At 64.5% G+C, this 114,496-nt stretch carries 100 protein-coding genes and 5 pseudogenes (1 of these 105 cut by a window edge); 55 read left to right on the top strand and 50 right to left on the bottom strand.

Features of this window, described 5'->3' with window-relative positions:
* Both JQ635_RS09210 and JQ635_RS09205 read right to left on the bottom strand, forming a co-directional pair.
* A protein-coding gene (locus JQ635_RS09210) for a GMC family oxidoreductase (protein ID WP_211409549.1) crosses the window boundary here: on the bottom strand, positions 1-410 show its 5' portion. It extends 1,216 nt beyond the left edge of the window; the window shows 410 of its 1,626 coding nt (coding positions 1-410); the start codon lies at positions 408-410; its stop codon lies off the left edge, out of view.
* A gap of 53 nt (positions 411-463) precedes the next feature.
* Positions 464-1,054 carry a TetR/AcrR family transcriptional regulator gene (locus JQ635_RS09205; RefSeq protein ID WP_211409548.1) on the bottom strand — a complete coding sequence of 197 codons (591 nt, stop codon included), beginning with the start codon at positions 1,052-1,054 and terminating at the stop codon, positions 464-466.
* 348 nt (positions 1,055-1,402) lie between these two features.
* Here JQ635_RS09205 and JQ635_RS09200 point away from each other — a divergent pair, with 348 nt between their 5' ends.
* From JQ635_RS09200 to JQ635_RS09185, 4 genes are all read left to right on the top strand, one after another.
* Positions 1,403-1,768: a nuclear transport factor 2 family protein gene (locus JQ635_RS09200; RefSeq protein ID WP_211409547.1), complete on the top strand. Its 366-nt coding sequence runs from the start codon at positions 1,403-1,405 to the stop codon at positions 1,766-1,768.
* A gap of 246 nt (positions 1,769-2,014) precedes the next feature.
* Positions 2,015-3,976, top strand: a complete 1,962-nt coding sequence (locus tag JQ635_RS09195) for a putative bifunctional diguanylate cyclase/phosphodiesterase (protein WP_211409546.1) — start codon at positions 2,015-2,017, stop codon at positions 3,974-3,976.
* Between the two features lie 400 nt (positions 3,977-4,376).
* The gene (locus JQ635_RS09190; RefSeq protein ID WP_211409545.1) at positions 4,377-4,673 is read left to right on the top strand and encodes a hypothetical protein; all 297 of its coding nucleotides are present in this window, start codon (positions 4,377-4,379) and stop codon (positions 4,671-4,673) included.
* Positions 4,674-4,714: 41 nt separating this feature from the next.
* The gene (locus JQ635_RS09185; RefSeq protein ID WP_211409544.1) at positions 4,715-5,392 is read left to right on the top strand and encodes an ATP-dependent Clp protease proteolytic subunit; all 678 of its coding nucleotides are present in this window, start codon (positions 4,715-4,717) and stop codon (positions 5,390-5,392) included.
* A 20-nt stretch (positions 5,393-5,412) separates the two neighbouring features.
* Here the strand turns inward: JQ635_RS09185 and JQ635_RS09180 are convergent, their stop codons facing one another.
* The 4 genes from JQ635_RS09180 to pgm all read right to left on the bottom strand — a co-directional run bounded on the left by JQ635_RS09180 (position 5,413) and on the right by pgm (position 10,196).
* A complete protein-coding gene (locus tag JQ635_RS09180) occupies positions 5,413-6,393 on the bottom strand; it encodes a PDR/VanB family oxidoreductase (RefSeq protein ID WP_211409543.1) in 981 nt (326 codons plus the stop codon).
* A gap of 11 nt (positions 6,394-6,404) precedes the next feature.
* On the bottom strand, positions 6,405-7,157 hold the full coding sequence (locus JQ635_RS09175) for a GntR family transcriptional regulator (RefSeq protein ID WP_211409542.1): 753 nt from the start codon (positions 7,155-7,157) through the stop codon (positions 6,405-6,407).
* 6 nt (positions 7,158-7,163) lie between these two features.
* Positions 7,164-8,213 carry an aromatic ring-hydroxylating dioxygenase subunit alpha gene (locus tag JQ635_RS09170; RefSeq protein ID WP_211409541.1) on the bottom strand — a complete coding sequence of 350 codons (1,050 nt, stop codon included), beginning with the start codon at positions 8,211-8,213 and terminating at the stop codon, positions 7,164-7,166.
* A 336-nt stretch (positions 8,214-8,549) separates the two neighbouring features.
* Positions 8,550-10,196 (bottom strand): phosphoglucomutase (alpha-D-glucose-1,6-bisphosphate-dependent), encoded by a 1,647-nt coding sequence (gene pgm / locus JQ635_RS09165; RefSeq protein ID WP_211409540.1) that lies wholly within the window; start codon positions 10,194-10,196, stop codon positions 8,550-8,552.
* A gap of 445 nt (positions 10,197-10,641) precedes the next feature.
* Here pgm and JQ635_RS09160 point away from each other — a divergent pair, with 445 nt between their 5' ends.
* Entirely contained in the window at positions 10,642-11,028 is a 387-nt protein-coding gene (locus JQ635_RS09160; protein WP_211409539.1) for a c-type cytochrome, read from the top strand.
* 88 nt (positions 11,029-11,116) lie between these two features.
* The gene (locus JQ635_RS09155) at positions 11,117-12,256 is read left to right on the top strand and encodes an alpha/beta hydrolase family protein (protein ID WP_211409538.1); all 1,140 of its coding nucleotides are present in this window, start codon (positions 11,117-11,119) and stop codon (positions 12,254-12,256) included.
* Here JQ635_RS09155 and JQ635_RS09150 read toward each other — a convergent pair.
* On the bottom strand, positions 12,253-13,068 hold the full coding sequence (locus JQ635_RS09150; protein WP_211409537.1) for a response regulator transcription factor: 816 nt from the start codon (positions 13,066-13,068) through the stop codon (positions 12,253-12,255). The genes JQ635_RS09155 and JQ635_RS09150 overlap by 4 nt on opposite strands.
* 267 nt (positions 13,069-13,335) lie before the next feature.
* Here JQ635_RS09150 and JQ635_RS09145 point away from each other — a divergent pair, with 267 nt between their 5' ends.
* Both JQ635_RS09145 and JQ635_RS09140 read left to right on the top strand, forming a co-directional pair.
* Complete coding sequence (locus tag JQ635_RS09145; RefSeq protein ID WP_211409536.1) at positions 13,336-14,493, top strand: acyltransferase family protein; 1,158 nt, start codon at positions 13,336-13,338, stop codon at positions 14,491-14,493.
* A 94-nt stretch (positions 14,494-14,587) separates the two neighbouring features.
* Positions 14,588-15,436: an MBL fold metallo-hydrolase gene (locus JQ635_RS09140; RefSeq protein WP_211409535.1), complete on the top strand. Its 849-nt coding sequence runs from the start codon at positions 14,588-14,590 to the stop codon at positions 15,434-15,436.
* A 13-nt stretch (positions 15,437-15,449) separates the two neighbouring features.
* Here JQ635_RS09140 and JQ635_RS09135 read toward each other — a convergent pair whose 3' ends face one another.
* Together JQ635_RS09135 and JQ635_RS09130 are read right to left on the bottom strand one after the other, a co-directional pair.
* Positions 15,450-16,340 (bottom strand): aldose 1-epimerase family protein, encoded by an 891-nt coding sequence (locus tag JQ635_RS09135; protein WP_211409534.1) that lies wholly within the window; start codon positions 16,338-16,340, stop codon positions 15,450-15,452.
* Positions 16,341-16,567: 227 nt separating this feature from the next.
* Entirely contained in the window at positions 16,568-17,869 is a 1,302-nt protein-coding gene (locus tag JQ635_RS09130) for a UDP-glucose dehydrogenase family protein (protein ID WP_211409533.1), read from the bottom strand.
* Positions 17,870-18,062: 193 nt separating this feature from the next.
* Here JQ635_RS09130 and JQ635_RS09125 point away from each other — a divergent pair, with 193 nt between their 5' ends.
* On the top strand, positions 18,063-19,130 hold the full coding sequence (locus tag JQ635_RS09125; RefSeq protein ID WP_211409532.1) for an acyltransferase family protein: 1,068 nt from the start codon (positions 18,063-18,065) through the stop codon (positions 19,128-19,130).
* 217 nt (positions 19,131-19,347) lie between these two features.
* Positions 19,348-22,428, top strand: a complete 3,081-nt coding sequence (polA, locus tag JQ635_RS09120) for a DNA polymerase I (RefSeq protein ID WP_211409531.1) — start codon at positions 19,348-19,350, stop codon at positions 22,426-22,428.
* 308 nt (positions 22,429-22,736) lie between these two features.
* Here the strand turns inward: polA and JQ635_RS09115 are convergent, their stop codons facing one another.
* Positions 22,737-23,774: an IS110 family transposase gene (locus JQ635_RS09115; protein ID WP_211409530.1), complete on the bottom strand. Its 1,038-nt coding sequence runs from the start codon at positions 23,772-23,774 to the stop codon at positions 22,737-22,739.
* 270 nt (positions 23,775-24,044) lie between these two features.
* On the opposite strand from JQ635_RS09115, the gene JQ635_RS09110 reads away from it, so the two are divergent.
* Positions 24,045-24,680, top strand: a complete 636-nt coding sequence (locus tag JQ635_RS09110) for a LysE family translocator (RefSeq protein WP_211409529.1) — start codon at positions 24,045-24,047, stop codon at positions 24,678-24,680.
* A gap of 153 nt (positions 24,681-24,833) precedes the next feature.
* Here JQ635_RS09110 and JQ635_RS09105 read toward each other — a convergent pair whose 3' ends face one another.
* Complete coding sequence (locus JQ635_RS09105; RefSeq protein WP_211409528.1) at positions 24,834-25,460, bottom strand: glutathione S-transferase family protein; 627 nt, start codon at positions 25,458-25,460, stop codon at positions 24,834-24,836.
* Positions 25,461-25,663: 203 nt separating this feature from the next.
* Between JQ635_RS09105 and pyrE the strand changes: the two genes are divergently transcribed.
* Both pyrE and JQ635_RS09095 read left to right on the top strand, forming a co-directional pair.
* Positions 25,664-26,227 carry an orotate phosphoribosyltransferase gene (gene pyrE / locus JQ635_RS09100; RefSeq protein ID WP_018647906.1) on the top strand — a complete coding sequence of 188 codons (564 nt, stop codon included), beginning with the start codon at positions 25,664-25,666 and terminating at the stop codon, positions 26,225-26,227.
* 247 nt (positions 26,228-26,474) lie between these two features.
* On the top strand, positions 26,475-27,257 hold the full coding sequence (locus JQ635_RS09095) for a DUF2865 domain-containing protein (protein WP_211409527.1): 783 nt from the start codon (positions 26,475-26,477) through the stop codon (positions 27,255-27,257).
* 118 nt (positions 27,258-27,375) lie between these two features.
* Here JQ635_RS09095 and JQ635_RS09090 read toward each other — a convergent pair whose 3' ends face one another.
* Positions 27,376-27,807, bottom strand: a complete 432-nt coding sequence (locus JQ635_RS09090; protein ID WP_211409526.1) for a hypothetical protein — start codon at positions 27,805-27,807, stop codon at positions 27,376-27,378.
* A gap of 164 nt (positions 27,808-27,971) precedes the next feature.
* Here JQ635_RS09090 and JQ635_RS09085 point away from each other — a divergent pair, with 164 nt between their 5' ends.
* Positions 27,972-28,151 (top strand): RNA polymerase sigma factor region1.1 domain-containing protein, encoded by a 180-nt coding sequence (locus tag JQ635_RS09085; RefSeq protein WP_183246166.1) that lies wholly within the window; start codon positions 27,972-27,974, stop codon positions 28,149-28,151.
* Positions 28,152-28,200: 49 nt separating this feature from the next.
* Here the strand turns inward: JQ635_RS09085 and JQ635_RS09080 are convergent, their stop codons facing one another.
* Positions 28,201-28,434 (bottom strand): hypothetical protein, encoded by a 234-nt coding sequence (locus JQ635_RS09080; RefSeq protein ID WP_211409525.1) that lies wholly within the window; start codon positions 28,432-28,434, stop codon positions 28,201-28,203.
* Positions 28,435-28,637: 203 nt separating this feature from the next.
* Between JQ635_RS09080 and JQ635_RS09075 the strand changes: the two genes are divergently transcribed.
* Complete coding sequence (locus JQ635_RS09075; protein ID WP_211409524.1) at positions 28,638-31,154, top strand: glycogen/starch/alpha-glucan phosphorylase; 2,517 nt, start codon at positions 28,638-28,640, stop codon at positions 31,152-31,154.
* A gap of 228 nt (positions 31,155-31,382) precedes the next feature.
* Positions 31,383-32,198 (top strand): acyl-CoA thioesterase, encoded by an 816-nt coding sequence (locus JQ635_RS09070; protein ID WP_211409523.1) that lies wholly within the window; start codon positions 31,383-31,385, stop codon positions 32,196-32,198.
* Positions 32,199-32,414: 216 nt separating this feature from the next.
* On the opposite strand, the gene JQ635_RS09065 is transcribed toward JQ635_RS09070, so the two are convergent.
* The 3 genes from JQ635_RS09065 to JQ635_RS09055 form a co-directional block, all read right to left on the bottom strand.
* Positions 32,415-34,031 carry a phosphoenolpyruvate carboxykinase gene (locus JQ635_RS09065; RefSeq protein WP_211409522.1) on the bottom strand — a complete coding sequence of 539 codons (1,617 nt, stop codon included), beginning with the start codon at positions 34,029-34,031 and terminating at the stop codon, positions 32,415-32,417.
* Positions 34,032-34,316: 285 nt separating this feature from the next.
* The gene (locus JQ635_RS09060) at positions 34,317-36,908 is read right to left on the bottom strand and encodes a CHAT domain-containing tetratricopeptide repeat protein (RefSeq protein ID WP_211409521.1); all 2,592 of its coding nucleotides are present in this window, start codon (positions 36,906-36,908) and stop codon (positions 34,317-34,319) included.
* A gap of 80 nt (positions 36,909-36,988) precedes the next feature.
* Positions 36,989-37,723 carry a HugZ family protein gene (locus JQ635_RS09055; RefSeq protein WP_211409520.1) on the bottom strand — a complete coding sequence of 245 codons (735 nt, stop codon included), beginning with the start codon at positions 37,721-37,723 and terminating at the stop codon, positions 36,989-36,991.
* A 242-nt stretch (positions 37,724-37,965) separates the two neighbouring features.
* On the opposite strand from JQ635_RS09055, the gene JQ635_RS09050 reads away from it, so the two are divergent.
* The 5 genes from JQ635_RS09050 to JQ635_RS09030 all read left to right on the top strand — a co-directional run bounded on the left by JQ635_RS09050 (position 37,966) and on the right by JQ635_RS09030 (position 41,955).
* Positions 37,966-38,667, top strand: a complete 702-nt coding sequence (locus JQ635_RS09050; protein ID WP_008542552.1) for a response regulator transcription factor — start codon at positions 37,966-37,968, stop codon at positions 38,665-38,667.
* 118 nt (positions 38,668-38,785) lie between these two features.
* Positions 38,786-40,585, top strand: a complete 1,800-nt coding sequence (locus tag JQ635_RS09045; RefSeq protein ID WP_211409519.1) for a sensor histidine kinase — start codon at positions 38,786-38,788, stop codon at positions 40,583-40,585.
* Positions 40,586-40,602: 17 nt separating this feature from the next.
* Complete coding sequence (locus JQ635_RS09040; RefSeq protein WP_349631848.1) at positions 40,603-41,031, top strand: HPr kinase/phosphorylase; 429 nt, start codon at positions 40,603-40,605, stop codon at positions 41,029-41,031.
* Between the two features lie 208 nt (positions 41,032-41,239).
* Positions 41,240-41,641: a PTS sugar transporter subunit IIA gene (locus JQ635_RS09035; protein ID WP_007597752.1), complete on the top strand. Its 402-nt coding sequence runs from the start codon at positions 41,240-41,242 to the stop codon at positions 41,639-41,641.
* Positions 41,638-41,955, top strand: coding sequence for an HPr family phosphocarrier protein (locus tag JQ635_RS09030; protein ID WP_211409517.1), 318 nt, complete (start codon positions 41,638-41,640; stop codon positions 41,953-41,955). Before JQ635_RS09035 ends, JQ635_RS09030 begins: the two co-directional genes overlap by 4 nt.
* A gap of 120 nt (positions 41,956-42,075) precedes the next feature.
* Here JQ635_RS09030 and JQ635_RS09025 read toward each other — a convergent pair whose 3' ends face one another.
* A complete protein-coding gene (locus tag JQ635_RS09025) occupies positions 42,076-43,701 on the bottom strand; it encodes a glycosyltransferase family 39 protein (RefSeq protein WP_211409516.1) in 1,626 nt (541 codons plus the stop codon).
* Positions 43,702-43,815: 114 nt separating this feature from the next.
* Between JQ635_RS09025 and lepA the strand changes: the two genes are divergently transcribed.
* The 7 genes from lepA (at position 43,816) to JQ635_RS08990 (ending at position 49,567) form a co-directional block, all read left to right on the top strand.
* A complete protein-coding gene (gene lepA, locus JQ635_RS09020) occupies positions 43,816-45,627 on the top strand; it encodes a translation elongation factor 4 (RefSeq protein WP_211409515.1) in 1,812 nt (603 codons plus the stop codon).
* A gap of 366 nt (positions 45,628-45,993) precedes the next feature.
* Complete coding sequence (locus JQ635_RS09015; protein ID WP_211409514.1) at positions 45,994-46,443, top strand: GNAT family N-acetyltransferase; 450 nt, start codon at positions 45,994-45,996, stop codon at positions 46,441-46,443.
* 18 nt (positions 46,444-46,461) lie between these two features.
* Complete coding sequence (locus tag JQ635_RS09010) at positions 46,462-46,938, top strand: nuclear transport factor 2 family protein (RefSeq protein ID WP_349631847.1); 477 nt, start codon at positions 46,462-46,464, stop codon at positions 46,936-46,938.
* A gap of 107 nt (positions 46,939-47,045) precedes the next feature.
* On the top strand, positions 47,046-47,744 hold the full coding sequence (locus JQ635_RS09005) for a helix-turn-helix transcriptional regulator (protein ID WP_211409513.1): 699 nt from the start codon (positions 47,046-47,048) through the stop codon (positions 47,742-47,744).
* Positions 47,745-47,931: 187 nt separating this feature from the next.
* Positions 47,932-48,726: an alpha/beta fold hydrolase gene (locus tag JQ635_RS09000; RefSeq protein WP_211409512.1), complete on the top strand. Its 795-nt coding sequence runs from the start codon at positions 47,932-47,934 to the stop codon at positions 48,724-48,726.
* A gap of 356 nt (positions 48,727-49,082) precedes the next feature.
* Positions 49,083-49,265: a hypothetical protein gene (locus tag JQ635_RS08995; protein ID WP_211409511.1), complete on the top strand. Its 183-nt coding sequence runs from the start codon at positions 49,083-49,085 to the stop codon at positions 49,263-49,265.
* A 74-nt stretch (positions 49,266-49,339) separates the two neighbouring features.
* Complete coding sequence (locus tag JQ635_RS08990) at positions 49,340-49,567, top strand: hypothetical protein (RefSeq protein ID WP_211409510.1); 228 nt, start codon at positions 49,340-49,342, stop codon at positions 49,565-49,567.
* Positions 49,568-49,747: 180 nt separating this feature from the next.
* On the opposite strand, the gene JQ635_RS08985 is transcribed toward JQ635_RS08990, so the two are convergent.
* The 13 genes and pseudogenes from JQ635_RS08985 to JQ635_RS08925 all read right to left on the bottom strand — a co-directional run bounded on the left by JQ635_RS08985 (position 49,748) and on the right by JQ635_RS08925 (position 64,131).
* Positions 49,748-50,065 (bottom strand): hypothetical protein, encoded by a 318-nt coding sequence (locus tag JQ635_RS08985; RefSeq protein ID WP_211409509.1) that lies wholly within the window; start codon positions 50,063-50,065, stop codon positions 49,748-49,750.
* A gap of 194 nt (positions 50,066-50,259) precedes the next feature.
* The gene (locus JQ635_RS08980) at positions 50,260-50,949 is read right to left on the bottom strand and encodes an aspartate/glutamate racemase family protein (RefSeq protein ID WP_211409508.1); all 690 of its coding nucleotides are present in this window, start codon (positions 50,947-50,949) and stop codon (positions 50,260-50,262) included.
* A gap of 82 nt (positions 50,950-51,031) precedes the next feature.
* Entirely contained in the window at positions 51,032-51,448 is a 417-nt protein-coding gene (locus tag JQ635_RS08975; protein ID WP_211409507.1) for an SRPBCC family protein, read from the bottom strand.
* A 297-nt stretch (positions 51,449-51,745) separates the two neighbouring features.
* Positions 51,746-52,708 (bottom strand): tetratricopeptide repeat protein, encoded by a 963-nt coding sequence (locus JQ635_RS08970; protein WP_211409506.1) that lies wholly within the window; start codon positions 52,706-52,708, stop codon positions 51,746-51,748.
* A gap of 160 nt (positions 52,709-52,868) precedes the next feature.
* Positions 52,869-54,221 carry a ferredoxin reductase family protein gene (locus JQ635_RS08965; RefSeq protein WP_211409505.1) on the bottom strand — a complete coding sequence of 451 codons (1,353 nt, stop codon included), beginning with the start codon at positions 54,219-54,221 and terminating at the stop codon, positions 52,869-52,871.
* A gap of 309 nt (positions 54,222-54,530) precedes the next feature.
* The gene (locus JQ635_RS08960) at positions 54,531-55,784 is read right to left on the bottom strand and encodes a serine hydrolase domain-containing protein (protein ID WP_211409504.1); all 1,254 of its coding nucleotides are present in this window, start codon (positions 55,782-55,784) and stop codon (positions 54,531-54,533) included.
* A 237-nt stretch (positions 55,785-56,021) separates the two neighbouring features.
* Entirely contained in the window at positions 56,022-57,989 is a 1,968-nt protein-coding gene (locus tag JQ635_RS08955) for a class I SAM-dependent methyltransferase (protein ID WP_246583400.1), read from the bottom strand.
* Positions 57,990-58,084: 95 nt separating this feature from the next.
* On the bottom strand, positions 58,085-59,323 hold the full coding sequence (locus tag JQ635_RS08950; protein WP_211409503.1) for an efflux RND transporter periplasmic adaptor subunit: 1,239 nt from the start codon (positions 59,321-59,323) through the stop codon (positions 58,085-58,087).
* A gap of 2 nt (positions 59,324-59,325) precedes the next feature.
* Entirely contained in the window at positions 59,326-61,689 is a 2,364-nt protein-coding gene (locus tag JQ635_RS08945; protein WP_211409502.1) for an ABC transporter permease, read from the bottom strand.
* 4 nt (positions 61,690-61,693) lie between these two features.
* The gene (locus JQ635_RS08940; protein WP_211409501.1) at positions 61,694-62,401 is read right to left on the bottom strand and encodes an ABC transporter ATP-binding protein; all 708 of its coding nucleotides are present in this window, start codon (positions 62,399-62,401) and stop codon (positions 61,694-61,696) included.
* 50 nt (positions 62,402-62,451) lie between these two features.
* A pseudogene (locus JQ635_RS08935) lies at positions 62,452-63,128 on the bottom strand (methyltransferase family protein).
* The gene (locus JQ635_RS08930; RefSeq protein WP_211409500.1) at positions 63,128-63,382 is read right to left on the bottom strand and encodes a DUF2933 domain-containing protein; all 255 of its coding nucleotides are present in this window, start codon (positions 63,380-63,382) and stop codon (positions 63,128-63,130) included. Before JQ635_RS08930 ends, JQ635_RS08935 begins: the two are co-directional and overlap by 1 nt.
* 80 nt (positions 63,383-63,462) lie before the next feature.
* Positions 63,463-64,131 (bottom strand): Spy/CpxP family protein refolding chaperone, encoded by a 669-nt coding sequence (locus tag JQ635_RS08925; protein ID WP_211409499.1) that lies wholly within the window; start codon positions 64,129-64,131, stop codon positions 63,463-63,465.
* Positions 64,132-64,315: 184 nt separating this feature from the next.
* On the opposite strand from JQ635_RS08925, the gene JQ635_RS08920 reads away from it, so the two are divergent.
* Both JQ635_RS08920 and JQ635_RS08915 read left to right on the top strand, forming a co-directional pair.
* Positions 64,316-64,558: a hypothetical protein gene (locus JQ635_RS08920; protein ID WP_211409498.1), complete on the top strand. Its 243-nt coding sequence runs from the start codon at positions 64,316-64,318 to the stop codon at positions 64,556-64,558.
* Between the two features lie 238 nt (positions 64,559-64,796).
* A complete protein-coding gene (locus JQ635_RS08915) occupies positions 64,797-65,948 on the top strand; it encodes an acyl-CoA dehydrogenase family protein (RefSeq protein ID WP_211409497.1) in 1,152 nt (383 codons plus the stop codon).
* 259 nt (positions 65,949-66,207) lie between these two features.
* Here the strand turns inward: JQ635_RS08915 and JQ635_RS08910 are convergent, their stop codons facing one another.
* Together JQ635_RS08910 and JQ635_RS08905 are read right to left on the bottom strand one after the other, a co-directional pair.
* Positions 66,208-68,376, bottom strand: a complete 2,169-nt coding sequence (locus JQ635_RS08910; RefSeq protein ID WP_211409496.1) for a putative bifunctional diguanylate cyclase/phosphodiesterase — start codon at positions 68,374-68,376, stop codon at positions 66,208-66,210.
* Positions 68,377-68,775: 399 nt separating this feature from the next.
* Positions 68,776-69,165: pseudogene (locus JQ635_RS08905) on the bottom strand (L,D-transpeptidase).
* Positions 69,166-69,338: 173 nt separating this feature from the next.
* Between JQ635_RS08905 and mepA the strand changes: the two are divergent.
* The 5 genes from mepA (at position 69,339) to modC (ending at position 73,566) form a co-directional block, all read left to right on the top strand.
* Positions 69,339-70,283 (top strand): penicillin-insensitive murein endopeptidase, encoded by a 945-nt coding sequence (gene mepA, locus JQ635_RS08900; RefSeq protein ID WP_211409495.1) that lies wholly within the window; start codon positions 69,339-69,341, stop codon positions 70,281-70,283.
* Between the two features lie 399 nt (positions 70,284-70,682).
* The gene (locus tag JQ635_RS08895) at positions 70,683-71,186 is read left to right on the top strand and encodes a hypothetical protein (RefSeq protein ID WP_211409494.1); all 504 of its coding nucleotides are present in this window, start codon (positions 70,683-70,685) and stop codon (positions 71,184-71,186) included.
* 193 nt (positions 71,187-71,379) lie between these two features.
* Positions 71,380-72,165, top strand: a complete 786-nt coding sequence (gene modA / locus JQ635_RS08890) for a molybdate ABC transporter substrate-binding protein (protein ID WP_211409493.1) — start codon at positions 71,380-71,382, stop codon at positions 72,163-72,165.
* A 40-nt stretch (positions 72,166-72,205) separates the two neighbouring features.
* Complete coding sequence (gene modB / locus JQ635_RS08885; protein ID WP_211409492.1) at positions 72,206-72,901, top strand: molybdate ABC transporter permease subunit; 696 nt, start codon at positions 72,206-72,208, stop codon at positions 72,899-72,901.
* A gap of 2 nt (positions 72,902-72,903) precedes the next feature.
* Complete coding sequence (gene modC / locus JQ635_RS08880; RefSeq protein ID WP_211409491.1) at positions 72,904-73,566, top strand: molybdenum ABC transporter ATP-binding protein; 663 nt, start codon at positions 72,904-72,906, stop codon at positions 73,564-73,566.
* A 211-nt stretch (positions 73,567-73,777) separates the two neighbouring features.
* On the opposite strand, the gene JQ635_RS08875 is transcribed toward modC, so the two are convergent.
* The gene (locus tag JQ635_RS08875) at positions 73,778-74,038 is read right to left on the bottom strand and encodes a PepSY domain-containing protein (RefSeq protein WP_211409490.1); all 261 of its coding nucleotides are present in this window, start codon (positions 74,036-74,038) and stop codon (positions 73,778-73,780) included.
* Here JQ635_RS08875 and JQ635_RS08870 point away from each other — a divergent pair.
* Complete coding sequence (locus JQ635_RS08870) at positions 74,037-74,258, top strand: hypothetical protein (protein ID WP_211409489.1); 222 nt, start codon at positions 74,037-74,039, stop codon at positions 74,256-74,258. The two genes, JQ635_RS08875 and JQ635_RS08870, sit on opposite strands and share 2 nt — an antisense overlap.
* Before the next feature lie 27 nt (positions 74,259-74,285).
* Here JQ635_RS08870 and JQ635_RS08865 read toward each other — a convergent pair whose 3' ends face one another.
* Entirely contained in the window at positions 74,286-76,079 is a 1,794-nt protein-coding gene (locus JQ635_RS08865) for a potassium/proton antiporter (protein ID WP_211409488.1), read from the bottom strand.
* 207 nt (positions 76,080-76,286) lie between these two features.
* Here JQ635_RS08865 and JQ635_RS08860 point away from each other — a divergent pair, with 207 nt between their 5' ends.
* Both JQ635_RS08860 and map read left to right on the top strand, forming a co-directional pair.
* A complete protein-coding gene (locus JQ635_RS08860) occupies positions 76,287-77,603 on the top strand; it encodes a mechanosensitive ion channel family protein (RefSeq protein ID WP_211409487.1) in 1,317 nt (438 codons plus the stop codon).
* Positions 77,604-77,788: 185 nt separating this feature from the next.
* Positions 77,789-78,607 carry a type I methionyl aminopeptidase gene (gene map, locus JQ635_RS08855; protein WP_080140654.1) on the top strand — a complete coding sequence of 273 codons (819 nt, stop codon included), beginning with the start codon at positions 77,789-77,791 and terminating at the stop codon, positions 78,605-78,607.
* A 12-nt stretch (positions 78,608-78,619) separates the two neighbouring features.
* Here map and JQ635_RS08850 read toward each other — a convergent pair whose 3' ends face one another.
* Positions 78,620-79,216 (bottom strand): bifunctional transcriptional activator/DNA repair enzyme AdaA, encoded by a 597-nt coding sequence (locus tag JQ635_RS08850; RefSeq protein ID WP_211409486.1) that lies wholly within the window; start codon positions 79,214-79,216, stop codon positions 78,620-78,622.
* A 132-nt stretch (positions 79,217-79,348) separates the two neighbouring features.
* On the opposite strand from JQ635_RS08850, the gene JQ635_RS08845 reads away from it, so the two are divergent.
* The 7 genes and pseudogenes from JQ635_RS08845 to JQ635_RS08815 all read left to right on the top strand — a co-directional run.
* A complete protein-coding gene (locus JQ635_RS08845) occupies positions 79,349-80,269 on the top strand; it encodes a DMT family transporter (protein ID WP_211409485.1) in 921 nt (306 codons plus the stop codon).
* Between the two features lie 61 nt (positions 80,270-80,330).
* Positions 80,331-81,044, top strand: coding sequence for a RadC family protein (radC, locus tag JQ635_RS08840; protein WP_211409484.1), 714 nt, complete (start codon positions 80,331-80,333; stop codon positions 81,042-81,044).
* Between the two features lie 74 nt (positions 81,045-81,118).
* Positions 81,119-82,480, top strand: a complete 1,362-nt coding sequence (locus JQ635_RS08835) for a prenyltransferase (protein WP_211409483.1) — start codon at positions 81,119-81,121, stop codon at positions 82,478-82,480.
* Positions 82,481-82,663: 183 nt separating this feature from the next.
* Positions 82,664-82,909: pseudogene (locus JQ635_RS08830) on the top strand (JAB domain-containing protein); the annotation flags it as partial.
* A 302-nt stretch (positions 82,910-83,211) separates the two neighbouring features.
* Positions 83,212-84,387: an ABC transporter substrate-binding protein gene (locus JQ635_RS08825; protein ID WP_211409481.1), complete on the top strand. Its 1,176-nt coding sequence runs from the start codon at positions 83,212-83,214 to the stop codon at positions 84,385-84,387.
* Between the two features lie 69 nt (positions 84,388-84,456).
* Positions 84,457-87,534, top strand: coding sequence for an adenylate/guanylate cyclase domain-containing protein (locus tag JQ635_RS08820; RefSeq protein ID WP_246583398.1), 3,078 nt, complete (start codon positions 84,457-84,459; stop codon positions 87,532-87,534).
* Between the two features lie 201 nt (positions 87,535-87,735).
* Positions 87,736-87,900 (top strand): annotated as a pseudogene (locus JQ635_RS08815) (JAB domain-containing protein); the annotation flags it as partial.
* Positions 87,901-88,023: 123 nt separating this feature from the next.
* On the opposite strand, the gene JQ635_RS08810 reads toward JQ635_RS08815, so the two are convergent.
* Together JQ635_RS08810 and JQ635_RS08805 are read right to left on the bottom strand one after the other, a co-directional pair.
* Complete coding sequence (locus JQ635_RS08810) at positions 88,024-89,079, bottom strand: alpha/beta fold hydrolase (RefSeq protein WP_211409480.1); 1,056 nt, start codon at positions 89,077-89,079, stop codon at positions 88,024-88,026.
* A gap of 28 nt (positions 89,080-89,107) precedes the next feature.
* Complete coding sequence (locus JQ635_RS08805) at positions 89,108-90,760, bottom strand: flavin-containing monooxygenase (protein WP_211409851.1); 1,653 nt, start codon at positions 90,758-90,760, stop codon at positions 89,108-89,110.
* Between the two features lie 301 nt (positions 90,761-91,061).
* On the opposite strand from JQ635_RS08805, the gene JQ635_RS08800 reads away from it, so the two are divergent.
* From JQ635_RS08800 to JQ635_RS08790, 3 genes and pseudogenes are all read left to right on the top strand, one after another.
* Positions 91,062-91,952: an AraC family transcriptional regulator gene (locus JQ635_RS08800; RefSeq protein ID WP_211409479.1), complete on the top strand. Its 891-nt coding sequence runs from the start codon at positions 91,062-91,064 to the stop codon at positions 91,950-91,952.
* A 53-nt stretch (positions 91,953-92,005) separates the two neighbouring features.
* Positions 92,006-92,116 (top strand): annotated as a pseudogene (locus tag JQ635_RS08795) (JAB domain-containing protein); the annotation flags it as partial.
* A 30-nt stretch (positions 92,117-92,146) separates the two neighbouring features.
* On the top strand, positions 92,147-92,932 hold the full coding sequence (locus JQ635_RS08790) for a DUF4239 domain-containing protein (protein WP_211409850.1): 786 nt from the start codon (positions 92,147-92,149) through the stop codon (positions 92,930-92,932).
* Between the two features lie 18 nt (positions 92,933-92,950).
* Here JQ635_RS08790 and JQ635_RS08785 read toward each other — a convergent pair whose 3' ends face one another.
* The 3 genes from JQ635_RS08785 to JQ635_RS08775 form a co-directional block, all read right to left on the bottom strand.
* Positions 92,951-93,271, bottom strand: coding sequence for a YMGG-like glycine zipper-containing protein (locus tag JQ635_RS08785; protein ID WP_211409478.1), 321 nt, complete (start codon positions 93,269-93,271; stop codon positions 92,951-92,953).
* Between the two features lie 139 nt (positions 93,272-93,410).
* A complete protein-coding gene (locus JQ635_RS08780) occupies positions 93,411-93,719 on the bottom strand; it encodes a hypothetical protein (protein ID WP_246583397.1) in 309 nt (102 codons plus the stop codon).
* 113 nt (positions 93,720-93,832) lie between these two features.
* Entirely contained in the window at positions 93,833-94,210 is a 378-nt protein-coding gene (locus JQ635_RS08775) for a hypothetical protein (protein ID WP_211409477.1), read from the bottom strand.
* Positions 94,211-94,466: 256 nt separating this feature from the next.
* Here JQ635_RS08775 and JQ635_RS08770 point away from each other — a divergent pair, with 256 nt between their 5' ends.
* Positions 94,467-95,861, top strand: a complete 1,395-nt coding sequence (locus tag JQ635_RS08770; protein ID WP_211409476.1) for a peptidoglycan-binding protein — start codon at positions 94,467-94,469, stop codon at positions 95,859-95,861.
* A 219-nt stretch (positions 95,862-96,080) separates the two neighbouring features.
* Here JQ635_RS08770 and JQ635_RS08765 read toward each other — a convergent pair whose 3' ends face one another.
* The 5 genes from JQ635_RS08765 to JQ635_RS08745 are packed head-to-tail and all read right to left on the bottom strand — an operon-like array spanning position 96,081 to position 100,425.
* A complete protein-coding gene (locus JQ635_RS08765; RefSeq protein ID WP_211409475.1) occupies positions 96,081-96,773 on the bottom strand; it encodes an AprI/Inh family metalloprotease inhibitor in 693 nt (230 codons plus the stop codon).
* Positions 96,773-97,762, bottom strand: coding sequence for a 2-hydroxyacid dehydrogenase (locus JQ635_RS08760; RefSeq protein WP_211409474.1), 990 nt, complete (start codon positions 97,760-97,762; stop codon positions 96,773-96,775). The genes JQ635_RS08765 and JQ635_RS08760 overlap by 1 nt, the downstream gene beginning before the upstream one ends.
* On the bottom strand, positions 97,762-98,580 hold the full coding sequence (locus tag JQ635_RS08755) for an ABC transporter permease (protein ID WP_211409473.1): 819 nt from the start codon (positions 98,578-98,580) through the stop codon (positions 97,762-97,764). The genes JQ635_RS08760 and JQ635_RS08755 overlap by 1 nt, the downstream gene beginning before the upstream one ends.
* Positions 98,577-99,392, bottom strand: coding sequence for an ABC transporter ATP-binding protein (locus tag JQ635_RS08750; RefSeq protein WP_211409472.1), 816 nt, complete (start codon positions 99,390-99,392; stop codon positions 98,577-98,579). Before JQ635_RS08750 ends, JQ635_RS08755 begins: the two co-directional genes overlap by 4 nt.
* A 10-nt stretch (positions 99,393-99,402) precedes the next feature.
* Positions 99,403-100,425 (bottom strand): ABC transporter substrate-binding protein, encoded by a 1,023-nt coding sequence (locus JQ635_RS08745; protein WP_211409471.1) that lies wholly within the window; start codon positions 100,423-100,425, stop codon positions 99,403-99,405.
* A 152-nt stretch (positions 100,426-100,577) separates the two neighbouring features.
* Here JQ635_RS08745 and JQ635_RS08740 point away from each other — a divergent pair, with 152 nt between their 5' ends.
* The 4 genes from JQ635_RS08740 (at position 100,578) to JQ635_RS08725 (ending at position 105,294) form a co-directional block, all read left to right on the top strand.
* Positions 100,578-101,384, top strand: a complete 807-nt coding sequence (locus JQ635_RS08740) for a creatininase family protein (protein WP_211409470.1) — start codon at positions 100,578-100,580, stop codon at positions 101,382-101,384.
* Positions 101,385-101,524: 140 nt separating this feature from the next.
* The gene (locus tag JQ635_RS08735) at positions 101,525-101,788 is read left to right on the top strand and encodes a hypothetical protein (RefSeq protein WP_211409469.1); all 264 of its coding nucleotides are present in this window, start codon (positions 101,525-101,527) and stop codon (positions 101,786-101,788) included.
* Positions 101,789-101,989: 201 nt separating this feature from the next.
* Positions 101,990-102,934: a DUF1194 domain-containing protein gene (locus JQ635_RS08730; protein ID WP_211409468.1), complete on the top strand. Its 945-nt coding sequence runs from the start codon at positions 101,990-101,992 to the stop codon at positions 102,932-102,934.
* Positions 102,935-103,362: 428 nt separating this feature from the next.
* Positions 103,363-105,294 (top strand): carbohydrate porin, encoded by a 1,932-nt coding sequence (locus tag JQ635_RS08725; RefSeq protein ID WP_246583424.1) that lies wholly within the window; start codon positions 103,363-103,365, stop codon positions 105,292-105,294.
* 8 nt (positions 105,295-105,302) lie between these two features.
* On the opposite strand, the gene JQ635_RS08720 is transcribed toward JQ635_RS08725, so the two are convergent.
* Positions 105,303-106,034: a sulfite exporter TauE/SafE family protein gene (locus JQ635_RS08720; protein WP_211409467.1), complete on the bottom strand. Its 732-nt coding sequence runs from the start codon at positions 106,032-106,034 to the stop codon at positions 105,303-105,305.
* A gap of 115 nt (positions 106,035-106,149) precedes the next feature.
* Complete coding sequence (locus tag JQ635_RS08715) at positions 106,150-108,225, bottom strand: methyl-accepting chemotaxis protein (RefSeq protein WP_211409466.1); 2,076 nt, start codon at positions 108,223-108,225, stop codon at positions 106,150-106,152.
* A gap of 243 nt (positions 108,226-108,468) precedes the next feature.
* Between JQ635_RS08715 and JQ635_RS08710 the strand changes: the two genes are divergently transcribed.
* Complete coding sequence (locus JQ635_RS08710; RefSeq protein ID WP_211409465.1) at positions 108,469-109,764, top strand: hemolysin family protein; 1,296 nt, start codon at positions 108,469-108,471, stop codon at positions 109,762-109,764.
* Between the two features lie 277 nt (positions 109,765-110,041).
* Here the strand turns inward: JQ635_RS08710 and JQ635_RS08705 are convergent, their stop codons facing one another.
* The 3 genes from JQ635_RS08705 to JQ635_RS08695 all read right to left on the bottom strand — a co-directional run bounded on the left by JQ635_RS08705 (position 110,042) and on the right by JQ635_RS08695 (position 113,204).
* Positions 110,042-110,281 carry a PilZ domain-containing protein gene (locus JQ635_RS08705; RefSeq protein WP_018644094.1) on the bottom strand — a complete coding sequence of 80 codons (240 nt, stop codon included), beginning with the start codon at positions 110,279-110,281 and terminating at the stop codon, positions 110,042-110,044.
* Between the two features lie 104 nt (positions 110,282-110,385).
* The gene (locus tag JQ635_RS08700; RefSeq protein ID WP_211409847.1) at positions 110,386-112,011 is read right to left on the bottom strand and encodes an FMN-binding glutamate synthase family protein; all 1,626 of its coding nucleotides are present in this window, start codon (positions 112,009-112,011) and stop codon (positions 110,386-110,388) included.
* A 419-nt stretch (positions 112,012-112,430) separates the two neighbouring features.
* The gene (locus tag JQ635_RS08695; RefSeq protein WP_211409464.1) at positions 112,431-113,204 is read right to left on the bottom strand and encodes a ferredoxin--NADP reductase; all 774 of its coding nucleotides are present in this window, start codon (positions 113,202-113,204) and stop codon (positions 112,431-112,433) included.
* Between the two features lie 387 nt (positions 113,205-113,591).
* Between JQ635_RS08695 and JQ635_RS08690 the strand changes: the two genes are divergently transcribed.
* The gene (locus JQ635_RS08690) at positions 113,592-114,395 is read left to right on the top strand and encodes an ATP-grasp domain-containing protein (protein ID WP_211409463.1); all 804 of its coding nucleotides are present in this window, start codon (positions 113,592-113,594) and stop codon (positions 114,393-114,395) included.
* The last annotated feature ends 101 nt before the right edge of the window (positions 114,396-114,496 follow it).

Here is a 114,496-nt window from a genome sequence, read left to right as displayed (position 1 = left end):
TCGGCCTTCTTGAAGTAAGGCAGCACGTCGTCATAACCCCAGCCGGTGTTGCCGAGCTGGCGCCAGCGGTCGTAGTCCTCGTGCTGGCCGCGGACATAGAGCAGGCCGTTGATCGAGCTCGACCCGCCCAGCGTCTTGCCGCGCGGCTGGAACACCTGGCGTCCCCTAAGCTCCGGCTCCGGCTCGGTCTGGTACATCCAGTTGACGGACTTCTCCTTGAACAGCTTGCCGTAGCCGAGCGGGACGTGGATCCAGATATTGGAATCCTTCGGCCCGGCCTCGAGCAGGAGCACGCTGTGCTTGCCGTTCGCCGACAGGCGGTTGGCGAGCACGCAGCCGGCGGAGCCGGCGCCGACGATGATGTAGTCGAATTCGGGATCTGACGGTGCGAGGGAGGAATTTGCGTTCATGCGCTACTGTTCTTCTTGTTGGCGTGGGCGTTTCCAGTTCGTCACTAGCACAATCATGCGCGCACGCGCAGCGCCTCGACAAGCGACTTGAACGCACGGGCATATTCCGCGCCTGCCCTTGCGATGTCGGCGCGACCGGCGCAGGCGACTGCAGCCTCGGTCACCGCGCCGAGCAGCAGCCGCGCCAGCGGCTCGACCGGCTGACGCGCGATCAGGCCGGCCTCCATCGCTGCGGAAAGCGCACGCGGCATCTTGCCGCCAAAATGCTGCGCGTCGATCTCGCGCCAGCGCTCCCAGCCGAGCACGGCGGGACCGTCGCGCAGGATGATCTGACCGGTCGGTCCCTTCGCGGTCGCCGCGAAATAGTGCTGGGTACCGGCGACCATCGCGGCGAGCACGTCCTTCTCGGTCCGCGCGGTGCGGTCGATCTCGGCAACGAGGTCGCGCGAGACCTGGTCGAACACGGCTTCGAACACCGCCTCCTTGGTCTTGAAGTGATGGTAGACCGCGCCCTTGGCGACGGAGGCGCCTTCCGCGATCTCGTCCATGGTGGTGGCGGCAAAGCCCTGCGTCCCGAACAGGCGGCGTGCCGCCGTCAGGATCGCCTCCGATGTCGCCGCCCGCCGCTCCGCCTGTTTCGCCATGAGTCCCGTCTATCGCGTGATGAGAAGTCGAAGCGACTTCGGCCACGAGCGGCGCTCCATCCGTTCCCTCCCCCCTTGCGGGGGAGGGTCAGGGAGGGGGTACCACACGGGGGTTCTATCGATCGCGCATTCGCTCGGTGAATCATCAACAACTAACGCTCTTTGCTGAGCTACCCCTCTCCCTAGCCCTCCCCCGCAAGGGGGGAGGGAACGTACCTCCGTTGAGGCGCCAGCCGAGCCCCATCTCATCAATCTCGTCTAATCGAATTCGGTCTGGGCAGCCAGTTGACTTTTCGACCACCGGTCGGTATTTACCGACCATCAGTCGGTTTTCATTGTGAGGTCGCCATGCCCAGCCGTGACATCGTCGAAGCCTTTGCGAAGCGGCTGGAGGATGGCGACTTCGTCGGCGCGATCGAGCAATTCTACGCGCCCGACGCCGCGACCTACGAGAACAACGCCGCGCCGACGATCGGGCGCGACAGACTGGCGGCAAAGGAGCGCGGCGTGCTGGCCGCCTTCAGGGAGGTCAAGGCCGTCCGCATCGGCCCCAGCATGATCGAGGGCGACCATGTCGCCACCCGCTGGACCTTCAGCTTCACCAATGCCGAGGGCGTCATCCGAACGCTGGATGAGATCGCGTGGCAGACCTGGCGGGGCGATGAGCTGATCGAAGAACGGTTCTATTACGACCCGAAGCAACTGGGGCGGTGATCGCCCCTTCCTGACACCGGTGTCATCCCCCGGCATGACAGCGGAACCGGTGCGAACATGTTCATACCGTTACAACCGTAACGCGGGGCACCGCATTTGTATCGATTTGTTATCGATACGAATCTTTCGGCACCTAGAAGTGATCGCAACAGCAGCCGCCAGCGTGGATAATTCATAGTTCGTCAAAGGTTTGTCGCGAATTCTCCGGATCGAGCCGGACAAACGGCCCTGCTGCTAGGCTCTGGAATGCGGACTCAACTGACCACCTATTTCGCGCGGCTGTTCGCCGGCGATCTGTCGGCGTTCGGCGGTCCCGCAACGGACGAGGCCGTGGCGGGTTACATCCGCGCCGAACAGATGTCGCTGGTGCTCGGCTATTCGGTCGGCATCATGCTCGCCAATGCGTGCAACGCCATCGTGCTGGCCATCGCGCTGTGGGCGTCGCCGGACAGGACGTTCGCCGTGATCTGGGCGGTCACGGTCGCCGCCGCCGCGATCGCATTCGGCCTGCAATCCCACGCCGCCCGGCGCATCACCAAGCCACACTTCGTCTCGCAGCGCGCCATGCATCGGCTGGTGCGCAATGCCTTTCTCCTCGGGGCTGCCTGGGGCATCGTCCCGGTCGCCTTCTTCGCCAATGCGTCGACCGGCGGCCAGCTCGTTATCACCTGCCTGTGCTCGGGAATGCTGGCCGGCGGCGCGCTCGCCTTCGCCACGATCCCGATCGCGGCCATCGCCTTCACTGCCCCGATCTTCGTCGGCATCGCGATCTGCCTCGGCAGGAACGGCGACCTCGCCTTCCTGCTGATCGCCTTCCTCGTCGTGGTCTATGGCAGCGTGCTGCTGCGCGGCGTGTTCATCAATTCGTTCTCGTTCGCGCGGCGCGTGATGCGGCAGATCGAGGCGGAGCGCACGGTGCGACAGGACCCGCTGACGCACCTTCCCAACCGCTTCGCCTTCAACGAGACGCTCGATGCCGCGCTGAAGCGCCTTGCGCTATCGGGCGAGGAGTTCGCGGTGCTGCTGCTCGATCTCGACCGCTTCAAGGAGGTCAACGACAAGTTCGGCCATCCCGCCGGCGACGAATTCCTGGTGCAGGTCGCAGGCCGGCTGCAGCGCTGCACCCGTGCGGCCGAGCACGTCGCGCGCATCGGCGGCGACGAGTTCGCGCTGGTGATGGCCAATCTGGCGCGCCCCGAGGATGCGCTCGAGATCGCCGAGCGCTTCGTTGTGGCCTTCGACGAGCCGTTTCGGATCGAGGGCCGCCAGATCGTCGGCGCGACCAGCGTCGGCATCGTGCTGGCCCCGCGCGACGGCAACACGGCGCTCGACATCATGAAGAACGCCGACGCTGCGCTCTATCGCGCCAAGAAGGCGGGACCGGGCACCGTCTGCTTCTTCGAGCAAGCCGACGACAGGCTGTCCCGCGACCGCAAGGCGCTGCAAGCGGACCTGGAAGGCGCCATCGCGCGGGACGAGCTGTTCCTCGTCTTCCAGCCGTTCCTCGATCTCGACGAGAACCGCATCACCGGCTTCGAGGCGCTGCTGCGCTGGCAGCATCCTTCGCGCGGGCTGGTGCCACCGAGCGAGTTCATCGGAATCGCCGAGGAGACCGGGCTGATCCACGAGATCGGCGAATGGGTGATCCGGCGCGCCTGCGCGACGCTTTCGGACTGGCCCGAGGACATCAGGGTCGCCGTGAATTTTTCCGCGGCACAGTTTCACAACACGGCCATCCTCCAGACCATCGTGCAGGCGCTCGCCGATGCGAAGGTCTCTCCCAACCGGTTCGAGATCGAGATCACGGAATCGATGCTGCTGTCGAAATACGGCTCGGCCGCCTCGATCCTGAACGCGCTGCTGCAACTCGGCGTCACCGTGGCGCTCGACGATTTCGGCACCGGCTTCTCATCGCTGACCTACCTGCGCAAGCTGCCGTTCAGCCGCATCAAGATCGACCAGTCCTTCATCCGCGACATGCTGGTGCAGCCGGACTGCGCCGCGATCGTGAAGTCGGTGATCTCACTGGCGCGCGACCTCAACATCGCCGTGGTCGCCGAGGGCGTCGAGACCGCCGACCAGCTCGAATATCTGCGCGAGATCGCTTGCGACGAGGTGCAGGGTTATCTGATCAGCCGGCCGGTGTCGGCCGATAGCGTGCTGGCGCTGCTGAATACGAAGAAGTATCGGGCGATCTACGCGGCGTAGCGGCTTCCCCATTAGCATGAGCATCCCGGATCAGCGCGGCCCCAGCGCTTAACGAGATATGAATCGCGATAATTTGCCCCTACTCGTTAGCTTACCTTTATGGGCCTCGCCCTTAGGTAGCAGACGACCTGGATGTTGGGTGTCAGGAGTCATCGCAATGTCATTCGGCAAGCGTCAACCTGGAGCCGGTGCCGCCGCACAAGCTCTCACTTCCGACTCCGCTGGCACGAGAAGCCAGGCTATCGCCGACGCCGCGGCGACGCGTAGTCCAATTCGCTGGTTCCTCGTCTGCCTTGCCTGTATCGCGGCGCTTTAGGCACTGCTCGTCAGCTACGGTCCGGACATCATCCGCGACCACCGCCTCGCCGGGACCTGGCAGCCGGCATATGATCTGCAAGCCATGGAGGGGAAGTGCAAGCGGACGAACTTCGTCGTTACGCTCTGCACGGCCAAGATCAAGTCGGTCGCCAGGCCCGATCAGGCACCGATCGATCATAGCTTCTTCATGCTGTTCTCCGGAGGTGGCGGCGAGGCACTCGTGCCGGTGCGCTCGACGACCGATCGCACGGCAGTGTCGATCGCCTACACGGCGGAAACGAAACTCTGGAACCGCACGCTATCCTTCATTTTCTCGGCGGGCTTCCTGGCCCTGGCCAGTCTCGCAACGCTGCTGATCTTCTGGAAATCAGTCAATTGATCGCGCTGATGCGCTGCCTTTCAAGATCGGGGCAATAGACAGTGGCACTGTTCAAGGTACTTGGCGCCATCGGCGGCATCCTGCTGTTCTGGGGCTGGTTCCAATTGCCGTCCGGCTCCGGGGATACGGCGTCGCGACAGACCCTGTCGATCAGCGAGGAGCCGGACCGTATCGTACTCGGCTGGAGCGGACCTGTGCAGGAGCCGATGAGCGAGCGTGTTGCCGCCGCCTTCGATCGCTACAAGGCCGATCCACGCCGGCTCGTCCTCGTCCTCAACTCGCCGGGCGGCTCGGTCGAACACGGCCGCAAGGTCGTCGCCGCGATCCGTGGGCGCGATCATGCGATCGACACGCTCGTCCAGAGAGCCGGCGTCTGCGCATCGATGTGCGTTCCGATCTTTCTCTCGGGCACGAGGCGCATCGCCGATCCCGAGGCCTACTTCATGTTTCACCAGGTCAGCTTGAGCGGCAGCGCGAAGGACAACACGAGGCGGCCGGAACTCAGCGACGCCGAGCTGTCGCGAGCCGTCAAGACGATCGAGGCGCACGTCACCGACGAGTTCTTCCGCAGCGATATCGGCATCCGCGGCGTCAACACTGTGTGGCTTGCCAGGATGCGCGAGAAGATCTCGGGCCGCGATGTCTGGATGAGCGGCCAGCAGCTCGTGGATGAGGGCTCCGGTATCGTCGACAGACTCATTCGCACGCCTGCGCGCTAGCGAGCCCTCCCCGGCTTGCCTCAGACCGCATCCGCCCGCAGCAGCGTGTCCACCGTGATTGTGCCCCGCGCGCGGGAGACACAGGCGCAGATCTTCTGGTTGCTCTCTTTCTGATGGTCGCTGAAGAAGACGTCGCGATGGTCGATCTCGCCGTCGACCTCGACCACGTCGATGGCGCAGAGGCCGCATTCGCCGCGCTTGCAGTCGTACATCACCTCGTGGCCGCTGGCGTTGAGCACGTCCAGCATCGAGCGCTCGCGCGGGATCTCGAGCTCGATGTTCGAGTCCTTCAATCGCACGCGAAACGTTTCGGTCGGCAGCGTGCCGCTGGAGCCGAAGGTCTCGTAACGGAGATCGGCCAGCGGATGGCCGGCACCGATCCAGGCGTGGCGCGCGGCATCCAGCATTCGCATCGGGCCGCAGAACAGCGCGAGGGTACCTTGCGGCAATGAAGCAAACAGCGCGTCGAGATCGAGGCGTTTGCCTTCATCGCTGGCATGGACCACCAGACGCTCACCGAGCATCGCGGCGAGATCGTCGAGATAGGCGGCCTCACGGCGCGAGCGCACGGCATAATGCAGCCTGACATCCGCCCCGCGCCGCGCCAGCGCCTGCGCGGCGCCGAGGATCGGGGTGATGCCGATGCCGCCGGCGATCAGGCAATAGTTTTCGCGCGCCCAGTCCACCGCAAGCAGCGAGGCGGGTTGGGTGATGTCGAGCCGTGCGCCCGGCTGCAAGGACCACATATAGCGCGAGCCGCCGCGGGAATCCTCGGCGCGGCGCACGGCGATCCTGAGGCCGTGCGAAGAGGCCTCGCCGACCAGCGAATAGGACCGTGTCTCCGGCTGACCGTCGATGGTCACGCTGACATTGATGTGGCTGCCGACCGGATAGGCCGCGCCGTCGAACTGATCGGGGCGGATCAGGAATTCGCGGATGCCGGGGGCGAGATCGCGCGTCGAGACGAGCGTTGCCGGGGTCCAGGTTTCGATGAAGCGCATGGTGACTGCCCTCAATCGGTTGCGGTCTTGATCAGCGCGAGCGCCGGCAGCAGGTCGAGATGGGTCCGGTTGCGCAGCGCAAGCCTCAAGTTGCGAACCGCAAGCCGCGCATGTTCGCGCATGATGGCTTCGGCGCGCGCGCCTTCGCGGTTCTCGATGGCGTCGATGACGACGCGGTGGTGCTCCTGGCCGATGATCAGGATCTGCTGCGCCTCGGGCAGCGCCGACTGCGCCATCACGAAGCCGCTTGGGGAAGCGAACGGCAGCGCCGAGGCGCGGTCGATCTGCCGGATCAACGGCGGGCTGCGCGACAGTTCCGTGAGCACCGCGTGGAAGCGCGCGTTCAGCGTGACATAGGACGAGAACGCATCGACCGAGATCGGCACCTGACGCAGCAATTCGTCGATCGCAGCGAGGCATTCCTTAAGCGGTTCGAGCTCGCGCGCGGAGACGCCGCGCTCGGCAGCGAAGCGCGCAGCCAGGCCCTCCAGCGTGCCGCGCAGCTCGATGGAATCGGAGATGTCGCGCTCGGAGAACGCTTTCACCATGAAGCCGCCAGAGGGGATCGCTTCCAGCAGGCCCTCCTCCTCCAGCCGCACCAGCGCCATGCGCACCGGGGTGCGCGAGGCGCCGGTGGTCTCCACCGCCTGCAACTCGGAGATGCGCTCGCCGGGGCGCAAGGAGCCCGACAGGATCTGGTCGCGCAGCGCCAGCTGCGCCTTCACGGTCTGTGAGATGGAGCGGTCGACTTCACGTTCGGCCATGACCCGCTACTCCGCGGCCTGAAGGCGCGGCGGCGGATTTTCCTTCGCCACCATCTTGTCGATCAGCTTGCGCGACCACATCGCGCCGGCGTCGATGTTGAGATTGTAGAACACGCGATCGGGATTCTCGTCCATGGCGCGCTGCTGCGCCTCGAGGATCAGTTCGTCCTCGCGGAAGATGCCGGAGACGCCCTCGCGGATCTCGGTGGTGATGCGCTGCTCGCCGATCTGGTAGTTGCGGACGAAGGCCCAGAAGTAATGGCAGGTCTTCTCGGTCTCCGGCGTGATGGTGTTGAGCACGAAACCGTTGACGCCGTGCGAGCGGTTGCCTTCGGGCGCGCCGGTGCCGGTCGGCGCCACGCCGACGTCGATGGCGATCGTGCACGGCGCCTCGAAGCGGATGATCTGCCAGCGGTCGACGAGGCCGGCCTTGCCGAGCTGCTTGCCCCAGAACGGCGGCGGCTCGATGCCGCGCATCCAGCGCGTCACCGTCACCGTCTTCTCGCCATGGGTGACGTCGAACGGCGCTTCCGCCACCGCATCGTTGCCGATGGAGGAGCCGTGCACAAAGGTCTCGTGGGTGAGGTCCATGAGATTGTCGAGCACGAGGCGATAGTCGCAATTGACGTGGATGGTCTTGCCGTCGCCGGCCCAGGCCGGATCGTCGTTCCAGTGCATGTCGGGCACGAGCGCGGGATCGGCGAGCGCAGGATCGCCCATCCAGAGCCAGATGTAGCGATGGCGCTCGACGACGGGATAGGCGCGCACGCAGGCCGACGGGTTGATGGTCTCCTGCGAGGGCATGAAGGTGCAGCGGCCTTGCGCGTTGTACTTCAGGCCGTGATAGCCGCAGACGACGGTGTCGCCTTCGAGCCGGCCCTTGGACAGCGGCACCAGGCGGTGCCAGCAGGCGTCCTCCAGCGCGGCCACCGAGCCATCGGCCTTCCGGTACATCACGATGTGCTTGCCGCAGATCGTCCGCGGCAGCAGCGCCGGCTTCACCTCGGCGTCCCACGCGGCGGCGTACCAGGCGTTCATGGGGAAGGGTTTTGTCATCGGTCTCGCTCCCACGGATTATGTATGCGTTATGTATACAATAGCGGAGGGAGGTAACTATTCAAGATCAAAATTGGCGTATTCTAATACCTGTGCTTCATAATCTGTATACATAGTAAGATGTAATCCGAGTAAGCTCCACAAACTCGGTCACCTCTCCCGCTTGCGGGGGAGGTCGGCGCGTAGCGCCGGGTGGGGGCTTTCTCCGCGGAGGACACCCTCCGTAAACCTCGGACAATCCCGACGTGGAGACACCCCCCTCCCCAGCCCTCCCCCGCAAGCGGGAGAGGGAGCGCACCTCCCGTAAGGATAGTGTGTGCCTGGCTTTGGAGAGCCCTACGCCCCAAACACCTTCGCCAAGCCGGCCTGAGCCTCTTCCTGAATTCGCTTCAGGTGCTCGGTGCTGCGGAAGCTTTCCGCGTAGATCTTGTAGACGTCCTCGGTCCCCGACGGCCGCGCGGCGAACCAGCCGAAATCGGTCTCGACCTTGATGCCGCCGAAAGGCTGGCCGTTACCGGGCGCCTTGCTCAGCGTCGAGCGGACGGGATCACCGGCGAGATCTTTCAGGCCGAGTTGCTCGGGCGTGACGGACTTCAAAATGTTCTTCTGCGGCCCGGTCGCCGCGACGTCGATGCGCGCGTAATGCGGCACGCCGAACTCGGCGGTGAGATCATTGAACAGCTGGCTGGGATCGCGGCCGGTCTTGGCCATGATCTCGGCGGCGAGCAGGCCGAGGATGATGCCGTCCTTGTCGGTGGTCCACACCGTGCCGTCGCGCCTGAGGAACGAGGCGCCCGCACTCTCCTCCCCGCCGAAACCAAAACCGCCGCTGACGAGGCCGTCGACGAACCATTTGAAGCCGACCGGCGTCTCCACCAGCTTGCGGCCGAGCTTCTTGGCGACGCGGTCGATGATCGAGCTGGACACCACGGTCTTGCCGATCGCAGCGTCCCTGCCCCAGTTCGGGCGGTGCGCGAACAAATAGGAGATAGCGGTCGCCAGATAATGGTTCGGATTCATCAGGCCGCCGGTGCGCGTGACGATGCCGTGGCGGTCGGCGTCGGTGTCGTTGGCAAAGGCGACGTCGAAACGATCGCGCATCCCGATCAGGCTCGCCATCGCGTAAGGCGAGGAGCAGTCCATGCGGATCTTGCCGTCCCAGTCGACTGTCATGAAACGGAAGGTCGGGTCGATCGACTCGTTCACGACGGTGGCCTTGAGGCCGTAGCGCTCGATGATCGGATGCCAGTAATGCACGGCGGCGCCGCCGAGCGGATCGATGCCGATCTTGATGGCGGCGGATTTGACGAGGTCGAGATCGACGACATTGCCGAGATCGGCGACGTAGGGCGTGATGAAGTCGTAGGCGTGGACGTTCGCGGACTTCTTCGCCTTGGCGTAGTCGATGCGCTTCACGCCCTTGAGACCGTCGGCGAGGTAGGCGTTGGCACGCTTCTCGACGACGCCGGTCACGTCGGTATCGGCGGGGCCGCCATGCGGCGGATTGTATTTGTAGCCGCCGTCTTCGGGCGGATTATGCGAGGGCGTGATGACGACGCCGTCGGCAAGGCCGCTGCTGCGGCCCTTGTTGTAAGTGAGGATCGCGTGCGAGATGACAGGCGTCGGCGTGTAGCCGCCGTCCTTGTCGATCATGATGTCGACGCCGTTGGCGGCGAACACCTCGACGGCGCTGACCAGCGCCGGCTCGGCCAGCGCATGGGTGTCGATGCCGATGAAGAGCGGGCCGGTCAGCCCCTTTTCCTTGCGGTAGTCGCAGATCGCCTGCGTGGTCGCAAGGATGTGGCCCTCATTAAAAGTGTTCTTGAACGAGGTGCCGCGATGGCCGGAGGTGCCGAACGCCACCCGCTGCGCGGGGTCCGCAACATCGGGCTTGCCCGCAAAATAGGCCGTCACCAGCCGTGGAACGTTGGTGAGCGCGCTCGGCGCAACCGGCTTACCCGCCGCGGGATCGACTTCTGCCACTGCAACTCTCCGTGCCTTCAAACGACAGCCTAGAGCTTTTTCGGTTCCGATAGAATCGGAACGGAAGCTCCAGATTTTTGTTTTGACGCGTTTCCTTCACGCGAACCGGCATCCACTTCGCTGGAAAACGCCCAAGAACACCATACCATCGGCCGGCGCATCGCCAAGCCGATTGCCGGACCGGCGCAAGTGGCCGGCCCGACGGTCACACTCCGGCCAAAGATCAGCCGACAACGCGCATCCGGCTCAGGATGATCCATGGCCATGACGCATGGCGCTCCTCGTACTTTGGTCCCGGGTTTCGGTTGATTCAGGACAAAGACGCCGCCGCGTGGCGTGGGGCACGCTGCTTGCCGTTTGATCAACGAAAGCCGGGATTTGCAGGATCAGCCCGCCGATCCCTTGGCTGATTCCTCGCTGATTGCCTTGGGGGAGTAAACTCAAGATGACTGGACGTTTGATCTTCACGCTCGTGCTGGCCCTGGCGACGTCGTCGTTCGCCGCACCGTCCGCCTCCGCCGCCGAGGGCGATGCCGCCGCGGGCAAGACCGTCTTCCAGCGAACCTGCGAGAACTGCCACGCGGTGGTGATCGGGGTGAACAAGGTCGGCCCAAGCCTCTGGAATGTCGTCGACCGCAAGCCCGCCGTCGTTCCGGACTTCGCCTATTCTGATGCCATGAAGGCCAACAAGGAGGCATGGACGCCAACGGCGCTGGATGCCTACCTCGCCGACCCCCGCGGCGACGTCCACGGCGTCAAGATGTTCTTCAAGGGGCTGCCGAACCCCACGGATCGGGCCAATGTCATCGCCTATCTTCAGACGCTGAAATGAGCGGTCGCTAGAGCAATGAGATCAGGATGAGTTCGCCGGGTCATGCGGTTCTGTTATGATCCGCGCGGCCACGGAGAATCATCCACCCATGGACTTGGCGCGCTGGCATCTGCCCGTGCTCATCCTGCTCGCCATCGCGGGGCTTGTTGTGCGCGCCAACGCCGCCGAGTTCTACACCGAGGATCTGCGCATCCCGATGGCGGAGGCGGGAGCGCAGGGGCTGGAGGCATTCCTGGTTCGCCCCGCGGGGACGAAGCGCTATCCGCTGGCGCTGCTCAGCCACGGCTCGCCGCGCAAGTTCGAAGATCGCGCGACGATGTCGGCGCACAAATATTACGGCATCGCCCTGGAATATGCCCGGCGCGGCTTTGCCGCGCTGATCGTGATGCGGCGCGGCTACGGCACCTCGCCCGGCGGCCGCGTCGACAGCGTCGGCGGCTGCGCCAATGCCGCCTATTTGCCAGCAGCGTCGATTGCGGTTGCCGATTTGCGCGCGGCGATCGACGCGATGGCACGGCGGGCCGACGTCACGACATCGGGCATGATCGCGGCCGGCCATTCCGCCGGCGGGCTCGCCACCGTCGCACTGACGGCGCAGGCACCAAGCGGCCTCGTCGCCGCCATCAGCTTCGCCGGCGGCCGCGGCTCGCGCGACGACGACGACGTCTGCAACGAGGATGGGCTGGTGCAGGCTTTTGCCAGCTTCGGCAAGACTTCGCGCGTGCCGATGCTGTGGGTCTATGCCAGCAACGATTCGTATTTCGGTCCCGAGCTCGCGCGCCGGCTCTATGACGGGTTTCGCGGCAACGGCGGCACCGCAAAATTCGTCGCAGCGCCGGCTTACGGCGACGATGGACACTACCTCTATTCCGTGGTCGGCCGCCCGCAATGGACGCCGTATCTGGACGCGTTCCTGCGCGAGCGTGGGCTGAACCACGACATCCTGAGCCCGCCCGATCCGCTGCCGCCGCCGAGCCAGCTCAACGAGGCCGCGCGCGCCGAGTTCGCGCGCTATCTCGCCAGCACGATGCCGCACAAGGCTTTTGCAGTGTCGCCCAACGGCGGCTACGGCTGGCGTTCGGGGCGCACGACCGCCGACGACGCCCAGCGCGATTCACTCGCAGCCTGCATGAAATGGTCGACGGCCTGCACGCTCTATGCGGTCGACGACCGGCTGGCCGGGCCTGCGCAGAGATCAGCCACGGACCAGAGCGCGCGATCGCGCTAGAGCCGTTCGCTGAGCGCGAGCTTGTAGCCGACGCCGGTGACGGTCGCGATCACGGGCGTGCCGCTGCCGACGAGCTTGCGGCGCAGCCGCGCCACCAGCGCATCGACGGTGCGGATGTCGACCTCGGCCTGGCGGTTGCTGACGACCTCGATCAGATAGTCGCGGCTGAGCGGCCGGCCATCGGCGCCGACCAGCGCGGCGAGCAGGTCGAATTCGGCGCGGGTCAGCGCCACCGGCTTGCCGTCGGCGCCGAGCAGCTCGCGCCGCGTCAGGTCGATGATCCAGTCGCCGAAGGCGATCGAATTGTGGTTGCGCGCCGCCTTGCGGTCGATCGAGCGCCGCCGCAGCACGCTGCGTGCGCGCGCGAGCAGGTCGCGCAGGTTGATCGGCTTGGTGACGTAATGGTCGCCGGCGATCTCGAGGCCAAGAATGCGATCCACATCGGTGTCGCGGCGGGTCACGAAGATGATGCCCGCATTGCTGGTTGCCTGGATCTCCTTGGCGAGCTCGAAGCCGTCGCCGTCAGGCAGCTGCACGTCGAGGAAGACGAGATCGGTGCGCGCGCGCAGCGCCTGGCGGCACTCCGCGCAGGAGCCGGCGCCGACCACGTCGAAATTGTTGTCGTTGAAATAACCGACCAGCATCGTCCGCGTCACCGGATCGTCCTCGACCACGATCAGCCGCTCGCGGCCTGCGGGACGTATCTCCTGACGTGCGGAATCAGCCACGATGTTGGATGTCCTGTGTGCGTGCGACCCGGCCTGAAAAGTCGCGCCGTCGCGCAACACATTGTCATGTGAACGAACATTCACAGCTGGTTCGAGCCCCCGAAATTGCCTGGCCAATACTAGGCGTATTGTGCTGCCCAAACAATATTGGTCACGATCTCGCCGTATTAAGTATGAATTACCCCACACTTCTCATCCGGCGCACCATCAACCCGGCATGGTCCGTGCGAGTGCCGCGGCGCCGGCTCCAGACTCGAACGCCGGTTAACGTAAAGAATGCCTTCGGCTTCGGGAAAGCCGGCCGCGCCTCTATGGTCCCGCCTGCAGATGGAAACCGAAGGAGCAGGCGTGATGCAGGGGCAGCCCCGGCCGATTGCCGGTCGAACCGAGAAAGCCGCAACGCCCTTCGGTCGTTCGCACAGTCTCGACTTCCTGCGCGGTCTTGCCATCGTCGGCGTGATGGCGATCCACGTTTCACAGTCTTTTCCATCGAACATCCGTGTCGTCGACTTCGCCTTCATGTGCGGCTGGACCGGCGTCAACGTGTTCTACTTCGTCAGTGCCATGACGATGTGCCTGATGTGGACGCAGCGCACCGAAACCAATCCGACGCGCAATTTCTACATCCGGCGTGCCTTACGCATCGCGCCGCTGTTCTGGCTCGCGATCCCGCTCTATCTCGCCGTCAACGGCACCGGCCCGAGCGCCAACGCGCCTGATGGCATCGGGCCGCTCCAGGTGATCCTGACGGCGACGTTCCTGCACGGCTTCTGGCCCGACAGCGTCAACAGCGTCGTGCCGGGCGACTGGTCGATCGCCGCGGAGATGACGTTCTATCTGCTCTTCCCGTTCCTGATCACCGCGTTCGGTGCGCGCCGCCACCTCTATCTCGTGCTGGCGATTGCGCTGCATCTCGTCAATGTCTGCCTGTTCAAGCCGTTCGCCTTTGCGCTGTTCTCCGCCCATTACGGGCCGGGCAATGAAGCTTTCGTGTGGAACGCGCTGCATATCAGCTTTCTGAACCAGCTTCCGGTCTTCCTCGTCGGCTGCGCGCTGTTCTTCGCGCTGCGCGACGGCTTTGCGAAATCTGACGCAGCGATCCTCGTCGTCTTCATCGCGCTGTCCTTCATCGCCGATCGCGCCACCGGCTCGCACGAGTTCAACTATCTGATGATCAACCTCGTGCTCGGCACGGGTGTTGCCGGCTGCATTCGCCTGGCGATCCGCTGGTCGCCGATCGAGGCGCTCGGCCGCAATTCCTATTCGATGTACCTGTCGCACTTCGCAGTGATCTACGGCCTGCGCCAGATCTGGCCGCTCGCGGATGGGCTGGCCTCGCTGCTCGTCGCCTACGCCGTCACCGCCGCGCTCAGCTATCTTGTCGCGCGCGCGACCTGGCATCTGGTCGAGCAGCGCGCGCAGGATCTCGCGCACCGCCTGACCTCTGCGGGCTCCGGCAGCTCAGCCATGCGGCTTGGCATCGCCGCATCTGCGACGGGCACGCGCTGAACGTTCCTGCGTCCGTCTTCGGCGGCCCGATGCGGCTTGCCTCGCTGCCTGCTTCGACTCTACTGTGAGGGATCTTCACGCTGGAGTAGGCACCATGGAGGTCATACTGCTCGGCACCGGCGGTCCACGCCCGGACCCGCGCCGCATGGCCACGACCACGCTGATCAGGCTCGGCGACGAGAACATCCTGTTCGACGCAGGCCGCGGCGTCATGGTGCAGCTCCACAAGGCCGGTGTGCCGCTCGGCGCCATCAATACGGTCTTTCTCACCCATCACCACTTCGATCACATCGGCGATCTCTACGACGTGATGCTGAATTCATGGATGCATGGTCGCAAGGACGATCTGCGCATCTATGGACCGCCGGATACCGAACGGCTCGTCAACACGCTGGTCACGCAGGTCTACGACAAGGACATCGCCTGGCGCGATCAGGGCGAGCCGACCTTCCGCGGCTGGAAGCCGGTGGTCGCAACGGACATCATTCCCGGTCCCGTTCTCGACACCGGCCGCTGGAAGATCAGCGCCGAGCTCGTCTCGCATGGCGACGGCCTCGACATGTCGCCGGCGTTCCTGGCGCGCTGGATGTGTCTCGGCTACCGCTTCGAGGCAGAGGGGAAGGTCATTGCGATCTCCGGCGACACGGTCCCCTGCCCCGGTCTCGAGCGATTGGCCGAGGGCGCCGACCTGCTCGTCCAGGTCTGCTTTCTCGCAACGCCCGAGATCAACAATGAGCACCTCCGCCGGCTGGCGAAATACACGATCGCCTGCGGCGATACCGTCGGCAAGGTCGCGGCCAAGGCCGGCGTCAAGAAGCTCGCGCTGACCCATCACCGGCCGCGCACGGACGATGCCATGCTGAATGCGCTGCTCGCGGACGTCCGACAGGATTATTCGGGTCCGGTCGTGATCGGCGAGGACCTGACGCGGATCGAAGTCTAAAGGACGGTGGATCTCAGGACGATGAGACCTCGATGCGGAACGACAATCGCTCTTCCGCACCGGGCGCGATATGCATCAGGCCGGGCTTGTCGCTGAACTCGCCGTCGAAACCGGCGGGACTGGCATGGCCGCGCCAGGGCTCGATGCAGAGGAACGGCGCGCCTGACGGTTTCGACCAGACACCGAGCTCGCGAAAGCCGCACCATGACATTGTGAGCCGGGGCCCGGTCGATGCGCCGTCGCCTGCGGCAAAGCGAACCGAGTTGCTCTCGATCCGGTCGAAGATGACGGCGTCGTCGACAAACAGGGATTCGGACAGGGGCAGCACCGTGCCCTTGACGGGCGTTGCCTCCGCTGTCGCACGCAGCAAACCGCCGTCGAGACGACGGACCGGAGACGACTCCGCGTTCGCGAAGGTCAACGCATAGCTTTCCTTGGACACACCGGGCTGAAGCGGCCAGTTGAAGGCGGGATGGCCGCCGAGCGAAGCCGGCAATGTCTCGCTGCCGATGTTCGCAACCGTGAGCGAGAGGTCGAGACCGGTCTCATCGATCGTATAAGTTGCCGTCAGGCGGAATGCGAACGGATAGAGCGCCCGCGTCGTCTCGTTGTCTTCGAGCACCAGCACGCAGCGGCTTCCGCCGCGCTCCGCCCACCGGAAGCGGCTGTCGCGCGCAAAGCCGTGCTGCGTCATCCGGTACGTCTTGCCCTTGTGCCGCAATTCGTCATTGGCGAGACGACCGACGATCGGAAACAACAGCGGCGCGTGGCGCGGCCAAGCCGGCTCGGCCTGCCAGACGAATTCGACCCCGGCGTCGCTCCTCAGCGAGCACATTTCGGCGCCTTGCGCCTTGACGGTCGCGGTCAGCCCGCCGCTGCGGATCGTGTGCGTGTCGTCGGTCATGACAATCTCCATGGCGGCAGCGAGGCTGACGGGCCAAAGCGCAAGTCGCCCGGTGCGACCGGATCATATCGCATTGGAGTTTGGCCCGTCTCCATCCTTCGAGACGCCCGCCTCTAGCGGGCCCTCAGGATGAGGTCAGGTTTTGCGGCGAGATATCCACCCCCCATGGTGAGGAGCCCGCCAAAGCGGGCGTCTCGAACCATGCAGACCGACGGCTAAGCCTGCGGCTAGCGCCCGATGCTCTCGTAGGTGAAGCCGGCGGCGGCCATCTCTTCGGGGCGGTAGATGTTGCGGAGATCGACGACGACAGGCTGCGCCATGGTCGCCTTCAGCCGGTCGAGATCGAGCGCGCGGAACTGCACCCACTCGGTCACGATGACGAGGGCATCGGCGCCTTGCGCGCAGGAATAGGCATCCTCGCAATAGGTGATGTTCGGCAGCTCACCCTTGGCCTGCTCCATGCCGACGGGATCGAACGCCTTGACCTTCGCGCCCATGTCGATCAGGCCGGTGACCAGCGGGATCGACGGCGCATCGCGCATGTCGTCGGTGTCGGGCTTGAAGGTGAGGCCGAGCACGGCGATGGTCTTGCCGCGCAAGCTCCCGCCGAGCGCCTGGCTCACCTTCCGCGCCATCGCGCGCTTGCGGTTCTCGTTCACCGCCAGCACGGATTCGACGATGCGCAAGGAGACATCATAGTCCTGCGCGATCTTGATCAGCGCCTTGGTGTCCTTCGGAAAGCACGAGCCGCCGAAGCCGGGGCCGGCATGCAGGAATTTGGTGCCGATGCGGTTGTCGAGGCCGATGCCGCGCGCGACCTCCTGCACGTTGGCGCCGACCTTTTCGGAGAGATCGGCGATCTCGTTGATGAAGGTGATCTTGGTCGCGAGGAACGCGTTCGCGGCGTATTTGATCATCTCCGCGGTGCGGCGCGCGGTGAACATCAGCGGCGCCTGGTTCAGCGACAGCGGGCGATAGATGTCGCCCATCACCTTGCGGCCGCGCTCGTCGGAGGTGCCGACGACGACGCGGTCGGGGAATTTGAAGTCGCGGATCGCCGCGCCTTCGCGCAGGAATTCGGGATTGGAGGCGACGACGACGTCGGCCTTCGGGTTGGCCTCGCGAATGATGCGCTCGACCTCGTCACCGGTGCCGACAGGCACGGTCGACTTGGTCACGACGACGGTGAAGCCGGACAGCGACTGCGCGATCTCTTTCGCGGCAGCGTAGACGTAGGACAGATCGGCGTGACCGTCGCCACGGCGCGAGGGCGTGCCGACCGCGATGAACACGGCGTCGGCATCGGCGACCGGCTTCGACAGGTCCGTGGTGAAGTCGAGCCGCTTGGCCTTGACGTTGGTTGCGACCAGCTCGTCGAGGCCGGGCTCGTAGATCGGGATCTCGCCGCGGTGCAGGGCCGCGATCTTCTTCTCGTCCTTGTCGACGCAGGTGACGTCGTGACCGAAATCCGCAAAGCAGGCTCCGGAGACCAGTCCCACATAGCCCGTTCCGATCATCGCGATGCGCATGAATAACCCTGTTTTGGCTTGGTTAACGAAACCCCAATGCGGGGCGGTTTAGCATTTTCCCGGTCGAAGGGAACCGTCGGCGAACAAAAACCGGCACGCGAATTGAACCGGTAAAGAAGTCTGAAACCGTGGGGCTTCAAACTGCCCCACGCCCAGACAGGGCCCGGCGGAACACGGCTCGAAAAGGGACACCATGGCACCATCAGACACAATCGCGGCACACGGGCTTTCCAAGGCCCCGGCTGCCGCGCGTGTCGACTGGGTCGACTATGCCAAGGGCATCTGCATCGTCATGGTCGTGATGATGCATTCGGTGCTGGGGGTCGAGCTCGCCGCCGGCGAGGCCGGTTTCATGCATGTTGCCGTGGCCTTCGCAAAGCCGTTCCGGATGCCGGATTTCTTCCTGATCTCGGGCCTGTTCCTGCCGCTCGTGATCGACCGCGACTGGCGAACCTATCTCGACCGCAAGGTGATGCATTTCGCCTATTTCTATGTCGTCTGGGTGACAATCCAGTTCGGCTTCAAGGCGCCCGCGTTTGCCGCGGAGACGAGCTGGCGCGACGTCGGTCTCCTCTATCTCGAATCCTTCATCGAACCGTTCGGCACGCTCTGGTTCATTTATCTGCTGCCGGTGTTCTTCGTCGTCACAAAACTGACACGCAAGCTCCCGCCGCTCGCGATCTGGCTGATCGCCGCAGCGCTGGAGACGGCACGCATCTCGACCGGCTGGACCGCGATCGACGAATTCTGCGCGCGCTTCGTCTATTTCTATTCGGGCTATGTGTTCGCGCCTTATGTATTCGCACTGTCGGATCGCGCGCGCACTCATCCCGCGCTGGCGGTCGCAGCGCTCGCGGCGTGGGCGCTGGTCAACGCCGGCCTCGTCGCGCTCGGCATCAGCGAATGGAAGATCGTCTCGCTCGTGCTCGGCTTCGCCGGCGCCGGCGCGATCATCACGACCGGCACGCTGCTCGCGCGCGCGCGTTGGCTGAACTTCTTCCGCTTCTGCGGCGAGCATTCGATCGTGATCTATCTCGCCTTCTTCCTGCCGATGGCGGCGACGCGGACCCTGCTGCTGCGCACCGGCATCATCCCTGATATCGGTACGGTGTCGCTGATCGTCACCATCGCCGGCGTGCTCGGCGCGCTCGCGATCTGGCAGCTAGCGCTGCGGCTCGGTGCGCACTTCCTGTTCGAGCGGCCCGATGCGCTCTGGATCGCGCCGAAGAAGGCGGGCGTGCGGTTGCAGGCGGCGGAGTAGCTGCGCTCTCGGTGTCGTCGCCCGGCTTGACCGGGCGACCCAGTACGCCGAGACGCCAGTGATTCAGCCGAGAAGCCGCGGCGTACTGGATTCCCCGCCTTCGCGGGGAATGACAGCGGGGGGATACGGGAAACGACAGTGGGGATAGCGGCATCCGCAAGCCAAAAATCCCCCTCCCAAGGCTGTCAAACCCCGCAAAAATTCATACATTGCGGCCATGCCCAAGACATCGCCGAAGCCATCCCCGAAGACCTCCGCCAAAGCTGACACCAAGGCCGCGCCAAAGGCCGCCGACGTCAAGCCCGCTGCTGCGACAGCTGCTGCCAAATCGGTCGCGGCCAAGGCGGCCGGCAAGGGCGATCACATCTTCCTGGTCGACGGTTCCGGCTACATCTTCCGCGCCTATCACGCGCTGCCGCCGCTGAACCGCAAGTCCGACGGCTTGCAGGTCAATGCCGTGCTCGGCTTCTGCAACATGCTGTGGAAGCTGCTCCGCGACATGCCCGCCGACAACCGGCCGACGCATCTCGCCATCGTGTTCGACAAGTCGGAAGTGACGTTCCGTAACAAGATCTATCCCGAGTACAAGGCGCACCGGCCGCCGGCGCCCGACGATCTCATTCCGCAATTCGCGCTGATCCGCGAGGCCGTGCGCGCCTTCGACCTGCCCTGCCTGGAGCAGGGCGGCTTCGAGGCCGACGACCTCATCGCGACGTATGCGCGGCAGGCGTCCGATCGCGGTGCCCACACGACCATCGTGTCCTCCGACAAGGATTTGATGCAGCTCGTGAACGACAAGATCGTCATGTACGACACCATGAAGGATCGTCGCATCGGCATCCCCGAGGTGATCGAGAAGTTCGGCGTGCCGCCGGAGAAGGTGGTCGAGGTGCAGGCGCTGGCCGGCGACTCCACCGACAACGTGCCGGGCGTTCCCGGAATCGGCATCAAGACCGCGGCGCAGCTCATCGTCGAATATGGCGACCTCGAGCAACTCCTGTTCCGCGCCACCGAGATCAAGCAGCCGAAGCGGCGCGAGGCGCTGATCGAGAATGCCGAGAAGGCCCGGATCTCGCGCAAGCTGGTGCTGCTCGACGACAAGGTCGATCTGGAGGTGCCTCTCGACGACCTCGCGGTCCACGAGCCCGATGCGCGCAAGCTGATCGCGTTCCTGAAGGCGATGGAATTCACCACGCTGACGCGTCGCGTCGCCGACTATTCGCAGATCGATCCTGCCAATGTCGATGCCGATGCGAGCAATAGCAGCGCCGCCAAAGCCGGCGGCGGCGCGGCGAGAGCAACATCGTCCGAGACGTCAGGCGATCTTTTCGCCGCTCCGGCGGCGGCCGCGACCGGCGGCGACAAAGGCGACAAGTCGGCGAGCCTCAAGGGCGCGCCGATCTCGCTCGCCGCGGCGCGTGAGGAAGCGCTCCGCAAGCTTCCGGTCGATCGCAGTAAGTACCAGGCGATCACGTCGCTGAAGGAGCTCAACGCCTTCATCGCGCGCATCCACGATTCCGGCCATGTCGCGCTCGACATCAAGGCCAACTCCATCGATCCGATGCAGGCCGATCTCTGCGGCATCGCGCTGGCGCTGGCGCCGAACGAAGCCTGCTATGTGCCGCTGGCGCACAAGCAGTCCGGCGGCGACGGCGGCCTGTTCGACGCCGGCCTTGCGCCCGACCAGGTCAAGCATAGCGATGCGATCGAAGCGTTGCGGCCGGTGCTGGAATCGCCGGGCATTCTCAAGATCGGCTTCGACGTCAAATTCGCCGCCGTGATGCTGGCGCAGCACGGCATCACCTTGCGCAACACCGACGATGCGAAATTGATTTCCTACGTGCTCGATGCCGGTCGCGGTTCGCAAGAGATCGACTCGCTGTCCGAGCGCTGGTTCGGCCATGCCATGCTGAAGGAGAGCGAGCTGCTCGGCAGCGGCAAGGGCAAGATCACCTTCGACCAGGTCCCTATCGACAAGGCCGCACCGCTGTCCGCGGAAGGCGCCGACATGGCCCTGCGCGTCTGGCGCGTGCTGAAGCCGCGCCTCGTTGCCGAGCACATGACCACGGTCTACGAAACGCTGGAGCGGCCGCTGGTGTCGGTGCTCGCGCGGATGGAGCGGCGCGGCATCTCGATCGACCGCCAGGTGCTGTCGCGGCTATCAGGCGACTTCGCCCAGACCGCCGCGCGGGTCGAGGCCGAGATCCAGGAGATCGCGGGCGAACCGGTCAATGTCGGCAGCCCGAAACAGATCGGCGACATCCTGTTCGGCAAGATGGGACTATCCGGCGGCACCAAGACAAAAACCGGCGCCTGGTCGACCACCGCGCAGGTGCTCGATGATCTCGCCGAGCAGGGCCACGACTTCCCGAAGAAGATTTTGGAGTGGCGCCAGGTCTCCAAGCTGAAATCGACCTATACCGACGCGCTGCCGACCTATGTCAACCCGCAGACGCATCGCGTGCACACGACCTACGCGCTGGCCGCGACCACGACGGGACGGCTGTCGTCGAACGAGCCGAACCTGCAGAACATTCCAGTGCGGACCGAGGACGGCCGAAAAATCCGCCGCGCCTTCATCGCGACGCCAGGGCACAAGCTAGTCTCCGCCGACTATTCGCAGATCGAGCTGCGGCTGCTCGCCGAGATCGCCGACATTCCCGTGCTGAAGCAGGCGTTTCGCGACGGGCTCGACATTCACGCCATGACGGCCTCCGAGATGTTCGGCGTGCCGATCAAGGGCATGCCGAGCGAGATCCGCCGCCGTGCGAAAGCGATCAATTTCGGCATCATCTACGGCATCTCGGCGTTCGGCCTCGCCAACCAGCTTGGCATCGCGCGCGAGGAGGCGTCCGCCTACATCAAGAAATATTTCGAGCGCTTCCCCGGCATCCGCGCCTATATGGACGAGACGCGCGATTTCTGCCGGAGCCACGGCTACGTCACCACGTTGTTCGGCCGCAAGTGCCACTACCCCGACATCAAGGCCTCGAACGCCTCGGTGCGCGCCTTCAACGAGCGGGCCGCAATCAACGCGCGGCTGCAAGGCACCGCCGCCGACATCATCCGCCGCGCCATGACGCGGGTGGAGGACGCGCTCGCCGAGAAGAAACTCTCGGCGCAGATGCTGCTCCAGGTGCATGACGAACTGATCTTCGAGGTGCCGGACGCCGAGGTCGAAGCGACGCTGCCGGTCGTGCAGCACGTCATGCAGGACGCGCCGTTCCCGGCCGTGCTGCTCTCGGTGCCACTGCATGTCGACGCGCGCGCGGCGAACAATTGGGACGAGGCGCATTAGGAGCCTCTGGTGTCGTCCCGGACAAGCGCAGCGCTGATCCGGGACCCATATGTGGACGGCCCCCGTGGCACAAGAGCTTTGTGAGGTCTGATCGGATCGCTTGCATCCATATGTGCGGCCTGTAGGTGCAGCTCTGTAGCCGCTGGCCAAGATGGTTTCCGCAACACGAGTTCCAATCACCGCTGCGACCTTTTACGGCCAATGGGTCCCACGGATTTGCTCGCGTCTCGGGTCGACCGATCACACCATCTCCTCTGCTCCTGCAGCTCCGGTTCGGGCGGCGGACGCCGGCCGGCCGAATCTCTCAACTACGCGGCAACAGCCATTTGGGCATCGATCCGCGCGCTATCGTAGCTTTCCCCCGTGGTCATCAGTTTCCAGGCGATGCGAGCCATCTTGTTGGCCAGTGCCACTGCGGCAAGCTTCGGCGTCTTGCGCTTGAGAAGCTCGATCAGCCAGCGAGGCCCGCGATCTTTGGTTTTGGCCACCTTCACCACCGAGGTTGCCCCGACCACGAGCAGCTGACGCAATCTCTCATCACCTGCCCGGGTGATCTTGCCGAGCCGGGTCTTTCCCGCAGTGGAATGGTCCCTCGGCGTCAGGCCGAGCCAAGCTGCGAACAGCCGCCCCGAGCGGAAGGCGTGTGGGTCGGGCGCCTTCATCACCAGCGCCGCCGCCGTGACCGGACCGATCCCCGGGATCTGCGCCAGACGCCGGCTCACGGCATTGGCACGATGCCAGGCCACAAGCTTGGCATCGACCGCCTTCAGCTCGACCTGCACCTGTTCATATTGGCGAGCCAGCATCGTAAACAGCTCGCGGGCCAGCGGCGGCACACGCTCGTCATGCCCGATGGCCGTCAGGAACGCGGCGAGCTTGTCCAGCCCCTTGGCCGCGATCAAACCGAACTCTGCCGCATGCCCGCGGATCGTGTTGGAGAGCTGCGTGCGGCGCACGACCAGTTGCTCGCGGACGCCCAGCAGCATCAGTGCGGCCTGCTGCTCCGCCGTTTTCACCGGCACATACCGCATCCGCGGCCGGCTCGCCGCCTCGCATAGCCCTTCCGCATCGCGCCCGTCGTTCTTGTTGCGCGGCACGTAGGGCTTCACCAGCTGCGGCGCAATCAGCTTGACCGTGTGTCCCGACCTGCCGAGCTCCCGTGCCAAGTGGTGAGCGGCCCCGCAAGCTTCGATCACCACCACCGTCGGCGGCTGCTTGGCAAAAAACTCCAGCATCGCCTTCCGGCTGAGCCGTTTGCGCAGCACCACCCGCTCTGACGCATCAACCCCATGCAATTGGAAAATATACTTCGACGTATCCATCCCAATGCGGATAATCTGGCTCACGGACGGCTCCTGTGAATGAGTGTGTGACAACCCCATTCTGGCACACTGATGCCGTAGGGGGCCGTCCACCCCATCACCACAGGGAGAAATTTGGCGAAGATTGCCAACTACGATCTCGCGCCACAACTTCTCCCTGGGGGTATGGGTCCCGGCCTTCGCCGGGACGACGCTAGAGAGATGCGGGAATCGAATTGTCCTCCGAGCAATTGCGCGATGGCCTCGCCGGACCACGCATATTAGAACCTCTGCATCTCCCGCACCGGTTCGCCCATGCCCCACACGTCCGCCCTGCTCGGCTTCGCCCTCGTCTGCCTCGGCCTCGTGCTCACGCCCGGGCCGAACATGATCTATCTGATCTCGCGCTCGATCACGCAGGGGCCTGCGGCCGGCATCGTCTCGCTCGGCGGCGTCGCGCTGGGCTTCGTGTTCTACATGCTGTGCGCAGCGTTCGGCATCACGGCGCTGCTGCTCGCCATTCCCTTCGCCTATGACGCGCTGCGCTTTGCCGGCGCCGGTTATCTCTTGTGGCTCGCCTGGCAGGCGGTGAAGCCGGGCGGACGCTCGCCGTTCCTGGTGAAGAAGCTCGCCATCGACAGCCCGCGCAAATTGTTCGCGATGGGCTTCGTCACCAACCTGCTCAACCCGAAGATCGCGATGCTGTATCTGGCGCTGCTGCCGCAATTCATCGATCCCGCCGCCGGCAGCGTGCTGACGCAGTCGGTAGTGCTGGGCGCGATCCAGATCGCGATCAGCGTCAGCGTCAACGCGATGATCGCGCTCGCGGCAGGATCGATCGCGCTGTTCCTGGCGAGCCGGCCGAGCTGGATGCTGGTGCAGCGCTGGCTGATGGGCACCGTGCTGGCCGGGCTCGCGGTGCGGATGGCCGTGGAAGCGAAGAAGGTGTGAGGCTTGTTTCACCTCTCCCCGCCTGCGGGGAGAGGTCGGATCGCTCTTGCGATCCGGGTGAGGGGGTACAGGTCCCACTGCGATCTCGCGTGCGGAGAGAGGCCCCTCACCCCAACCCTCTCCCCGTAAGAACGGGGCGAGGGAGAAGAGAGCTTAATCCAGCTTGGCCTCCATCCCGCGCTTCACTCCCGGCCGGGCCATCAGGGCCTCATACCAGCGCTTGACGTTGGGGAAGTCGGCCAGATCAACCTTGTGGCGAGGGTGGCGCCAGGCCCAGCCCAAAATGGCAAAATCGGCAACCGAGAGGTCGCCGGCGACGAAGTCGCGCCCCTCGAGCCGGCGGTCGAGCACGGCGTAGAGCCGGCGGGTCTCGGCCATGTAGCGCTTCAGGCCATAGGCGCGGTCCTGCTCGTTCTCGAGCGCGATGAAATGGTGCACCTGGCCGGGCATCGGGCCGAAGCCGCCCATCTGCCACATCAGCCATTCATAGACCGGGATGCGCTGGCTGAGCGATTTCGGCAGGAATTTGCCGGTCTTTTCACCGAGATAGAGCAGGATCGCCCCGGATTCGAAGATGCTGACCGGCTTGCCGTCCGGGCCCTCGGGGTCGACGATCGCGGGAATCTTGTTGTTGGGCGAGAGCTTGAGGAACCCCGGCGCCATCTGCTCGCCCTTGCCGATGTTCACCGGGATCACCTTGTAGGGCAGCCCCATCTCCTCCAGCGCGACCGAGATTTTCCGGCCGTTCGGCGTATTCCAGGTGTGGAGCTCGATGGTCATGTGGCTGTTCCTTCCCGCATTGCTGGCATCCCACTAGCCCAGGACATCGCGGTCTTTCAACCAGCGGTCGGGCATGGTGGCTGTCCGATCGCCGCGGGCGATGCCCTGTTGACGGTGGTCTTGCGGGCCCTGCCCCCACTGGAATGTCGCGGCCGTCGCGGATAAATTCCGCCTCCTCCAAAAACGCTGTTCGAGGGACCGCCGTGTCGAAATCCGCTTCCCGCGCCCGCCTGTTCGAGATCATCCGCCGGCGCTCATTCGGCCGTGGCGAGGTGACGCTCGCGTCGGGCCGCAAGAGCGATTTCTACTTCAACCTCAAGCCGACCATGCTCGATCCCGAGGGCGCGACGCTGCTGGCCGAGCTGACCTATGAGGCGCTGAAGGACGATCAGCTCGATTTCATCGGCGGGCTTGAGATGGGCGCGGTGCCGCTCGCTGGCGCGCTGGCGCAGATCTCCTGGATCAAGGGCCATCCGATCGCCGCCTTCTTCGTCCGCAAGAAGCCGAAGGAGCACGGCGCCAAGCTCGCGATCGAAGGCCTGCCCAAGGGCGAGACTCTCGCCGGCAAGCGCGTCGTGATCGTCGAGGACGTCACCACCACGGGCGGCTCGGCGATGAAGGCCGTGGAATCCGTGCGCGAGACCGGCGCCGAAGTGGTGCTGGTGCTGACCATGGTCGACCGCGAGGAAGGCGCCACCGACACCTTCGGCGCGGCCGGCCTGCCGTTCCGCTCGCTGTACAAGGCGTCGGAGTTCTTGAAGGCTTGAGGCGGCGAAACATCCTTCGCCGTCATGCCTCAGTGTGCCCCGGAAGCAACCATCCGCCCAAAGCTGCGCCCGGCCTTAAAGAGGCCACCACCTCGTCTTGAAACCGCCTCCGCGCAACTGCTCATTTACCATCCCGCTTTATGGTGAATCATGTGCTGAGATCTGATGGTCCCAGCCGGTTCAGTAGCGTCGGGTGGAGTAAGCATTGCGTACAGTCATGTCCCATGCGCGCCGGCGGCGTCGCGCGATGCTTGTGGCCGCCATGCTTGCAGCTCCGCTGCTCGCGGCTCCCGCCCCGGTTTCGGCGGAGGGCCTGTTCGACTTTTTCTTCGGCGGGATGCAACAGCAGCGGCCGCAGCGCGAGGTACCGCAGCAGGCGAACTCCTACACCGATCCCTTCACCGGCCAGCAGAATGCCGCAACCCCGCAATATGTGCCGCCGACACGCTCGGCCGCAGCCGGCGGCTCGGGACCTGCCTTCTGCGTGCGCAGCTGTGACGGCAAATATTTTCCGCTGATGCGCGGCCTCGTCTCGCCCGCGCAGATGTGTCAGGCATTCTGTCCCGCCAGCGCAACCAAGGTCTATTTCGGCTCCTCCATCGACGGTGCCTATTCCCAGACCGGCGAGCGCTACGCCGACAGCGAGAATGCGTTCGCCTATCGCAAGGCGCTGCGTTCGGATTGCACCTGCAATGGCCGCGAGCCGGTCGGCCTTGCCCCGGTCGATCTCGCGCTCGATTCTTCGCTGAAGGCGGGCGACGTGATTGCGACCAGCGACGGCCTTGTCGCCTATACCGGCATCCGCGTCGGCAACGACCAGACGGCCGACTTCACTCCGGTCGCCTCCTATCCCGGCCTCACCGCGCAGGTTCGCGCCCGTCTCGGCGAGATGAAGGTGGCCCCGGTGCGCGCGGAGACGGTCTCGGCGGATGCGCCGGCCCCGGCCGAGATCGTGCGCGAGGCGTTGCCTGATGTGACGGTACCGAAGACGCAGGTGCAGAAGCCGGCGAAGCGGGCGGGATTGGATTAGCCCCAACTCTCTCCAAGCCGTCATTGCGAGGAGCCCTTGCGACGAAGCAATCCAGAATCCCTCCGCGGAAAGATTCTGGATTGCTTCGCTACGCTCGCAATGACGGAGGTTGCGGCGCCTATCGCCCGATGATCACCCCGATCACGTTCGGCGCCGCCAGATATTTCTCCTCGATCGCGGCACGCGCGGCGGCGCGGTTCTCCGACGTCAGAAGGCCGCGCTTCTCGGCCAAAATCATCCAGCAGAAACCCCACCAGTCCGTGAGCATACCCACCTCGTCTACGAGGTCGTAGCCCTGCTCGGCCGCGAAGATGCGCGCATGCGCTTCGTCCAGCGTGTCGAGAAACAGATGATCCTCGGTCGAGAACAGATCGTCGCTGATGTCGTCGATGGTGTAGCCCCAGATCGACTGGCACACCGCGTTGAACTCGCGGTCGAACTGGTCGTCATCGATCCGCTGCCGCCGTGCCGTCTGATGCAGCCGCGACAGCGAGCGCGCGAAATCGGCGATCCGGGTGAGGGCAAACTGGTCGAAGGCAATGGTGGACATCTAGTCCTCGCGAAGTTTGGCAGACGCTAGATATTGTGTCGGCAACGCGCCGAATCACAATGATATATCAAAGACTTGCTAAAGTGTTCTTAATTTGTTCCTGACCACTGACCGTAACGATTGCACTTCTTCGCATTGGGTAGAGACTTTTTTGGAGACTCCACGTGAACCGGCAAGATGCGATCCGAATGGCACTCGAACTAGGTCGCCCAACAGGCGTCATCACATTCGATCAGCTCAACGATTTGTTGCCATCAGCGACCATCACCCCTGAAGACATCGAAGCCGTCATGCAGGCGTTGAGCGACGCCGGAATAAATCTCGTCGAAAGTGACCCACCATAAGTTTCACCCGAACAACGATGCGCAAGCAGCTACGCTTCGCGTTAACAGCTCAATTCGCGGCCGACACCAACTTGTCCCCGCACGCATTCGCGTAGAACTTGCCGCCGCATTGGCGCTTGATGGCGGCGCAGCGGGTGGCGGGTGAGGCATTTTGCGGGACAGCAAAGCTGCAGCTGAGGCCGTCGGCGCTGCGGCCGATCTTGCCGGCGGCGAAGGCCGCGCTGGAGGCGGTGATGCAGACGACGAGGAAGGTGGCGGCGGCAATTTCGATCAACAGTCGCATGGCGTCTCCTCCACACTGATGGCCGAATTGGACGTCATTCTAGCAGGAAATCCGCGTCTTTCCGTGCTCGTCCGGGTTCCCAAACGGCCCATTCCTTGCATAAATTTACGCCAGCGCAGTGCACGGCCGCGCCAGCGATGGTTCCGGTGCAGGGGCAGGACGCGTAGGTTCAGTGGTGTTGTCTCGACCAGGAAGTGACCGCCTTGCAAGATCAATCGTTCCAGCCAAATTTTCCCGCTCCCGGCCAGCCCATCGACGAGCTCGCGCTGGCTGAGATCAAGGGCGCGATCCTGGCGAAACTGCGCCTTGCCATCGGCAAGGACGCAGGCATGGCGACGAAGCACGACTGGTACCAGGCCGCAGCGCTCGCGCTGCGCGACCGCATCGTGCATCGCTGGCTCAGCGCCGAGAAGCGCAGTTACGACGCCGGGCGCAAGCGCGTCTATTATCTCTCGCTCGAATTCTTGATCGGCCGCCTGTTCACCGATGCGCTGAACAACATGGGCCTCTTGAAGATCTTCGAGGTCGCGCTCGGCGATCTCGGCGTCTCGCTGCCCGAGCTGCGCAAATGCGAGCCGGATGCGGCACTCGGCAATGGCGGCCTCGGACGTCTCGCCGCCTGCTTCATGGAGAGCATGGCGACGCTGTCGATCCCTGCGATCGGTTATGGCATCCGCTATGATTACGGCCTGTTCCGCCAGATCATTAATCAGGGCTGGCAGCAGGAATATCCCGACGAATGGCTGAGCTTCGGCAACCCCTGGGAATTGCAGCGGCCCGAGGTGATCTACGACATCAATTTCGGCGGCGGCGTCGAGCATGTCGACGACAAGGGCCGCGACCGCGCCATCTGGCACGCGAGCGAGACCGTGCAGGCGATCGCCTATGACACGCCGATCGTCGGCTGGCGCGGCCAGCACGTCAATGCGCTGCGGCTGTGGTCGGCGCGTTCGCCCGATCCGCTGAAGCTCGATGCCTTCAACAGGGGCGACTATGTCAGCGCCAGCGCCGAGCAGTCGCGCGCGGAAGCGATCTGCAAATTCCTCTATCCCAACGACGAGAGCCCGGCGGGACGCGAGCTGCGCCTGCGCCAGGAATATTTCTTCGTCTCCGCCTCGCTGCAGGATCTCGTCAAGCGTCACCTCACCTCCGACGGCCAGCTCCGCAGCCTCGCGATGAAGGTCGCTGTGCAGCTCAACGACACGCATCCATCGCTTGCCGTCACCGAGCTGATGCGGATCCTCGTCGACCTGCACAATTTCCGCTGGGACGAGGCCTGGAAGATCACGGTCGCAACGCTCTCCTACACCAACCATACGCTGCTGCCGGAGGCGCTGGAGACCTGGCCGGTCGAGCTGTTCGAGCGGCTGCTGCCGCGGCATCTCGAGATCATCTACCGCATCAACGTGCAGCATCTGGCGCTCGCCGAAGCGCGTGCGCCCGGCGACATCGACTTCCGCGCCTCGGTCTCACTGATCGACGAGAAGAGCGGCCGCCGCGTCCGAATGGGCCAGCTCGCCTTCGTCGGCTCGCATCGCATCAACGGCGTCTCGGCGATGCATTCGGACCTGATGCGCGAGACCGTGTTCCACGACCTCAACCATCTCTATCCCGGCCGCATCACCAACAAGACCAACGGCATCACCTTCCGCCGCTGGCTGATGCTGGCTAACCCGAAACTGACCGACCTGTTGCGCGAGACCTGCGGCGAAGCCGTGCTCGACGATCCGACCCAGCTCCCGCTAATCGAGACCCGCGCCAGCGATGTCGAATTCCAGAAGAAATTCCGCAGCGTCAAGCACGCCAACAAGGCGGCGCTGGCGCGGCTGATCGGCGAGCGGCTCGGCATCAAGGTCGATCCGAGCGCGCTGTTCGACGTGCAGATCAAGCGCATCCACGAATACAAGCGCCAGCTCCTCAACGTCATCGAGACGGTCGCGCTGTACCAGTCGATCAAGGACGATCCCAACGGCAATTGGGTGCCGCGGGTGAAGATCTTCGCCGGCAAGGCGGCGGCAAGCTATCGCTATGCGAAACTGATCATCAAGCTGATCAACGACGTCGCGGAAGTCGTGAACAACGATCCCTCGATCGGCGGCAAGCTGAAAGTCGCCTTCCTGCCCGACTACAATGTCAGCCTCGCCGAAGTCATCATTCCCGCGGCAGATCTCTCCGAGCAGATCTCGACCGCCGGCATGGAGGCCTCCGGCACCGGCAACATGAAGCTGGCGCTGAACGGCGCCATCACCATCGGCACGCTCGACGGCGCCAATATCGAGATCCGCGACCATGTCGGCGCGGAGAACATCGCGATCTTCGGCATGGAAGCCGGCGACGTGATGATCCGTCGCAAGCAGGGGCTGGATGCCTCCGACGTGATCCGCAGGTCGCCAAAACTCCAGCGCGCCATCAATGCGATCGGCACCGGCGAGTTCTCGCCCGGCGATCCCGGCCGCTTCGAATCCATCGCGCACGCGCTGCGCTATCTCGACCATTACATGGTCAGCGCCGATTTCGATTCCTACTACGAAACGCAGCGCGCGGTCGACGCGCGCTGGCAGGTGGCGCCGGCCTGGACGCGCGCGTCCATCCTCAACGTCGCGCGCATGGCGTGGTTCTCCTCCGACCGCACCATCCGCGAATATGCCGAGGAGATCTGGAACGTGCCGGTCAACCCGACCACGCCGCTGCTGCCGAATTTGCGCGACGTCGCGGGCTGATTTTCCGTGGCGTGAAATCGGCGTTACCTGCGAGGTTATTGCATCTCGGCAAGTGGATGATGATATGATCGTCATCATCCCCAGGAACGGCGCCTGTGAGGCAGACGCCGTCACCTCAGACACCGTCATTGCGAGCGCAGCGAAGCAATCCAGACTGTCTCCGTGGAAAGACTCTGGATTACTTCGCTGCGCTCGCAATGACGGTCGGGGAGGCATCGAGGACCGACAATGCACGCCAAGCTCCCGCATCCCTTCGACGACGCCACGCGCATCAGTGCCGGTGACTCCAGCTGGCAGGGGCACACCAGCGACGATTACTGGGCCTTTGTCGGCCCGTTCGGCGGCGCCACCGCCGCGACCATTTTGCGCGCGCTGATCGACCATCCCGAACGCGCCGGCGATCCGCTGGCCGTCACAGTCAACTACTGCGCGCCGATCGCCAAGGGCCCGTTCGATCTCGACGTACGGCTGGTAAAGGCCAACCGGTCCAGCCAGCATTGGAGCGTCGAACTGTCGCAAGGCGGCGGCGAGGTCGCAACGCTCGCCACCGCGGTGTTCGCCGAACGCCGGCCGTCCTGGGAGCACAGGGTGGCGAAGGCCCCGGATGCCAAGCCGTTCGAACAGACGCTGCCGTTCCCGAAGATTTCGGCGTCGTGGGCCAACCAGTATGAATTCCGCTTCGTCGAGGGCGAGATGCGCATCGGCCCGCCGCAGGCCGAGCTTGCCAGCACCTATTCGAAGATCTGGATCAGCGACCGCACGCCGCGCCAGCTCGACATGCTGTCGCTGATGTCGATGTCGGACGCCTTCTTCGGCCGCATCTTCCACGCGCGGCGTGAGTTGGTGCCGTTCGGCACGGTGTCGCTGACGACCTATTTCCACACTGACAGCGAAGAGCTCGCAGCCGAGGACATCACCCGCGTGCTGGCGACGGCCGACTCGAAGATCATGCACAAGAGCTACGCCGACCAGAACGCCGAGCTGTGGTCGCCGAACGGACGGCTGCTCGCGACGACGACGCAGATTGCGTATTTCAAGGCGTGAATTCTTACCCTCTCCCCTTGCGGGAGAGGGTCGTTTCGCGAAGCGAAACGGGGTGAGGGGTATGCCTCCGCGGGCGAACCTCTACAATAGAATGCGGGGAGAGAACCCCTCATCCGGCGCTTCGCGCCACCTTCTCCCACAAGGGGAGAAGGAAAGAACCCACAAACAAAAAGGGCGGCCTCGCGGCCGCCCCTTTGCATTTCAAGCGATACGACCTTACTCCGCCGCCAGCTTCACCTCCGGCGCAGCCGCACGCACCTCGGCGTCGACCTGGGCTTCGAACTTGGCAAAGTTCTTCTGGAACATGCCGACCAGCGCGCGGGCGGTCTTGTCGAACTCGTCCTTGTCCTTCCAGGTGTTAACCGGGTTGAGGATCTCGGCCGGCACGCCCGGCAGTGCGGTCGGGACCGCGAAGCCGAAATACTTGTCGGTGCGGAATTCGACGTTGCGAAGCGAGCCGTCGAGCGCCGCGGTGAGCAGCGCGCGGGTCACCTTGATCGGCATGCGGGAACCTGTGCCGTACTTGCCGCCGGTCCAGCCGGTGTTGACCAGCCAGCAATCGACATTGTGCTGGGCGATGAGGTCACGCAGCATGTTGCCGTAGACGCTGGGGTCGAGCGGCAGGAAGGGCGAGCCGAAGCAGGTCGAGAATTCCGGCTGCGGCTCGTTGCCGAGACCGCGCTCGGTGCCTGCGACCTTTGCGGTGTAGCCGGACAGGAAGTGATACATCGCCTGCGCCGGCGACAGCTTTGCGATCGGCGGCAGCACGCCGAAGGCGTCGGCGGCCAGCATCACCACGTTCTTCGGCTGCGGCGCCCGGCCGGTGCGCGAAGCGTTCGGGATGAAGTCGAGCGGATAGGCCGAGCGCGTGTTCTCGGTCTTGGAGCCGTCGTCGAAGTCGACGACACGGGTGTCCTCCTCGAGCACGCAGTTCTCGAGCACCGCGCCGAAGCGGGTCGAGGCCGCATAGATCTGCGGCTCGGCTTCCTGCGACAGCTTGATGCACTTGGCATAGCAGCCGCCTTCAAAATTGAAGACGCCGTTCGGACCCCAGCCGTGCTCGTCGTCGCCGATCAGCGTGCGGTTCGGATCGGCCGACAGCGTGGTCTTGCCGGTGCCTGACAGCCCGAAGAAGATCGCGGTGTCGCCGCCTGCGCCGACATTGGCCGAGCAGTGCATCGGCATCACGCCGCGCTCGGGCAGGTAATAGTTCAGCGTGGTGAAGACCGACTTCTTCATCTCGCCGGCATAGTAGGAGCCGCCGATCAGCACGATCTTGCGGGCGAAGTCGATCGCGACGACATTCTCCGAGCGCACGCCATGGCGCTTCGGATCGGCGCGGAAGCTCGGCATGTCGATGATGGTGAGCTCGGGCGTGAAGCTCGACAGCTCGACCGCCTCGGGGCGGATCAAGAGCGTGCGGATGAACAGCGAATGCCAGGCGAGCTCGGTGAAGACGCGCGTCTTGATCCGGTAGGCCGGATCGGCGCCGCCGTAGAGATCCTGCGCGAACAGCGTCTTGCCTTCGGCGTGCTTGAGGAAGTCCTGGTAGAGCGCCTCGAACTGCTCAGCAGTGATGGACTGGTTGCCGGCCCACCACATGTTCTTGTCGGTGCTGGCGTCGCGCACCGTGAACTTGTCCTTGGGGCTGCGGCCGGTGAACTCGCCGGTGTCGGCGCAGAGCGCTCCGTCAGCAGACAGCACCGCCTCGCCCGCGGAGAGCGAGTATTGATAGAGTTGCGGCGCACCCAGGTTCCAGTGAACCTGCTTGAGATTCTTTAAGCCGAATTTGTCGGCGCCGAAGGCACCGTTGCGCACGCCCGTCTCTTGCACGAAAAAATCCTCCTAGAACCCGCGACACTCAGCGCGACCAAGCTTTGGCACCATCGCGGTCACCGTGAATAGCAGGCCATCCGGCCTCGGCTGGACGACCTAATACTGATGAACGCTTGCGTTGCCAAGCTGATCCCGCAGGATTTGGTTTATTCAAGGACCGCGCCAAACGTCGCGCATGTCAGCTCTGAGCAGGCGCATCGAAAAAACACGAATGATCGCGCAACCAAATGCGTGTTTTGGCGTTGTCTGGGGTTATTGCGACGCACAATCCCTTGCGACAGTTTATCGTATCTCGCCTTCGCCGATGAGCGCGAACGGCCCCCACAGCGCGGGATAAGCATTGCGCGGTGAAGAAGCGTCATCAACGTACGTCAACATGGCGCGGCGCAAAGCTTCGGCACGACCGATCTTTGGTTCGTTTTTGAGCAGCGCGAAAGTCGACGTGGTCAAGCGGGTGGCAGCTTCCGAATCCACTGCCCAATGCGAGACCAGCAGCGCACGGGCGCCGGCGTAGAAGAACGAGCGTGCCAGCCCAGACAACGCCTCCGCGCCCGGCTTGTCGCCGGCAATTGTGTTGCAGGCCGACAGCACAACCCAATCCGCATTGAGCTTGAGCTGGGCGACTTCGCTCGCGGTCAACAGGCCGTCGTCGATCTCTGAAGGCTGGTCGGGAATGGAGAGCGCAAGCGATGGCTCGCCCAATCCCTTGACGTCGCCTGCAACGAGGCCGTGAGTGGCGAAGTAGATGATGCTGTATTGAGCAAGCGCTGCACGCTTGAGCGTCGTTTCGCTGGCATCGCGACCGAGATGGATGTCGACCTCGCCTGCACCGACGTCCTTCGCCACCGCGTTCAGCTCGTCCGCGGTGTCAGGCAGTTGAGGCAGCGCTTTCGCAAGCTGCGCGCGATCGACGCCGGCACCGCGCCAGAAATCGGTATAGGCGATCGTCGCAACGCTGCGTGCGGCGACCTTGCCGCTCGTGGCGCGACGATCGGCCGGCCCTTCGGCGGCCGGGTTGAACACGGGGTCGCCGAAGCCGGTCATCGGCTTGACGCCTTGATCGCGGCGCGCAAAGGCGCGCAGTGATTTCAGGCTGATCACCGACGGCAGCACCGAGACGGCCTGACGCCGCAACAGCCAGGCGGCGTTGCGATAGCCTTCGAGCTTGTCCGGGACCGCAGCTTGCGGCGTCTCCGTGACGAGCAGATGAAACGGCAGTGCGGTCAGCGCCGCCGACGGCACCACCAGAAGGCTGCGCTTGTCTTTCGTCAGCGCCTCGACCGGCCCGAGCAGCGCGACATAGAGCTCATGGGCGAGCGCAAGATCGAACAGGCCAGACTTGCCGGAGGCATCGCGCGCCTTGCCGACGTCGAGCCCCTTGCGGAAGGCGGACACCTTCTCGGTCAGCGCGTTCGCGCCGAACGGAACCTGCTTCCAGTCCACGCCCTCGCGCGTGATCGCGATCACGTAGCTCTGCTTGTCGACGACGGAATAGATCGTCATCGCTTCATTGGCCGACAATAGCGGCTGGATGTCCTTCACCGCCAGCGGCAGCGGGTTGGAGAGCGAGGCATAATCCGGAAACTCGACGGCGAGCGTCTTCTGCAATCCGGCACGCTCGCTCGCGATCGCCGTGATCCGCGCGCGGCTGCGCTGCTCGGCCGCGGCGTCGCGTTGCCCGGCCTGCTTGGACACCGCCGTGATGATCGCCTTGTCGAGCGCCTCGGCCTCGGCTCCGAGATCCTGATCCCTGCGCACGAGCTCGGCAAGCCGGTCGCTGCCGGCGGCAAGCCGCACCGCGAGCTTGTTCACGGCCGAGGCTGCGGAGGATTGCGTGCCGCGCTGGATCGCGGCGAGCGCCTCGTCCAGCGCCTTGTCGTCGGGCAGGAGATGCTGCTGCCGCGCGGAGAACAGGATCGGCAGCACCACGCGCAGCTGCGCACGACCGCTGGCAAGCGTCCTTTCCGCCAGCGGCAGCGCGTCGGCGGTGCGCCCGGAGACGTAGAAGAAATAAGCGAGATTGCCGGCCGAGGTCAGAGTGTCCGGATGGTCCGGCCCGAGCGCTCGCTCGCGGATCGCCAGCGCGCGACGGTACAGCGGTTCGGCATCGGCATAGCGCTGCTGGTGCTCGTAGAGCCCGGCGAGATTGTTCAGCGAGCGCGCGACATCGGGATGATCCGGCCCAAGCACTTTTTCGCGGATGGCGAGCGAGCGCTTGATCGGCGCCTCGGCCTCGGCATCGCGATTGAGGTCGCGGTCGACCTGGCCGATGTTGTTCAGGACGGTGGCGACCGCGGGATGCTCGGGACCCGCGGCTTTCTGATAGATCGCAAGCGCACGCTGGAACAGCGGCTCGGCGTCGGCCTGCCGTTCCTGCTTGACGTAGAGCGTGGCGAGATTGTTGAGAGCCCGGCCGACATCGGGATGCTCGCGCGACAGGCCCTTCTCGCTGACTACCAGCGCACGCTTGAACAGCGGCTCGGCTTCAGTGAAGCGGCCCTGCCGCTGATACAGCGCGGCGAGATTGCTCAGCTCCGGCGCGATCAGGACGGTGTCGAGACCGAGCGCCTTCTCCATCAGCGCGATGGCGCGCTTGTAGACCGGCTCGGCCAGATCGTCGCGGCCCTGGCCGGCATAGACCTGGCCGAGATTGTTCAGCGCGGCGGAAAGTTCGCGGCCGTTGTCACTCTCAAGGCGCGCGACCATCGCCTGCGCGAGCGGCAAAGCTTCCGGATACTTGCCGGCACTGATGAGCGCGTTGATCCGCGCGCCCTGCGCAGCGAGATCACCCTTCTGGGCCAGGGCCGGGGTGGCAAGCGACGTGGTGATCACGAGCGCCAGGCCCGCGGCCAATGCCAAACGATGACGCGCCATGAATCCCTCTCGCTGCGAGCCCGAAAACCATCACGGTCTTGGGTCGCAGCGATGGGCGGCAGCGTTCAAAGGCTTGCGCTCTAGTCCTTCGTCTTGCGCGCTTCGCCAGCAAGGCGGACCAGCATCTTGCGCAGCGCCGTGCCGTCGGTCACCCGCTCCGGAAAATCCAGCCGCAACGCGGTCTGGCCGTCCTGCATGTCGAGGCCTTCGGGGTCACAGCCGGTGCAACGCCAGTCACCGGCGGGCGCGCCGAGCAGCCTGGTCGCATAGAGGTTCATGGCATCGCGGTGGTCGGCGTTCATGTGCTCCACGGCACCCTCCTCGGCCGCCAGCAGGTCCTCGGCGCCGCTGAGGTCGGCGAGGAATTGCTCGGGCCTGAGGTCGACGATCCGGCCGAAGCCGGCGACCAGATGCGTGCCCGTGGGGCGGATCCGGAAGAACGAAAAGTCCTTAAACGAAACAAAGGCTTCCGCCGACGGATGGGCACCCAAATACCGTCGCTGGAGCAGCTCCTTCTCGTCCCCGGCCTGTTCCGCCCGCCCGGACAGCATGATCCGGGCCCCTTCCAGGGGATCGCCGGACGCGCGCTCGTCCAGCATCAGGGAGACCCTGGGATCGGCGAGGATGTTCCTGGTGTGCACGGCCAGCCCCGAGATCAGCAGGATGGGCGAGCCATCCGGGTGGCTGGCCAGATTGACCAAGGAACAATAGGGATCGCCGGAACCTGCCATCAATGTTGCGAGAGCGCCCTGCCGCGACCGCCTCAGCAGCGATTTGGCGAGCTTTGCGGGGTCGAAATCGGGGGTCGGTTGCATCGGCTTTCTCGGGTCAGGTGGTTGCATGGGGGGTCTTTTTTCGGCTAAACGGGGGTCCGGTTATGGGTCGAGATGCGGCGAATCTGCCGTGTTTCGTGGAACTTGGTCACACTTCAGCCCAGCTTGCATTGCTCGGTGACAAGGTTTCGAACGCCAACTTCGGCACCCATGTATGCGGCGCATCACTGGATTGCTCGCCGTTTCAATCCACGACCCAAACGGAAAGCAGAAAGCAGAGGCTCATGCCCACAATCGCTTTGGTCGACGACGACCGCAACATTCTCACATCCGTCTCGATCGCGCTGGAAGCCGAAGGCTACCGCATCATGACCTACACCGACGGCGCTTCCGCGCTTGACGGTTTCCGCACCACCCAGCCCGACCTCGCCATCCTCGACATCAAGATGCCGCGCATGGACGGCATGGAGACGCTGCGTCGCCTCAGGCAGAAATCCGACCTGCCGGTGATCTTCCTGACCTCCAAGGACGAAGAGATCGACGAACTGTTCGGCCTCAAGATGGGCGCCGACGACTTCATCCGCAAACCGTTCTCGCAGCGCCTGCTGGTCGAGCGCGTCAAGGCCGTGCTGCGCCGCTCGGCGCCGAAGGACCCGACCGTCGCGCCGAAGGAGAACGACGCCAAGGCGCTCGACCGCGGCCTGCTGCGCATGGATCCGGAACGCCATACCTGCACCTGGAAGAACGAACCGGTGACGCTGACCGTCACCGAATTCCTGATCCTGCAGGCGCTCGCGACCCGGCCCGGCGTGGTGAAGAGCCGCAACGCGCTGATGGACGCCGCCTATGACGATCAAGTCTATGTCGACGACCGCACCATCGACAGCCACATCAAGCGGCTGCGCAAGAAGTTCAAGGTGGTCGACAACGAGTTCGAGATGATCGAGACGCTCTACGGCGTCGGCTATCGCTTCAAGGAAGCCTGAGGCGCTCGCGCGCCTTTACGAAGACTGAGGGCATCGCCGGTTCTGATTCCATCACGACCGGGATGGCTCTAGGATGCGGGGACCATTGCCACGAGCTGTCCTAACGCGGGCATAAGCATTGCTGGACCGAACGCAGCCTGACACGAACCAGAGCGCCGGGGATATCGCATCCGACGGCGCTCCGGAGCACGTCGTCGAAGACAAGCCGCAGGGCTGGCGGCCGCTGAACTGGCTCAAGCGCGCCGGGCAGTTCTTCTTCGCGCTGTCCTTCTCGAGCCTGACCCGCCGCATCGTCTCGCTCAACCTCGCCGGCCTCGTCGCGCTGGTCGCCAGCATCCTCTATCTGTCGCAATTCCGCGCCGGCCTGATCGACGCGCGCGCGCAGAGCCTGCTGGTGCAGGCCGAGATCATCGCCGGCGCCATTGCGGCCTCCGCGACCGTGCAGACCAACGCCATCACCATCGACCCCGACCGGCTGCTCGACCTCAAGCCGGGCGAGACCTATGGCGGCTCGGAGGACTATTCACCGCTGGATTTCCCGATCAATCCGGAGCGCGTGGCGCCGGTGCTGCGCACGCTGATCTCGCCGACCAAGACGCGCGCCCGCATCTACGATCCGAACGGCAGCCTGCTGCTCGACAGCCGCAACCTCGAAAACGTGCTGCGCTTCCCGCTGCCGCCACTGTCCGCCGAGAAGCCCGGCGTGGTCGAGCGCGGCATGGTCGCGGTGCGCACCTGGCTGAACCGCGGTGACCTGCCGCTCTATCGCGAGCTCGGGCCCGAGAACGGCAATGGCTATGCGGAAGTCGGCGATGCACTGCAGGGCCAGAAGCGCTCGATGGTGCGGGTCAATGCGCGCGGCGAGGTGATCGTCTCGGTGGCCGTGCCCGTGCTGCGCTCGCGCGCCATCCACGGCGCGCTGATGCTCTCGACCCAGGGCGACGACATCGACCAGATGGTCACCGCCGAACGCCTCGCCATCCTGAAGGTCGGCGGCGTCGCCGCCGCGGTCATGATCATGCTGTCGCTGCTGCTCGCCAGCACGATCGCCGGTCCCGTGCGCCGGCTCGCCGACAGCGCCGAGCGCGTCCGCCGCCGCATCAAGACCCGCGTCGAGATCCCCGACTTCACCCGCCGCCGCGACGAGATCGGGCATCTCTCAGGCGCGCTGCGCGATATGACCAACGCGCTCTACAGCCGCATCGAGGCGATCGAGATGTTCGCCGCCGACGTCGCCCATGAATTGAAGAACCCGCTGACCTCGCTGCGCTCCGCAGTCGAGACGCTGCCGCTGGCGCGCAACGAGAACAGCCGCGCGCGCCTGCTCGAGGTGATCGAGCACGACGTCAAGCGGCTCGACCGCCTGATCTCCGACATCTCCGACGCCAGCCGCCTCGATGCCGAACTGCAGCGGCAGGATGCGATCCCCGTCAACCTCAGGCGCCTGCTCGGCACGCTGGTCTCCGTCGCCAACGAAACCAAGCTCGGCCACGAGGTCGCTGTCGAGGCACGCTTCGAGGGCCGCGGGCCGACCGACACGTTCGCGGTGACCGGCCACGACTCTCGACTGGGACAGGTGGTCTCCAACCTGCTCTCCAACGCGCAGTCCTTCTCCGAAGCCGGCAGCAAGGTGCGCCTCACCTGCCGCCGCGTCCGCGGTGAAATCGAGATCGTGGTCGACGACGACGGCCCCGGCATTCGCGACGACGCGCTGGAGCGCATCTTCGAGCGCTTCTACACCGACCGTCCGCATCAGGGCTTTGGCCAGAACTCCGGCCTCGGGCTCTCGATCTCCAAGCAGATCGTCGACGCGCATGGCGGGCGCATCTGGGCGGAGAATCGCGCAGGCCCGCCGGACGACGAGGGCATCCCGACAATTGCCGGCGCGCGCTTCGTGGCGAGGCTGCCGGCGCTATGAGCGAGGGCGGGCCCAGCGTGCACGCCACCGCCGTCAAGGTCGGACAGATCGCGGTGCTGATCCGCGGTCCCTCGGGCTCCGGCAAATCGCGCCTTGCCTTCGATTTGATCATGGCGGGACGGTCAGGCGTGGTCGAAAGGGCCGTTCTGGTCGGTGATGACCGTGTCCATCTGGCGACAGTCGGCAACGAAATTGAGGTCCGCCCCGCGCCCGTTCTGGCCGGCCTGATCGAAATCCGCGGCCTCGGAATCCGCCGCTGCGACTTCGTGGAGCATGCGACCGTCGGCCTCGTGGTCGATCTGGACGCTCAGGACGCGGAACGGCTTCCTGCGGCCGAATCCTTGAAAACAAGCATTTTCGGTGTGGAAATACCGCGAATCCCCGTTAGCCGCGACCATTCGCCCCTCCCTTTGGTTGTCGCGGCCTTGACCACTACCAAGAGTTAACCTTCTGCTAAGCCCTCAGGCAATTGTTTGAAGGGAATTGGTAACCATATGAAGCCCACTATCGCGACCGAGTAGACCGGCGCAGCTCCCCTCATCCATCCGTATAGATTCAGGGAGATACGCAACATCCCCTCTTGCGCAGGGGCTCTGGATGGTCAAAGTGGCGCGTTCGTGCGGTGCACCAAAAGCGCCCGCGAGGAGTTTTCCGATGATTGGTCTAGTACTTGTGACCCACGGGCGCCTTGCCGACGAATTCAAGGCGGCGCTTGAACACGTCATGGGCCCACAAAAGCAAATCGAAGCGATCACGATCGGCGCCGAAGATGATTCCGATCTCTGCCGAAGCGACATCATCGAGGCGGTTAACCGCGTCGATTCCGGCGACGGCGTTGCGATCCTCACCGACATGTTCGGCGGCACGCCGTCGAACCTCGCAATATCCTGCATGAGCCGGCCCAAGGTCGAAGTGCTCGCGGGCATCAACCTGCCCATGCTGGTGAAGCTCGCCAAGGTGCGCGAAGAGCGTCCGCTGCCGGACGCGATCGCGATGGCGCAGGAAGCGGGCCGCAAATACGTCACCATCGCCAGCCGCGTGCTCGCCGGCAAATGAGCGACGAGGCGCCCCAAGCCGGGACGGGCGTGCCCGCGGGCGCGATCTCCAAGGAGCTCCTGATCATCAACAAGCGCGGCCTGCATGCGCGCGCCTCGGCGAAATTCGTCCAGGCAGTCGAGCGCTTCAACGCGCAAGTGTGGGTGACGCGCGGCGGCGAGACCGTCGGCGGCACCTCGATCATGGGCCTGATGATGCTCGCCGCGGGACCGGGCACGACGATCACGGTCGCAGCGGCCGGTGATGATGCGGAAGCCGCGCTTGCGGCGATTACGGAGCTCGTTGAGAGCAAGTTCAACGAGGAAGGGGTCTGAGCCGCGCGCTCGGTGCCGTAGGGTGGGCAAAGGCGCGACGCGCCGTGCCCACCGTCTCTCGACAATCACGACAGAAGTGGTGGGCACGCTTCGCTTTGCCCACCACTACGGCACCTTTGCTCACTTCGCCGGCGGCGCGATGTAGATATTCCAGCTCATCGACGGGCCGACCTTGCCATGGGTGAAGCGGCGCGTAGTCATCACGATGCGCTCGGCGTTCGGTGCAGTCTCCGACACCCATTTCTCGAACGCCGGCAGGCGGCCGTCGGTCGGGTCGAACACGCCGATGAAGCCGTACTTCTTCACGTCGTCGCGCGAGGTCAGGCCGGAATCCCAGGCCTCTAACGGCAGCAGCGCGGAGGGATGATCCGGGCTGTAGAACACCAGGGGCTGGATCTGTTCCATCGTGCCGGCAACGACGGCCCAGCGCGAGCCGAAGCGGGTGTGCCAGGCCTGGGTCAATTCGCGCGCGAGCTCCGAGCGCGCGCCATAGATCTGTGCGTTGCCGGCATTGGCCGCCATCTCGCGCGCGGCGATCCAGGGCGAAGCAGCGAGCGTCGCGATGCTGAGCACGAGCCAGATCGCGGCGATGTTGAACAGCACAGCGCTCTGCACCCGCAACGCGGGGATCGCGACCAGCGCTAAGGGCACCAGGAAGAACAGCGAGATGCCCCAATCGGTCTTCATGTAGATGCTGAAGGCGAGCGCGCCGAGCGGCGGGCCGACCGCAACGATGATCTGGACGATCCAGACATTCAGCGCCTGCGCAACATTGACACCCGGATTGGCGCCGCGCGCCCAGGCACGCGTGACGATGCGCGAGGGCGTACGCAGCAGCAGCTTGAGCCACGGCGGTACCCACGCCATCGCAAGCGCGGCCAGCGCCACCGGCAAAGCCAGCAGCGCGGCATTATGCAAGGCATAGCCGGCCACGAGCTGGTGCACGAGACGCGCGTCATCGAGGCTGTAGGTGTCGCCGGCATAGGTCAGCGGCACGAAATGCGCCTCCGCGAGCCAGACGATGTGCGGGATCATCGCCACGACCATCGTCGCGATCGCCACCCACGGCGCCGGCGACGTCAGGAACTTCAGCCGCTCCGGATGGATCAGCGCGGCAAGGCCGATGGCGCCGATCATGGTCAGCACCCAGTATTTGGTCATCAGCGCCAGCGCGCCGGCAAGGCCGAGCCAGATGCCGGACTGCCAGCTCCGCTTCTCGAAGGCATTGAGATAAGCCAGCATCAATAGCGGCAGCGTGACGAGCTGGAGCAGGTCGGGGTTGTACTTGAAACCCTTGAAATTGAAGATCGGATAGAGCGCGACCATCACCACGACCAGGAACGCGCGGCGCGCATCCACGACGCGCAAGGCAACCAGCCAGCAGATCACCATGCCGATGCCGACGATCGCCATCGCCAGCGCATAGGTCGCCCAGTCCGTCGCCGGGAACACCCTGAACCAGAGGCCGGCGACCCAGCCCGACAGCGGCGGGTGCTTGCCATAGCCCCAGAGGAATTTCTGGCCCCAGCCCCAGGCTTCTGCGACGTCCATGTGAACGTCCTGCGCCGCCTTCAGATTGATCAGGATGAAGGTCCAGAGCACCGCATGCAGGATGGCGAGCTGGATCACCAGCCAGAGCCGAGCCTCGGGCCGGGTCGCGCAGGCGACCAGCCAGGCCCGGAAACGGTTGTAACTCACCCGGGCTTTTACGCGTGTTCGGGCGGAGGGGATCGAGGTGGTCGACATGGCCCGTTTGCTAGCGCGTTTTGGCCCGCCGTGGAATCAGCTTGGCGTGAAGAAAGGCCCTGAAAATACAGCAATATGGTTGCCGCACGGGGATGTGAGTGGTATCCCGCGCCCATGACGACCGTCCCCATTTCCAACATCCGCAATTTCTCCATCGTCGCCCATATCGACCATGGCAAATCGACGCTGGCCGACCGGCTGATCCAGATGACCGGCGGCCTCTCCGACCGCGAGATGGCGGGCAAGGAGCAGGTGCTCGATTCCATGGACATCGAGCGCGAGCGCGGCATCACCATCAAGGCGCAGACGGTGCGCCTCGCCTACCGCGCCAAGGACGGCAAGGATTACATCTTCAACCTGATGGACACGCCCGGCCATGTCGACTTCGCCTACGAAGTCTCACGGTCGCTGGCGGCGTGCGAGGGTTCCCTGCTCGTGGTCGACGCCAGCCAGGGCGTCGAGGCGCAGACGCTCGCCAACGTCTACCAGGCGCTCGACAACAATCACGAGATCGTTCCGGTCCTGAACAAGGTCGACTTGCCCGCGGCCGAGCCGGAGAAGGTCAAGCAGCAGATCGAGGACGTCATCGGCATCGACGCCTCCGACGCGGTGATGATCTCCGCCAAGACCGGCCTCGGCATTCCCGACGTGCTGGAAGCCATCGTCACCCGCCTGCCGCCGCCGAAGGGCGATCGCGACGCGACGCTGAAGGCGCTGCTGGTCGACAGCTGGTACGACGTCTATCTCGGCGTCGTCGTGCTGGTTCGCATCGTCGACGGCACGATGAAGAAGGGCCAGCGCGTGCGCATGATGGGCACGGGCGCGGCCTATGACGTTGAGCGCGTCGGCTTCTTCACGCCGAAGATGCAGCAGGTCGATGAGCTCGGCCCCGGCGAGATCGGCTTCATCACCGCCGCGATCAAGGAAGTCGCCGACACCCGCGTCGGCGACACCATCACCGACGACAGGAAGCCGGTCGCGGACATGCTGCCGGGCTTCAAGCCGGCGATCCCCGTGGTGTTCTGCGGCCTGTTCCCGGTCGATGCCGACGACTTCGAGACGCTGCGCGCCGCGATGGGCAAGCTGCGCCTCAACGACGCCAGCTTCTCCTTCGAGATGGAGACCTCGGCCGCCCTCGGCTTCGGCTTCCGCTGCGGCTTCCTTGGCCTCTTGCACCTCGAGATCATCCAGGAGCGGCTGTCGCGCGAATTCGACCTCAACCTGATCGCGACCGCGCCGAGCGTCATCTACAAGATGAAGCTGACCGACGGCACCGAGCTCGAGATCCACAATCCCGTCGACATGCCCGACGTGGTGAAGATCGAGGAGATCCAGGAGCCGTGGATCGAGGCGACGATCCTCACGCCCGACGAATATCTCGGCAGCGTGCTGAAGCTGTGCCAGGACCGCCGCGGCTCCCAGAAGGAGCTCACTTACGTCGGCGCCCGCGCCATGGTGAAATACGATCTGCCGCTCAACGAGGTGGTGTTCGACTTCTACGACCGCCTGAAGTCGGTCTCCAAGGGCTACGCCTCGTTCGACTATCATCTCACCGACTACAAGCCGGCCGACCTCGTCAAGATGCAGATCCTGGTCAATGCCGAGCCGGTCGATGCGCTCTCGATGCTGGTCCATCGCACCCGCGCCGAGGGGCGCGGCCGCGCCATGGTCGAGAAGATGAAGGAGCTGATCCCGCCGCACATGTTCCAGATCCCGATCCAGGCGGCGATCGGCGGTAAGGTGATCGCCCGCGAGACGGTGCGCGCGCTGCGCAAGGACGTCACCGCCAAGTGCTACGGCGGCGACATCACGCGTAAACGCAAACTTCTGGAGAAGCAGAAGGAAGGCAAGAAGAAGATGCGGCAGTTCGGCAAGGTCGACATCCCGCAGGAAGCTTTCATTGCCGCGCTGAAGGTGGACAGCTGAGGCGACGCTCGGGACGGGCCGGCCCGGTCTTACTGGCTGGCAAACAGCCGGTCTCCGGCCGGCAAACAAAAAAGTGCGAAAACAACCCCATGCACAGTAGCCGCCCCCTTGGCGGCATTGCGGTTTTTTGATTTGCCGAAATTCGTTTGATCCGTCGGGCAAAACAGGGGTATGGTGGCATCATCGCAGCCGGTGTGATTGGCAGCCCGAGCCCGTACGATGGGTTGAGGTCTTGCGAACGCCATCGCCCTGCGGGGCGGACGCAGGATCTCGTGACTCTTGCTAGCTCGATCCGATCGCGAGGATGAGGTTTGATGGGTTGCTCTTCGCTCTACCCATCCCACAAGCTGACAAGGCCCAAGAGTGATGGACCTTAAACTCGAACGACTGGTCGACAAATTGCCGGCTGGCTTCGCTGACCTGGAGGCGGATGCAACAGCGGATGGCCATCGGCAAATGACCCGCCTTGCCGCTGAGCTAACGGAGACCCCCGCCATTTTTCATGCAGCATACGCCTGTTATCTCGGCGGCAGACTCACGGGCATCGGCGCGATGACCAACGAACCTGCACCGACAGGGCAACCGGCGTGGAGAATGCGACGGTTCTACGTGCATCGCGAATTCAGACGGCGCAATGTTGCCTACACCATTGCCATGGCGCTGTTGCAGGACGCGGCAGGAAGAGCTTCCACCATGACTGTACATGCAGGCAATCAGGCTGCAGCGCAGTTTTGGGAGGCGATTGGATTTAGCCGCGTTGTCGGTCTGGCCTGGTCCCACCAAAGAACGATGCTCGACACAACTGCTCGCATATGAGGTCGACAGCAGGTCCGGGTGAGCGGTCCCGGCAGCGCCAACCCCTACTGCCAGAATCTGTCACTGGCCTGCGCTAGGTCTCCTCTCAGTGCACCAATCACTGAAAGGAAGATCATGAATACCCAAAACAGCGGCAACGCATGGCGGATCGCCAAGACCTATGTCGAGGCCATCGCCCGCAAAGACGTCGATACGATCATCTCTGTCGCGGCGGACGACGTCGTTTGCACGTCACCGCGCGGGCGGATCGTCGGGACCCAGACGTTTCGCGAGTTCCACGGGGGGTTCGCCCGCATGCTCCGAAAGGTCACGATTCTCGCCATCCATGGCGACGATGAGCAGGCTGTCGTCGTTTACAACGCCGACACCCATCCGGTTGCCAACGCCATCTGCGCGGAGCTCCTCACGGTGAGGAATGGCAGGATCGCCTCGACCGAAGTGATCTACGATGCGACCCCGTTCTCCGCCTACGCGGCGACGGTCCAACCGCACTAAGAATCCGGTCCAGGTCATCAAGCGGCGCGGCTGCCCGAAGCCGTGCCGCCCGCCCTCAGCGGAAATCGACTGCCAATCTTTGGCAGGATACGTGTTAGATTTGCAGCATGTCCAAGAGCCAACGGCTGTTCGACCTCATGCAGATCCTGCGGCGACACCGTCATCCGGTGTCGGGCAGCAATCTTGCCACTGAGGCGGGCGTGTCGCTGCGCACGATCTATCGCGACATCGCCGACTTGCAGGCGCTGGGCGCGCAGATCGAGGGCGAGCCGGGCTTTGGCTACGTGCTGCAGCCAGGCTTTCTCCTGCCTCCGCTGATGTTCTCCGAGCAGGAAATCCAGGCCCTGGCGCTCGGTGCGCAATGGGTGTCCCGCCAGACCGATGAGGAGTTCGCGCTTGCGGCGCGCAATGCGCTCGCGAAAATCGGCGCCGTGCTCCCATCGGAGCTGCGACACAAGATCGACGACAATGCCTTTCATGTCGCGCATAGGCCGAAGCAGCTTGAGGCCGTCGATCTCCGCATCGTGCGCCAGGCCATGCGCGACCAGCATAAGCTGTCCATCGTGTATCGCGATCCGAATGGCGTGAAGACCACCCGAACGATCTGGCCGATTGGCGTCGCCTTTTTCGACTCCCGCCGCATCCTGGCCGGCTGGTGTGAAATGAGGAAGGACTTTCGCTCCTTCCGGGCGGATCGGATCGAAAAGCTCCGGCTCAAGACCGAACGCTATCCCGGCCGCCGGCGCGACCTCGTCAAGCAATGGCGGGCGCAAGTTGACGCAGATCGCCGCAAGGCTATGGACTGACTGGAAATACCGGCCTCGGCTTCCCCGTGAACCGACCCGTCACACGCTGACGCAATTGTCCTAGAAGACCGCCTCCACACCCAAGCGCGCCATTGGCGCTGGTCGTCATTTTCCCTAGGATACGCCTGCACGATCAGGCACGTGCATTTTTTCAAGTATCAATCATTCAACCCAACGGAGTTATTTCATGATCCGTTCAAGCATCACGCGTCGCAGACTCCTTGGCACTGCGGCAGGCTCAGCCTCGGCAATAGCATCAGGTGCATTCGTCAGTCCGGCCCGCGCGCAATCGACGCAGCGAACGTATGTGCTCGTTCCCGGCGCGTATTACGGCGCCTGGTCCTGGCATCGCGTCACGGAACGCCTGCAAAGGCAGGGGCATCGCGTGTATCCGCTGACGCTGACCGGATTGGCTGAGCGCTCACACCTTCTGAGCAAGGACATCACCCTCGACACGCACATTGCCGACATCGCCAATCTGGTCGAATGGGAGGACCTGACGGACATCTGCCTTGTTGCCCATTCCTATGGTGGCTGTCCGGCATCGGGCGCGCTCGAACGGATCGGAAGCCGGGTGTCGTCCATCGTCTGGGTTGATGCCATCAAGCCCGCGGACGGCCAGTCGTTTCGAGACCTGGTCCCCTTCCCGATCGAAGAGGGCGCGATCAGCCGTCCGGCTCCCAAAGCGCTTCCTCCGACTGCATTCAACGACCCGAAGGATGTTGCCTGGGTGTTGTCGAAGGTCACCCCGCACCCCGTCGGCACATTCCTGCAGCCGATCAAGCTCACGGGAGCGCGCGAAAAGGTCGCCAAGAAAACCTACATCCGCCTGCCGAAATTCCAGCTGGCCGCCATGGACAAGGCGGCGGCCGAGTGCAGGGCGGACAGCTCCTGGACGGTCCTCGAAAACACGACGTCCGGCCACTCGATCATGATCGTCGAGCCGGATTGGTTGACGGACGTTTTGACCAAGGCCGCGTGAGATCGGCCTGGTCAAGCTCGATGGGTGGAGCTGTTGCGACGCCCATCGTCGCGATGAGCGGACGCCGTGCTCCGGAGTCCTCGTTGGCGATCCGATTTGCGGCGATCGTTGATGGGTTTCGTTCCGCTCTACCCATTCCCATCAGGTTGCGCCTGAGGAACCATCCAGGTTGGATGACGTTTCTACGTCAGAGTTGGAGGTCCCTGGTGATTAACGAGCGGGAACACCCCGCCCGGTACGACGGGCCTCGCCAAGCCGCATCCGCCACTAGACCGCGCACCGGGCCGGCCTTTGTTAGGTAGATGAGCGGCCCATATCCTCCCGGTCGGTGAGAACCTCCGGATAGGAGCAACAACATGACGCCACATCTCCTTGAGGAATTCACTGGGCTGATCGACTGGCGTCGCTTCGTGATCGTGGGCAACACGATGCCGCCCCGAGATCCCGATGAAGCCGAGGATGCAGAGGAAGACGACGACGGCGACGACGAGTACCGAGATGATGAACCGCCGGTCGTGCGCGAGCCGGACGACGAGTAAGCAGGATGCTTCTCGAAGGGGCGGCGGCTTCCGCGGGGAGCAACCTCTCGGCGTTGACTGAGCAGGAGACGAGCATGACCCTCATATGGCTTGGTGCGCTCCTTGTTTTCGTCGGCGTGCTCCAGATGGCATTTCAGCCGATCTGGCGAGGCCGGCTGAGCGGTACCAAGCGGCTTCGCTCCGGACTTGACACGCTGGAACCTACAGCGCCGGGTAGCGGCTTCGGCATCAAATCGAACTGGCCCGGCCTCGTGCTGGTCGCGGTTGGCGGCGCTTCCCTGCTGGCCGCAGCTGTCATCTGAGAGCTCGGATGGGTTGAGCTCTTGCGAAACCCATCGCCCCGACGCGGGTACGCAATATCCGTAATGCTTGTTAGCTCGAACCAATTGCGGGAATGAAGCTTGATGGGTGTCGCTTCCGCCTTCGCTCTTCGAGCTACGGCGGACAAGCCGCTCGACCCATCGAGCTGCGAGCTAAGGGTTCTATTTCGGAGCGCTGGTCTGGCCACCCGAACCCGTGGTCTGCTCACTTCCCGGTCGACCCGGAGGATGCGCAGAAGCACCTGGCTTGTCTTGATCGGCCACGTATCCGGACTCTCCGGAGTTGCGGGTCTTGATCCCTTTGTCCGCATCACGCTGCATCTGCTCGCTGGGCTCGCCAGCCTTGAGCCCTTGGTCTACATCACGGCGCATCTCCTCCTTGGTTTGCTCACTGGGTGCGGCCTTTTGCTGTTGGGCCGTTGCCTGGAACGTCATTGCGCTTCCGGCAACTACAATCAACGCGAGAATTGCTGTTCGCATGCTTCTCCTCCACGGCTTGCTCCCGTCCCCTAAACGCGCGAACTTGCCAAGGTTTCCTGGTTCCAATCGCTATTGCCGAAAGGCGCATCTCGCGATCAGTCGTAGGGCGGCAAAGCAAGAGTGGTGGGCACGGCGCTCCGCGCCTTTGCCCACCCTACGAAAGCCGTGCTGGCGCAAACTCGCCGAGGCCATCATCACCCGATCGCGAAATCGGCCGCCGTCTCGGCGTGGATGGCCGTCGTGTCGAATGTCTCGACCGTCGTGTCACTCTCCCCGACCAGCATCGTGATCTCGGTGCAGCCGAGGATGATGCACTCGGCGCCCGAGGCAACGAGCGCCGCCATCACGTCCTGATAGCGGCGGCGCGAGGGCGCGGTGACGATGCCGAGGCACAGCTCCTCGTAGATGATCCGGTTCACGTCCGCTCGCCCGCCTTCGGGAGGAACCAGGACGTCGAGATCATGGGCGCGAAGCCGGTCGATGTAGAAGTCCTCCTCCATCGTGAACCTGGTGCCGAGCAGCCCGACCCGACGGTATCCCTTGGCCCGGATGCGCTGCGCCGTTGCGTCGCCGATGTGGATGAAGGGGATGGTCAGGCTTGAGGTGATATCGGGCGCCAATTTGTGCATCGTGTTGGTGCACAGCACGATGGCGCGCGCGCCGGCGCTCTCAAGACGCCGCGCGACCTCCGCGAGGCTGCTTGCGGCCTCCTGCCAACGGCCGGCATACTGCATCTCCTTGATCTCCTGGAAATCGTAGGAATACATCAGCAGCGGGGCCGAATGCAGCTTGCCCATGCGGTCGCGCACACGCTCGTTGATGAGCTTGTAGTAGAGCGCGGTGCTTTCCCAGCTCATGCCTCCGATCAGGCCAATGGTTCGCATCCCTGCGTCTCCGGAAAAATTGCGAGATCGGATCGTAGACGAGGACGCGGATGCCTGCCAAGGCTCCGCGCCCTGCACACCCTCACAACGTCTTCTGCTTCGCCTCGACGTAGCGCGCGAAATTGTCGAGGATCGCCTGCCAGCCGCCTTGCTGCTGCTCGACCGAGTGGGTCGCTTCGCTGTCGAAGACGACGCGGACGACGACGCCCTTCGGACCGGGGACGAACTCGACCTCGGCCTTGCGATCGCCGAACGCATATTCGATCAGCTTGTGCTCGACGATCGTCGTGTAGGTGCCGGCGAAGTCAAAGCCCATGCTGCCGTCCTTGGCCTCCATGCGCGAGGAGAAGACGCCGCCCTCGCGCAGGTCGACCGTGGCCTTGGTCGTGTGCCAGTCGTCGGACGCGGCGTTCCACTTCACGATATCGGCTGGCGTCGTATAGGCACGCCAGACCTGATCGATGGGGGCGGCGACGCTGGTTTCGACGGTGATCCTCATGGGCATTGCTCCAGTTGCGACTTTGACGGCTCGAATTGACGAAATCACGTCACGTATGCCGGGTCCATCTCCGGCACGTCCGGGACGTGTCCACCCAAGGACGATCGAGACCGGTCCATGCCGACATGGTCCGGCCGTCAATGCGCAAAAAAGTTGGAAAAGTCGCAGGGCGGGCAAGGCGACTTGTCCGCCGTGGCTCGCAGAGCGAAGGCGGAAGCGTGCCCACCAACTTGTGTGTCGTCGGGAAGAGTGGTGGGCACGGCGCTTCCCGCGCCTTTGCCACCCTACGAAAGCTATTCAGATCGGCCTTGTCTTCCCTCGGATGGCCATCGACCGTTTCAGGACCTGTTGGGCATCGGCATAGCGGCCCTGATCCTTGTAGAGACCGGCGAGGTTGTCCAGGACGCCGGCGAGATCCGGATGGTTGGGGCCGAGGGTTTTCTCGAAAGTGGCCGCCGACCGCTTGAACAGCCGCTCGGCTTCGGCGTTACGCCCCTGACGCGCATAGAGCGCAGCCAGATTGTTCAGCGCCTGCGCGATGTCGGGATGATCAGGCCCGAACGCCTTCTCGGTCACCACCATCGACCGCTTCAGCAGCCGCTCGGCATCGGCATAGCGATGCCGATTGATGTAGGTATCGGCCAAATTGTTCATCAGCACCGTGGCTTCGGGATCGTCGGGGCCGAGCGCTTTCTGCAGCACGGCCAGTCCCCGCTTGAACAGCGGCTCGGCCTGATCGTATCGGCCCTGGCTGCTGTAGACGGCGCCGAGGTTGCTGAGCGGCAACACGATCTGTGGATCGTCGCGGCCGAGCACTTTCTCGTCGATGGCGATCGATCGCTTCAGCAGCGGCTCTGCTTCCGCATAGCGCTCTTCCGCGCGATAGAGATCGCCCAGATTGTTCAGCACCATTGCGACTTCGGCATGATCCGGACCGAGCGTCTTCTCCCGGATAGCCAGCGCGCGCTTGTACAGCGGCTCGGCAACGGCGTACTGGCCGAGATTGTAATGGATCGTGCCAAGGTCGTTCAGCGGCATCGCGACATGCGCGTCATCAGGGCCAAACTCCTTCTCGCGAAGGGCCAGCGACTTCTGGGCCAGCGGCAGCGCCTCCATGTACTTCCCGGCCCGATAAAGCTCCTTCATCTGCCGGGTGAGCGTGCCCGCCTCATCCTCCTCGCCGTAGGACGGCGCACTGAGCGACAGGCTCAAGGCAAGCGCAGTGACTGCAACACAGATCGATGCTTTCAGGGTCCTCATCGCGCCTTCCCTCGTCGCGGCTATCTGGGACTTACGCGCCGTTGGTGCGCCCGGAAGCCGGACAGGTTCAATGCGGCCGCGGCCGACGAAGCGGTCGGAACCACAAAAAACAAGATCCTACGATCCGCCCACAGCTCTATTCAGTCCCTCGATCACTGGATTACCGCATCGCGAAAAGCTCCTGATGGAAACGCCCTTTGACAGGAAAGTCGTGCGCGGCGAAGTCTCGTTTCAGCACTTCACCGAAACCCGCCGGACCACAAAACCAGATGCTCGCCTCGCGCCATTGCGGTACGGCCTGGCGAATGCGTTCGCCGGTCAGGCGACCATCACGCGCATCGATCAGAACATGCAGGCGGACATCGGCAGATTTAGCGTCAGCTGCCAGTTTGCCGAGCGCTTCCTCGTCGACATCGGCGGTGGTGTGAAAAAGATCGACCGTCTGCGCCGCAGGCCAGTCGGGCGCTTCTTCCTGCATGGCCATGTGTTTCATTCGTGCGACAAAAGGCGTGATGCCAATGCCACCTCCGATCCAGATCTGGTGCGGGCAGTCATCATCAAAGGTGAAGCAGCCATAGGGCCCCTCTACCGTCACCTCCTGCCCGACGCAAAGCTTCTCGCGCAAGCGGCTGGTGTGGTCGCCCAGCTCCTTGGTGATGAAGGTGATCCCGGGTTTCTCGGCGTGCCAACTCGAGGCGATGGTGTAAGGATGCGCGCCCTCCGAGGCGTCCGACGTGGCGAAGGCGAACTGGCCGGGCTTGTGGCCCGGCCATCCGTGCGGCACCTCGATTGCGCTCTCGAGTGATCTGACACCGGGATAATATTGCAGCGAAGTGATCCTGCCCTTGACTTGCCGGCCCGCGCCCACCCGGCGCAACAGGACAAGAACGGCCGCCCACGTGCCGCAGGCAAGCAGTACCGCCATCACCCAGCCGAGCGGCGACGTCCAGTAGCTGAACCTGATCAGCACGGCGGCGTGAAAGACAAGGACCAGATAAACAAGGGCGAGAAGGCGATGTGTCTTGTAGAAGAGCCGGTAGGGAAAATACTGGATCAGCGCCAACGCGATGAGCACCACGGTGGCATAAAAAGCCCATTCGCCCATGCCCTCCGCCGTTCCCCGCAGGTTCGCAAAGATCGCGGCAATGGGATTCTCGATGGGGGGCCTTGCCCCACGCACTGGCCGCTCCAGCAAGCCCCAGCCGACCGCCCATTTTGGACCGTTGGCCCAAAGCCAATGGACGATGGCGACGATGAAAGCCGTGATACCGAACCACTTGTGCAGGCGATACATCTTGTCAAGGCCGCCCAGCCACGACTCCGGCCAACGCGGCCGCAGTGCCAGGATCATCGCAGCGCTCATGCATCCGATTGCGAGAATGCCGCTCAACTGCACGATCGCCCCGCGGCGCGCAAAGAACGAGGCTGACTGAAATACTGACGGTTCCGCAATGAGCCACAGCACGGCCAGGATTGCGAGGGTTGCCCAAAATGCGCGTTTGAGGTTCTGCATGCTACGTCGATGCTCACCTGTATCGGCTCGAATTGCTTCGCGATCCGTTGTCCGACCGACGCAGACTCTGAACGGCCGCTGCGGAGTTCGGTTACCGTCCGCCCTGGCACTGGCCTCCAAACGCCTGGCGCAGATCGATTCCGCGGGAGAATGAGTGTCGGAGGCAACAACGGCGAGCTGAGGGTACCATTGGCGCCCCGAGGAGTTATCAGACCAAACCCTCAGAGTTCGCGGTGGATTTCCCTGAGAACAGACTTATGACAGAGCGGGTCGACCCCGGTGCACCAGCGCGTGGCGCTTGAATGTGACTTATTGCCCGAGCTGTTGCAGCACGGCGGACCACAACGCCAGCGGCTCCCTGAGCGCTCCCGGCTCGGATGGCTTCTGGCGAACGGCCGTATGCACCATAACGAGCTTCGAGGCTGGATCGACCAGGATGACCTGACCGCGGATGCCGAGCAGGGCAAATCTGCGATGCTCGCCGGGGAGGAGCCACACCTGATAGCCGTAGCCGAAATAGGGTGTAGCCACGCGCGGAGCGAGATGGCCATCCTCTGGTCTGACGGTCGTGGCATCCAGCAGCCACTGCCGGGGGATCAACTGACGGCCTTCCCAGGCGCCGTCATGTGCGAGCAAGCGGGCGAGGCGCGCATAGTCGCGCAAGGTTGCGTTGAAGCAGCAGAACGCAATCTCCTGCCCGCTGCCGTCGATCGCCCATGAGGCATCCGCTTCGGTGCCGATGGCATCCCAGATCCGATCGTGGAGATAGTCGGCAACCGGCGTGCCAGTTGCGGCGCGCAGGACCAGGCCCAGGATCTCGGTTTCCACGCTCGCATAGTGCCATCGGGTCCCCGGCGGTGCAGTGCGCGTATTGAATTGCGCGACGACCGCGGCGGGATCTTTTGCCTCTCCAACGAACAGGGCTCGTCCAAGCCGGGCGATGTCATCGTTCCCGTCATAGACCTCCGAAAACTCGACGCCCGAAGACATGTTGAGCAAGGCGCGGATGGATGTGTTTCCATATTCCGTTCCTGCAAGGCCGGGGACATAGGTCGAGACGAGGTCGTCGATCGACTTGATCCGTCCCTCCGAGACCGCGATCCCGACCAGCATGCCGACCAGCGTCTTGGCCATGGACTGCGAGAGAAAGCGGTCGTGGTCGGTCCGCGAATATTGATAGTGCTCGTACAAGATGGTGTCGTCCCGGGCGATCAGGAGTCCCGTCACCGGATTGCGCTTGAGATAATCCGCGATGCTCAGCCGTTCCGTGCCGAAGCTGTAGGCGATCGATGGCTCCGGCGCGCGCTTGAATTGCCAGGGCGTCGTCGCGCGAACGATCGGGCGCGAAGGATAGATCTCGCCGAAATGGCTGTAGACGCCGACGAGCTTGTCGAGCTGGGTGGTGGTCCCCCGCGTGCCGACCGGATAGCCGGCAGCCGCACCGTAGAGCTCGGCATCGGGGCCGCTCTCGGAAAAGACCGGCCCCGGCTCACGGGAAGAGTTTTGAGCGTCCTGTGCGCAGGTCAGAGGCGCCCAGAGCGCAGAGACGAGAATGACGGCCAAGAAAAGCCCGCGACAGCCGCGCGGCCTGCAGAGCGCTCCCCAGTGCATCGGACTTGCCTCCCCACACGTTCCGGCGTGTGCGTGCATTGATGAGGGGCATGCTATCACCGGGGGTGGAGGGAGTCAGCATGTGGGCCGCAGGGATGGCGGCAACACAGCGACCTCATCGATACGGGCGACGGCGCGACCTACTTCGGTGAGCCCGATGCAAGCTCCTAGGAACGAGCCGGCCCCGCCTCACCGGACGCCCACGTTCTGAAGCTGGCCGCGCAGACAGGCGTTCTCCCGTTCGAGCGCCTGATTCCAGGCCAGCAGTCCGAAGCGCTTGGTGTCGACCCGGGACCAGAAGGCTCCGGGCGCGCGCCGCCAGAGCGGAAGCGTTGCGATCGCGACCGCGCATTGGCCGCCCATGTCCATGACCTCGGCGAGCTCGACGAGGCCGAATGGAATCGGGGATTCAACCGAACCGGCAAAATCCGTAGGATTGCTGCGCGCGGCTTCCAGCGCCGTCTCGAAACCGATCCGGAAGAACGAACGTGCGCCCGTCTCGTCGCCGAATGCCAGGGCAATGCGGGCCGCATGAAAGGCCGCCGCAATGGTCTTGGTGGTCAGGATCGGGGAGAAAGAGCGCCAGTCGAGTTCGGCCGCGAGCGAGAACCATTTGAGCGCGTCGTCCAGCGCACCCGACAGCTCGCACAGGCAGCCCGCCAGAAACGCCAGCGAGATGCGCCAGCGCTGCACATGGGGGTTCGTCGTGTGCCGGGTGCTCTGGCAATAGCTCTCGATCCGCCCGATCAGCTCGCCGGCCTCCCGCGCCTGGCGGCGTTCGACAGTGCGATAGCCCGCGACGCAAAGCGCGGCGCCCCGGTCCGCCGAGTCCGGACGGGCATTGTCGCCAACCCAGCTGGCGAGCCGGCCCAGGACCGCCGCATCGTCGAGGCGCTCACCGACCTGGACCAGCGTCCGGTACAGCCACGGATTGTCGTAACATCCGCCGAAATCGAGCGCGACCGCGCCGCTCGCAGACAGCGCATCGGCGAATGCGGGGTGGCGGAATGATTGGCGCAGCTCTTCGGCCCTGGCGAAGGGATTGGCGGAGGCAACGACCAGGATCCATTCGCCCTCGACATCGCGATCGAGGGGCACGCGGTCCAGCCGGCGGGCGGTGTGCGGCCATTTGAAACCGCCGGGCGCGGTCTGCGTGTAGCGCGCTTCGATCACGAAATCCTCGACCAGCCCTTCGCGCAATTTGGCCCAGTCGAAAACGTGGTGGTGATACGGATTGGGATCGCTTCCGGTCTCATCGGCCCACCGGTCAGGAACGCTGGCGACCAGACGCCCGTCCGGCTTCAGCACCCGTGCGAACTCCTTCGCCACGGCTTTCCAGTTTTCGACATGCTCGATCGTCTCCATCGAGACGATGAGATCGACGGATGCATCGGCAAGGTGCCGGAGGCGCGAGGCATCTCCCGCCTCAAAGCGCAGGTTCTGCCCGCCGTAATTCGCATGCGCATACGCCACGGCCGACGCATCGACATCGACGCCGATGATTTGCGATGCCTGGCTGGTCGCGGCGATCACCGCCGAGCCATAGCCAAGCCCGCAGGCGCAATCGAGCACGATGTCGCCGGGCCGGACGAGCGAAGCGGCCAGCGCGTAGCGGACGACATGCGCATCGGCGCGCGATCCGCTTTCGCGCAGCATGTCCATGTGGAGATTGCGTTCGCCCAGCAGGGTCTCCACCGGCCATCGGGAAGCGGCCTGCGCCGGGATGCGCTGGTAGACGGCATGGCGCGGCAGCACATCATCCTGCATGCGCGCGTAGTCGGAGGTGGCAAGCGAGGCCGGATGGCGCCGCCATCCGCGCGCGAACAGCCGGTTCTCGAGCGGCGCGCGAAGGCCGGCAATGCCGGGGCCAATGAGGAACAGGTTTTGCAGCTGATCCTGCGCCGCGAGCGTCTCGATCAGGACAAGCGTCTCTTTCCCGGCGTCGACCTCGACAACGGCGATGGGCTTGGGCGGAACGCGCGCATCGCTGCCGCGTGAAATCCAGCGCGGATGCTCGCATGCGCCCTCGCCGACGGCGTGGGCATCGCAGCCCATGAGGAGCAGCTCATGCAGCAGATTCGGATCGCGGGCATTCCATTGCACGATCCGGCACGGACCAAAAATGCGCGTGATCGTAGCAGCCGTTTCAATCGACATCCGACCTGACCGAACGAGAACGGGACAGATTGCCCCCCGAATTGAACGTCCTCGCGCGCGAAATCAGGCGGAATCAACCGCTGCGCTTCCCGTCATCATGGAGCGATGTCTCGCTGCGCGATCCTGATCCCGTGGCTGATCCGATCGCTCGGGTGCAGCACGACGCGGTCACCTGCGGAGAGTCCCGAGAGAACTTCGGCGGTGCGGCTGTTGCGGTGACCGATCTGGACCGGAACGGTCTTGGCACGGCCGTTCTCGTCGACGAAGACGGCCCACTGACCGCCTTGCCGGAACAAGGCGCTGACCGGCACGGTCAGCGCGTCCGGAGCGCTCCAGGTGGTGACGTGGACGATGACGCGATAGTCGTGTCCGAGCGTGACCCAGTTCTCAGGCGGGTCGCTGAAATCGATGGTCACGCGGACGCGCTGCTCCTCGATGCCGAGCGCGGACACTTTCAGGAAACCGGCCGGGTCGACCCGGACCACCTTTCCTGCGATCGGCTGTCCACCCCAGCCGTCGATCCGCACCGGCGCGCCGACCTTGATCTGGACCGCGTCGGTCGAGAGCAGGTCGGCCACGACCTCGAGATCGAGCGGATTGCCGATATCGACCAGCGGCGTCCCGGGCAGGACCGTCGTCTCGCTGTCCTGGATGATCTTCAGCACCCGTCCGCTTGCCGGCGCCAGCACCCGCACGCAGCAGGTCGGCTCCGCCGACGGGGCGGCGCTCGCCGGGTCCATCAGCCGCGCCACCAGGCTGGTCCGCACCGCGCGGCGCATCTCGACCTGGGCCTTGGCACTCTTCAGGGCGGCTTCATTGATGGCCACCTCGAATTTCGCCTTGTCGTGGGCCTGGGCCGAGGTGGACTGCGTCCGCAGCAACGTCTGCGCCCGCTGGAACTCGGTCCGTGAAAAGTCCAGCGCGGCTTCGATCCGCTGCACTTCCGCCTCCTGCTGCTGGATGGCGGCATCTGCGGCCAGGACCTCGGCCTGCAGCTGGTCGTGCGAGCGCGCGTCGATGAAGCCGGGCAGCGCCGGCTGCATCAGGGCGACGGTCTGGTTGGCGGCAACCTCGTCGCCGACATGGAGCGAGGGCCCCCGCTCGCCGAGCGGATGCGAAATCCTCAACACCTTCCCCGCGATCGGCGCCGAGACGGTGTAGACGTGGCGCACGCGGGTCTTGCCGTCGTCGTCCGCCGTGACCTCGATGGGGCCCTTCGCGACGGTCGCGAGATCGACCAGAACCGGCCGCGGCCAGGCGAACCAGGCCAGCCCTCCCACGATCGCGGCCAGAAGCACAGCGCCGATGATACGTTTGGTCCAATTGGCGGGCATGGCTAATCTCGCGTCTTGAGGACCGCGACGAGGTCCAGTTTGTCGATGCGTTCACGGATGACGGCGGCCGAAGCGATGGCGGCCAGCACCACGACGGACGTGGCAACGACATAGGTCGAGTGCTCGACGACGAGGCGGACGCGCATCAATTCGCCGGCCAGGTTCGTCTTCATCACCCAGGCAAGGCCGTAGCCCATCAGCCAGCCGGGCGGCTGGGCGACCAGCGTGAGGATCGCGAGCTCCAGCAGCAGGATACGCAGCACCTCGCCGCGCGTGAAGCCGAGCACGCGCAGGCTGGCCAATTCCCGCGCCCGTTCGGACAGCGAGATGCGGGCATTGTTGTAGACGACGCCGAACGCGATCACGGCGGCGAGGCCGGTGTAGATGCTCGCCATCGTGGTGACGAGCAGCGCGACGGTCTTGCGGAAGTTCGCCAGCGAGACGCGCTGCAGCGCCACGCCGCCGACGGTCGGCATGGACTTCACGGCCGTGTAGAACTCCTCCGTCCGGTTCTCGTCGAGGCTGAGATTGACGCTGGTCACGACAGGCGCCTCGCGCATCAGCTTGCGCAGCGCCCCGATCTCCATCATGCCCTTGATGCCGAAATAGTCCTCGACGGTCGCGACGACCGGCACCGTGACGGTTCGCCGGGCGCCCTCCAGCAGATCGACCTCAACGCTATCGCCGGGCCCGACGCCGAGGATGTGCGCGAGCATGCCGGAGATGGCGAGGCCCGTCTCGGGGAGCACGACCGGCCGAAGCTCGACGTCGATGATGCGCCTGAGATCGGCGTCGGCGGGTCGGCCGCTGATGACGATGCGGCGTTCGACGCTGCCGTGGCGGATCCGGACCGGCACCTCGCGGAACGGCTCGGCGGCGAGAACGCCCGGAAGCCGGTTCACCTGCTCCACGACATTTCCGATCCGCTTCTCGGCAAAGCCGATGGCTGCGTCCTGCCGGTCGGCGAGGAAGTAGGTCACGTCGATCAGGTGCTCCATGCTGTCCCGCGTGAACAGCGAGACCACGAGGATCGCAGTCGCCAGCGCCATGCCGAGCGCGGTGAAGAAGGCCCGCACCGGATGCCGGGCGATGTTGCGGATCATCATCAGCGTCGGCTGCGATACGATCCGGTCGAGCTGGATGCGCGCCGGAAGCAGCCGGCGATAGACCGGCGGAGCCGGCGGCTGCATGGCGACGGCGGGCGGCAGCTTCACCACCTCGCGCAGCGCCCGGAACGCACCGATCGCCGCGGCCGCCGCGCTGAGCGCGCCCGCGGTGAGGTACAGGTCTGGTGCCTTCGCGAACACCAGGAACGGGAAGTGGAAGAAGTCGCCGAACAGGGCGGTGACGCGCAGCCCGAGCCAGGTGCCGGCGACGCCGCCCAGGACGATGCCGATCACGACGATGAAGGCGACGAACTTGAAATAGTGCAGCACGATGCCGCTGTCGGAATAGCCGAGCGCCTTGAGCAGGCCGATCTGCTCGCGCTCGAGCGCGACCAGCCGGGTCAAGGTGAGATTGACCAGGAAGGCCGCGACCAGGAGGAAGATCGGCGGCAGCGTGCGGCTCATGTTGTTGAGCATGTCGAGCTCATGGTCGAGCCAGGCGTGCGAGGTCTGGTCCTTGCGGCCATGGGCCGCCTGCCCGCCAAAGGGATCGAGCAAGGCATCGAGCCGCAGGATCACCTCGCGCTCGGAGGCGCCGGGCTGCAGCTTGACCGCGACCGCCGAGAAGGCGCCGTCGAGATCGTAGACGCCGGCGAGTGCCTTCTCCGACATCCAGACGATGGCGTAGCGGCGATCATCCGGCATCAAGTCGCCCGGTCCGACGGTGTAGACGAACTCGGGGGACAACGCGGTGCCGACGATGACGAGTTCGCGCTTCCTGCCGTTGAGAATGGCGGAGAACCGCGCACCCTCCGAGAAGCCGTGCGCCCGGGCGAACGGCTCGTTGACGACGACCTCTTCCGTCCGTCCCGGCTCCGGGAGCCGGCCGGAGCGCATGTAGAGCCGATTGAGATGCTGCTCGCCATTGTCGGGCAGCGAAACGAACTGCGCGCTGGCGGGCGCGGAGAAGCCGGGAATGTCCAGCAGCGCCAGCTTGGCGATGCGGGTGTCGACGGCGGCGACGCCGGGGATCTCGCCGATCCTGTCGGCGAGCGCCTTCGGTGCCCGCTTCGCCTGCGCGAACACATCGGCGAAGCCGTAGCGCTCGTAATAAGCGATCCGGGTCTCCTCCAGCGATCGATGCGAGCCCACCGCGAGCACCAGCGTCGCAACCCCGCCGCCGACGACCAGCGCGACGGCGAGCACCTGCGCCCAGAGCCGCCTGACGTCGCGAAACAGCTTGATGTCGAGCACCTTCATGTCGTCACCAGGTGAGCTCGGCGGCTTCCCGCCGGGCCTCGTTGGTCCGGATGCGGGAGATGCGGCCGTCGGCGAAGAACAGCACCCGGTCGGCGACCTCCTGGATGCTGGCGTTGTGGGTGATGATGACCGTGGTGGTCCCGAGCTGCCGGTTGACGCCGAGCAGCGCCTCGATGACGCGGATGCCGGTCTTCGAATCCAGCGCCCCGGTCGGCTCGTCGCAGAGCAGCACCGCCGGACGCTTGGCGATCGCGCGGGCGATGGCGACGCGCTGCTGCTCGCCGCCGGAGAGCTGGGCGGGAAAGTGGTGCATGCGCTCCTCGAGCCCTACCAGCGCGAGCGCGTCGGCGGGCCGCATCGGGTTCCTGGCGACCTCGGTGACCAGCGCGACGTTCTCGTAGGCCGTGAGGCTCGGCACCAGATTGTAGAACTGGAAGACGAAGCCGACATGGTCGCGGCGATACTTCGTCAGCTCGCGGTCCTCGAGATCGGTCAGATCCAGATCGCGGAAGAACAGCCGGCCGCTGGTCGGCCGGTCGAGGCCGCCCATGATGTTGAGCAACGTCGTCTTTCCGCTGCCGGAGGGGCCGAGCAGCACGACCACCTCCTTCTCGGCGATGTCGAGGTCGACCTCGTTGAGGGCATGCACCATCACCTCGCCGGAGACGTAGGTCTTGGTCAGCGCCTTTGCGGTGAAGACGGGCACGCTCATCGACGTCCTTTCAAGCCTGTGCCGTTCGCCGGCATCTCCTCGCGCGAAGGTCAGCCGTGACGATAGCCGCCGGAAGTACTCTGACCGGATCGCCGGTTGAGATGGGGAAGGAACGCCGGCACCTGCGCAGCGTACCGCGCATAGGCCTCGCCGAACTCGGCCCGGGCCTCGCGCTCCTCGTCTCTGGCGAGCTTCACATACATGACGGTCAGCACCGGAAACATCGCCAGCGTCAGAATCGTCGGCCACTGCAACAGGAAGCCGAACATCACCAGCACGAAACCGACATATTGCGGATGCCGGACGTAGCTGTAGGGGCCGGTGGTGGCCAGGCTGCGGGTCTGCTGCGCCTCGTACAGCACCCTCCAGGCAACAGAGATCAGGATGAAGCCGGCGGCGATGAAGATGTAGCTGAGAACGTGGAACGGTCCGGCGTGCGGATTGGTCTTCCAGCCGAACATCATCTCCAGCAGGTGGCCGGCGTCGTGGGAGAACCAAAGTCGACGTTCGGGTAGCGCGACTGCAGCCAGCCCGAAAGGAAATAGATGGTGAGCGGAAAGCCGTACATCTCGACGAACAGCGCCACCAGGAAGGCGCTGAAGGCGCCGAAGGAGCGCCAGTCGCGGGAGGTTTGCGGCTTGAAGAAGCTGTAGGCAAACAGGATGAACACCGCCGAGTTGACGATGACGAGGCTCCAGAGACCGTAGGCGGGCGCGGCATCGTGCATCACGCGCTCCTCGAATCGTTCGGCCGGCCGCCGCCGTGATGATGACCATGTCCGCCATGCATGAAGAAATGCATCAGCGGACAGGCGAGGAGCGGGAGCCAGACCAGGAGCCCGAGCACGTGGGCCCGGTGCTCGGTGAACAGCAGCGCCCCGGCAATAACCAGGAATCCGATCAGGACAAGGCTGGCCTTGGTCTTGGTCGAGATGCCCCCTTGCGGGCGCTCCCGAAACCCGGAATGGTCTTGGACCGTCATGACACGCTCCTGCGACTCTTGAAAGTCTAGCGGCGCGGCCATCATCATGGTTGATTCACGTCAAGGTCCCGGCAGAGTCCTCACCTGCCTTGCATCGGCATGCCGCCCATTCGGCCACCTCGCATCATCGGCATCATGCCCATCTGCGGCGCGAGTAATTCGTCGGCGGTCTTTTTCTGCTCGTCGGAGAGGATGCCGACGAGGTTTGTGAGTGCGGACCTCGTCGCGCGGGTGGTCTCCAGCCGGGCTGACAGCCATTTCTCCTGCGAGGTCAGCCGATCCACCAAGCTCTCGGATCCGGAACCGGCCATCGACCTGCGGAGCTCTCCGAGGGCCTTGGCGTTCGCGCGCAACACGTCGGCGAAGGCATTCCAGGCGGGCACCTGAGCGTCCGTGATCTTGAGTTCGACCCGCAGAAACGCGATCCGCCCTTCGACATGGTCGATCGTTTCCATTCCGCCCATGCAGTCACCGCCGGACTGACGCATCATGTCCATCATCCGCATCATGTCGGGCATCGGCATGTTGCCGCCCATCATGTTCATCATGCCGCCGCCCATCTTGCCCTGGGATGGGGTGCCCTGAGATGGGGCGCTGCTGCGCGGCGCGTCCGGCGGCGTGGCCGGATTGGTCGCAGGAGCGTCCTTCTGATCCGGATGATGGCCCTGGTGCTCGGCAGGCGATTGCGCGAGCGAGGGGTTACCGAGGACCGTGAGCAGCAGGGCTGCCGCAAGCGCCGTGCGTCGCATCTTGGTTCTCCTGAGATTCCGCATCTGAACCATAATGACGACCGCCCTCCACAAGCGAATTGACCGAGGTCAAAGAAAGCCGCAGTCGCAGGGGAATCGCGAAAGTTCGTTGCTTGAGATTCCTCAAAACGGAACCTTCCACTGCCTCTTATGATGCCGTTTTCACAATCCGGGGAGAGCGGACATGATCACGAAGAAGCTCTTGGCCGCGGTTGGCGTCGCTTGCCTGTTGGCCGCGCCGGCGATGGCTCAGACCACGGACAAGGAAAAGAGCGGCCACCACTACAGCGGCGGGCCGAAGACGGAAGTCCCTCACCACATGGGCAAGAAAGAAACGACCGGTGCCTCGACGAAGGCGTCAGGCGGTCATCATTACACCGGCGGCCCCGGCACGTCGTCGCCTCACCACATGGGCGACAAGAAGTAGTCCCGACCTCTGCCGGTCTGCGAGGACAAGGAGGAGGTGCGGCAGTTCGGAAAGGCCGACATCCGCAGGACGCCTTCATGGCCGCACTGAGTGGACGGCGAGAATGGAACGGTCATTCCGGGGCGCACAATCTGGTGCGAGCCGGAATGCCCGCCATTCCCCTGTCTTGATCCTCTCGGCCAAATAGACCACCATCCGCGCCTCTACCGCTCACAGCAGAAGGGGCGAGGAAACGCGCATGAACGCAACTCCCGGCGTTGGCCTGGTCGAACGTGCTCGCGCGCTCGCGCCGCTGATCGCGGGCGAAGCCGACGAGATCGAACGGACGCGGCGACTGACGCCGGCCGTGGTCTCCGCCCTCATCGAGAACGGACTCTACCGCGCATTGCTGCCGCAGAGCCTCGGCGGCTCTGAGGCGCCGATCGACAGCTTCATGCAGATGCTGGAGGAGATCGCGAAGGCGGACGCCTCCGCGGCCTGGTGTCTCGGCCAATGCAGCGTCTGCGCGATGATCGCAGCCTGGCTCGATCACGACACCGCGCAAGAGATCTTCAACGCCGCGCCCGGGGTCCTCGCCTGGGGCGCGATCGCGCACGAGGCGCGCGCGGTCGAGGGCGGCTATCGCGTCACGGCGCGCTGGGATTTTGCCTCGGGCTCGCGGCAGGCGAGCTGGCTGGGAGCGCATGTCCGCATCGTAGCTGCGGACGGCGTGCCGCGCAAAAATGCCGACGGCTCGCCGGAGGTGCGCACCATCCTGTTTCCGGTCGCGCACGCGACCTTGCACGACGTGTGGCAGGCGATCGGGCTCGCCGGCACCGGCACGGACTCCTATGAGGTGGCCGACCTGTTCATTCCCGAGCGCTTCACCGCGTTCCGTGACGTGTCATCCGCGCTGCGCGAGACGGGGCCGCTCTACAGGATCGGCACGGGCTCGACGTTCAGTCTCGGCTTTGCCGCGGTCTCGCTCGGCCTCGCGCGTGCCACGCTGAACGCCGCCATTGCGCTCGCGCGCGCAAAGCATCAGTCGCTGGCAGCCAGCGCCATGCGGGACAACGGGGCGGTCCAGGGACTGATCGGCCGCACCGAGGGCGATCTGCGCGCTGCGCGCGCCTATCTCTATGCGACGGCAAATGCGATGTGGCGCGATCTCGGCGCCACCGGCGAATTCGGCGCGGCGCATCGCAACGCGGTCCGGTTGGCGGCGACCTGGACCATCCACCAGTCGGCAAAGGTGGTCGACACTGCCTATCACATGGCCGGCGCGACCGCGGTGTTCCGCAGCCAGCCCTTCGAGCGGCGCTTCCGCGACATGCATGCGATCGCCCAGCAGATCCAGGCGCGGGATACGCATTATGAGGATGTGGGGAAGGCGATTCTGGCGGAAGGTTGAAAGGCAAGCGGCCCACTGAACCTCTCCCCGCCCTTTGCGGGGAGAGGTCGGATCGCCCCGGCGATGCGCAGCATCGTCCGGTGCGATCCGGGTGAGGGGCAAGGCGAGATTTCGATCGGAGCAAAGGTCGATCCGACACGCATTAACGCGCGCACACACTTTGAACGGAGTTCGCGGAGACGCCCCTCACCCCACCCTCTCCCCGTAAGAACGGGGCGAGGGAGTGAGAGAGCGGCGCGTCCCTTACGTCAGTATCAGCTCACGCCACCAACGCGGCGTCCTCGTCCGCTCCATCGATACCGCGCTGCGCCTGCAGCAGGCTGATGATCTCGAGATTCGGCCGGGCCTTGCTGAACAGAAAACCCTGGCCCTCGTCGCAACCTTCGGCGCGCAGGCAACTCAGCTCGGCCTCTGTCTCGACGCCTTCGGCGGTGATGGTGACCCCTAGGCCCTTGCCGAGGCTGACGATGGAGCGGATGATCGCCTGGGCCTCGCGGTTGGCCCCTAAGTCGCGCACGAAGGACTGGTCGATCTTGATCTTGTCGAAGGGAAAGCTGCGCAAATAGCTGAGGCTGGAATAGCCGGTGCCGAAATCGTCCATCGAGATGCGCACCCCGAGCGCGCGCAGCGCATGCAGCGTCGCCAGCACCTGGGCGCTCTTCTCGAGCAGCAGCGTCTCGGTGATCTCGAGCTCGAGCCGCCGCGGCGGCAGGCCGGAATGCTTCAGCGCGTCCGTCACCATCGAGAGCAGGTTGCCGCTGCGGAACTGCAGCGGCGACAGATTGACGGCGACGCGAACGTCGTCCGGCCAGGTCGCGGCATCTAGGCACGCCCGGCGCAGCATCAGGCCGCCGAGCGGATTGATCAGGCCTGTGTCTTCCGCGACCGGGATGAACTCGGCCGGCGAGACCATGCCGCGCTCGGCATGGGGCCAGCGCACCAGCGCCTCGAAGCCGGTGATGCGGCCGCTCTGGAGGTCGATCAGCGGCTGATAGTACGGCCGCAGCACATCGTTCTGGATCGCATCGCGCAGCTCGACCTCGATCTTGCGGCGGCTCTGCGCCTTGGCGTCGAGCGCGGCCTCGAAGAAGGCGAAGGTGCCGCGCGCATCCAGCTTGGCACGCGACAGCGCCATGTCGGCGTTCTTGAGCAGTTTTTCGGAATCATCACCGTCGCCCGGCGCCATCGCGATGCCGATGGAGGCGCCGATCACCACGGAATGGCCGTCGAGCAGATAAGGATCGGCGATGGCCTCGAGCAAGCGTTTTGCGAGTCCCACCGCATCTTCCGGCCGGGCCAACCCGCTCTGCACGATCGCGAACTCGTCGGAGTTAAGACGCGCCAGCGCGTCCTCTTCGCGCAAGGTGGAGCGCAGCCGCTTGGCGACACCGCGCAGCAGCTTGTCGCCGACGGCGTGTCCCAGGGTGTCGTTGACCGCCTTGAAATTGTCCAGCCCCAGCATCAGCACCGCGAGCTTCTCGGCGCTGCGGCGCGTATGCAGCAGCATCTCGTCGATCTGCTGGCGCAGCAGATTGCGGTTGGGCAGGCCGGTGAGCCCGTCATGCTGCGCCATGAAGGCGAGCCGCGCCTCGGCGCGCTTGCGCTCGGTGATGTCCATCAGCGCGAGCAGCACTGCCGGCCGCTCGGCATAGGTCAATTCGCGGGAATAGATCGCAAGGTCGATCAGCCCGCCGTCCGCCTTGACATGCTTCCAGGTGCGGCCGGCCTGTTCCTCGCCGGTCACATCGATGGTCCAGGGCGGCTCGCTGTCGAAGGCCTGCAAGGCTCTGATCGTCAGCTTCTCGAAGTCGCCGCGGCCGTAGCCGTAATGGGCGATCGCGGCGTCGTTGACGCCAAGGATGCGCTCGTCGTCGAGCGCGCAGATGATCATGGGAACGGGATTGCCGTCGAACAGCAGTCGGAACGAGGCCTCGCGCTGCTTCAGCTCGGTGATGTCGACGCGCAGGCCGACCACGCCGCCGTCATCGGTGCGGCGCTCCTCGATCAGGATGACGCGGCCGTCGGACAGCGTCTGCTCGTGGCGCTTGCCGGGCTCGTAGAGCTTCTTCAGCCGCTGCGCGATCCATTCTTCCTCGTGGCCGGCGGCTTCCGGATAGTCGCCGCGGGCGACGCCGACGCGCAACGTATCCTCGAGACGCGCGCCTTCGGCGAACAGGTCGGCGGTCTTGCTGTAGATCGACGCGTATTGCTTGTTCCAGAGGACGTAGCGGCCTTCGGGGTCGAGAATCACGATGCCCTGCGGCAAGAGATCGACGGCCTGGCGCAGCCGCTCATGCGATTTGCGCGCCTCGGTGATGGCAGCTTCGGCTTCCGCGCGGCTCTGCACGAGCTCGGCGTGTTCAACGGGCGGATGCGGGGCGCGCGCGAATCGCGGCTTGCGCGGCCGGCTGCCGGCCGTACCGAGCACGTTGCGCTTTCGCCTTTTTTGGTTTCGAGACCCCAAACTCAACGTCACATGTCCCAGTCGCGCCCTGTGGCCGCAAGTTCTGGGGCAAGTGTCTGAAAAAAAAGTAATCTTCGCCGGCCCGGCCACGGGAGCGCAGACTCTTCACCGGCAATTCTGCCTGTTTGCGAGGCGCAAGAAACGCGGACGGACGCACCAAACCTGTTTCGCTGTCGCGATCGAAGGGGCGGGCTGGCGCAAAATTACGCGCGCGCTTGAATCATTTCCGAAATCGCGCGCGATTGCATGCGGGCCGCGGCGTTCCCTCATTCCGCGCACGAATTTTGGTCAATGCAGGATACGGTTATCGCGCCGTTAAAAATGCGGCCGGGCAGCGCAAAAAACTGCGACTTTCGAATGATCCTAGTTCGAAATACGGATCGTGGTGTTGCGCGCGCCCTCGCGCTGGACCAGTGCGAAAAGGGTCGCCGCATGCGCGGGATGCAGCCTGATGCAGCCATGCGAGGCCGGTCCACCCAGGCGCGAGATGTCGGTGGTGCCGTGGATGGCGAAGCCGTGGTGGAAGAAGATCGCGTGCGGCATCGGCGAATTGTAGTATTTGCGCGAGAATTAGCGCCGCATCATCGCCTGCGGATGGAAAGTGCCGCTCGGCGTGCCGTAGCCGCCGCGGCCCGTCGACACCGGCCATGAGTAGCGCGGCGCGCCGTCGACGCGTACCGACATGCGCTGGGACGATTTGTCGATGTCGACCCGGAGATCGGCCCGCCCCGGGGTCGCGAGAACCGGTGCCAATACAAAGGCAGCCAAGGCGGCCCGCGCCGGAAAAATGTCATAATGAAAGACTCTCAGCCTTGGGGGCATGATGTCGCCGGAAGCCAGCCGCTGTAAAGACGCCGTGAGATGGCGCCCGCGCGACAAGCCTAATTTCTTAACCCTGACGCGGTGTTGGGTTATAACGACCGAGCATGAGTCCCCGCCGCCTCGCCTCTCTCCTGCTTCTGACAACGCTCCTGGCCGCCGGCGGCGCGCTGGCCCAGGACAAGGGGAGCGTGAACCCGAAGCCGCTGCCGCCGCTCGCCAACCCCAACGATCCCAGTATCGGCGCCAAAGAACTGTTCGCGCGAAAGCTGCTGCCCTCGAAAGGGCCGGCGCATGTCGTCGGCTCCTACACCAAGGGTTGCATCGGCGGCGCCGCGCAGATGCCGCTCAACGGCGACAATTGGCAGGTGATGCGGCTGTCGCGTAACCGCAATTTCGGCCATCCCGACATGATCGCGCTGATCAAGCGGCTTGCGGCCAGGGCGCACAAGGATGCGGGCTGGCCGGGCATCCTGGTCGGCGACATCGCCCAGCCGCGCGGCGGGCCGGCGCTATCGGGCCATGCCAGCCACCAGATCGGCTTAGATGCCGACATCTGGCTGACGCCGATGCCGGACCGCCGCCTCTCGCGCGAGGAGCGCGAGGAGATGTCGGCGGTGATGATGGTGCGCCAGGACCGGCTCGACATCGATCCGAAGGTGTTCACGCCTGCCCACGTGCTGGTGCTGCGAGATGCGGCGCAGGAGCCGGCGGTGCAACGCATCTTCGTCAATGCCGCGATCAAGAAGGCGCTGTGCCGCGAGGCCAAAGGCGACCGCTCCTGGCTGTCGAAGATCAGGCCATGGTGGGGTCACGACTATCACTTCCACATCCGCATGCGCTGCCCCGCGGGCGCCGGCGACTGCGAGGGCCAGCCGTCACAGTCCGAGGACGAAGGCTGCAAGGACGCCGACCTCGCCTACTGGTTCTCGGACGCCGTGCTGCATCCAAAGCCCCCGCCGGAGCCGCCGAAGCCCAAGCCGCCGATGACGCTGGCGCAGATGCCGGCGGCCTGCAAGGCCGTGCTGCATGCGGGCGACGCGAAGCCGTAAGTTACGCGGTAGGGTAAGCTAGCCGCCTCACCCACCGGCTGTCGTCCCGGGGCGCGAAGCGAACCCGGGATCCATAACCACAGGAAGTGGTTGTGGCGCGAGCTGGTAACTCCGAATCCCCGTAACCACACCCGCCTGTGGCTATGGATCCCGGATCTGCGCTGCGCTCTGACAACGCTGCGCGTTGTCCAGAGCTACGCTTGTCCGGGACGACAGTGGTGATTGGGGCGCGCCAATCCCGGATGACGAACTCGTTGGTTGGTTCGTGCCATCCAAATGCGCTAGGATCGTCCTGCCGCCGTGCCGTAAGCCCGCGGCATCCCGGGATGCGCATCCCATCTTTCAACAAGCCTGACCGCACGCCTCGCGCCGTTTGCGTGGCCAACGATGGGACTTCACATGCGCGTCCTCACCATCCTTGCTGCGCTGACGATCAGCGCGACCTCTGCTCTCGCGGCCGAGGAGCCGAGCGGTTGCGACAAGTTCAAATGGCCGATCGAGCGCGAGCGCGCCGCGCTGACTGCGCCGGATCGTGCAAAACTCGCCTCGGGGAGCGAGCAGGCGGCCCTGCCCGCGTCGACCATCACGCTCGGGCTGGTCGCCCCGAGCGAAGCAAAACTGCCCTCGCCGCCGGAGCGGGCGCCGAAGGACGGCACCTTTGCCGGCTTCACCAGCATCAAGGCGCCGAAGGCCGGGCTCTACACGATCAGCCTGTCATCAGGGGCCTGGGTCGACGTGGTCCAGGATGGCCATTTCCTCAAGCCCGTCGCCTTCAGCGGCGCGACGGATTGCGAGGGCATCCGCAAGACCATGAAATACGAGCTGTCGGCGCAGCCGCTTGTCCTCCAGGTCAGCGGCGCCAGGGATAATGCGCTGTCGATCGCGATCCTGCCGGCGCAATAGCCCCCTTTGTCGGTCAAACGGTCGCCTTTGACCTGAGGCGCCGGCCTGCTATGTTTGCACTGCGATCTCCCTGCCGGCCGTAAGCCGTCGCAAGGACCCGTGGAACAGCGCTTCCGCCCGTCGCGACCCGACTTAACCCAACGCCAGATTTGCGTGCGCAATTGCGCATGCGAGCTCGCACGGAGCGCTATCCATGTTTCGCATCACTGGACTTTTCACCGCTTTCGTCCTCCTCGCGGGCGCGAGCCTTTCGCCTGCCAGCGCCGAGGACAAGACCATCACCGTGTTCGCCGCCGCCTCGATGAAGAACGCGCTGGACGAGATCGACGCCGCCTACACCGCCAAGACCGGCGTGAAGTTCAGCGTCAGCTATGCCGCAAGCTCGGTGCTGGCCAAGCAGATCGAGCAGGGCGCGCCGGCCGACGTGTTCGTCTCCGCCGATACCGACTGGATGGATTACGCGGTCTCCAAGAAGACCATCAACGAGCCTTCCCGAGTCAACCTGCTCGGCAACAGCATCGTGCTGATCGCGCCGAAGGATTCCAAGATCGACAACGTCACGATCGCGCAGGGCTTCGACCTCGCCAAGCTCGCCGGCGACGGCAGGATCGCAACCGGCGACGTCAAGTCGGTGCCGGTTGGCAAATACGCCAAGGCCGCCCTGGAAAAGCTCGGCGCCTGGCAGGCCGCCGAGCCGAAATTCGCCATGGCCGAGAGCGTGCGCGCCGCGCTAACGCTGGTCGCCCGCGGCGAGGCCAATCTCGGCATCGTCTATTCCACCGACGCCAAGGTCGAGCCCGGCGTGAAGATCGTCGGCACCTTCCCGGCGGATTCGCATCCTGCGATCATCTATCCGGTCGCGGCGACCACGACCGCGAAGGGCGAGACGAACGACTATCTCGCCTTCCTGCGCTCGACCGCGGCCAAGACCATTTTGGAAAAATACGGCTTCAAGTTCTTGATCAGCCCGACAACCTGATTTTTGCGACTTGAATTTTGGGACCTGATATTACGACTTGATGTTCGAGATCTCTCCCGCCGAATGGACGGCGATCCTGCTTTCGCTCAGGGTCGCCGTCATCGCCACGCTGGTCGCGACGCCGTTCGGCATCGCGCTGGCATGGCTGCTCGCGCGGCGTGACTTCTGGGGCAAGTCGGTGCTCGACGCCGTCGTGCACCTGCCGCTGGTGCTGCCGCCTGTCGTCACCGGCTATCTGCTGCTGCTCACCTTCGGCCGCCGCGGCCTGGTCGGCGGCTTTCTCGCCGACCATCTCGGCATCGTCTTCGCATTCCGCTGGACAGGTGCCGCGCTCGCCTGCGGCGTGATGGCGTTTCCGCTGCTGGTGCGCCCGATGCGGCTGTCTATCGAGGCGATCGACCGCCGGCTCGAGCAGGCCGCGGAAACGCTCGGCGCGGCCCCGTGGAAAGTGTTCTTCACGGTGACGCTGCCGCTGGCGCTGCCGGGCGTGCTCGCCGGCATGGTGCTCGGCTTTGCCAAGGCGATCGGCGAGTTCGGCGCCACCATCACCTTCGTCTCCAACATTCCCGGCGAGACCCAGACGATTTCCTCCGCGATCTATTCGCTGATCCAGACGCCTGACGGCGATGCCGCCGCGGGCCGGCTGGTCATCGTCTCGATCGTGCTCGCGCTCGGCGCGCTGATCGCCGCCGAATGGTTCGCCCGGCGCGCCACCGCGCGCCTGCACGGAAACTGACCATGCTGCGCGTCGACGTCGAAAAACAGCTCGGCGAGTTCTCGCTGTCCGCGTCGTTCACCAGCGAGGGGCGCGTCATCGGCCTGTTCGGCGCCTCGGGCTCCGGCAAGAGTTCGCTGGTCAACATGATCGCCGGCCTGTTGCGGCCCGACCGCGGCACCATCGTGATCGACGGCGAGACCGTCGACGACACCGCGGCCGGCATTCATGTGCCCACTTACCGCCGCCGCATCGGCTATGTGTTCCAGGATGCACGGCTGTTTCCGCATCTCAACGTCGCGCAGAATCTCGACTACGGACGGCGGATGAACGGACTTGCGCCCGATCCGACGCAACACAGGCGCATCATCGACCTGCTCGACATCGGTGCGCTGCAAGACCGCCGTCCCGGAAAGCTCTCCGGTGGCGAGCGCCAGCGTGTCGCGCTCGGCCGCGCGCTCTTGTCGAAACCGCGCCTGCTGCTGCTCGACGAGCCGCTCGGCGCGCTCGACGAGGGCCGCAAGCTCGAGATCCTGCCCTATCTGGTGCGGCTGCGCGACGAGGCCAATGTGCCGATGGTTTATGTCAGCCACGACGCCGCCGAACTGCGCCAGCTCGCGACCCAGATCGTGATGCTGAAGCAGGGCCGGGTGACGTCGCTCGGTGGAGTGAAGGTGCTGACGTAGAGGTCGTCCGCCAATCCATCCACCGCTGTCGTCCCGGCGAAGGCCGGGACCCATACCGCGTGATCTATCGAGGGAGTGCGGTTTAAGTACCGGCGAAGAAAAGATCACTGCCTGTCTTCGCCAAACATCTCCCTGTGGTTATGGGTCCCGGCTTTCGCCGGGACGACGGTGGGGAGGCATCTCGCGTTTCAGCTCTTCCGTCGCTTCGTCTTTACCAGCCGCGGTCGACGTTGCGGACCTCGCCGGTCCGGGCATCGACGTCGACCTCCATCCAGCGCCCGGCGCGATCGCGGCCTTCGATCTGCCATTCGTCGCCGAGGAACTGGGTGTGAGAGACCGTCACGACGCCGATATCGGTCGCGACATCGAGCGCGACCTGCATCGAGATCTGGTCGCCGGTGTCATAGGCCATCGCCGGCGCAGCCGATCCGAGACCGATCGCGACGATGGCAGGCAGAATGAAACTTCGCATGGAACTGCTCCTGTCAAAGACGTTGACCGTCACGCGAAGAACGAGCGGCGCCCCGGAGCGTTCCGGCTATTATCTCCGCGGAACAGCGGAAACTTTCAGCAGTTGCGGCGATTTTGGGGGCGGATTCCTCATTCTCGTCATTCCGGGGCGCCCGAAGGGCGAGCCCGGAATCCATCTCGCCGCTCGTTCAGAAGAAAAATGGATTCCGGGTTCGCGCTGACGCGCGCCCCGGAATGACGAGAAGAGACTACACCCCCGCCACCGAGCTCCACAGATCCGCAAGCTTCTTCCGCAGCACCTGCCGGCGTGTCAGCGGCGGCGGTGTCTCGTCCTCTTCCGGCAGGCGCAGGCCGACGACATTGACGCGGCCGCCGGAGATGCTGCGTGCGACCAGCACGATCTCGTCCAGCGCGAGCTCGGCGCCCTCCTTCGGGGCGCGGTCGAGGTGGACGTCGAAATAGTCGGCGAGCGTGAGCTTGCCCTCGTCCTCACTCACCTTGACGCCGTAGATCTCGGCCAGCTCGGCCAGCGTGTGCTCGCCGGAGACCATGAAGTCGCCGAGCAGATGCGGATCGGGCGCCGTGCTCGGCTGCATGTCGACAAAGAAGCGGTCGAGCGACTCGGCCTTTTCCGGCGGCGCCAGCAGGTAAATGTAGTCGCCGGGCGCGATCGGATCGGCTTCCGTGGGCGTCAGGATGTTCTGGTTGCGGATCACCAGCGTCGGCTTGGACCAGGACGGGATCAGGCCGCGGCGGAAATACAGGCTCTTGGGGCGCACCGGATAGCCGACGAGCTGCTGCTCGAGCTGGCCGGGCAGGTCGAGCTCGACGCGGCGCGGGCCGCGCTCGGCGCGCGGCAGCGCGACGTGCAGCTTGCGCGCGGCGGGCGCCAGCGTCCAGCCCTGCAGCAGCAGCGAGATGATGACGACGACGAAGGCGACGTCGAAATAGAGATAGGCCTTGGACAGGCCGACCAGCATCGGGATCGAGGCCAGGAAGATCGCGACCGCACCGCGCAGGCCGGTCCAGGCGATGAAGATCTTTTCGCGCCAGTTGAAGCGGAATGGCGCCAGGCATACGAACACCGCGAGCGGCCGCGCCACCAGCATCAGGACCAGCGCGACGGCGACCGCCGGCAACACGCTGGCGCCAAGCCGGCTCGGCGAGACCAAAAGGCCCAGCAGCACGAACATCACGATCTGCGCCAGCCAGGTCGCCGCATCCAGGAAGGTCACCACCGAATTATGCGCACGCGTCGGCCGGTTGCCGATGATGATGCCGGCGAGATAGACCGCCAGGAAGCCCGAGGCGTGCATGATCTGCGAGCCGCCGAAGATCACCAGCGCCGCGGTGGTGACGAATGGCGCGTGCAGGCCCTGCGGCAGCGCGACCTTGTTGAGCGCGATGACGACGAGGCGGCCGCCGAACACGCCGACGACGGCGCCCACCGCCGCCTCCAGCACGAACTCCATGAACACATGGCCGGGCGAGCTCGAGCCGATCGAGATGTATTCGACCAGCATCAGGGTGAGGAAGATCGCGAAGGGATCGTTGGTGCCGGACTCCGCCTCCAGCGTCGCGCCGACGCGCGGACGCAAGCGCAGGCCCTGGGTGTGGACCAGCAGGAACACGGCGGCCGCATCGGTCGAGGCCACCACGGCGCCGACCAGCAGCGACTCCGTCCAGTTGAGGTCCAGCGCGTATCTGGCGAACGGCGCGGTGACCACCGCGGTCAGGAGCACGCCGACGGTGGCCAGCACCACGGAGGGCGCAAGCACGGTGCTGATGCTGGCAAAGCGCGTCCGCAAGCCGCCGTCGAACAGGATCAGGGCCAGCGCCACCGAGCCGACCAGATAGGTCGTGCCGACGTCGTTGAACTGGATCTGCCCGGGGCCGGAATCGCCCGCGAGCATGCCGATGGCAAGGAACACGAGCAGCAAGGGCGCGCCGAAGCGCAGCGCAAGCAGGCTCGACAGGATACCGGCCATGACGAGGACGGCGCCGAGCAATATGGTGAGGCTGAAGGAGTCGAGGGAGGCCATCCACCTTCCGGGTACAAATCGCTGGATTTTCATCCTTATCGTCGGCACTCCCCCGCGCCAACCCATTTTCGCTCCTCGCGGCAATCTGCCCGTATTTTGCGGCCTTAACGCGCTTCACTTCACGGTGTATCGATGGCCGGGCCGCGCCCTTTGTGGGATTCTGCGGCGCCCTCGAATCAATTGCTCCCCTGCTTGCCGACGAGACCGATGGACATGGACCTCAAAGACTTCATGGAGTTCGTGCAGACGACCGCACGCAGCGTCGGGGCGGAGATTTCCTCACCCTGGTTCTACCTGCAATTTGGTCTCATTCTCGCGGCAGCCGGCATCGCCTATGCCGCGGAAGCTGGCATTCGCAACCGCGTCGACATGACATCGCTGGCCATGGGCTGGCCGCTGCCGCTCCGGCACTTCTCGCGGGTGATGATGTCGAGCGCCTCGACGGCGGTGTTCACCCTGCTCGTGATCATCTCGCGCGTGGTGATGTACCACGCGACCTGGCCGAGCCGCTCCTATCTGCTGATGGTCGCCGCCAAGATGGGGCTGGCCTGGCTCGTGATCCGGCTGGTGACCTCGGTGCTGCGCAACGCCTTCATCGTCAAGCTGGTGTCGATCACGGCCTGGTTCGTCGCGGCGCTGTCCATCATCGGCCAGCTCGACACCACCGTCGAGCTGCTCGATTCCTTCGCGATCGTGCTCGGCGGCCTCAGGCTGACGCCGCTGCTGGTGATCAAGGCCGGCGCGCTGCTGCTGATCGCGCTGTGGGCCACCAACATCGCCAGCAATTTCGCCGAGAGCCGGATCAACTCGACCACCGACCTGACGCCGTCGGTGCAGGTGCTGCTGGTCAAGATCATCCGCATCGGCCTGCTTGCGGTGGCGATCGTCATCGCGCTTGGCGCGGTCGGGATCGATCTCTCCGCGCTCGCGGTGTTCTCCGGCGCGGTCGGCGTCGGCATCGGTATCGGCCTGCAGAAGATCGTGGCCAATTTCATCTCGGGCATCATCCTGCTGGCCGACAAATCGGTGAAGCCCGGCGACCTCGTCACCATCGGCGACAATACCGGGCGGATCAGCGCGATGAAGACGCGCTATATTTCCGTCGCCGCCGGCGATGGCCGCGAATTCCTGGTGCCGAACGAGGATTTGGTGACGCAGAAGGTCGTCAACTGGACCTATACAGACAAGAACACGCTGGTGAAGATCGCCTTCGGCACCAATTACGACGCCGACCCCCGCCTGGTCACCAAGCTCGCCGCCGAGACCGCCGCCGCCCATCCGCGCGCCACCAAGGGCAAGGCGCCGAACAGCATTTTGACCGAGTTCGCGGAAGCCGGTATGAAGTTCTCGCTGACCTTCTGGATCGCGGACCCCGACGGCATGGACAACGTCAAGAGCGACGTGATGCTGGCGCTGTGGGACGCCTTCAAGCGCGAGGGCATCCGGGTTCCCTACCCCGTCCGCGAAATCCGCGTCCGCGGCGGCGCCCTGCCGGTCGAAACCACCGTAGAAGTCCCGAATTAGGCCCGCTTTCGGGCGCAAGGACCGGTAAGATTCTTGTTTTGACGCGTTTTCTTCACGCGAACCGGTAGCCACTTCGCTCGAAAACGCTCTGCCTTGGCTTGCACGAAGGCGGGCAATCATTAAATTAGGGCCTGAAATCAAGCCTTTCCACCGACATCGAGACCAGCCCGGAAGACCGCACAAGCATGAGCTACGTCGAAGCCACCGATACCTCCCTGCGCAAGACCGGACAGATCAAGCTGCATGGGCCCGCCGCCTTTGCCGGCATGCGCAAGGCGGGCGCGCTGGTGGCGAAGTGCCTCGACGAGCTCACCGACATTGTCGGGCCGGGCGTGCCGACCTCCAAGATCGACGAATTCGTCCGCGACTTCGCCTTCAGCCACGGCGCCTATCCGGCGACGCTGATGTACCGCGGCTACCGCTACTCGACCTGCACCTCGCTCAACCACGTGGTCTGCCACGGCATGCCCGGCGACCGTCCGCTGAAGGAAGGCGACATCGTCAACATCGACGTCACCTTCATCGTCGACGGCTGGTATGGCGATTCCAGCCGGATGTATGCGGTCGGCCCGATCGCCCGCAAGGCCGAGCGGCTGATCGAGGTAACGTATGAGGCGATGATGCGCGGCATCGCCGCGGTGAAGCCCGGCGCCACCACCGGCGACATCGGCCACGCCATCCAGAGCTTCGTCGAGCCGCAGGGCATGAGCGTGGTGCGCGATTTCTGCGGCCATGGCCTCGGGCGCATGTTCCACGACGAGCCGAACATCATCCATATCGGCCGGCCCGGCGAGGGCGTGCAGCTCAAGCCCGGCATGTTCTTCACCATCGAGCCGATGATCAATCTCGGCAAGCCGCATGTAAAGATCCTCTCCGACGGCTGGACCGCGGTGACCCGCGACCGCTCGCTGTCGGCGCAGTTCGAGCACTCCGTTGGCGTGACGGCGACCGGTGTCGAGATCTTCACGCTGTCCGAACGACACGGCGAGAAGCAGATCGGGTGACTTCGTCGCGTCCTATCGTCGCCGACGGAATGACGACGGCGCCCTTTTGTAGGTCGCCGCAAAGGCATCATTGAATCTGCGCACGCTGCCGAACCCGGCGGCGAAAGCAATTTCCGCCAGCGTCATCTCAGTCTGGTCGATGAGGCGCTTGGCTTCCTGCACGCGCCGCGTCGCGGCAATCTCGCTCGGGCTCGCGCCGGCATGGCGCATGAACAGGCGCAGCAGATGGCGCGGCCCGACGCCGAGGGCGTCCGCAAGCTCCGCCGCGGAAGCCCGGTCCAGAAAACCATCGTTGATCATGCGCATGCCGCGCGCGACGGTGGTGGCCGTTCCCATCCAGGCGGGCGACCCCGGCGCGGTTTCCGGCCGGCAACGCAGGCACGGGCGAAAGCCGGCCCGCTCGGCGGCGGCGGCGGTCGGATAGAAGGTCACGTTCTCGGAGCGCGCCGGGCGAACCGGACAGACCGGCCGGCAGTAGATGCGCGTCGAGCGCACGCCGGAGAAGAACAGGCCGTCGAACGCGCCGGCACGCGCGAGGCGCGCCCGGTCGCAGGTGTCCCAATCGAGATGCGGCGGCAGCGTCTGCCGCTCGGCCGAAATCCTAGCCATGGCCAAATCATAGTTTCGATGCAGCCTACCGAGTAGCTGAAATCGGACATCATCGGGCGATGAGGTCCGAATTCAGCCAGCCCGCACGAAAGCTCCGGATCATGGTGCCGATCGATCCAGGAGCAAATTCGCATGAGCACGCAGGCGCCACCGGCAACGTCCGAGCAAACCACCCTCCCCCTCGAAATCGGACTCCTGCTGCTGCTCGCGCTGATCTGGGGCAGTTCGTTCACGCTGATCAAGGTCGCGGTCCCGACAATTCCGCCGTTCACGATGGTCGCCGTGCGGGTGACGATCGCCGCAATCGTCCTGCTCGTGATCGCGATCGCGCAGGGCCACTCCCTCCCCCGCGAGCAATCGGTCTGGGCCGCCTTCCTGGTGCAGGGCCTGCTGCAAAGCGCGCTGCCCTTCACCCTGATCAGCTGGGGCGAGATGCATATCGCGAGCGGGCTTGCCGGCGTGCTCAACGCAACGCCGCCGATGTTCGTCCTTGTGATCGCGCTGACGACCGGGCGAGGCCGGCAGTCGATCAGCGGCCGCAAGATCGCCGGCGTCGCGCTCGGTCTTGTAGGCGTCGCTGTGACCATCGGCGTCGATGCGTTGTCCGGGATCGGCACGGCGGCGCCGCTGGCGCAGGCTGCCGTGCTCGGCGCCAGTCTCTGCTACGCGCTCGCACCGATCTGGGGACAGCGGTTTTCGAAACTTCCGGCGATCGTCACGGCCGCCGGCGCGATGAGCTGCGCCGCGGCCCTGATGCTGCCCGCAGCCGCCGTGCTCGAGCGGCCCTGGGCGCTGGCGCCGACGACGCAGGCGATCGCGGCGGTGCTCGGCCTCGCCATCGTCTGCACCGCGCTCGCCATGGTGATCTATTTCCGCCTGATCCGCACGCTCGGCCCGCTCGGCACGACGAGCGGAAGCTATTTGCGCGCGGGCTTCGCCGTGGCGCTCGGGACCGCGCTCCTTGGCGAGAGCTTCACATGGTCGATGGCGGCCGGCATGGCGCTCATCGTCATCGGCGTCGTGGCGGTGACCGCACCCGTGCGGAAGCCATAAGGGGAGGCTCCCTGCAATTGCCGGTTGAAAAACGCCCGCGACGAGGCAATGCTGGCGGCCGATGCCCGCCAAGCCAGACCACGACAAGAGCAAGCCGGAGGACGCGCCGCACTATCTCGGCCATCGCGAGCGGCTGCGTGAGCGCTTCTACAGCGCCGGTGCGGATGCGCTCAGCGACTACGAGCTGCTGGAAATGGCGCTGTTTCCGGCACTGCCGCGGCGCGACACCAAGCCGCTGGCGAAGGCGCTGATCAAAACCTTCGGCTCGTTCGCCGAGGTCGTACATGCCCCGGTGGCACGCCTGCGCGAGATCGACGGCGTTGGCGAGTCCGCCATCAACCAGCTCAAGCTGATCGCGGCGGCCGCGCATCGCGTCGCCAAGGGCGAGGTCAACAGCCGCAACGCGCTGTCGTCATGGAACGAGGTGATCGATTATTGCCGCACCAGCATGGCGTTTTCAGACAAGGAGCAATTCCGCCTGCTCTTCCTCGACAAGCGCAACCAGCTGATCGCCGACGAGGTGCAGCAGACCGGCACCGTCGACCACACCCCGGTCTATCCGCGCGAGGTGATCAAGCGCGCGCTGGAATTGTCGGCGACCGCGCTGATCCTGGTGCACAATCACCCGAGCGGCGATCCCACGCCGTCGCAGGCCGACATCCAGATGACCAAGGCGATTGTCAACATCGCCACCCCGCTCGGCATTTCCGTGCACGACCACATCATCGTCGGCAAGAACGGGCATGCGAGTTTAAAGGGCTTGAAATTGATGTAATCTCGCTACGTCGAGACGCGTCACACTGCCACCGCCGATCCCTGCTACACCGAGGCGCCTTCACGGAGACGGTCATGTCAAATGGTCCCAGCGCGGTTCTCTCTGTCGATGATATCGACGCGATCGCACGTGACTCCGTTGCAGAAGGACAGGCGGGCCGCAAGCAGGCCGCCTCGCAAAAGATCCAACCACTTCGAAAAGTCCAGCGCCACCAGCCTGAGGCCGCGATGGCGTTATTATGGATTGTCGACGAACGAAGCCTCGCAAGGGAAGAGGCCGCAGACGTTCTTTCAGAGATAGCAGATGCCCACGATGACGACATAGGTATCCTCTCGGCACTTGGCCTATGCCTCGAAGCCATCCGCGACATTGACGATCTGAACGCGCCACCGCCGGAACACCCAATATTTCAGACGACGGTCGAGAAGCTGGACCGTTTAGCCAAGCTCTATGAGCGGCGGCCTGAACAGGAGCAGATACTGCGCGGGCTCGCCACGGCGGCCCGAATGATGGCGCGCCAGAAGGATGCAATCGCCGAGAACAGCCTGCGGAAACTTGTCGAAATCGATCCGCGAAAGAGCGCGCACCAATACAATTTGGGCCTTTTCTACAAGACACGCGGCAGATTCGCAGAAGGCACCGCAGCGAACAGGACTGCTGCAAGCCTGTCGCAAGAGGTTGTCGACAGCTACGAATGGAACCTTGGGATCTGCGCCACGGGCGCCAGGAACGTCGAGACTGCCTTGGACGTGTGGAAGCGCATGGGGCAGAAAATCGAGCTTGGACGGTTTGGATTGCCGGAAGGCGGATATTCTGCCTGCAAGGTGAAACTCGCTGGACGGCCTCTTGCAGAGCGTACGGCAGACCATGATGACCCAGGTGAAGAGGAAACGGTATGGATCGAACGGTTAAGTCCGTGCCATGGCATTATCCGCAGCGTATTGTACGGCAATCTCGGCGTCGACTATGGCGATGTCATCCTCATCGATGGTGCCCCGATTACGCATCACACTTACGGTGAGCAGCAGATACCGGTCTTCCCCCATTTGGCCACGCTTCTGCGTCGGAACTACCAGTTCTTCGATTTCGCGGGCACGCAGGCAACAGCACGGCAATTGGCCGACATGAGCGAAGAGTTGGATGGGGACGTCGTCATCTATTCGCACTCGGAGAGCTTTAAGATCATGTGTGCAAATTGCTGGCGAAACCCAGATATCGATCACGCTGATCACGAGAAAATGGAAAAGCACGTCGTCACCGGTCGCATTGCCGCGCCTCCCGACATCGCACCTGCGCGACTTTTGGATATGATCGACAAGGGAATCGAAAAGCGAGGAACCTGCCAGCTTTATGCGCCCGATCTTTGCACAGCAGCGGGACAATTGGCGCGCGAGCGGATCGACCGAAGGCGGTTTGCGCTACTGACGAGCAACTAGCGGCCCCCTGCCAGGAAAAGTCGCGTCCAAGCATAGCCTGGCGCTCTCCGCAACCGCGCTGATCCTGGTGCACAAAATGCCGACTCTCGATCCGCCCCCGTGCGCTGGTGATCGCGCGTGATCAAAAAGCTTGTTGCGAGAGTATGCGTGAGGCAACGTGATGATCACAAAACGTCACTGCTTACAGTCCCCTATCCGCGTCCCCTGCTACAGTTGCATTCGCGAAAATCGTTTGCTGTTCAACGTGATACACGAACCCGCAGTTTCATGCACAACCACCCTAGCGGCGATCCCTCGCCCTCGCAGGCCGACATCCAGATGACGAAAGCGATCATCGACATCGCCAAGCCGCTGGGGATTGCGGTGCATGATCATATCATCGTCGGCAAGAACGGCCACGCGAGTTTGCGCGGGATGCGGTTGATCTAAGCGAGCGACGTCCCCGCTTCCGGGCTGCCCGCGATGGGTAGTGGCACCAAGCGTGTCAGAACTTGTTCGAGAATCCGCAGCCGACCTCGACGACCGTCAGGTGACCGCTTGTGAGCGTGGTTGCACCTGCGGGAGCGCCGTTGGACGATGGACAGGGCTTCGATTTGACCCGCGGTTTCGGTTGTTGTCCGGCCGCGCCATGTGTTAAAGTTCCAAGACTTGGGTGCGCCAACGGGCGGCCCGGGAGCTAGTTTCCGATAGCCGCCTCGGTTTGGATCGCGCCCTCACCAAAGGAGTGCGGCATGATCTGCTGGCCCAGAGGGATTGCGGTTGCTGCGGTTCTGGGGTACGGCGCGATCTCGCTCATGGACATCGCGGCTCACGCCGAGCCAGGCGTCTTCGACGACCGGATCTTGTTCGGACAATCCGCGGCCTTCGAGGGGCCCGCGGCGGCGTTAGGTCTCGGCATGCGGGAAGGTATTCTCGCGTCCTTCAGCGAAGCCAATGCCACCGGCGGCGTTAACGGTCGCAGGCTTGAGCTGGTCTCCTACGACGACGGGTACGAGCCGGAAAAGGCGATTGCCAACACCAAGCGCCTGATCCATGAAAACGGGGTGTTCGCGCTCGTCGGCGAGGTGGGCACGCCCACTTCCAACGCGGCGCAGCCGATCACCACGGAAGCAGGGGTGCCGTTTATCGGGCCGTTCACAGGCGCTGCCTTCTTGCGTAACCCGTCGTTCAGTAACGTGATCAACATTCGCGGCTCGTATGACCAGGAGACGGAGGCCTGGATCGAGCATCTCACCACTGACCTCGGCGTCTCGCGGATCGCCATCCTGTATCAGGACGACACCTTCGGTCGCGCCGGGCTCTCGGGTGTTTTGAAGGCGATGGAAAAGCGTGGCATGAAGCTGGTCGCCGAAGGCACTTTCGAGCGCAACACGACCGCGGTGAAGACGGCGTTGCTGGCGATTCGCAAGGCGGGTCCCGAGGCCGTCGTCATGGTCGGTCCCTACAAACCGTGCGCGGAGTTCATCAAGCTCGCACGCCGGCTCAAGCTGGACGCTGTCTTCGTCAACATCTCATTCGTCGGCGCCAACGCCCTCGCCAAGGAACTCGGCGAGGACGGGAAGGGAGTGGTGGTGACTCAGGTCGTACCATTCCCCGGGGACACGAGCATCCCGCTCGTGGCCCGGTACCAAAAGGCGCTCAAGGTCGCGAATCCGGACGCGCAGATCGGCTTCGTCTCGCTCGAGGGATACATGGTCGGCCGATTGGTCATCGAAGCCTTGGGAAAGGTGAAAGGTCCGGTTACGCGGGCGGGGCTGCTTTCGACGATCAAAGAGGTCAGCACGTTCGATCTGGGCGGCATCACGCTGTCCTACGGCCCAGACGACAATCAGGGAATGGACCAGGTCTTCCTCACTGTGATCCGGGCGGACGGCAGCTTCAAGCCGGTTGACCGCCTGGAACGTTGAAACGACGGGCAGGCGCAGGCGCATCATCGCCGGGCAACGTGGACCCGCTCCAGTCGGTGGCATGCCGTCATGGATCAAGCGAATCGAGAGTATCCTGGACCGGCCTCCGTCGAAGTGCACGCTTCGAAGTCAGCCGGCGCGGGTGGCAAGCATAGCGGCAAGGCGGCCCTAGGTATCAAGGCCAAACTGTTCCTGGCGTTCGGCGGGATGGCGATGTTGACCGTCGGCGCCAGCGCGGTCGCGTGGTACGCCTTCACCGACATCGACAGATCGGTGACGCGGATCGCCGCGGAGAGCATCGTCGGCATGGCGGCCTCGCTTCGGCTCGCCGAAAAGAGCGCTGAGATCACGGCGACGGCTCCAGCGCTCATTGCGAGCCGCAGCGAAGAGGAGCGGGCCAAGGAACGGGAGAAGCTCGTTCGGAGGCTGAATGAAATCTCCGCCGTGACCGAGAGTCTGAAGGTCACGGGCATGACCGAAGCAAGATTCGCCAATCTGATCGAGATCGAAGGCAAGATCGCAACCGAGCTCAAAACGCTGGATGGTGCTGTCGCGCAGCGCCTGCGATTGAGCGCGCAAAGGCAGACCGCGGTCGCGGATCTTGCCGTCGTGGAGACCAAGTTCCAGAACGCTTTGGAGCCTTTGGTGGACGACGCCAGCTTCAACCTGGTGGCCACGAGCGAGGAGTTGACGGCCAAGAGCAAGGAGGCGATCACAGGCCTGATCGAGGGTGGGGTGAATGCCTTGCAGGCGCTGCTGACGCTGCGCGCCGATGGCAATCTGGCGGCGAGCCTGCTGGGAGAAGGGGCGCACGTCGACGATCCGACCTTGATTCGGCCCATCCGCGAGCGGTTCTCGGCGGCAGCGGCCGCGATCGAGAAGAGCCTCGAGGCGTTGCCTCAGTCGCCCGAAAACAGGCGGCTGCGCGAGTCGAGCAAGGCGCTGATTGCGCTTGGCCGCGGCACGGACAACGTTTTCGAAGTCCGGTCGCAGGAGCTCCGCGCCCCCGCCGAGACGCGGCACTCGCTCCAGGTCAAGCGCGAGGGCATGACGGCGGCGGTGGAGGTGGCGCACCGCACGCTGTTCGAGACGCTTACGCCGATGGTGGACGACGCCGGCTTCGACCTCGTCACGACCAGCGAGGACGTGACGGCCAAGAGCACGAAGGCGATCACCGGCTTGGTCGAAGGTGGGGTGAACACCTTGCAGGTGCTGCTGACGCTGCGCGCCCAGGGCAACCTGGCGGCGGGCCTGCTCAATGAAGCCGCCGGCGTCCCCGATCCCAGTTCACTCAAGCCGCTCCAGGAGCGCTTCATCGCGGCAGCGAGCCGCGCGGAGAAGCTGCTCGCACAGCTTCCCGCCGCGGCCGACAACGATGCGCTCAAGGGCCTCACGCAAAGGCTGATCGCGTTCGGCACGTCCGCAGAAAACATGTTCAATTTGCGACGCGAGGAGCTGCGCCAGATCGCGGTAGCTCAGGCGTCCTTACAGACCAGCAACTCGCTTGTCCTGCGTCTCGGCAAGGAGGTGGCGGAAGTCGTCCTGGCTGCCCAGAACAGCAGTGATGCCGCGGCGGTCCGCACCGCCCAGGCCATCCGCGATGGCCGGCTCCTGCTCCTCCTCATCACTGCTCTGAGCGTGGTGGGGGCAGCCGTGATCGCGGTGCTGTATGTGGTGCCCCGGGTCGTAAGACCTATTGAGAGCATTACGGTGGCGATGAGCGGCCTCGCCGCGGGCGACACGTCGATCGATGTGCCGGGTCGCGACCGCAGCGACGAGATCGGCCGAATGGCAGACGCGCTCGGCGTCTTCCGGGACACCGCTATCGAGGTGCAGCGATCGAACTTAAGGGAGATTCGGGAAGGACGCCGGCGGTTGTCAGTCGCGATCGAGAGCATCTCCGAGGCCTTCTCGCTCTACGATGGCGAGGATCGCCTTGTCATTAGCAACAACAAGTATCGAACGCTCCTCTATCCGGGCGACGGATCCGTCGAGATATCGCCCGGGATGACGTTCGAAAGCATCGTTCGACGCGCCGCTGAGCGCGGTTACATCAAGGACGCCGAGGGCCGGGTCGATGAGTGGGTTCGCGAACGCATGGCGCGTCATCAGGAACCAAGTGGCCCGCAGGTCCAGGAGCGAGGCGACGGCCGCTGGATCCTGGTCAGCGAGCGCAAGACCGACGACGGTAGCACGGTGGCCGTATACTCGGACGTCACAGAATTGAAACAGCGGGAGACTCAGCTGGCGGACAAATCGAGGGCTTTGGAGCAGCTCTCGCACCAGCTCGCAAAATACCTTTCGCCCCAGGTATACGAGTCTATCTTCAGCGGAAAACAGGAAGTCAAAATCGCGAGTCGCCGGAAAGAGCTGACCGTCTTCTTTTCGGACATCGCGGGCTTCACCGAGACGACGGATCGGCTGGAGTCGGAGGATCTGACGCGGCTGCTGAACCACTATCTGACCGAGATGTCGCAGATCGCGCTCTCCTATGGAGCGACCATCGACAAATACGTCGGCGACGCCATCGTCATTTTCTTCGGCGATCCGGAGACACGCGGCGTCAAGGAGGACGCCCTCGCCTGCGTCGAGATGGCCATCGCCATGCGCAAGAGGATGCTCGAGCTGCAGGACGTGTGGCGGACGTCGGGAATCGAAAAGCCGCTCCAGTGCCGGATCGGAATCAACACGGGGTACAGCACCGTCGGAAACTTCGGCAGCGAGGATCGGATGGACTACACCATCATCGGCGGCGGCGTGAACCTTGCCTCCCGGCTTGAAGCTGCCGCCACGCCGGGCGAGATCCTCATATCCTTTGAAACCTACGCGAATGTTCGCGACCGCATCCACTGTGAGGAGCGTGGGCACATCTCTGTCAAGGGCATCGCGTATCCCGTCGCGACCTATCAGGTCGTCGACGCCTATGAGAGCCTCGGCGCCGACCACCTGTTCATTCACGAGGAACGGCCCAACCTGAGACTCGACCTCAATCTCGATGCGATGTCCGCCGGTGATCGAGATCATGCGGCCACCGTGTTACGCGAGGCCTTGAATCGACTGTCTGCGCTCGATCAGGCTTCCGCGCCGGGACCACAGGAGACGAAGCAAGTCGCGTCCGCTCAGCATGGCCCGCCAAGGGCGGACTAACGGCGCGCTTAGCGCAGAGGAACAGTCCCACAGACGGCAAACGGAACCTGATGATTCATCGTGCCGCAAAAGCACCCAACGGGAAGGGGATTGACACAGCATGATGATCACGAACCGACACCACTTACCGCTCCCGATCACCGTCCCCCCGTTCAAATTTAAACAGCGAATAACATTAAGCCTCTATGTGCTCTCCGCAGATTGTTGCACAACCACCCCTCCGGCGATCCCTCGCCTTCCCAGGCCGATATCCAGATGACGAAGGCGATCATCGACATCGCCAAGCCGCTGGGGATTGCGGTGCATGATCATATCATCGTCGGCAGGAACGGGCATGCGAGCCTGCGCGGGATGCGGATGATCTAGGGTCGCAGACGCCGCCGGGAGCGCCATCGAGCGCACGCCGCGACGATTCGAGCGCGGATTGAGGGCGCGAACAATTCTCGTTCGAGCCCTCAACTGCAACAGGCGCTCAATCAATCCGGCGCGTCAATTCACGGGCGTCGCCAGCAGCTCGTTCAAATTGGCATCAAGCTGCGCGAGCAACTCCGGGTCCACGCCGAACAGTCCGAGATGTCCGCAGATGCTCTTCAGCGGACGGAACTGGCTTCCCGGGATCAGACGCTGCTCGACCTCGCAGTCGCCCGGCGGGAAGAACATGTCGTGACTGATCGGCATCACGTAGGTCTTCGCCTTGATGCGGCCGAGCGCCGCCGCGAGATCGCCGCCGGTGTTGCGGCTCACGTCGCCTCGTTGCCACTTCCACGCCATCGCCAGCAGATCGTTTGGATCCATCGGCGCGAAGTATCCTGTCATGAAGGTATCGACGAAGGCCTGCATCGAATCGAAGCCGAGCGCCTTGTGCCGGCCTTCGCGGAAGAAGTCGGTACTCCACCCCATCACCGTCCACAGCTTGGCGTGGCGCTTGAGGCCAGCGGCGACATCGGCCGGCGAACCATACTTGCCGGCGTTGAACCCCGGATCGGATGTGATCGCTTCGGAGAGCGTCTCGGCGAAGACGAAATCGTGCTCGGTGTTCCTGGCGGTGCCGGCGATCGGAGCGGCGCGCTTGACGAAATCGGGATAGCGCACGGCCCACTCATAGGTCTGCTGTGCGCCCATCGACCCGCCGACGACCAGCGCGAGGCTCTTCAGACCGTACTTCCCGGTCAGAAGCTTGTGTTGGGCGCGAACGTCGTCGGCAATGCGCACTTTCGGGAAGGTCGGCCCGGCCTGCGCTCCACTGCTGTTGTTCGGTGAGGTGGAGAGGCCATTTCCGATCTGATTGACGACGACGATGAAATACTTCGCCGGATCGAGCGCACGCCCGTTGCCGATGTAGACCTGCTCCATGATCTTGCTCGTTCCCGAGTACCAGGTCGGAACGAGGATTGCGTTGTCCTTTGCCGCGTTCAGCGTTCCGTGGGTCGCCACCGCAAGCTGACAGTCCGGAATAAGGCCGCCCTCCTCAAGCTCGAGGTTGCCGATTCCGACCATCTCGTAGGGGCCGTGGCCTTCCTGGCCGTAGTAGGGATTTGTGCTCATTGGATGTTTCCTTCCGTTGTTGTTATCATCAGGTCATCGCAAAGCCCTGGTAGCCATTGGCCGCAAGTTCGTCGCACTGCCGGTTGTAGTTGCCGACGCCGCCAATATAGGACAGCAGGCGTCGCGGCTTTCCGTCGACGTTCGAGCCCATGTACCAGGAGTCGGTTTTCACAACGAGGGTCGCGGCCGCGGTTTCGTCGTGGTGCTTCACCCAGCTGTCCTCGAACTCCTTGGTTGCTTCGATGACGCCTTTGCCGTGCTCCCTCGCATAGACAATGCAGTCGGTGATCCAGTCCACCTGCTGCTGAAGACAGGTTGTCATGTTGCAAAGCGCGGCGGACGGAGCGAGCGGCGCGCCGGTGGTGAACAGGTTGGGATAGCCGTGCACCTGCAGACCCATCGCGGTGCGGATCTCGTCGTGCCACCTATCCTTCAGCGAAAGGCCGGCGCGGCCGCGGATGTCGATGCGGCTGAGGGCGCCCGTGCCGGCGTCGAAACCGACAGCCAGGATGATGACGTCGGCTTCATGGACCTTCCCGTCGGAGGTCTGGATGCCTTCGGGCACGATGCGCTCGATCGGTGTTTTGCGGCAGTTCACGCCCTCGACGTTGTCCTGCAGATAGGCCTCGAGATATTTGTTCTCGAGTGGCACACGATGCGTGCCGAATCCGTAGTCGTTCTCGGACGGAATGAGCAGGTCGCACAGCTTCGGGTCGTTCCGAAGCCGCTGCCGCAACTTGCCTCGGACGAATTCGGAAACGACCGCGCTGACCGCCTCGTCGAAGAACATTTCCGGGAACGTCGCAAGCCACATCGAGAGCGATCCGTCGTTCCAGTATTTTTCCAGGACCTCGGTGCGCTCATCGGCGGTCAGCTCACCCCAAGGGCGGTTCTCGAAGTCATAGTCGAAGCCGGCGAAGGTGGAGCGCACGCGGGTCTTCAGCTCATTGAACCGGCTACTCCAGCGATCCCAATCCGCTTGCGAATATTTCGGGTTCTTCATGGGCACGACATATTGCGGCGTACGCACGAACACCTTCATCGACCCGACTTCGGGTGCGATGGTCTGGATCACCTGGATGCCGGTGGCTCCGGTGCCCACCACGGCGACCCGCTTGCCTTTGAGATCGACACCCTCTTTCGGCCAGAGGCCGGTATGGGTGATCACGCCTTTGAACGTGGACTGGCCCGGGAAGCGGTCGTTCAGCGGCGCCGACAGCATGCCGCAGCACGCCAACAGGTATTGCGTATCAATGCGTTCGCCATCGGAGGTGACCACGTCCCAGCGGCCGTCCTTCTCCCGATAGGTGGCGGACTCGATCCGGGTGCTGAACTGGATGTCCTTCTTGAGATCGAAGCGATCAGCGACGAAGTTCAGCCATTGCTCGGTCTCGGGCTGCGCCGGAAAACGCTCGCTCGGCTTCCACGCCTTGTACAAATCCTCGGAAAACCAATACTGGTACACCTCGACCTGAGAATCGAAGCGCGCGCCGGGGTAACGATTCCAGTACCAGGTTCCGCCGACGCCGGAGCCTGCCTCGAAGGCGCGGACCTTCAATCCCAGTTGCCGCATGCGGTACAACTGGTACAGACCCGCGATGCCAGCCCCGATAACGACCGCGTCGAGGGTCGTTTTTTTTGATCCGTTCAGTTCCCCGGACTTGATTGTAGCCTGGTCCATTTCCCTCTCCTGCTGTTTTTTGGCTGTGCACCGTGCCCACTCGACCGAATCGGGGGTGGAGTTGCGTCTCCATGGCGATCCAATCGCCGGCAGAACGTGCCGGAAACTAGTTGCCCCGAGGCACGGCGGGCTTGAACGAAGCCGACCTTTCTTTGAACGAAACGCGTGTGCGGCGCAGCGAAGGCCCCGGCGAACTAATGCATTTGGCCGAATGCAAAATGCGCCGTATCCTGCGCTACCGATGCCCATCATCGGAAAGAAGAGCCGGCGAACGGCCGCCAACCGTGGGGGAGGCTGCGCCATGAGCAAGTTGATTGCGGTCGAGGAGCTTCCGCGATACGCACCAGGCGAACTGAAGCTGGACAGTTCGGCAGTCGGCCGGCCTGATTTCCGCATGCGGGTATTTCGCTATGCGCCGTCCGACATTTGGGTCCCCCCGACGGAAGACTTCCTGATCGTCGTCTACCGGCAGGGAGCCACCGCGATGAACCGTCGCGTGACCGGCGCATGGAAGCAGGAGCGCGTCAGCCGTGGCATTACTACACTGCTGACCCGTGCCGAGCCTTCGCATTGGCGATGGGCGAACGATATAGAAGTCAGCCACTTCTACATCTCACCGGCTTTCATGATGAAAACCGCGAGCGAGGCTTTCGATCGTGACGTCGCCGCCATTGAACTTCATGACCTGCTCGGAATCGATGACCCCGTCCTGAGCTGGATCAACGAACAAATGGCTCACGAAGTCGCCGCCGGCGGTCCCGGCGGAAGACTCTGCTACGACGCCCTATCGCTCCAGGCCAGCGTCCACATCATGCGGAAATACGCCGCGGTGAAGTTCAAGATGCCTTCCGCGCAGGGACATTTCAGGCCGGCTCATGCCCGGCTGATCGAGGACTATATCCAGCAGAATATTTCTCGAAACATCACGCTCGACGAACTGGCAGCCATCTGCAACTGCACGCCGATTCAATTCGCCCGCAAATTCCATGCTCACTACGGGATACGCCCTCACGCATTTGTTCAGAAGCAGAAAGTCGAACAGGCATGCCAGCATCTGCGACGGAACAATCTGGCGCTCAAGGAGATCGCACTCCTCAGCGGCTTTGCCGACCAGAGTCATCTGAACAGGGTCTTTCGGCAGCACCTCAATTGTACGCCGGCTGAGTATCGCAAGGGCTCCTCGGGAGCCTGAAGGCGTTCCGCGTCCTCGCGGCGACCAACCTTTGTCAAAGTCGGTAAGGCCGCCAGATGACGAAAGCGATCATCGACATCGCCAAGCCGCTCGGCATCGCCGTGCACGATCACATCATCGTCGGCAGATGCGGGCATGCGAGCCTGCGCGGGAGGCGGTTGATCCAGGGCCGCAAATCAGGCGACAAGAGCGGCATGAGCGACTGGCTGCACAATCTGCCGCTGCCCTGGATGGCGCTGGTGATCTTCGGATTCACCTATTCCCTGGCCGTGGCCATCTTCGCGGGTGTCGCGCTGGTCGCAACGGAGGAGCGTGCCAAATCGCTGAAGGCGATCTCGCCGGGCATGCTGCCGGTGCTCGGCATCATCTTCGGCCTGTTCGTCGCCTTCATCGCGGCGCAGGTCTGGGGCGACAGCGACCGCGCCAGCGCTGCGGTGAGCCGCGAGGCGAGCGCGCTGCGCAGCGCCGTGCTGCTGGCCGCGGGCCTGCCGGCGGAGCAGGATGCGAAGCTGCGCGGCCTCGTCCACGACTATGTCGGACAGGCCGTCGCCGTGGAATGGCCGATGATGGCGCATCAGGAGGCCTCGCTGAAGGTGACGCCGCCACCGCTCGCCGATGCCCTGCAGCTCGTCATCACGATGACGCCGCAAGGCAACGGTCAGGCCAATGTGCAGCGCGAACTGATCGCCGCGCTGGAGCAGGCGCTGGACGCGCGGCGGCAGCGGATCATCGTCAGCCTCGCCGCGGTGAACCCGGTCAAATGGTGGTGCCTGTATCTGCAGGCCGCCTGCGCGCTGCTGGTGATCGGCCTCGTTCATTGCGACAACCGCCTGGGATCGGCGGTCGCGATGGGCCTGTTCGCGACCGGGGTCGCCACCTCCGTCCTGCTGATCGCCGCGCATGACCGGCCGTTCGCCGGCCAGATCTCGATCCAGCCGGAGCCGCTGCTGCAGATCATGCCGGAGACTGCGAAGAGCTAGAACGCGGCCGCTCGCGCCTCAGTAGCAATAGCGGGGATCGACCCGGACGTAATAGCCATCGGGCCGCTGCATGTAGCAGCCGCGCTGATAGGCGTAGTAGCCGGAGCGGCGGCGCTCGCCCTCGGAGGCGATCGCGGCGCCCGTGCCGGCTCCGACGACGGCACCGATGGCCGCGCCACGGCCTCCGCCGAGCGCGCCGCCGAGGATCGCTCCGCCGACACCGCCGATGATCGCACCGCCGACGGCGTCCTGGGCCATCGCCTCATGCACCGGCATTGCCATCGCGACCGCTAGACAGGCCGCCATTCCAAAACTTCCAATGCGAAGACCTCGAACCATGCGCGTCCTCCCGGTGGTGAGGCCGAGTTTTAGCGCCCGGCGGGGATTCGGGCCAGATCAAATCGCCTTCCGCCCATCCCAAAGCGCGGAGGAATGTCGCCCTGGTCCCACCGGGCGCGGGATACCGGTCGCGCCGGCCTCACTTGTCGACCGCGAAGGCGAGCACGATCCTTTCGGGTGTCTGCTTGAAATCCCTGGTGACGGCGTCGCGAACGAGCCCTGCAAGCTCGTTCAACGGCCTGTTTTCATAGAGGCGCGGGAATTGAACCGTCACCAACACCAGCCTCCCATTGTGCCAATTGAAGCCGACCGCCGGCTTGACGCCGGTCGATTGCTCGAGGTCGGTCTCGACGGCTTTCGACTGCTTGAACCCTTCCGTCACCGTGCTGACGGCATCGCAGCCCGCAAGGATCGTTGCGCAGACGAGCAGCAGCATAAATCTGGACATGGGATTCCCACCGGTGATGACTGCGAACATGATTGTTCCACAATGCCGCTGACGTCAACGGGTGGTTGCATTGAAGGGTTGATGCCCACCGGTTCAAACCGACGGTGAGCCGGTCATCCTGGTTCGATCCAGCGCTGCACGGCTTCGACGGTGTCGGCCGGCGTGGTGTTGAAGCAGATCGTGGCCTCCGGCGCGAGGCTATGGACGAGGTTGAGCACCTTCTCGAACAGCAGCAGGCGCTCCTTCGGCTCGCGCAGGCCCGCGCCGATCACGATGCAGTCGAAGCGTTCTTCGCGCAACGCTGCAGTGACGGCAGCTTCGGCCGCCGCGTCGAGATCGATCAGGCAGCTCGTGACCTCGAAGCCGCGATCGCGCAGGCGTAGCAGCTGCGCCTCGATGTAGCCGCGCACGAGCTCCGGCGTGATTTGCGGGAATGCGCTGTAGTCCGCCACGCCGGGCTCGATGCCGATCGCGAGGACACGCTTGGCCATGCAGGCCTCCTTGCCAAACTGCCTGCATCGTTAACGGACGAACGACCCCGCCGGTTCCGTCGCGAGCGGTCACCCCTGCACGTCCAAGTATAGTCTCTCATTTCCCGCTGTGGCTGTAAGCCATTTCACACGCGCCGAGGCGGCGGCCTGCCACCATTGGCCGCGATCACGCTGGCGTCACGCCCTGATCACGGCACCTGGTTCACTTTTGAATTGCACGGAGACTCGATCGTTTATCAATTTGCAGGAGCGCGAAATGGCTGTGTCATTCGACAGTCTGAAGAACGAATACGAGCGAAACTGGGCCAGTCTCGAGATCCGGCCCGGACGCCTCGCCGACGCGAATGCGGTGGCTCGCAAGGCGATCAACGGCAAGGCGACCTATCAGCAGATCGAGCGCTTGACCGGCGTACCCTGGCATTTTGCCGCCCTCTGCCATTACCGTGAGTCCAATTTCGATTTCGACACCTATCTCGGCAACGGCGAGTCGCTGCATCGCGTGACGACCATCGTGCCGAAGGGACGCGGCCCGTTTGCCACTTTCGTGGACGGCGCCGTGGACGCGTTCAGAATCGAGAATTTCATCGGCGCGCAGGACTGGAGCATCGCGCGCATGCTATTCCGGCTCGAGGCGTTCAACGGCTTCGGCTACCACGCCAAGGGCGTGAATTCGCCCTATCTCTACGGCGGCTCGAACCTGTACGGCCCGCCCGAGGCAAGGCCCGGAAAATTCGTCCGCGATCACGTGTTCGACCCGAACCATGTCGATTCCCAGCTCGGCACCGCCGTGATCCTGCATGCGATGCTGGCGCTGGATTCCTCGATCACGCTCGACGGCAGCCCGCAATTCGCAGGCCGGATCGAGCCGGAGGACGATGCGGCCTCGACGGTCGTGCTGATGCAGCAGGCGCTCAACAGGCTCGGCGCCAATCCGCCGCTCGCCGAGGACGGCATCAGCGGTCCGAAGACCAGGGCCGCGGTCTCGCGGTTTCAGCAGCAGAACGGCCTCAGGGATACCGGCCTCCTCGACGCTGCCACGGTCGCCGCCATCACGCGCGCGACGCAACCGGGAGGGGTCATGCAGAGCGGCGACCTGTCCCAGGTCCTGAAGCGGCTGGAAGACCTCGCGCAGGTGCTGCGACCGACGGCCGGCGGCGGAACGATTCCGGGACCGACGACATCAGGCAACACGCTGCCCGCCAGCAACGATCCGATCAGCCTGTTCGAGCGGCTCTTCTCCCTCGTCAACAAAACGACGCCGATGCCAGGACCGGTGACCCCGACCAACCCCGCCCCTGTCGATCAATTGAAGCAGGTCGTCGACCTGCTCAGCACGCTGCTCAACAACAACGGCAAACCCGTGCTCGGCCAGGTCAACGGTGCGCTGGGCGAGACCATCGGCAAGCTGCTCGACGGCAAGAAGACCGCGCTCGGCATCGGCGGCTCGCTCATCACTGCGCTGCTCTCTTCGGTAACGGCGAGCCCCAATGCAAGCGGCATTGCCGGACTGCTCGGCACGATCGTCTCGGCGGTGCCGGGCCTCGGCCAGTTCGCGATGCCGATCTCGCTCGCGCTCACCGCCTGGGGCGTGCTCGGCAAGCTGGAGAAGTGGGCGCAAGGCACCGCGCCGCCGCCGAAGGTGACGACGTAATCTGCAGCCATCCTTGGCAGGCTCTCAGGATGAGATCGGGTTTCGCGGCGCGCCCGTCATCCCGGGGCGCGCGCAGCGCGAGCCCGGGATCCAAAACCACAGGGCGAATTTTGGCGAAGGCTCGGAGTGATCACCTCGCGCAACAACCACTTCCTGGGGTTATGGGTCCCGGGCTCGCTTCGCGCCCCGGGACGACAGCGGCGGATGAGGCGGCGGCGCCTACTGACGCAGCATGATCAGGGGATCGGCGGTATCAGGGACGCGCCGCCATTGCGCGTTGTCGTCGGCCTCGAACTGCCAGACACCGCCTGATTTCGACATCAGGATGATCTGGCCGCGCTCGAGCCGCCATTGCGTCGGGTTGAACTGCGCGATGGCGGGATCGCATTTCGGCTTGAGGAAGACCTGGAAATTGTCCTGGCCCGCTTCCGTGTTGGTCAGCGTCAGCCCGCACACCGGCTGACCGTTGCCGCGCACCATCGACCAGTCGCCGATCATCTGGTCCATCGACTTGGCCATCGAGCGGGCGGCGGCGAGATCCTGCAGGATGTAGACGCCCTCACCCTGGCGCAGACCCTCGAAGATGCCGGCCTCGACCTCGGTGAAGTCGATCACGGCCTCACCGGTCGCATCCTGCAAGCGAACGATGTCGAGGCCCTTCACGCTCCAGGCGACGATGTCCTTGGTGAAGGGCAGCGCGGCCTTGCAGGCCGGCTCCAGCTCCAGCTTGTAACCCTGGCCTGCGGCATCGGCCTTGAGCGTGACAACGCAGGTCTTGCTGCGCTCGGTGGTCGAGAGCTCCCATTGTCCGGGCATCGATTTCTTCAGGCTCGTCGCATCCTGCGCATGCGCAGCACCGATCGCGGCAGCGCATGCCGCGATCATCCATGCGACGACCTGAAGAGCTCTCATCAGCGCCCCTTGAACGGCGTTTCCGCAACCGGCGTCAGCGGCGCCTTGCCGGCAAACCAGGACTTGAGGTTGTCGACGACGAGCTGGTCCATGGCGTTGCGCGTCACCACCGAGGCCGAGCCGATATGCGGCAGCAGCACGACGTTCTGCATGGACTTGAGCTCGTCCGGCACGGTCGGCTCGGCCGCGAACACGTCGAGGCCGGCGGCAAGGATGGTGCCTGACTTCAGCGCCTGGATCAGCGCCGGCTCGTCGACCACGGAGCCGCGCGCGACGTTGATCAGCACGCCGCGCGGGCCGAGCGCCTTGAGCACCTCGGCATTGATCATCTTGTTGGTCGAGGCGCAGCCGGGCACGATCACCATCAAGGTGTCCACGGCCTTCGCCATCTCGATCAGATCAGGATAGTGCTTGTAGGAGACGTCCTTGGACGGATTGCGCGAGTGATAGACCACCGGCACCAGCGAGGCGTCGAGCCGACGTGCGATGGCCTGGCCGATCCGGCCCATGCCGACGATGCCGACCTTGCGGTCGCGCAGCGAGCCGACGCTGAGCGGATAGTTCTGGGTCTGCCAGAGCCCGGAGCGGACGTAGCGGTCGGCCTTGATGAATTCGCGCAAGGTCGAGATCAACAAGCCCATCGCGACGTCGGCGACTTCCTCGGTCAGCACGTCGGGCGTGTTGGTGACGATGATATTGTGCTCGGCCGCGTATTTGGCATCGATGTGGTCGTAGCCGACGCCGAAGCTCGCCACCATCTCGATCTTGGGCAGCTGCGACAGCGAATCCTTGTCGGCCCGGACGGTGTGATAGGTCACCGCCACGCCGCGGATTTTTTCGCGGATCGCCGGAGTCAGCCGCTCGAGATCACCGCGCGTCTCGGCCTTGTGCACGACGAAATGATCGGAAAACCCGCTCTCGAGGATCGGCCGCACCGGTCCATAAATCAAAAGATCGATCTTTTCGGACGAAATCGAACCGGTAGACATCAGCTTTCCTTTCCAAGCGCGCTTTCATGCCAGCGCCGTAAAACGAGGTGGGAAACTACCGCCAGCACCCCATAGATGACAATCCCGGCCAGCGACAACAGCAGCAGCGCGGCGAACATGCGGGGTATGTTCAACCGGTAGCCCGACTCGGCGATCCTGTAGGCGAGCCCGGAGCCGGCTCCGGCCGTTCCCGCCGCGATTTCGGCCACGACGGCGCCGATCAGCGACAGGCCGCCGGCAATGCGCAGGCCCCCGAGAATGTAAGGCAACGCCGCCGGCAGCTTCAGGAAGCGCAGGGTTTGTGGCTTTGATGCGCCATAAAGCTGGAACAGCCCGGCCAGGTTGCGGTCGACCGAATTCAATCCCAGCGTGGTGTTCGACAGCACCGGGAAAAAGGCGACGATGAAGGCACAGACGACGACCGCGGTCTGCTGCTCCAGATAGATCAGGAGCAGTGGTGCAATCGCGATGACCGGCGTCACCTGGAGCACGATCGCATAGGGGAACAGCGAATATTCCACCCATTTCGACTGGTTGAACAGCAGCGCCAGCGCAATGCCGCCGATGCTGGCGGCGGCAAAACCTTCCAGCGTCGTCAGCAGCGTGGTGGCGAGCGATTGTGACAGCACCGCCCAGTCCCTGATCAGCGTCACGACGATGACGGACGGCGCCGGCAGCACGTAAGGCGGGATGTCCTTGATGCGGACCACGAGTTCCCAGGCGAGGAGGCCTGCCGCGAAGACGATGACGGGAAGCACGAAGCGCATCGCGCGTTGCGCGGGTGACGGTTTTGCGGTGACGGAAGCTTGCGCGCTCATAACGTCGACTGCCCCGAATAAGACGGCGCCAGCGCGGCGGACACGCGTCGGCAATAATCGGAATAAGCAGCGGAGGTACGAAACTCCTCACCGCGCGGCTCAACCGTCTCGATGCGGAGATCGGCCTGGATGCGGCCCGGCCGCGCCGTCATGACCACGACGCGCTGCGACAGATAGACGGATTCGAACACCGAATGCGTGACGAAGATGACGGTCTTGCCGAGGGTTCGCCACAGCGCGAGCAAATCGTTGTTGAGGCAGAAGCGCGTGATCTCGTCGAGCGCCGCGAACGGCTCGTCCATCAGGAGGATATCAGGGTCGGTGACCAGTGCGCGCGCCAGCGACACCCGCATCTTCATGCCGCCGGAGAGCTCACGCGGATAGGCATCAGTGAAATCGGCGAGCCCGACGCTGGCCAGCGCCTCGTCGGCGCGCGCGCGCCCTTCGGCCTTCGGAACGCCGCCAAGCTTCAGCGGCAGCCGCACGTTCTCGCGCACGCTGGCCCAGGGCATCAGGGTCGGCTCCTGGAACACGAAGCCGATACCATGACCCGGCTGCGCAGGGCCCTCGTGACGCGCCACCCGCACGATGCCTGACGACGGCGCACTGAGCCCCGCGATCAGCCGCAGCGCCGTCGACTTGCCGCAGCCGGACGGACCGAGCAGCGAGATGAACTCGCCCTTGCGCACGGCAAGATCGAGCGGTCCGAGCGCCATGACGCCGTTGTCATACGTCTTCGTCACGCCGCGAAGGCTGACGGCGAGAGCGGTCAGGCTGGCCTCGACGGCAGACGAGGTTTGGGCAGCGGACATCGACCGCGCGTTACGGCTTGCTCGGGCGCAGCTCGACGCCGACGCCCTTGTTGACGAAGCGCAGCGTGTAGGATTTGCGGAAATCGAGATCCGCCTTCACGACCCCCGCCTTCACCATCTTGTTGAAGAAGGAGGTGTAGCGCTCGTCGCTCATCGCGCCGATGCCGTTCTTCAAGCTGTCGCCGGAATCGACGATGCCGTATTCCTTCATCTTGGCGACGGAATAGGCGAGCAGATCGTCGGTCATCTCCGGGTTGAGCTGCTTGATCAGGGCATTGCCGGCGGAATTGTCGCGGTAGATGTAATTGTACCAGCCGATCATGGAGGCATCGACGAAGCGCTGCACCAGATCAGGCTTCTTCTCGACGATGTCCCGGCGAGTCTCGATCAGGGTCGAATAGGTGTTGAAGCCGGAATCGGCGAGCAGCAGCACGTTGGGCTTGAAGCCGGCGGCCTTCTCGACCGCGAAGGGCTCGGAGGTGACGTAACCCTGCATCGCGCTCTTGGGGTTGGCGATGAAGGGCTGCGGATTGAAATTATAGGGACGGACGTTCTTCTCGTTGAAGCCATATTCGGATTTCAGCCACTGGAAATAGCTGGTCATGCCCTCCTTGGAGACGAACAGCGTCAGCGGCTTGAGGTCCTCGATCTTGGCGACCTTGGCGTCGGGCTGCGTCAGCATCACCTGCGGATCCTTCTGGAAGACCGCAGCGATGGTGACGACCGGGACATTATTCGCCACCGCATCGAACGACATCAGCGTGTTCGCGGCCATGAAGAAATCGATCTTGCCGGCGATCAGCAGCATCCGGTTGTTCTCGTTGGGGCCGCCGGGGACGATGGTGACGTCCAGCCCATACTTCTTGTAGGTGCCGTCGGCCACCGCCTGGAAGAAGCCACCGTGCTCGGCCTCGGCGACCCAGTTGGTGCCGAAGGTGACCTTGTCGAGCGTCTCGGCACGCGCCGGCAGGACCGTGACGAAAGCGGCCATCAGGCCTGCCGTTAACGCTCGCCGCAGATGAGAGGGGCTCATGAGTGCACTCCATCGATCGCTTCTAGCCCAATCGCTTCTGGCTCATGCCAAGCCAACGCGATAAAACCGCATGACATTGGGGACGCGAGCCGGTCGGGCCCGCGTCCCCTCATAACCCAAATTACGTGACAAATTCGGGCAAAGAAACCTTGATGACGCCGCCCCGCGACTGGATCGACATCAACTGGGCCCATGCGGGCCCTGCGGAGGTGTCGCGCTGGATCGCGGTGCTGCCGCTGGCGGCGACCGAGCAGCATGGCCCGCATTTGCCGCTCACGACCGATGTGCTGATCGCACAGGCCTATCTGGCCCGCGTGCGCGAGCTCTTGTCCGCGTCGGTTCCGGCGACGTTCCTCCCGGTCGAACAGGTCGGCATTTCCACCGAGCATATCGACTATCCGGGCACGCAGACGCTGCCGACCGACGCGGCGCTGAAGCGATGGACCGGAATCGGCGAGGACATCGCGCGGCGCGGCCTGCGGAAGCTCGTCATCATCACCAGTCATGGCGGCAACAGCGCGGCGATGATGCTGGTGGCGCAGGACCTGCGCGCGCATCACAAGCTCTTCGTGGTGACGACGTCGTGGTCGCGGCTATCAGGGGCGGACAAATTGTTCCCCGCCGAGGAAGTGCGCCACGGCATTCACGGCGGCGCGGTCGAGACCTCGATCATGCTGGCGCGCTATCCGGGTCAGGTGCGCAAGGATGCGATCGCGGATTTTCCCGCGAGCAGCATCGCGCTGGAAAAGCAGTATCGCTGGCTGTCGACGCAGCGGCCGGCGCCCTTCGCCTGGCAGGCGCAGGATCTCAACGCCACCGGCGCGGTCGGCGATGCGACGCTGGCCGTCGCCGAGAAGGGCGAGCAGCTGATCGATCAGGGCGCGCGCGCCTTCTGCGAACTGCTGAGCGAGGTCGATAACTTCGACGTGAACAGGCTCGCCAAAGGGCCCCTCGGCTAGCCCGCATCCAACTGAAACTATTGGGGAAATACCCGACCTCCGGGAGCGCCAGATGCGCTTTCGAACCGGTTTGGGCATGCCTCCGTCCAACTGGGCACGCGGGCCACAACGGACCGCCTCAACACCGGATGGAGTTTCACATGTCGATCAAGACCAAGATTGCCGCCGCCGCTCTCGCTGCCCTTGCCGTCACCGGCAGCATCGCGTCCACCACCACCTCGGCCGAAGCCAAGCAGCCCGGCTGGGTCTGGGGCGTGGGTGCCGGCATCGCCACCGCCGCCGTCGTCGGCTCCGCGATCGCCGCCAGCAACGATCCCTATTACTACGGCTATCACCGCTGCGGCTGGGTCGCCCAGTACAACGCCTTCGGCCAGTACGTCGGCCGCGTTCGTAGCTGCTACTGATCTGAGTACCTGAGGCCGATCTCCCACGTGGATCCTGCGTCCGACACGGGCGCCTCATCCACCCCGTGTCGTGCCCCCGACCCGCCCGGCTGTCCCCCCCGGGCGGGTCAACCATTTTTCCGGCTCTAGAACACCTACGGACCGTCCTTCCGATTGCACCTTCCGCGTGTCAGGATAGGAAGGGATGGCTGGAGGGCGAGCGTGAATTGGCGGATCTCAATTGGATCGATCCTGATTGCGATCCTGACATCGACACAGGCATTTCCCGAGCCGGCCTCACAGCCGCAAACAGCGACCCAGGGCGACAGCCGCCCCTCCGTGGACCTCGAACTCGTCATTGCGGTCGACGTTTCCTACTCGGTGGAACCGGATGACCTGGCGGCTCAACGCGAAGGCTATGCCAAGGCCATTGTCTCGAAGGAGTTTCTCCGAGCGATGCGAGCCGGTCCTATCGGCAAGATCGCGTTGACCTATTTCGAATGGTCGTCGACCAGCGACCAGAAAATAATCGTCCCCTGGCGACAGATCGACGGGCCGGGAGCGGCTGAGGCCGTCGCAACTGAAATTAGCAATGCTCCGATCCGCCGCGGTTCGCGTACCTCGATTTCAAGTGCAATCAAATTCGCCGCGTCGCTGTTCGAGCAGAAACCCTACAGTGGTTCGCGCCGCATCATCGACATTTCGGGCGACGGTCCCAACAGCAACGGCGATCCGGTCACCTCAGCGCGCGACACAGCGTTGCAGCAGGGCATCGTCATCACCGGCCTGCCGGTCATGACCAACGCGACACCCGCTGATGCGACGGACTTCCAGCATATCGATCATATCGATTGGTACTATGAGGATTGCGTGATCGGCGGCCCAGGCTCCTTTGTTGTGCCGATCACCAACCGCGAAAACTTCAAGGAGGCGATCCGGACCAAGCTGGCTCTCGAGGTCGCGGGCCGCACGCCGGAACGATCGACCGCCCCCTCTGGGGACGAGAAGCCACGGGTTCTCTGCACGATCGGCGAGAAGCTCTGGCAGCAGTGGTGGAATACGCCGGCGACGTATAGTCCGGCGATGAGCAAACCGGCGAACAGTCCGTCGAGCAAGGAGGACGCGCTGCTCGACAAGAAGATCAAGGGCATCTGCCGCGGCTGCTAGGCGCTTGCGTTGGCCGGCGACCGGCCACTTGCCCTTCGCGATGACACCACCCCTCCTCCAAGTCTCGGACCGGCCTCCAAGAGGCCGGGCTCCACGCGAGCCATCCAGTTCCTGTGTCCCTAAGCGATGTTGCAGCCCCGTCACACAAGGGTGCGAACCATCACCTGCGGCAATCCGCACTAGTTGCTATTGCGAATTAATCGCAATAAGGTTTGCTGCATATGCAGGGACTTGGGAAGAAATCGCGTCGAACCGGGATCATTTCGGCCGACGGCGTGGACAACCGGAACCTGATGACAGGGTCGCCGCGAATCGGCAGGGATATCGCGGCGAGTGGGACACATTCGCGTTTGGGGGCGTGCGTTTTGACGTTGAAAGGTCACCGTTACAGGTATTTGCAGACGGCCGCGGCAATCGCCTCGGGCGTGATGGTTTTGCCCGCCGCCAGCCGCGCGGCCGATCTGCCGCTGAAGGCACCGGCGCTGAAGGCCGTCTATGACTGGACCGGTCTCTATATCGGCGCGCATGCCGGCGTCACCCGCGGCACCTCCTCGGCGACACTGACAGATCCGACGCTCGCAACCGACAACAATGTGTTCACCGGCGCGACCGGCGGCGTGCAGGCTGGCTACAACTGGCGCCTCAATTCGGGGCTCCTGCTCGGCGTCGAAGGTGACATCTCGTTTCCGAACTATCTGCCGTCCAACCACGTCGTGTCATCGGCGGCGAGCGCGCTGTCGGGCGCCGAGGAGCGCTGGGACTATGTCGCGAGCCTGCGCGCGCGGCTCGGCTATACCAGCGGCAACTGGCTGTTTTACGCAACCGGCGGCGCCGCCTTCACCGGCGAGCGTTTTCTGTCGACGCCGACGGGAGGCACTGAAGAGAAGGTGCTGCACACGCGGTTCGGCTGGACTGCCGGCGGCGGCGTCGAATACGCCTTCGCGCCGCACTGGAGCGCGCGGCTCGAATATCTCTACAGCAAGTTCGACAACGCCAACGTCACCTTCCCCTCCGGCGCCCAATATGCGTCGTCGATGGATTTCCAGAGCCTGCGCATCGGCCTCAATCGCAAGATCGACTGGCCGGGTGTGCCGACCTACAACCCGAAGTCGGATGTGACGGACACGGAGTCCAGTCGCTGGGAGATTCACGGCCAGTCGACCGCGCTGGGACAGGGTTACCCGGCGTTCCACGCGCCCTATACCGGAACGAACAGCCTGCTTCCGTCGCCGGATTTCCAGCAGACCTGGAGCAATTCGCTCTATCTGAATGCGCGGCTGTGGGACGGCGGCGAGGTCTATTTCAATCCCGAGCTGCTGCAGGGCTTCGGCTTCAACAACACGACGGGCGCTGCGGGCTTCCCCAACGGCGAAGCACAGAAGTCCGGCTTTCCCTATCCGCATTTCAACGCTTCGCGTCTGTTCGTGCGCCACACATTCGGCTTCGGCGGCGAGCAGGAAGAGCTTGCCAGCAGCCAATTCCAGCTCGCCAGCAAGGTTGACGTCTCGCGCCTGACCTTGCAGGTCGGCAAGTTCTCCGTGGTCGACGTGTTCGACGGCAATTCCTATGCGCATGATCCGCGCAAGGACTTCATGAACTGGTCGATCTGGGCGTCCGGCGCCTTCGACTACGCCGCCGACAAGCTCGGCCTCGGCTACGGCGCCACGGCCGAATTGAACCAGAAGCAATGGGCGCTACGCGGCGGGTACTTCCTGATCGATGCCGTATCCAACTCGAACAATTTCGACATGAATGTCGGCCGTCGCGGCGAATATGTCGGCGAGCTCGAGCTGCGCTATTCGCTGTTCGGCCAGCCCGGCAAGCTGCGCACGCTCGGCTTCATCAACAGCGCCTTCTCCGGCAGCTATCGCGAGACGCTGGACAATCCCGCGTTCGGCGTCGACATCAGCCAGACCCGCCGCGGCCGCCTCAAATACGGCTACGCATTCAACGTCGAGCAGGCGATCACCGACGATATCGGTGTGTTCGGCCGCTGGAGCTGGAACGACGGCCGCAACGAGATCATGGCCTTCACTGACATCGACCGCAGCCTATCGGGCGGCGTTTCGGTGAAGGGAACGAAATGGGGCCGGCCCGACGACGTCGTCGCCATTGCCGGCGCCGTCAACGGCCTCTCGCAGGACCATCGCGACTTCATCGCCGCCGGCGGTCTCGGGCCCCTCATCGGCGACGGCCAGCTCAACTACCGCCACGAGCGCGTGCTGGAGACCTATTACGCCTACGCGCTGAACAAGGCGCTGACCTTCACCGCCGACTACCAGCTCATCGTCAACCCCGCCTACAACGCGGATCGTGGCCCGGTGTCGGTGTTTTCAGGACGGTTGCACGGCGAGTTCTGAGCCGCAGCTCAGAACAGCAGCGCGACACCCGAGACGAGCAGCAGCGCGAGCACGATCTTGCGGAACGCGGCCTCGTCGATTCGGCCGAACAGTTTCAGGCCGAGCCAGGTGCCGGCGAACAGGAACGGCAGGCCGAGCGCGAACAGCTTTGCCGTGTCGAGCGTGAGCGATCCCTTGGCACCGAGCCAGAACGCCGCCATGGCGAACACCACGACTGCGACCGGCTGAAACGTGGCACGCTGCACGTCCTTGGGCAGGCCGCGCAGATTGCACCAGATGGTGACGACGATGCCGGCAAGGCCCGTCAGCCCGCCGAGCAGACCGTTGACGAAACCGACCGTGATGTCGGCTGCCGGCGGTACGACCGTGGCGAGCTTGAGCTGCGGCCGGAAGAATGCATAGAGGCTGTAGGCAATCAGGATCGCACCGACCGCGATGCGGACGCTCTTCGGATCGGCCCAGGTCAGAAGCGACACCCCGGCCGGCACGCCGACGACTGCACCGACGATGAAGGGCCACAGCCGGCGCCAGTCGAGCGAGCTGCGCAGCTTCCAGACCGAATAGCCCTGCACCAGCAGGCCGAAGCCGACGATCAGGCTGGCGCTCTGAAGCGGCGTCAGCACGTAGAGCCACAGCGATGCCGCGACGAGGCCGAAGGCGAAGCCGGAGAGGCCGGCGACGAAGGCGCCGGCGAAGGTGGCCAACAGGAAAAGCGGAAGCTCGATTGCGATCCCGTCCATTGCTCGCTCCATGAATCAGCGAGCAGCGCTTGCGTGGGATCACCACTTCAAGGGGAGGCTGCGACATCCCCGTGCTGCAAATCTAGGTCAAACCGCTTCCGTCCACAATGGACCTCTACGCGGCGCGGATAGCGTCCAGGAATTTTCCGACCTCGGTCTTGAGACGGGTGCTCTCGCCGGACAGCGATCTGGCCGCGGCGAGGACGTTGGCGGAGGCCGATCCGGTCTGGCTCGTGCCGTGCTGCACGTCGACGATGCTGGCGGAGACCTGCTGGGTGCCGCGCGCCGCCTGCTGCACGTTGCGGGAAATCTCGCGCGTCGCCGCGCCCTGCTCCTCGACCGCCGAGGCGATTGCGGAAGCGATCTCCGACATCCTTGTGATGGTGTCGCCGATCGCCTTGATGGCGCCGACAGAATCCTCGGTCGCCGCCTGGATCCCCGAGATCTGCTGGCTGATCTCGCCGGTCGCCTTGGCGGTCTGCTCGGCCAGTGCCTTGACCTCGGAGGCGACCACCGCGAAGCCGCGTCCGGCCTCGCCGGCGCGCGCCGCCTCGATGGTGGCGTTCAGCGCCAGGAGATTGGTCTGGCCCGCGATCTGGCTGATGAGCTCGACGACGTCGCCGATCCGCCCCGCGGCCTTGGCGAGCTCGCCGACATGATCGTTGGTCCGCTCGGCCTGCTGCACGGCTTCACCGGCGACGCGCGCGGAGTCCTGGACCTGCCGGCTGATCTCGTCGACCGACGAGGCCATCTCCTCGGCCGCCGCGGCAACGGTCTGCACGTTGGTGGAGGCCTGTTCGGACGCGGCTGCGACGGTCGCGGTGACCTGCTCGGACTGTTCGGCCGTGCTCGTCAGCGTTCCCGCCGAGACCTCCAGCTCGGAGGATGCCGACGCGACGGTGTTGATGACGTCGCCGATCATGGCTTCGAACTCGCGCGCGATCTGGTCCATGCGCTGGCTGCGCTTGAGCTTCGCCTCGGCCTCGATCGCGGCCGCCTCGTCGGCGGCCTTCTTGGCAAGAAGCGAATCCTTGAAGTGCTGGAGCGAGCCCGCGACCTGCCCGATCTCGTCATTGCGGCCCGTCGCCGGAATCTCGACGTCATGCCGTCCGGCGGCGAGCGTCCCGATCACATCGGCGAGGCGGCTGAGCGGCGTCACCACGCGGCTGCGCAGCATCATGGTCACGCCGCCGAGCGTGCCGAGCAGAGCCAGCACCGCAACGCCCGCAAGCGCCAGCATCGCCAGTGCGCCATCGCGCGAGGACGAGGCGCGCTCGGCGGCTTCCGCCAGCGCAGCGTCGCGCACGCCGTAGAACATCTGGATCGCCGGCACAATGACGCTCGCGAGCTCTTCGGCGCTGATGCCGTACTTGCCGTCGCTCCGGGCCGCAGGCATCTCCTTATCCACGACGGGCGCGGCTTTTCCGAAATAGGATTCCGTCGCTGCCTTGAATGCGGCGGCGATACGAGGCGGGCTTCCAAGCTGGTCGATGCCGGCCTCGATGCGTTCGCGATCGGCCTCGACGCGACCCTGCATGCGATCCATTAGCGTTATCTCGGCCGCCGTGAGCGGCCGGCGTGCGCTCAGCGCCGGCGACAGCGAGGCGGCGCGGCTGCCTGCCGAAACACGCAGATCCTGCGCCGTTCGCGCCAGGCCCAGTAGCGCCGCAAGTGACGAATCGGCGTTGACGACCTGTCCTTCGAGCTGATTCATGATCGGCTCGATGTTGCCGATGACCTCGGCCACGCCGGGCAGGAAGGCCTTGATCACGGCGCTGTCGCGCTGCGCCAGGGGAACGCTCATCGCGCGATCTGCCGCCGTGGTGACCTCCTTGAGCCGCCGAGCGGTACGGTCGAGCTTTTCGATCATCGATCCGGCGTCACTCAGCGCCAGGAAGGTGGGCCTTGCCCTCTCGAATGCCGCATCGGCTGCCTTTGCAGCCTTCGCGGCAGCGTCGATCTGCGTCTGCGTCGCAGCGGCTTCCTGGAAGATCGGTCCAATGTAGGGCGCGCGAAGGCCGGCGACCTGCTGGCTGATCATCAGGGTCGCGCCAAAGGCGTCGACCGTCTTGATCGCGTCGGAACGGTTCGTGAAGATGCGCGTCTGGGGTATCAGCACCTCGGCGCCGAGGATGACTGCAAAAACCGTCACCGTCAGCATCGACAGCGCGAAAAGCTTCCCGATCCGCATCCTCGGTCCCCCAAATTGCATTTACAAATGCGGAGAACCTAGTCGGCGGCCACTAAGACCCCGTTAAGCACATGCCCGTAGTTCCGCGGGTGTCATCTCGTCGCAGACCGTGGGGAATATAGTTCGCCACGCGGTTCCTCGCGGCGACGGATGCGACAGAATTGCCAGCAATTCCGCGCTGAATACCTATATCAATGCGTGTGCCGGCAGCCGCCTGCCATACTTGCTTACCTCGGAACGTCAATGCTCTCCGTCGAACTCGTCATCGTCGTCGTCCTGATCGTCATCAACGGCCTCTTGTCCATGTCGGAGCTGGCCGTGGTCTCGTCTCGCCCGGCCCGCCTCTCGCTGCTCGCGGCCAAGGGCGTGCGCGGCGCCGAGCGGGCGCTGACGCTGGCGGCCGATCCCGGAAAATTCCTCTCGACGGTGCAGATCGGCATCACGCTGGTTGGCGTGCTCTCGGGCGCGTTCTCCGGCGCGACGCTCGGGCAGCGGCTGACGCAATGGCTGATCGAGCTCGGCCTGTCCTCAGGCATCGCCGACATCGTCGGCGTCGGCATCGTCGTCACGCTCATCACCTACGCGACGCTGATCGTCGGCGAGCTGGTGCCGAAGCAGGTGGCGCTGCGCGACCCCGAAAGCATCGCCGTCAGGGTCGCGCCCGCGATGCACGTGCTTGCAAAGATATCGCTGCCGCTCGTCTTCCTGCTCGATCTCTCCGGCAAGGTGATCCTCACGCTGCTCGGCCGCGGCGGCAAGGCCGAGGAGAAGGTTTCGGAAGACGAGATCCATCACCTCGTCAGCGAGGCCGAGAGCGCCGGCGTGCTCGAGCCCGGCGAGAAGGAGATGATCGCCGGCGTGATGCGGCTCGGCGACCGGCCGGTCGGCGCCGTCATGACGCCGCGCACGGAGGTCGACGAGATCGATCTGAACGACGCACCGGAGGCCATCCAGGAGATCATCGCGAAGAGCCCGCATTCGCGCTTTCCGGCGTCCGACGGCGATCGCGACAAGCCGATCGGCGTGCTCCAGGCCAAGGACCTGCTGGTCGCCTACATGAGCGAACGCACGCCAGACCTTCGGGCGCTGGTCCGCGAAGCGCCGAGCATTCCGGCGTCGGCGGATGCCCGCGATGTGCTCACGATCCTGAAAGCTGCTCCGGTTCACGTCGGCTTCGTCTACGACGAGTACGGCGCCTTCGAAGGCGTGGTCACCGCGGCCGATATCCTGGAATCGATCGTCGGCGCGTTCCACTCCGAGGAGGGCCCGCCGGAGCCGGCTTACGTCAAGCGCGCGGACGAATCGCTGCTGGTCGCCGGCTGGATGCCGGTCGACGAATTCGGCGAGCTGCTCGGCATCGAGCTGCCGCCGCATCGCTTCAACACGGTGGCGGGCCTCGTGCTGCAGCAATTCAGCATGCTGCCCGATGTCGGCGACGCCTTCGATCTCGGCGATTGGCATATCGAGGTGGTCGATCTCGACGGCCGGAGGATCGACAAGATTCTGGCGAGCCGGCGGGGGGAGCAGGCGGCGGCGTGAAGTGCGCACCTGCGTGTGAGAACGCAGGACGGCGTACCACTCTCCACTCGTCGTCCCGGACAAGCGCGCCCCAAGCGCGCGCTGATCCGGGACCCATAACCACAGGGAGTAGTTTGGCGAAGACTCGCAGTTGGGTACTGCTGCCGAGCGTGATCGATAGATCACGCGGTATGGGTCCCGGATCTGCGCTCCACTCTAGACAACGCTGCGCGTTGTCTAGAGCTGCGCTTGTCCGGGACGACAGCTGAATATGCCACAAGAGTTGGGACCACACCGCCTACCCGAACCTCACCCCGATCCGCTTTTCCTTGCGCCAGACCACGGTGCAGGGCAGATGCGTTCCGTCGGCCTGGATGAACAGGGTGAAGTGTTCGGGGATGCCGACCGGGCTGGTGACGTCGAGCGCCGCGCCGGTGTCCGAGAAATTGCGAACGGTGCAGTCGATCGCGCCGCCGCCGAACTCGATCGTCCCGGCCTTCAGCACCCGATGTCTGGCTTTGTTGCGTCGCTCGTCCATGGGGTGAATTTACACCCAAAGTTGAACAAAATGCCAATTGCCAGCCGCGCTGGCGCTGAATTTACACGGATCGGCCCGACGTGGCCGCGGGCGGAACGATGCGCTCACAGCGCCGGCTGGAACGTCTCCGCCCGCGCCATCCGCCAGGCATCGGCGAACCGCGGGTCTTCGGTGCCTTCGAGCAGCTCGCCGGGGCGCAGCGCCGGATAGAGCTGTGCGAAGGACTTCACCTGGGTCGTCGACGTCCGCTGGCTGAAATGGATCGGGCGCAGCTGCTGCGGATGCTCGAGGCCGGCCGCGGCGATCAGCTCGGTCAGCGAGTGCAGCGTGGCATGGTGATAATTGTGCACGCGGTCGATCTTGAGCGGCACGTAGAGCGCGCGCGCCCGCGTCGGATCCTGCGTCGCGACACCGGTCGGGCAGCGGTCGGTGTGGCAGCTCAGCGACTGGATGCAGCCGAGCGAGAACATGAAACCGCGCGCCGAATTGCACCAGTCGGCGCCGATCGCCATCGCCCGCGCCATGTCGAAGGCGGTGGCGATCTTGCCGGACGCACCGATCTTGATGCGGTCGCGCGCGTTGATGCCGACCAGCGCGTTGTGGACGAAATTGACGCCCTCGCGCATCGGCATGCCCAAATGGTCCATGAACTCCAGCGGCGCCGCGCCGGTGCCGCCCTCATTGCCGTCGACGACGATGAAATCAGGGTAGATACCGGTCTCCAGCATCGCCTTGCAAATCGCCAGGAACTCCCAGGGATGGCCGATGCACAGCTTGAAGCCGGCCGGCTTGCCGCCGGACAGGCGGCGCATCTCCGCGATGAACTCCATCATGCCAACAGGCGTCGAGAACGCCCGGTGCGAGGCCGGCGAGATGCAGTCCTCCCCCATGGCAACGCCGCGAATCTTCGAAATCTCCTCCGAGACCTTCGCCGCCGGCAGCACGCCGCCATGACCCGGCTTGGCGCCCTGGCTGATCTTGAGCTCGACCATCTTGATCTGGTCCTGGCCGGCGACGCGCGCGAACGCTTCGGGGTCGAAGGAGCCGTCGAGATGGCGGCAGCCGAAATAGCCGGAGCCGATCTCCCAGATGATGTCGCCGCCCATCTCTGCGTGATAGGGGCTGAAGCCGCCTTCGCCGGTGTCGTGCGCGAAGCCGCCCTTTTTCGCGCCGGCATTCAGCGCCCGCACGGCATTCGGGCTGAGCGCACCAAAGCTCATCGCGGAGATGTTGAACACCGAGGCCGAATAGGGCTTCTTGCAGTCGGGGCCGCCGACGGTGATGCGGAACCTCTCCGCGGCATGCGCCTTCGGCGAGACCGAGTGATGCATCCACTCATAGCCCTCGCGATAGACGTCCTCCTGGGTGCCGAACGGACGCTTGTCGAGCTGCATCTTGGCGCGCTGATAGACCACCGCGCGGGTGTCGCGCGAGAACGGCATGCCGTCCTTCTCGCTCTCGAAGAAATACTGCCGCATCTCGGGGCGGATCTCTTCGAGCAGGAAGCGGATATGCGCCGAGATCGGATAGTTGCGCAGCACCGCGTGGCTCTTCTGCAGGAGGTCGCGGACGCCGAGCAGCGTCAGGGCGCCGAAGATCAGGATCGGGATCAGCAGGATGTCCGAGATCTTGCGGTCGGCGATGCCGATGCCGATCAGGAGCGCGGTGACGACCGCGCACATCGTCAGCACGATGAAGCGCGGCGAGAACGGCAGCAGCAGGGTCTCCATGACCCCCTCTTCCGCCAGTGCCAGGCGTTTCGGCGATTCCAGCTTTTTATTGTCGTCGGCCACGATCTCATCCTCTCGCCGGCATGAGGCGGTACGATACGCCCGCCCCTGTCATACGGATATGACGCGGCCCTTGTTTCAGGCTAGCGAATTCGGGCCGCGGCAGATCAATCCGCCGAGAGGGTAGTGTTGTTGCGCTGCAGCAGAGGGCGGGGGATGGGACGAGGCCGTGGTGGCCACAAACTGAGCTGTCATCCCGGGCAAGCGTAAGCGCAGACCCGGGATCCATAACCACGGAATTTAATGGCTTAGGAGGCTGTCACTCCGAGTCTTCGCATCACCACAGCCTGTGGCTATGGGTCCCGGATCGGCGCGCGCTTTGGGCGCGCTGGTCCGGGACGACGGGGAAGACGCGGCGCTTACCGCTCGACGAAGGCCTTCTCGATCACGAAATGACCGGGCTTGTTGCCGCTGCCTTCGATGAAGTCGCGGCTCTCGAACATCACCTTGAGCTCTTCGAGCATCGCCGGGCTGCCGCACATCATGATGCGGTCGGTCGCGATGTCGAGCGGACCCTGGCCAATGTCGTTGAAGATCTGCTCGGAGTTGATGAGGTCGGTGATGCGGCCGCGGTTCTTGAACGGCTCGCGGGTCACGGTCGGATAGTAGATCAGCTTGTCCGCGAGCAGCTCGCCGAACAGCTCGTCCTCGCGCAGGTTCGCGACCAGCTTCTCGCCATAAGCGAGCTCGGACACTTGGCGGCAGCCATGCACCAGCACGATGGACTCGAACTGGTCGTAGACATCGGGGTCCTTGATCAGGCTGGCGAAGGGCGCAAGGCCGGTGCCGGTCGACAGCAGCATCAGCCGCTTGCCGGGGATGAGGTTGTCGGTGATCAGCGTACCGGTCGCCTTGCGGCCGACCAGGATGGTGTCGCCTTCCTTGATCTTCTGCAGGCGCGAGGTGAGCGGGCCGTCCTGCACCTTGATCGAGAAGAACTCGAGCTCTTCCTCGTGGTTGGCGCTCGCCATGCTGTAGGCGCGCAGCAGCGGACGGCCGTCGACCTCGAGGCCGATCATGGCGAACTGGCCGTTCTGGAACCGGAAGCCGGTATCGCGCGTGGCGCGGAAGCTGAACAGCGTGTCGGTCCAGTGCTGGACGGAAAGAACCTTCTCTCGGTAAAACGCGCTCATGATTTTCGATATTCCGAATAATTGCGGTTTTAGGGCAAAAGCTCTGCCCGGCCCCTGAAAGCGGGGCGGACACCATTGCCATGGCGGAGGATTTCGCGTGTGTGATCTACGCCATTGAGACCAATAATCAACCTCGTTTCGGATGCAATTGATGCCGATCAAACCGGCATTTGCAGCGGAAATGGCCGCATCATTAATGAATCTGCTGCCGGGCGCGGAAGAAGGGCAATTTCTTTTCCCGCCAAGGCTCGAATGCAGCACTTAATTTCCGTCGCGCTCGCGAGAATTTCATTAAGAATAGCTCTGATTTTCACCCGCTATGGCGCCGATTCCCGCATTTTTGCGGCTTTTGGCGCCAGGAACGACCGACACGAGCGACTGAAACAGATGGCTGGCAGCGAGCGGATCTTCGTCCAGGCGATCAGGCGCTATTGCGCCCGCCATGGCATTGCAGTCGACAGCCGCGCCGGCGGCTGGCTGATCGCGATGCGCCAGGGCGAGACGCGCCGCTTCGCCTTCGGCTACGACATCGGCCTCAACAGTGCGATCGCGCATCGCCTCGCCAACGACAAATCGGCGACCGCCGAGGCGCTGACGCTGGCGGACGTGCCGTGCATTCCGCATCAGCTCTTCCTCAACCCGAGGCTGGGCGTGCACGTCGCTGGCCCAAGCTGGCATGAAGCGATGCTGGCGCTGCTCGCGCAGAATCCGCAAGGCATGGTGGTGAAGCCGAACGAGGGGACATCGGGGCGCTCGGTGTTCAAGGTGACGGCGGCGGCGGAACTCGACCACGCGGCCCGCGAGGTCTTTGCGATGAGCACGGGGCTCGTGATCTCGCCCTATGTCGCGATCGAGGAGGAGGTCCGCGTGGTGCTGCTCGATGACGTGCCCCTCGTCGTCTACAGCAAGCAGCGTGGCTCGGACTGGCGGCACAATCTCGATGCCGGTGCAAAGCCGGTGCTGCTGGAGGCCGGCGAGGTTCGAACGGCTTGCGTGAAGCTCGCGATCGATGCCGCGAGCGCCATCGGCATCACCTTCGCGTCGATCGACGTGGTTCGTGTCGATGGCACCTGGCGCGTGCTCGAGATCAACTCCGGCGTGATGATGGAAGCGCTGGCCAAGCTGCATCCGGAGCTGGTGCAGGCGGCGTATGACGCGGCGCTGGACCGGGTGTTTGGGGAGGTAAGCTGAGCGCCTGCTTCCCTTCTCCCCTTGCAGTTGTGATTCCCTAGGGCAGAGCCTTGGAGGGTAGCGATGGCGGTTAAGCGGACAGGACAGCCGAGCTTTGTGGA

The sequence above is a fragment of the Bradyrhizobium iriomotense genome (genome assembly GCF_018130765.1).
GTDB classification, from domain to species: domain Bacteria; phylum Pseudomonadota; class Alphaproteobacteria; order Rhizobiales; family Xanthobacteraceae; genus Bradyrhizobium; species Bradyrhizobium iriomotense_A.
The sequence above is the reverse complement of the archived record's forward strand: the minus strand, read 5'-3'. Positions and strand labels throughout refer to the sequence as shown.

Coding starts and splice junctions, on each gene's coding strand:
- JQ635_RS09205 (WP_211409548.1), bottom strand. CDS start 1,054: ATGGCGAAACAGGCGGAGCGGCGGGCGGCGACATCGGAGGCGATCCTG.
- JQ635_RS09200 (WP_211409547.1), top strand. CDS start 1,403: ATGCCCAGCCGTGACATCGTCGAAGCCTTTGCGAAGCGGCTGGAGGAT.
- JQ635_RS09195 (WP_211409546.1), top strand. CDS start 2,015: ATGCGGACTCAACTGACCACCTATTTCGCGCGGCTGTTCGCCGGCGAT.
- JQ635_RS09190 (WP_211409545.1), top strand. CDS start 4,377: ATGGAGGGGAAGTGCAAGCGGACGAACTTCGTCGTTACGCTCTGCACG.
- JQ635_RS09180 (WP_211409543.1), bottom strand. CDS start 6,393: ATGCGCTTCATCGAAACCTGGACCCCGGCAACGCTCGTCTCGACGCGC.
- JQ635_RS09175 (WP_211409542.1), bottom strand. CDS start 7,157: ATGGCCGAACGTGAAGTCGACCGCTCCATCTCACAGACCGTGAAGGCG.
- JQ635_RS09170 (WP_211409541.1), bottom strand. CDS start 8,213: ATGACAAAACCCTTCCCCATGAACGCCTGGTACGCCGCCGCGTGGGAC.
- JQ635_RS09160 (WP_211409539.1), top strand. CDS start 10,642: ATGACTGGACGTTTGATCTTCACGCTCGTGCTGGCCCTGGCGACGTCG.
- JQ635_RS09155 (WP_211409538.1), top strand. CDS start 11,117: ATGGACTTGGCGCGCTGGCATCTGCCCGTGCTCATCCTGCTCGCCATC.
- JQ635_RS09145 (WP_211409536.1), top strand. CDS start 13,336: ATGCAGGGGCAGCCCCGGCCGATTGCCGGTCGAACCGAGAAAGCCGCA.
- JQ635_RS09140 (WP_211409535.1), top strand. CDS start 14,588: ATGGAGGTCATACTGCTCGGCACCGGCGGTCCACGCCCGGACCCGCGC.
- JQ635_RS09135 (WP_211409534.1), bottom strand. CDS start 16,340: ATGACCGACGACACGCACACGATCCGCAGCGGCGGGCTGACCGCGACC.
- JQ635_RS09130 (WP_211409533.1), bottom strand. CDS start 17,869: ATGCGCATCGCGATGATCGGAACGGGCTATGTGGGACTGGTCTCCGGA.
- JQ635_RS09125 (WP_211409532.1), top strand. CDS start 18,063: ATGGCACCATCAGACACAATCGCGGCACACGGGCTTTCCAAGGCCCCG.
- polA (WP_211409531.1), top strand. CDS start 19,348: ATGCCCAAGACATCGCCGAAGCCATCCCCGAAGACCTCCGCCAAAGCT.
- JQ635_RS09110 (WP_211409529.1), top strand. CDS start 24,045: ATGCCCCACACGTCCGCCCTGCTCGGCTTCGCCCTCGTCTGCCTCGGC.
- JQ635_RS09105 (WP_211409528.1), bottom strand. CDS start 25,460: ATGACCATCGAGCTCCACACCTGGAATACGCCGAACGGCCGGAAAATC.
- JQ635_RS09095 (WP_211409527.1), top strand. CDS start 26,475: ATGCTTGTGGCCGCCATGCTTGCAGCTCCGCTGCTCGCGGCTCCCGCC.
- JQ635_RS09090 (WP_211409526.1), bottom strand. CDS start 27,807: ATGTCCACCATTGCCTTCGACCAGTTTGCCCTCACCCGGATCGCCGAT.
- JQ635_RS09080 (WP_211409525.1), bottom strand. CDS start 28,434: ATGCGACTGTTGATCGAAATTGCCGCCGCCACCTTCCTCGTCGTCTGC.
- JQ635_RS09070 (WP_211409523.1), top strand. CDS start 31,383: ATGCACGCCAAGCTCCCGCATCCCTTCGACGACGCCACGCGCATCAGT.
- JQ635_RS09060 (WP_211409521.1), bottom strand. CDS start 36,908: ATGGCGCGTCATCGTTTGGCATTGGCCGCGGGCCTGGCGCTCGTGATC.
- JQ635_RS09055 (WP_211409520.1), bottom strand. CDS start 37,723: ATGCAACCGACCCCCGATTTCGACCCCGCAAAGCTCGCCAAATCGCTG.
- JQ635_RS09050 (WP_008542552.1), top strand. CDS start 37,966: ATGCCCACAATCGCTTTGGTCGACGACGACCGCAACATTCTCACATCC.
- JQ635_RS09035 (WP_007597752.1), top strand. CDS start 41,240: ATGATTGGTCTAGTACTTGTGACCCACGGGCGCCTTGCCGACGAATTC.
- JQ635_RS09030 (WP_211409517.1), top strand. CDS start 41,638: ATGAGCGACGAGGCGCCCCAAGCCGGGACGGGCGTGCCCGCGGGCGCG.
- JQ635_RS09025 (WP_211409516.1), bottom strand. CDS start 43,701: ATGTCGACCACCTCGATCCCCTCCGCCCGAACACGCGTAAAAGCCCGG.
- lepA (WP_211409515.1), top strand. CDS start 43,816: ATGACGACCGTCCCCATTTCCAACATCCGCAATTTCTCCATCGTCGCC.
- JQ635_RS09015 (WP_211409514.1), top strand. CDS start 45,994: ATGGACCTTAAACTCGAACGACTGGTCGACAAATTGCCGGCTGGCTTC.
- JQ635_RS09005 (WP_211409513.1), top strand. CDS start 47,046: ATGTCCAAGAGCCAACGGCTGTTCGACCTCATGCAGATCCTGCGGCGA.
- JQ635_RS09000 (WP_211409512.1), top strand. CDS start 47,932: ATGATCCGTTCAAGCATCACGCGTCGCAGACTCCTTGGCACTGCGGCA.
- JQ635_RS08995 (WP_211409511.1), top strand. CDS start 49,083: ATGACGCCACATCTCCTTGAGGAATTCACTGGGCTGATCGACTGGCGT.
- JQ635_RS08990 (WP_211409510.1), top strand. CDS start 49,340: ATGACCCTCATATGGCTTGGTGCGCTCCTTGTTTTCGTCGGCGTGCTC.
- JQ635_RS08985 (WP_211409509.1), bottom strand. CDS start 50,065: ATGCGAACAGCAATTCTCGCGTTGATTGTAGTTGCCGGAAGCGCAATG.
- JQ635_RS08980 (WP_211409508.1), bottom strand. CDS start 50,949: ATGCGAACCATTGGCCTGATCGGAGGCATGAGCTGGGAAAGCACCGCG.
- JQ635_RS08975 (WP_211409507.1), bottom strand. CDS start 51,448: ATGAGGATCACCGTCGAAACCAGCGTCGCCGCCCCCATCGATCAGGTC.
- JQ635_RS08970 (WP_211409506.1), bottom strand. CDS start 52,708: ATGAGGACCCTGAAAGCATCGATCTGTGTTGCAGTCACTGCGCTTGCC.
- JQ635_RS08965 (WP_211409505.1), bottom strand. CDS start 54,221: ATGCAGAACCTCAAACGCGCATTTTGGGCAACCCTCGCAATCCTGGCC.
- JQ635_RS08955 (WP_246583400.1), bottom strand. CDS start 57,989: ATGTCGATTGAAACGGCTGCTACGATCACGCGCATTTTTGGTCCGTGC.
- JQ635_RS08950 (WP_211409503.1), bottom strand. CDS start 59,323: ATGCCCGCCAATTGGACCAAACGTATCATCGGCGCTGTGCTTCTGGCC.
- JQ635_RS08945 (WP_211409502.1), bottom strand. CDS start 61,689: ATGAAGGTGCTCGACATCAAGCTGTTTCGCGACGTCAGGCGGCTCTGG.
- JQ635_RS08940 (WP_211409501.1), bottom strand. CDS start 62,401: ATGAGCGTGCCCGTCTTCACCGCAAAGGCGCTGACCAAGACCTACGTC.
- JQ635_RS08930 (WP_211409500.1), bottom strand. CDS start 63,382: ATGACGGTCCAAGACCATTCCGGGTTTCGGGAGCGCCCGCAAGGGGGC.
- JQ635_RS08925 (WP_211409499.1), bottom strand. CDS start 64,131: ATGCGACGCACGGCGCTTGCGGCAGCCCTGCTGCTCACGGTCCTCGGT.
- JQ635_RS08920 (WP_211409498.1), top strand. CDS start 64,316: ATGATCACGAAGAAGCTCTTGGCCGCGGTTGGCGTCGCTTGCCTGTTG.
- JQ635_RS08915 (WP_211409497.1), top strand. CDS start 64,797: ATGAACGCAACTCCCGGCGTTGGCCTGGTCGAACGTGCTCGCGCGCTC.
- mepA (WP_211409495.1), top strand. CDS start 69,339: ATGAGTCCCCGCCGCCTCGCCTCTCTCCTGCTTCTGACAACGCTCCTG.
- JQ635_RS08895 (WP_211409494.1), top strand. CDS start 70,683: ATGCGCGTCCTCACCATCCTTGCTGCGCTGACGATCAGCGCGACCTCT.
- modA (WP_211409493.1), top strand. CDS start 71,380: ATGTTTCGCATCACTGGACTTTTCACCGCTTTCGTCCTCCTCGCGGGC.
- modB (WP_211409492.1), top strand. CDS start 72,206: ATGTTCGAGATCTCTCCCGCCGAATGGACGGCGATCCTGCTTTCGCTC.
- modC (WP_211409491.1), top strand. CDS start 72,904: ATGCTGCGCGTCGACGTCGAAAAACAGCTCGGCGAGTTCTCGCTGTCC.
- JQ635_RS08870 (WP_211409489.1), top strand. CDS start 74,037: ATGGAACTGCTCCTGTCAAAGACGTTGACCGTCACGCGAAGAACGAGC.
- JQ635_RS08875 (WP_211409490.1), bottom strand. CDS start 74,038: ATGCGAAGTTTCATTCTGCCTGCCATCGTCGCGATCGGTCTCGGATCG.
- JQ635_RS08865 (WP_211409488.1), bottom strand. CDS start 76,079: ATGGCCTCCCTCGACTCCTTCAGCCTCACCATATTGCTCGGCGCCGTC.
- JQ635_RS08860 (WP_211409487.1), top strand. CDS start 76,287: ATGGACATGGACCTCAAAGACTTCATGGAGTTCGTGCAGACGACCGCA.
- map (WP_080140654.1), top strand. CDS start 77,789: ATGAGCTACGTCGAAGCCACCGATACCTCCCTGCGCAAGACCGGACAG.
- JQ635_RS08850 (WP_211409486.1), bottom strand. CDS start 79,216: ATGGCTAGGATTTCGGCCGAGCGGCAGACGCTGCCGCCGCATCTCGAT.
- JQ635_RS08845 (WP_211409485.1), top strand. CDS start 79,349: ATGAGCACGCAGGCGCCACCGGCAACGTCCGAGCAAACCACCCTCCCC.
- radC (WP_211409484.1), top strand. CDS start 80,331: ATGCCCGCCAAGCCAGACCACGACAAGAGCAAGCCGGAGGACGCGCCG.
- JQ635_RS08835 (WP_211409483.1), top strand. CDS start 81,119: ATGTCAAATGGTCCCAGCGCGGTTCTCTCTGTCGATGATATCGACGCG.
- JQ635_RS08825 (WP_211409481.1), top strand. CDS start 83,212: ATGATCTGCTGGCCCAGAGGGATTGCGGTTGCTGCGGTTCTGGGGTAC.
- JQ635_RS08820 (WP_246583398.1), top strand. CDS start 84,457: ATGGATCAAGCGAATCGAGAGTATCCTGGACCGGCCTCCGTCGAAGTG.
- JQ635_RS08810 (WP_211409480.1), bottom strand. CDS start 89,079: ATGAGCACAAATCCCTACTACGGCCAGGAAGGCCACGGCCCCTACGAG.
- JQ635_RS08805 (WP_211409851.1), bottom strand. CDS start 90,760: ATGGACCAGGCTACAATCAAGTCCGGGGAACTGAACGGATCAAAAAAA.
- JQ635_RS08800 (WP_211409479.1), top strand. CDS start 91,062: ATGAGCAAGTTGATTGCGGTCGAGGAGCTTCCGCGATACGCACCAGGC.
- JQ635_RS08790 (WP_211409850.1), top strand. CDS start 92,147: ATGAGCGACTGGCTGCACAATCTGCCGCTGCCCTGGATGGCGCTGGTG.
- JQ635_RS08785 (WP_211409478.1), bottom strand. CDS start 93,271: ATGGTTCGAGGTCTTCGCATTGGAAGTTTTGGAATGGCGGCCTGTCTA.
- JQ635_RS08780 (WP_246583397.1), bottom strand. CDS start 93,719: ATGTCCAGATTTATGCTGCTGCTCGTCTGCGCAACGATCCTTGCGGGC.
- JQ635_RS08775 (WP_211409477.1), bottom strand. CDS start 94,210: ATGGCCAAGCGTGTCCTCGCGATCGGCATCGAGCCCGGCGTGGCGGAC.
- JQ635_RS08770 (WP_211409476.1), top strand. CDS start 94,467: ATGGCTGTGTCATTCGACAGTCTGAAGAACGAATACGAGCGAAACTGG.
- JQ635_RS08765 (WP_211409475.1), bottom strand. CDS start 96,773: ATGAGAGCTCTTCAGGTCGTCGCATGGATGATCGCGGCATGCGCTGCC.
- JQ635_RS08760 (WP_211409474.1), bottom strand. CDS start 97,762: ATGTCTACCGGTTCGATTTCGTCCGAAAAGATCGATCTTTTGATTTAT.
- JQ635_RS08755 (WP_211409473.1), bottom strand. CDS start 98,580: ATGAGCGCGCAAGCTTCCGTCACCGCAAAACCGTCACCCGCGCAACGC.
- JQ635_RS08750 (WP_211409472.1), bottom strand. CDS start 99,392: ATGTCCGCTGCCCAAACCTCGTCTGCCGTCGAGGCCAGCCTGACCGCT.
- JQ635_RS08745 (WP_211409471.1), bottom strand. CDS start 100,425: ATGAGCCCCTCTCATCTGCGGCGAGCGTTAACGGCAGGCCTGATGGCC.
- JQ635_RS08740 (WP_211409470.1), top strand. CDS start 100,578: ATGACGCCGCCCCGCGACTGGATCGACATCAACTGGGCCCATGCGGGC.
- JQ635_RS08735 (WP_211409469.1), top strand. CDS start 101,525: ATGTCGATCAAGACCAAGATTGCCGCCGCCGCTCTCGCTGCCCTTGCC.
- JQ635_RS08725 (WP_246583424.1), top strand. CDS start 103,363: ATGGTTTTGCCCGCCGCCAGCCGCGCGGCCGATCTGCCGCTGAAGGCA.
- JQ635_RS08720 (WP_211409467.1), bottom strand. CDS start 106,034: ATGGACGGGATCGCAATCGAGCTTCCGCTTTTCCTGTTGGCCACCTTC.
- JQ635_RS08715 (WP_211409466.1), bottom strand. CDS start 108,225: ATGCGGATCGGGAAGCTTTTCGCGCTGTCGATGCTGACGGTGACGGTT.
- JQ635_RS08710 (WP_211409465.1), top strand. CDS start 108,469: ATGCTCTCCGTCGAACTCGTCATCGTCGTCGTCCTGATCGTCATCAAC.
- JQ635_RS08705 (WP_018644094.1), bottom strand. CDS start 110,281: ATGGACGAGCGACGCAACAAAGCCAGACATCGGGTGCTGAAGGCCGGG.
- JQ635_RS08700 (WP_211409847.1), bottom strand. CDS start 112,011: ATGGAGACCCTGCTGCTGCCGTTCTCGCCGCGCTTCATCGTGCTGACG.
- JQ635_RS08695 (WP_211409464.1), bottom strand. CDS start 113,204: ATGAGCGCGTTTTACCGAGAGAAGGTTCTTTCCGTCCAGCACTGGACC.
- JQ635_RS08690 (WP_211409463.1), top strand. CDS start 113,592: ATGGCTGGCAGCGAGCGGATCTTCGTCCAGGCGATCAGGCGCTATTGC.